Here is a 109,171-nt window from a genome sequence, read left to right on the forward strand (position 1 = left end):
GCCGGCTTGCTGGCGAAGGCAGTGGGTCAGCAGCGCAGTCGTCAGCTGACACAATGGGTTCGTCCGATGCCGGCCCGCAGCAAGCCGGCTCCTGCAGTGGACTGGCTTCAAACGAGCAAATGGCGTCGGCCACTCAACCTGTAGGAGCGCGCTTGCCCGCGAAGGCAGAATGTCAGGCGATGGGTTCGTCACAGGCACACCGCGTTCGCGGGCAAGCGCGCTCCTACAGTGGATCTCGGCAAGGCACCCTACCTTCGGGATGACCAAAGCCCGCAGATGCCGGCTTGCTGGCGAAGGCAGTGGGGCAGTCGACATGTTAAGGGCTGACCGACTGTGTTCGTCCGATCCCGGCCCGCAGCAAGCCGGCTCATACAGTAGGCATGCGTCAAACGAGCAAATGGCGTCGGCCACTCAACCTGTAGGAGCGCGCTTGCCCGCGAAGGCAGAGTGTCAGGCGATGGGTTCGTCACAGGCACACCGCGTTCGCGGGCAAGCGCGCTCCTACAGTGGATCTCGGCAAGGCACCCTACCTTCGGGATGACCAAAGCCGGCAGATGCTGGCTTGCTGGCGAAGGCAGTGGGGCAGTCGACATGTTAAGGGCTGACCGACTGTGTTCGTCCGATCCCGGCCCGCAGCAAGCCGGCTCATACAGTAGGCATGCGTCAAACGAGCAAATGGCGTCGGCCACTCAACCTGTAGGAGCGCGCTTGCCCGCGAAGGCAGAGTGTCAGGCGATGGGTTCGTCACAGGCACACCGCGTTCGCGGGCAAGCGCGCTCCTACAGTGGACCTTGGTAAGTCATCCAACTTTCGGCCTACCCAAAGCCGGTCTCTACAGAGAGAGTGGGCGTAGCCATTCACGCCGACGTCGTCCGGGCCTCGATGCGCTCAACCCAACAGCTCACTCATCGCAATGATCTGCTCGGCCACCTGAATCAGTTTCTGCTGCCGGCTCATGGCCTGGCGGCGCATCAGCGTGTAGGCCTCCTCCTCGTTGCACTGCTTCATCTTCATCAACAGGCCTTTCGCCGTCTCGATGCGCTTGCGTTCGGCCAGTTGCTGATCGCGGGCGTGCAGCTGCGCGCGCAGGTCCTGATCGCTTTCGAAGCGGGCCATGGCGACGTCCAGAATAGGCTGCAGGCGTTGCGCGTGAATGCCTTCGACGATGTAGGCACTGACCCCGGACTTGATCGCCTGGCGCATCACGCCGGGGTCGTGCTCATCGGTGAACATCACGATCGGCCGTGGCAGATCGCGAGTCACCAGCACCACCTGCTCCAGCACATCCCGGCCCGGTGATTCGGTGTCGATGAGGATCACGTCCGGGCGCACGGCCTGAACCCGGGCGGGGAGGTCGATGATCAGCCCGGATTCGTCGATGACCTCGAAACCGGCTTCAGTCAGCGCCGCTTTCAGGCGACCGACCTTTTTGGGCGTGTCGTTGATCAGCAGGATTCGCAGCATGTTGGCGTCTCCTCAGCGATCAGCATGAACGAGGGCCGCATCGGCCAGCGCGTGCAGCTTGAAGCTGCGGGCGTAACGCGCCGGGTCGCTGCCGTCCCAGATCTTGCCGTCGATCAACTGGCTGCTGCGCATGGGCGAGGGCGGCACGGCAATGCCCAGTGCCTCGGCGGCCTCGCGGTACAGGCCCAGTTGCTGGACGCTGCGGGCCACGCCGAGGTAATCCGGGTCTTCGCGCAGCAAACCCCAACGGCGGAACTGGGTCATGAACCACATGCCGTCGGACAGCCAGGGCATGTTCACCTGGCCGTCACCATGGAAGCGGATGGCGTGGTGGTCGTGCCACCGGTTGCCGAGCCCGTCGTCGTACTCGCCCAGTAGCCGCGATTCGATAGCGCCGACGGGGGCATTGACGTATTCGGCGGCGCTGAGCAACTGCGCGGTACTTCGGCGGTTGTCAGCACTTTCTTCGATGAAGCGACTGGCTTCAAGCACGGCCATCACCAGCGCGCGCGCCGTGTTCGGGTACTGCCCGGCGAATTCCGCGCTGCAAGCCAACACCTTTTCCGGGTGATCCGGCCAGATGGCCTGGGACGTCGCCAGGGTGAAGCCCAGATTCTGCTGAACCGCGCTGGCACCCCACGGCTCGCCGACGCAAAAGCCGTCGATGCGCCCGGCCTGCAAGTGCTCGACCATCTGCGGCGGCGGCACCACCACGCTGTCGACGTCGCGTAACGGGTGAATGCCCTGGCTCGCGAGCCAGTAATAAAGCCACAGGGCGTGGTTGCCGGTGGGAAAGGTCTGGGCGAAGGTCAGTTTTGAGTCGCTTTGGTGCGTGCGCCGATCAAGTGCATCAGGAGTGGTCACGCCCGCCTGCTGCAGCGACCGGGACAGGTTGATGCTCTGGCCGTTCTGGTTCAGCCCCATCAGCACTGCCATGTGCTTCGCCGGCCCGGCCAGCCCTAGTTGCACGGCGTAGACCAGCCCGTAAAGGCTGTGAGCGGCATGCAGTTCGCCGCTGACCAGTTTGTCGCGCAGATTCGCCCACGAGGACTGGCGGTGCAGATTGATGTGCAGGCCATAAGGCTGGGCGAAGCCCTGGGTCGCGGCAACGATGAGCGAGGCGCTGTCGGTGAGCGCCATGAAACCGAGGTCGACGCTGGTCAGTTCCGGTGCATCGCTGCCGTTGACCCAGGCCAGTGAGGGAGTGAGCGAGTCATTCATGATTGCCATTCCGCGTGGAGGCCGACCCGTCTTTCAACGCTGCCGGTCGTCCAAAAAAAACGCCGCCTCGCCCAGGGTGAACCGGGGCGACAGCGACGTCATTGTCCTGTGTCTCGCTCCGCCGTTGGATCGAGTCGATACAGGATTTAAAGCAAGCGATATGCCAGCGGCTAGCAGGGCAGTCAGCAAAGTTCGCGACATGCCTCGCGCTTCACCCGTGGCGGCGTTTATAATCCGCCGCTGATCCCAGCCGCAATCGAGCCGCGCCCGCCCATGTATAACCTGGCCCGCCAGTTACTGTTCAAACTCTCCCCGGAAGCTTCCCACGATCTGTCCATCGACCTGATCGGAGCGGGCGGGCGTCTGGGGCTCAACGGCCTGTTCAACAAGGCGCCGATGCAGTTGCCGGTGACTGTCATGGGCCTGCGCTTTCCTAACCCGGTCGGGCTGGCGGCGGGGCTGGACAAAAACGGTGCAGCCATCGACGGCTTCTCGCAGCTGGGCTTCGGTTTCGTCGAGATCGGCACCGTCACGCCGCGCCCGCAACCGGGCAATCCGAAACCGCGCATTTTCCGTCTGCCCCACGCCGAAGCCATCATCAACCGTATGGGCTTCAACAACCTGGGTGTCGACAATCTGGTCAGCCGGGTGCAGGCCGCGCAGTACAAAGGCGTGCTGGGCATCAACATCGGCAAGAACGCCGATACGCCGGTGGAGCGCGCCGTGGATGACTACCTCATCTGCCTGGACAAGGTGTACGCCCACGCCAGTTACATCACCGTCAACGTCAGCTCGCCCAACACCCCGGGCCTGCGCAGCCTGCAATTCGGCGATTCGCTCAAGCAATTGCTTGAAGCCCTGCGCTTGCGTCAGGAAGCCTTGACCCTGATTCACGGCAAGCGCGTACCGCTGGCGATCAAGATTGCCCCGGACATGAGCGACGAAGAGACCGTACTGGTTGCCGGCGCGTTGCTGGAATCGGGCATGGACGCGGTGATCGCGACCAACACCACCCTGAGCCGTCAGGGCGTCGAAGGGTTGCCCCACGGCGACGAAGCAGGCGGCCTGTCGGGTGCGCCGGTCCGCGAGCAGAGCACGCACATTGTCAAAGTGCTGGCCGGTGAATTGGGCGGGCGCTTGCCGATCATCGCGGCCGGCGGCATTACCGAAGGCCGGCACGCAGCGGACAAGATCGCGGCAGGGGCGAGTCTGGTGCAGATTTATTCGGGCTTCATCTACAAGGGGCCGGCGTTGATTCGCCAGTCGGTGGACGCGATCGCTTCGATGTCCCGCTGATCCATCCCGCTTCATCCGGACGAAAAGAGGGGTTCCGACTGGAACCCCTCTTGGGCTTGAGCCCGCCGCCCGGGTGGGGCGTGCGTGGTAATTGTGAAGCGGTCAAGAATGTCGAAGAAGCTTTAGGTCAGGCTGTAACGTGAGGGTTGCGTCAGCCGACCGCGTGAAGTTCGTTGAGTCTATGAATGCCCGCAGTGCCGGTCATACCGTCCCAGTTGTCGCCGCGTCCTTCTCGCCAGCCGTTGATCCAGGCTTGACGCACTGACGGTAGAGTAAATGGGCAAAGCTCACGGGATTTACCGGATACGCCGTACTGGTATCCGCGCGAAAATGCTCTTTCCATCGGATCACGCTTAAGTCTTCTCATAGGGTGTTGCCCTCGTTTGTTGACTGTAATGTCCTTGGAGACCTCAGGTTGAGGTCCGGCAGAAAATCTTCTGCCGTTAGCGGCCCGCTGCCGGCGTCACGGGCTTGATGCCACCGCCGTTGCGGCGATGACCTTGGGTGATTTCTAACCAATGAAAGATGCGCTGTGAATGATCGTTTTGTCATAAGAACGTAACCATTCAGGCATTACGACCATAAGCAGCCACTCGTTTGACAAGAGTTTTTTGAGGGAACCCCTTTTAACCGGGGCTTTCCGGTGGCAGTGCAAGTGTTTCGCAGTTGAGAGTGCTGGCTGTTTGCAGTCAGCGGAAAAACGACGAAGGGTCAGCGATGTGACTTTTTATTGCAGCCGCCGTCGTGCTGAATAGTATTTTTTAACACCAAAACGTCGGCACCCATGTGCTGGCGGACCGTCGCACTCGAAATGTATCGGTGCGAAGGATAGGCACAAACTGTGTGCCGCGCAGGCGTCCTCCTTGAAAGGCGTCTGTTGGAATCGGGCCGGACAATGCGTTGTCCGGCCGCTATAGCCCAAGGCTCTGGAATACTCATGTCGGACCGTTACGAACTTTTCCTCACCTGCCCAAAAGGCCTCGAAGGCTTGCTGGCCGAGGAAGCCACAGCCCTGGGTCTCGAGGAAACCCGCGAACACACTTCCGCCATCCGCGGCACCGCCGACATGGAAACCGCCTACCGGCTGTGTCTATGGTCGCGGCTTGCCAACCGGGTGCTGCTGGTGCTCAAGCGTTTCCCGATGAAGGACGCCGAGGACCTGTACCACGGCGTGCACGACATCGAGTGGGCTGACCATCTGGAAGCGGAAGGTACGCTGGCCGTGGAGTTCAGCGGTCATGGTTCCGGCATCGACAACACCCATTTCGGCGCCTTGAAGGTCAAGGACGGCATCGTTGACCGCCTGCGCACCGCGGACGGTTTACGCCCTTCGGTGGACAAGCTCAACCCGGACCTGCGCGTGCACCTGCGTCTGGACCGCGGCGAAGCGATTCTGTCCCTGGACCTGTCCGGCCACAGCCTGCATCAGCGCGGCTACCGTCTGCAGCAAGGCGCCGCGCCGCTCAAGGAGAACCTGGCCGCCGCGATCCTGATCCGCTCGGGCTGGCCGCGCATTGCCGCTGAAGGCGGCGCGCTGGCTGACCCGATGTGTGGCGTGGGTACGTTCCTGGTCGAAGCGGCGATGATTGCTGCGGACATCGCGCCCAACCTCAAGCGCGAGCGCTGGGGTTTCTCGGCGTGGCTGGGTCACGTGCCGGCGATCTGGCGCAAGCTGCATGACGAAGCGCTGGAACGCGCCCAAGCGGGTCTGGCCAAGCCACCGCTGTGGATTCGCGGTTATGAGGCCGATCCGCGCCTGATTCAGCCAGGCCGCAACAACGTCGAACGCGCCGGCCTGAGCGAGTGGATCAAGATCTACCAGGGTGAAGTGGCGACCTTCGAGCCGCGTCCCGACCAGAACCAGACCGGTCTGGTCATCTGCAACCCGCCGTACGGCGAGCGTCTTGGCGACGAAGCCAGCCTGTTGTACCTCTATCAGAACCTCGGCGAGCGTCTGCGTCAGGCCTGTCTGAACTGGGAAGCGGCGGTGTTCACCGGTGCGCCGGATCTGGGCAAGCGCATGGGCATTCGCAGCCACAAGCAGTACGCGTTCTGGAACGGCGCACTGCCGTGCAAGCTGTTGTTGATCAAAGTGCTGCCCGACCAATTCGTTACCGGCGAGCGTCGCACCCCGGAGCAACGTCAGGCCGAGCGTGAGCAAGCCGCGTACGATCAGGCACCGGACGAGCCGCAAGAGCGTCAGTACAACAAGAATGGCAACCCGATCAAGCCAACGCCGGCCCCTGCGCCAGTCATTGAGCAACCGCGCCTGAGCGAAGGCGGACAGATGTTCGCCAATCGCCTGCAGAAAAACGTCAAGGCGCTGGGCAAGTGGGTCAAGCGTGAGGGCATCGATTGCTACCGCGTTTACGATGCGGACATGCCCGAGTACGCCATGGCCATCGACCTGTACCACGACTGGGTCCACGTTCAGGAGTACGTGGCGCCGAAGTCCATCGATCCGGAAAAGGCCTCGATCCGTATGTTCGATGCGCTGGCGGCCATTCCCCAGGCGCTCGGCATCGACAAGAGCCGCGTGGTGGTCAAGCGTCGCGAGCGGCAGAGCGGCACCAAGCAGTACGAGCGTCAGAGCGCCCAGGGCAAGTTCAACGAGGTCAACGAAGGCGGCGTGAAGCTGCTGGTTAACCTCACGGATTACCTGGACACCGGCCTGTTTCTCGATCACCGGCCGATGCGCATGCGCATCCAGCGCGAGGCGGCGGGCAAGCGGTTCCTGAACCTTTACTGCTACACCGCGACCGCCAGCGTGCACGCCGCCAAGGGCGGGGCGCGCAGCACCACCAGCGTCGACCTGTCGAAAACCTATCTGGACTGGGCGCGTCGCAACCTGTCGCTGAACGGCTTCTCGGACAAGAACCGTCTGGAGCAGAGCGACGTGATGGTGTGGCTGGAGGCCAGTCGCGAAGAGTACGACCTGATCTTCATCGACCCGCCGACCTTCTCCAACTCCAAGCGCATGGAAGGCGTGTTCGACGTGCAGCGCGATCAGGTGCAACTGATTGATCTGGCGATGGCGCGCCTGGCGCCGGGCGGCGTGCTCTATTTCTCCAACAACTTCCGCAAGTTCCAGCTCGAAGAGACGCTGGTGGAGCGTTATGCGGTAGAGGAAATCACCCAGCACACCGTAGACCCGGACTTTGCACGCAACGGCAAAATCCACCGGGCGTGGAAAATCACCGCGCGTTGAGGCGAATGGCCAGGCTGACGTGTCGGAATACCCGGCGGGTCAGCCTGCGTTGTCCGAGTCCTTTCGCTTTGCGTGTCCCGCGCAAGGCACTTCCTTCATGATCAGCGCTGCACCGCGACGCATTTGATTTCCACCAGCAGGCCAGGCTTTGCAAGATCGCTGACGCCCAGGCACGTCCACGCACAGGTGCCCCGAGGGAAGACGCTGTCCTTCACCGCCCTGAACACGGGCATATGGCGGTGCAGATCGATGTGGTAGGTGGTCAGGTCGACGACATCCTCGAAGGTACATCCTCCGGCGGCCAGCACGAGCCGCAGGTTCTCCCACGCCGCCATGAACTGCTGCTCCGGGTCTTCGATGACGGTCAGCTCGTGGTTGCGACCGACTTGCCCGGCGCAGTAGAGGGTTTTGCCGACCTTCACGGCGGGCGCGTAGCCCGCACGCTCGGCGAGTAAACGCATTTCATCGGGGACGATGAGTTGACGGTCGGTCATGGATTGGACGCCTTGGGTCGTTTAGGGAGGGCACGCTATCTCAGGTGCCGGACTTCCGTCCAGTGAGTGGCTTTTGGGTTTTCGGGCGGCGACGGGATGTACAGAGTGTTTGGGTAGGTGAAAACCTTGCGCGCCTCCTTGCTCGGTAGTCCAGGATAAATCACACTCTGAACGAGAGGTAACGAGCATCAGTAAAGGATGAGTCCACTTTTCGAGGCAAGGGAATGCGTAAATCCAGAGTCATCTTAATAGCCACCCTGTCAGGGCTGATAGGGGCTGTTTTGCCTATGATAGCGATGGCTTACATTTCTTGGGAAAGGGCCCTGGCCAAAGAAAGAACTCATTTGGCGACCTATTCCGAGCGCGCACTCAAAAACATTAGCCTGTCATTGCAACAAGGACTCAGTGTTATATCAGACATGGAGGGCTGGTCTGGAGTGCCGTGTTCTCCTGAGCATGTTTCGTTAATGCGTAAAGCGACCGTTAATACCCGTGCGGTGGAGGAAATCGACTATCTCGAACAAGGGTCTGTTGCCTGCACATCATGGGGAAGCACGTCGATACTGTCCGGTCCGACGACGTCGACTTTTACCGATGCGAGAGGCTATAAAATCAATGTTCGCCTCATCCCCAGAGACCAGGGGATCCAGCCGATTACGATCATTCATCGTGGCGCCTACACCGTCCTTATAAATGCAGGAAGGCTCAGCGACATTATTCTGAATGAGCGAATGCAGCTCGGTGTTTTTTACCAAGGCCAATTGGTGAATATGTCTCAGGGCGCGGATGAAAAGACCATCTCCCGACTCGTATCAAGTCCAGATCCCAAGAGTAAAGACTATCTCTACGCTGTTTCCACTCAAGACGACTGGTCCGCCCTTGTGGCAGAGCCCATAAAAAGCGTCGATACCAGTTTCTATAGCGAGCTGGCCTGGATGCTGCCCATAGGCCTGGGGATCGGCTTCATTGTTGTGTTGTCGGTCATCCGAGTCATGCAAAACCGACTCTCGCCGACTGCGGAGCTGCAGATCGCTATAAATCAGCGTGAGTTCACTGTTCACTACCAACCGATCATTGATCTTGAAACGCAGGAATGTTTAGGGGCCGAGGCGTTGGTCCGGTGGGTGAGACCAGACGGAACGGTTGTGGCCCCTGATCAGTTCATTCCGCTGGCTGAAGAAACAGGGCTTATTCTGCCCATAACTGACCAAGTCATCTATGGTGTCGTCAGAGACATGGCACAACTTCTGCGAGATAACCGCAACCTTCATGTGGCGATTAACATCTGTGCGGAGGATCTTAAATCCGGGCGTTTTCTTGACACGCTTGATCAGGCGTTGAAAGGCTCGATGATTGACAACAGTCAAATCTGGATAGAGGCCACTGAGCGAGGCTTCATCGATGTTGAGTCGGCCGTCACGACACTTGAAAAAGCTCGGGCGCTAGGGTTCAAGATTGCAATCGATGACTTTGGTACGGGGTATTCCAGTTTGCAATATCTTGAGCGGCTTCCTGTCAATGTGCTCAAGATAGATAAGTCTTTCGTGGACGCCATCGATAAGTCCTCAGCGTCCAGCTCGGTGGTGACGCATATTATTGCAATGGCTAAAACCCTGGGTCTGGAAATTGTGGCCGAGGGAATCGAGAGCCCCCATCAGGTCGATTACCTGCGAATGTATGACGTGGATTACGCTCAAGGCTGGTTATATTCGAAGGCATTGCCCTCCCATGATTTTCTAAACTTCGTCACTTCGAAAAACCACAGCTAGGGGATCTCGGCGATGCAACCCAGGTCGAGGCGCTGTTGCAGGGTAATGACGACGTGCCGCCACTGCAGGGCAGGTTGCTCGAAGCATTCTCAACTCCCGCGCTTTTTGAAAAATGAGCCCTTATGACAACCCTCGTGATGTGCGCTGCGCAGTACTGCTCGGTCGCCGGTGATCTCAACGTCAATATCGATCGGCATTTTCAAATCATGCGCCGCGCGGTCGAGCATGGCGTTCAGTTTCTGCTGTTCCCCGAGTTGTCCTTGACCGGCTACGAGCCGTCCCTTGCGCGCGCGCTCGCTCAGGCACCTGACGCCGAGTGTTTGCAACCGCTGCGGGAGCTCGCGGCGCAGTCAGGGATGACAACTGTGGTGGGGCTGCCACTGCGCCAACCCGGCAGCGAAACCATCCTGGTTGGCGCACTGGTGATGGCGGCCGATGGATCGCAGTCGGTCTACACCAAGCAGCATCTTCATCCGGGAGAAGAGGCGGTTTTCAGCGGGGGGGAGGGCGGTGCGCCGGTGAACATCGGGGCTGAGCGCGTTGCACTCTCGGTCTGTGCGGATTTCACCCACGCCAGCCACGCCCGGGCAGCCGCGCGTGGCGGAGCCAGTGTGTACGCCAGCAGCGTGCTGATCAGCGAAGAAGGCTATGCGCGAGATGCCGAGGTGCTGCAGGGTTACGCCGTCGAGCATTCAATGGGCGTGTTGATGGCCAACCATGGCGGACCGTCGGGAGGCTGGGCCTGCGCGGGACGCAGCGCATTTTGGTCACCCGGAGGTGAACGGGTGGTGAGCGCGACGGGTACGGGCGACTGCCTGGTGATTGCCCGTCGGCATCAAGGTATCTGGCAGGGGGAACTCGTCGAGTGGCCGACGATGTTTTGAGTCAGTTCTGCTGACGAGCCAGCGTCAGAAAATTACAAAAAGCGGGGCACCTTGGCGGTGCCCGCTACGTTGAGTTTCTACTCAACAGGGATCAATGCACCGCCCATGAACGGGGTGCCGGGGTGTGGCTGAATTTGGAGATGCCTTTGACCCAGAACCGTCGATGGGCCGTCTGGTCCGGCGGCAGCAACGGCTGGCTCGACCACTGATGATGACGTTTGGCTTCATCGCGGTACGCTTTCCACTCCATGGCCTCGGCGGTGTCCTGCGCGGCGCGTTCGTCATCGAACCAGCCCAAAACAGAAACTTCACCTTGATCGCGGCCATGCTCTACCAGCAGAAAAATGTTTGTGTACATACTTTTGCCTTTCACTGATCCGGTCCGACCCGATATCCGGGCTCTACGAATAGCGTATCGACAGCGGCAGCGGAAAATTTAGGCTTGGGTTTCTGTGCCGGCTTTTGCGGTGTGACGCCTGATGCCTTCCCGGCTAAAGCCGGTCCCACTGAGTGCGTGCGATCCCATAGTAGGACCGGCTTCAGCCGGGAAGAGGCCAGTGTGATCACCCTCAACGTCACTTCGGCAGCGGCGTGAGGATGTCGGCCTTGTGGTCCAGCAGGATGAACACCAGCAGTTTCGCAGGCTTTGTCGCGCTGGCGTTTCGCGATTCATAGTGCTTTGACCCGGCCGGCTCGTACCACGTCTGGCCCGCTGTATAGGTGATCGCCTTGCCGTCGTTGACTCTCGAAATTACCTCGCCTTCCAGCACATAAGCGATCGCACTGCCGCTGTGACTGTGGGCAATGGAGGCTTGGCCCGGTGCGTAATCAACGGTCAGTACCATGGCTTTTTTTCCTGGTGCATTGAGCATCGGGTGCTCTTCCAGAACGGTGACCTTTTCCTGCTCGGCCTCGTGTGACTGGGCGCTGCCGACGAACATCACGCCGGTGAAGGCCAGCCAGCAGAGCGGGGCGGTGATGCGTTTGAGCAGTTTCATGGGCGGATCATCCGGCAGCGATTGATGACCACTACGCTAAGCCCGCGGATATCTGGCGCACACCTCCAATTGCCGAGAAGATCAGGGGGCCAATCGCTTTGCCTCGGAAACCAGACCGCCAACGAAAAAAGGGCCGAATCATATTCGGCCCTTCATCGTATTCAGTGCTGCCTCGGCGCTAATCTCGCTCACAGGCACACGGTCAGCACAGCAATTTACTTGCTGCCGCTGGAACCGCTCGCGCCACCACCGGTGCCGCCGCCGCTGCCACCCATGCCGCTGCCGTTGGTCATGCCACCGCCGTCAGCGTCGGTACGGTTGGTGCCGTTGGTGCTGCCCATGCCTTTGGTGCCGGGGGTCGACGTGCCTGGGGAGCTGCCGTCGTTGTTCTGGCCGCTGGTGGAGGTGCTTGGCTTCGGACCGTTCTTGTCGATCGGATCAGTCGGGCCCGTGGAGCCGGCGAACGCAGAGCCAGTAGCAACAGCCATCAGGCCAGCGAGTGTCAGGGCAGTCAATTTAGTCTTGATCATGATGTGAATCCTTTTGTTGTCATGGATACCTATTGGTCAACCGGCCCATGCAAGAGGTGCATTCCACCCGACGGACGGTCATCCACGATCAAAAGGTGTCAAGGCCATTGGATTCACGATCGTGCCCAGGCTCTCCCTGGACACGCACCTCGTCGCCCTCGGCATCATTCCAGGCCAGGGCTTCTTTTTCCCTTGTCTGCCTATTTCGCGCGCAATTCGTATCCCACCGTCAACGTCTGCAGATCAAAGCGGTCCGAGATGTTGGAGCAATAACTGGTCCGCGGCAGGAAAGCGCCGGGTCCTTTCAGGTAAGACTCAATGTCTTGCGCTCCTTCGCACAGAGCAAGGGTTCGCCCCTTGAGCAGGCCGCTGGCCTGCGCCGAACGCAATGCGCCGTTGGGCGTCCAGTCAGCGACGATCAGCGCGCCTATCGGGGCCGATTGTTCGTAACTGTGCGCGAATGCCTCCGCCGAACGATCCCGCAAGTACGGCGCCATGAAGTAATGGATATCGTCACGGAAAGGCAGCGCTTCCTTGTGGGTCGGCAGCGCAACGGCGCCGTTGGCGTAAATCGCGTACACCGCCAGAATCGCCACCGGGCCGGTGAAGGGCAGGGCGTAAGCGACAACGGCGGCGTTGTGTCGCGCCAGCCACGCCTGCACCTGGATCACGCCGATAATGCTCAACAGCACCGCGCCCGGCAGGAAAAACGTAAAGCGATCGGTGACGTTGTACGACACCGCGAAGATGAAGTTCAGCACCGCCGCGCACCACAACAGTCGCAGGCGCCGGCTTTTGGGGAACAGCACCAGCGCCACCAGTTGCGGGCCGAGCAGTGACAACATCAGCAGCATCACCGAGTTCTTCTCGTGCCACATGTCGTCGAAGCGAAACAGCGAACCCTGCCAGCTTTGCTCGGTGGTGTTGTCGGGGATGCCGATCAGGTAGCGCTGACCGATATCGATCAGGCTCAGACCGTCCTGCAGTTCCTGCAAAATGCCGGGAATTGCCACCGCAAACCCCAGAACAAAACCCGGAATCGTCAACAGGACCCGCGCCCTGTGCTGCCAGACCAACTGCACGTACAGCGGGAACAGCACGATGAACGTCAGTTGGTGAATGGCGGCGGCGAGGCCGGTGAGGATGCCGATGACGAACAGCGCGGTGAGCAGGCCCAGGCGCGATTTATCGCGAAAATGCACCATGTACGCCAAGGTCACCAACAGCGTGTGCAGCAGGTAAACCTCGGCCTTGGTCGAGACCCAGAACACGCAATGGCACAAGACCGCCGCGGCAATCGCCAGCAAGGCCTGCTGCGACGTCGCGCCAACACCCTTGGCGAGACGGAAGATCGCCCAGCCCAGCGGGATCAGCAGCATCGAGTTCATGAAACTCAGCACCAGCGGCCCGACGTGAGCGAACAGCGCCGTGGTGACGAACAGGTACAACGGGTGATCCAGAGGGCCGAGGGTTTCACTGAAATAGCGGCCCTGGGAGGCGTCGGCGATGAAAATGCCGTTGTCCATCCATTGAACCGGTCCGCTGGAGGCCAGAAAGCTCCAGAGAACAGCGGCGACCGCCAGTAGCAGGGGAATGCCAAACAACGCTCGATACCGTACTGCTGCCACCATGAATTGCACTCCTGTCCTTTTATTCCGTAGAAAAAGCGTTATTGAATCGGTTGAACACGAGGCATCGTGGCCTCGCTTTTAAGTTTGATCAGCATCACCGCGCCAATGGCTACGGCGAACCACAGGGTGGCGAGACGAATCAGCACAGTGGCGGCCACGGCGTCGGCGCTGTTCATGCCTTTCCAGACCAGCAATCCGACCATTACCGCCTCCGCGCCACCGAGCCCGCCGGGCATGAAGCTCACCGCTCCGGCCAGCATCGCCAGGGCGTAGACGAATACCGCGAAGGTCAGCGGGATGTCCGCGCCCATCCATTTCAGAATCCAGTCGAATGCCAGGGCTTCGGCGCTCCAGGCGACGACGCTCAGCGCGGTCAGCCCGAGCATCAGGCGCAAGCGATGGCAGTGCTGCGCATGCACCAGCACCTGCAGCAGATGGCGCAGCAGCCCGAGCATCTGGCCGCTGCCGGTCGGCACCCTTTCGGTGATCCGCTCAAGCAGGCGACGTTGCGACAGCACCACCAGCCCGACCACCACCAGCGCCACGCCGACCACGATCATCGGCCACGCCTGGGGGTACAGCGACAGGCCGAACAGGGTCAGCAACACCACCGCAAACAGGTCCGACAGCCGCTCACTGAAGAACGCCGCGAAGCTTTGCGGGTAGGGCACGCCCCAGCGTTTGAGCAGCACCCCGCGCAACGCTTCTCCGGCCTTGCCCGGCGTGGTGGTCAGGGCAAAGCCGGCCAGATAAATAGTCAGGCTCGGCCGCCACGGCATGGGATGGCCGAGCACGTTCAGGTAGGTCTGCCAGCGCAGGAAACGCAGGCCGTAATTGACCGACGACATGAACAGCGCGATGACAATGCCGAGCAATCCCACCTCGCTCACCGCAGCGCCCACCGCCTGCCAGCCGCCCCACAGCGAAAAGCCCAGATAGCCCAACGCTGAGCCGACCACCGACAGCACCACCGCGCGGTATCGCCAGCCGGACAGGTGGGGAGGCTCGGGCACAGCTTCGCTCACAGGTTCAGCCTCTTGAACACCGGCTGCGGGATCGAACGAATGACCAGCATGATCAGCGCCCAGAAACCCGGTGCGTAAAGCGTCGGCACCTTGTTGGCGATGCCTTTGACGATGCGCTGGGCGACTTGAGCCGGTTGTGCCAGCAGGGCGGCCGGCAACGACAAGCCCTGGGTCATCGGCGTGTCGACAAAGCCCGGTTTGATGGTGGTGACGTGCACGCCGACTTTGAACAGCCGCGCCTGCAAGCCTTCGCAGTACGTCGACACTGCCGCCTTGGCGCTGCCGTACAGGTAGTTGGAGGGGCGCCCTCGGTCAGCGGCCACCGAAGAAATGATCGCCAGGCTGCCGCAGCGCTGGGTCTCGAACTGCATCGCCAGCACAGTGAGCAGGGCGATCACCGAGGTGCAGTTGTTGGCGAATTCCTTGAGCGCCATGTGCACGTCGCGTTCGCAGGCCTTCTGGTCGGGCAGCGTGCCGTGGGCGATCAGGGCGATGTCGATCTGACCCAGCGCAGTCAGGCAGCGGCCCATCATCAGCGGGTGCGCCTCAATGTCGTTGGCGTCCATCTCGTGCAGCGTGACGTGGCTCGCCCCGCGCGCCTTGAGGTCGGCGGCGGTCTGCTGGAGCTTCTCGACGTTGCGCGCCACCAGGAAAAAATCGCTGCCTTGCGTGGCCCACAAACGAGCGCAGGCACTGGCGATAGCGGACGTGGCACCGATGATCAGAACTTTCTTCACTGCAGTTTTCATAAGATCACACGGCTCCAGAAGCGGGACATCAAAGAGGGATCGCGCAGCGCTTCCAGCTGCTCCCACGCGGGGTAGGCCCGCCGGAAATCGGCGCCGCTCATGTGCGCGTCCTTGGCTGGATACAGCCGGCCGCCTGCTGAGCGGACGATGGCGTCCAGACGCGGGAACAGTACGTTCTCCAACGCCTCGCTCTGGGCAAAATCCAGCGCCAGGGAGGTGCCTTCCAGCGGAAACGACAGCAGGCCCGGCGAGGCGAGGGCGCCACAGCGCTTGAGCACGGCGAGGAAGGAACCCTGGCCGGCGTCGGCGATGGTGCGCAGCAGTTCGCCCATGGCCGCTTCGGCATTCGCCGCAGGCACCACGCACTGGTATTGCTGAAACCCGCGACGGCCATACATCCGGTTCCAGTGCAGGATCCGGTCGAGGGGATAGAAAAACGGTTCGTAAGCGCTGCGGCCTTGCCTGCGCTGGCTGGGGTGCAGGCGCCAGTACAGGTTGTTGAAGGCGCTGAGGGAGAGTTTGTTGATCAGTGAAACCGGCGGCGTCAGCGGCACGCTGAGCTTCTTGCGCTGACTCGCTTCAAGGGAGCCGTACTGTGCGTGATCACCGACGATGAACACACCGCGTCCGGTCTCCGCGCCCTTCGCCAGGCAGTCCACCCAGGCGACGCTGTATTCGTGACGTGCGTCGAGTTCGGCCGAGAGCGCAAAGAACTCGGCCAGATTGGTGAAGCGCACCGTGCTGGTGTCGATCTGGCTGGCGCGAATCGGCATCAATTGAATCTGCGCCCAGTGGATGACCCCGGTCAGGCCGAGGCCGCCGATGCTGGCGGCGAACAACTCGGGCTGCGATGCCTGCGTGCAGACCCTCTCCGGCTCGCCGTGGCGCAACAGGCCGAAGCTCAGCACATGACGGCCAAAGGTGCCGCGCACGTGATGGTTTTTGCCGTGAACGTCGTTGGCGATGGCACCGCCCAGCGTGGCGTATTGAGTCCCGGGCGTGACCGGCAAAAACCAGCCTCGGGGAATGGCCACGGCCAGCACTTCCGCCAATGTGATACCAGCCTCGGCCTTGATCACCCCGGTGGTCCAGTCGGCCTCGATCAGCCGATCCAGCGAGCGCATGTGCAGCACCTCATCGCTGGCGGCCAGGCAACTGTCGCCGTAACTGCGGCCGTTGCCGTAGGGCAGGCTGCTGCGGTGGGCGCCGATCACGCGGTCCATCTGTGCAGGCAGTTCGTCCAGCCACACGCAGCCGTGACCGCGTTGCGGACGGCGGGGGAAACGTCCCCAGGAATACAACGGCGTGCTCATGCGGCGATCCAGAACATCATCAGAAACGCGGCGCCGATCAGCTGGCTGGTGCGGTCGCGGATGGCGAACACCACCGGGTCTTCGTTCATCTGCCCGCGATGGGTCAGCATCCACACCCGCGTCACCCAGAACAGCAACAGCGGGCAGGCCAGCCAGATGATGTGCGGCGTGACGTACAGCTCGGTGGTTTTTGCGTCCTGGATGTACAGCGCCAGCACCATCACCGCGAGATAACCCGACGACGCCCCCAGCGACGCAATCATGTCCAGATCACCGGGATGGTAACCGCGGCCGCGAGCGAAGGTGTTCACCTCCCGGGCGCGGGCATCACGCAGCTCTGCGTAGCGCTTGACCATCGCCAGGCTGAGAAAAATGAACATCGAAAACGCGAGGATCCAGAACGTCAGGGGCAGGCTGAACGCTGCGACACCGGCGATGATGCGTGCGGTGTAGAGCATCGCCAGGGCGATCACGTCCCAGGCCATCATGCGTTTGAGTCTCAGCGAATAAGTCAGAGTCAGGCCGTAGTAGGCGGCCATCACCGCTGAAAATTGCCATGGCAGGAGCAACAGCGCAGCGCCGAACGCCATGGCCAGCAGCGTCGGCACCATCACCAGCCCGACCTTGATCGACAGACGCCCGCTGGCGAACGGCCGGTTGCATTTGCTCTTGTGATGGCGGTCGTCGCACAGGTCCAGCAGGTCGTTGAGGATGTAGACGCTGGAGGCGCACAGGCCGAAGCACAGGAAGGCGATGACGCCGTCGCGCATCAGATCGAACTGTGCCAGGCGATGGGACGCCAGCAGCGGCACGAAGATCAACGCGTTTTTCAGCCACTGGTGCAAGCGCAGGGCCTTGCGCCAGTCCCGCCAGCCGGGGGTGTTGCTGTGGATGGTCGGCTCGACGCGGACTTGCGCTTTTACCTGTGCTTCGATGCCGCGATCGGGATTAACCACATAGGCCAGGCGAGACACATCCCATATCGGCAAGTCATCTTTCGAGTTGCCAAGGTAATCGAATCCGCCCTCGCCGAAGTGTCCAACTAACAGGTCGCGCTTGTTGTTACCGGACAAGTTGCGATTGCTGTTGGACGCCAGCACCAGATCGAATAACTGCAGATGATCGGCGATGCGCTCGGCGAGGCTTACATGACTCGCCGTCGCCAGTACCACCATGCGCCCGGTGTCTCGTTCGCGCTGGATCATCTCGATGATTTGCGGATCGTAAGGCAGGACGGAGACGTCTATTTCCGAGTTGAGCGCCAGGCCTTCTTTCAGCGCGGCCTTGCCCTTGAACAGCCACCCCAGGATGTTCAGGATTTTCAGCGGCTGGCTGCGAATGAACGCCATGGCCGTTTCCATCAGCAGATCCGAGCGCAATAACGTGCCGTCGAGATCAACTACCAACGGAGGACAAGTTTCGAGAACTCGTCCCTGAATTCTGGCCATAGTGGGTGCTCCTGTAGGGTCACAGAACTATAAACAAAATAGAATTTTCACAACTTCAATTAAATTAAAGGACCTCGCCCGTCACGTCGACGCGGTGGCGTCAGAATTCAATGGCGAGTTCTTGAGGGCGGTTTGCAGGGCTATTTCTCATTAATGAGACAAGCACCGCCGGGGAATTGGCGACCAACTGATGACTTCTGCGAAGTGACGGTTTTAGTGCCGTGTCTGGTTTGGCGATTGCGGCTCTGTGTGGCGAAACCGTTCCCTTGAGGACGGCCAGGATCGGGTCGGCGACGGCGCTGTCGTTTCGACTTGCCTCGCAGTCATAATGACTCGCCCTCTGCATCCCCCTTCCCATGTCGTTACCGGGAGTTTTCATGACCCATCCATTGTTGCTTGCGCTGATTCCTCTGGTCGCCGACCTGTCCCGGGACCTGCCGGACGATGAACGCTATCGCCGTCTGCTGCGGTCGCTGCGCCAGCTATTCCCGTGCGACGCCGTGGCGTTGCTCAAGCTGGAGGATGAGGTGCTGGTGCCGTTGTCGGTCGAGGGACTGAGCCCGGACACACTGGGTCGGCGGTTCCGGTTGGGCGAGCACCCGCGGCTGGACATCATTCTGCAAAACCGCGAACCGACGCGATTTTCCACTGACTGCGACCTGCCCGATCCTTATGACGGGCTGGTCGAAGGCGTGCACGGCGATCTGGAAGTACACGATTGTCTTGGCTGCCCGCTGTATGTGCAGAACACGCTGTGGGGGGTGATTACCCTGGACTCCCTTGACCCGGCGCGCTTCGGCAGCGTCGAGCTGGGCAACCTTCAGGCGTTCGCCAGCCTGGCGGCGGCGACCGTGATGGCCAGCGAGCGGATCAGCCAGTTGGCCCGGGGCTTTGAGGATCAACGCCAACTGGCCGAGGTTTACAAACGCGCGGCAGGCGGACGCGGGCCTCGGGAACTGATCGGACAAAGCCCGGCGCACAAGCGCTTGCAACAGGAAATCCAGCTGGTGGGCAACAGCCCGCTGACGGTGTTGATCACCGGCGAAACCGGCGTGGGCAAGGAGCTGGTCGCCGAGGCCATTCACCTGCAGTCGCCCCGGGCGCAGAAGCCGCTGATCAGCCTCAACTGCGCCGCGCTGCCCGAACTGTTGGTGGAAAGCGAGCTGTTCGGTCACGTCAAAGGCGCGTTCTCCGGGGCGGTCAGCGGGCGCAGTGGCAAGTTCGAGCTGGCCCACGGCGGTTCATTGTTCCTCGACGAGGTGGGCGAACTGCCGCTGCCGGTGCAGTCGAAACTGCTGCGTGTGTTGCAGAGCGGGCAGTTGCAGCGTGTCGGCTCCGATCAGGAGCATCGCGTGGACGTGCGCATTATTGCCGCGACCAACCGTGATCTGGCAGAGGAAGTGCGCGCGGGACGCTTCCGCGCGGATCTTTATCACCGTTTGAGCGTTTATCCGTTGGTAGTGTCGCCATTGCGCGAGCGCGGTCGCGACGTGTTGTTGCTGGCGGGGTATTTCCTCGAGGAGAATCGGGCGCGGATGGGGCTGCGCAGTTTGCGCATGAGTCCGCAGGCGCAGGCGGTGCTGTTGGCGTATGCATGGCCGGGGAACGTGCGGGAGCTGGAGCATCTGATCAGCCGCGCGGTGCTCAAGGCGCTGCCGGTGTATGGCGAGCGGCCGCGGATTGTGACGATCGAGGCGGGAGTGCTGGGCTTTGAGGCGTCCGAGGTGCCTGTTGTGTTGCATTCGAGTGGCGCCCTGCCGCTGATTACGCCGGTCGAGGGGTTGAAGGGGGCGGTGGACGGGTTTCAGAAGCAGTTGATCGGTGAGGCGCTGGAGCGGCATCACGGGAGATGGGCGGATGTGGCGCGGGAGCTGAAGGTGGATCGGGCGAATTTGAGTCGGCTGGCCAGGCGATTGGGGATTCGGTAGGTTTTTTCAGATCAAGATCAAGATCAAGATCCTTAAGATCAAGAGCGTCTGCCTAAGGGCAGACTGTTTCGCCTTCGGCGAGTTACTTGGAAAAGCACCCCAAGTAACCAAGGGTGCTTGCTCCTGGTTGGGTTCCTCCTGCGTCGGAATACCCTCACTCCGACCACGCTCCGTGGGCCCGCGCCGAACGGACATCCATGTCCTGACGGCGCTCTCGCCGCATCCATGCGGCTCGGCCCACTGCGCAAGACCTGCGTTCAGCCTGCACCCAAGTCGCGATTGGTGGTGACTGGACTTCTTGTGTTTGAAGATCAAGATCAAAGGCAGATGCAGATGCAGACGCAGATCAAAAGCTTCCCGGCTGAAGCCGGTCCTACAGTGGGCGCCAATCCCACTGGATGCATGCGATTTCTTGGTGGGACCGGCTTTAGCCGGGAAGAGGCCAGTATGGGCAATGATTGTTCCCACGCTCCGCGTGGTAACGCCGCCCCGGACGCTCCGCGTCCGCACACGACGCCCATTTAGGCCGGTGAAGTGACGCGGAGCGTCAAAAGATGCGTTCCCACGCGGAGCGTGGGAACGATCAATCAACTGACACACCGCGCTGTTAGTAGGACCGGCTTCAGCCGGGAAGCCTTTGATCTGCTTGTGATCTGCTTGTGATCTGCTTTTGATCTTCATACGCAAAAAGTCCGGTCACCACCAATCGCGACTTGGGTGCAGGCCGAACGCAGACGACGCGGAGTGGGCCGAGCGGCATGGATGCCGCGAGAGCGCCGTCAGGACATGGATGTCCGTTCGGCGCGGGCCCACGGAGCGTCGTCGGAGTGAGGGAACCCGACGAAGTCGGGCCAAACCGGGAGCAGGCACTTTTGGTTACTTTTAGTGCTTTTTGTAACTCGCCGAAGGCGAAACGGTCTGCCCCCAGGCAGACGCTCTTGATCCTGGCGCAGTGGGCCGCACCGCAAACCACCCTGCTAGTGAGCAATATCTTCGAGCGCCAGATTCCGCGTCTTCGGCCCAAACCCCCCAATCGTGATGATCACAATCAACATACTCATCACAATAAACGTCAGCACCCCCGGCGTGCCGAAGTGATCCAGAAACAACCCGATCAACAAACTGCTGAACACCGTCGACAGACGGCTGAACGAATAACAGAAACCCACCGCCCGGGCGCGGATATTGGTCGGGAACAACTCACTCTGGTACGAGTGATAACTGAAACTCAGCCACGCATTGCAGAACGTAATCATCACCCCGCAAAAGATCAGCCCGGCGGCCGTCGTCTGCTGCGCGAACAGCGTGCCGAAAATCATCGAGCCCAACGCCGAGCCGACAATCTGCCACTTATTCTCGAACCGGTTGGCAAACTTCACGAACAACAACGGCCCGAGAGGATAGGCGAGGGTGATGACGAAGGCATACGCCAGACTGTGGGTCACGCTCACGCCCTGTCCCGACAGCAACGCCGGCAGCCAGTTACCGAACCCGAAAAAGCCGATCGCCTGGAACACATGAAACACAATCAGCATCAGCGCCCGACGGCGATACGGGGGTTGCCAGATGTCGGCGAAGCGGCCTTTGCCTTCGACCGCTACATTGTGGGTTTCCGGTTCGTCCAGCGCCTGACCGTGATCCTTCACGCAGCGGGCTTCGAGGTCATCCATGATCTTTTCGGCTTCGCTGAAACGGCCGTGTTGCGCCAGCCAGCGCGGTGATTCCGGCAGGCGCGAGCGCAGCCACCAGATGAACAGCGCGAACACCGCGCTGGCCAACACCACCCAGCGCCAGCCGGCGATGCCGAACGGGTCCTGGGGCACCAGCCACCAGGACATCAATGCCACCGATGGCACCGACAGGAACTGCACGAAAAACGCGAAGGCGAACGCCGAGCTGCGCATGCGCTTGGGCACCAGTTCCGACAGGTACGCGTCGATGGTCACCAGTTCGATGCCCAGGCCGATGCCCACCAGAAAGCGCATGCAGATGATGCCCAGCGCGGACGTCTGAATGCCCATCAGCACCGTGGCGACGGTGTACCAGATCAACGCGAAGGTGAAGATCGCGCGGCGGCCGTAGCGGTCGGCGATCGGGCTCAGCAGGCTGGCACCGAGGAACAGTCCCAGAAAGGTGGCCGAGGCAAACGCCGCCTGATCGGAAAAGCCGAACACGCCCTGCGCCCCGGTGGCGAACAGCCCGTCGCGAATCAGACCGGGGCTGATGTAGGCGGTCTGAAACAGGTCGTAGAGCTCGAAGAAGCCGCCAATGGACAGCAGCGCCACGAGCTTCCAGATCGTGGCGACGGCGGGCAGGCGGTCGATGCGCGCGGAAATTCGCGCCGCGCGTATCGGGTCGATGCCGTCCTGCATCGGACGGGCGTGATCAGGGCTATCAGTGGCGGCATGCATTATTGTTTTTCCGGATCGGTGAGACGCAGCATGTTAGTGCCCCAGAGATTCAAGACAAAACATTTCTGCGCGTTTAAGCTCCGGGGCTGACTGCCACCACGTTTCGGATTCCCGTGAAGTACAAACTCCCGACCACGGCCACCGCGCCATTTTGCCCGTCGGCGACCACCGACAGCGTCGCCATTCCCGCCAATGCGTCGTTCCTGCGCAAGCTGATGCTGTTCGTCGGCCCCGGCCTGTTGATCTCCATCGGCTACATGGACCCCGGCAACTGGGCTACTGCCATTGAGGCCGGCTCGCGCTTCGGTTATTCGCTGTTGTTTGTGGTGGTGCTGGCCAGTCTGTCGGGCATGGTGCTGCAGAATTTGTGTTCGCGCCTGGGCATCGCCACCGGCCGCGATCTGGCGCAGCTGTCCTCCGAGCACTACAGCCGCCGGGTCGGCATGGGCCAGTGGATTCTTGCCGAACTGTCGATCCTGGCGACCGATCTGGCCGAGGTGCTGGGTGCGGCGCTGGCGTTTCATTTGCTGCTGGGGGTATCGATTACCACCGGTGTGGCATTGACGGCGTTCGATACGGTGATCGTGCTGGCCTTGCAGGGCGCCAATTTCCGGCGTCTCGAAGCCATCGTGCTGGGGCTGATCGCGACCATCGCGACGTGCTTCTTTATCGAACTGGTGCTGATCAAACCGTTCTGGCCGGACGTCGTCGCGGGGCTCAAGCCGTCCTGGGAGATGCTGAGCAATCAGGAACCGCTGTACATCGCCATCGGCATTCTCGGTGCGACGGTGATGCCCCATAACCTGTACCTGCATTCATCGGTGGTACAGACCCGGGTCAACGGCACGTCGGTCGAAAGCAAGGCCAGCGCCATTCGTTACGCCCGGGTCGACACCATCGCCTCCCTGAGCCTGGCGCTGGTGATCAACGCGGCCATTCTGATTCTGGCTGCCGCCGCGTTCCACGGCACCGGCCACACCGATATCGTGGAAATCCAGGACGCCTACCACTTGCTTGATCCGCTGGTGGGCGGCGCCGTGGCCAGTGTGCTGTTCGGCGTCGCGCTGTTGGCGGCAGGGCAGAGCTCGACGTTCACCGGCACCATCGCCGGTCAAGTGGTGCTGGAAGGGTTTCTCAAAGCGAAGATCCCGTGCTGGCAACGCCGTCTGGCCACCCGTGGCCTGGCGCTGATTCCTGCATTTATCGGGGTGATCTGGTTTGGCGATGGCGCAGTGGGCAAGATGCTGGTGCTCAGTCAGGTGGTCCTGAGCCTGCAGTTGCCGTTCGCGCTGTGGCCGCTGATTCGCTTTACCAGCGACCCGCAATTGATGGGGCCGTTCGCCAACAGCCGCCTGACCAAAACCCTGGCCTGGGGGCTGTTCGGATTGATCTCGGCGGCCAACCTGACCTTGATGTTCTTCTGGGTGAGTTGACCACTCGCTCAAACTGTTTGAACCGGCTTGCTGGCGAATGCACGCTCGCCTCGCCGGCCGCCCACTTGTAGGAGCGCGCTTGCCCGCGAAGGCGCTGTGTCAGTTCATCGATTCGTCACAGGGACGATGCTTTCGCGGGCAAGCGCGCTCCTACAATGATCTCGGCACCCGGCACGATCTCTGGCGTGCGCAAAATCCGGAGCCGGCGATGCAGCGGCTCCGCCAGAATCGGCAGCTATCCACGGTTGTTAAACCCCTCAACTCAACAATATCCCCCGCGCCATGCCCGTGGCGGCGATGACGATGATGACCATCAGTAACGCCTCCATGTGGCTGATCCGTGCGAAACGGCGCGACAGGGTTGTATCAATGGGCAGGTTCTTCTTGAATGCGATGCGCCATTTGATGAGCGCGAACATCGGCACCACTTCCAGCGCGAGAATGGCCACGAACGCCGCCATTTTCAGGTGAAACAGTGGCTGATGCAGGTAGTAATACGAGCCTTTTTCCAGCCCGCCGAACGCCCGAAACGCCCCGGTGATGAGCAGAATCCCCGCGGAGACGCCCCAGATATTGTCGACCACGAAAACATCCCTGAACGATCGCGGATCATCCGTGCGCAACCGCCGCAATGCCCGTCCCCTCGCCAGCACCGCCGCTATCGCAAAACCGAACGCCAGCAGGTGCAATGCAGCCAGTACCCATTTGATGAGCATGTTTCAACTCCCCCGAGCGATGTGCAAACCAAGCGTCACCAGACAAGCGTAGCGGGTCACTGGCGTTACGCCTTGATCGATCAGGCGCCGCGAGAAAAATAATGCCCGGGGCGTCGCTCATCATTTCTGCGAGTGCTTGCCCTCGCGGTGCTGATGAACAAAATCAAAGTAGAACGCCGACACGCCAACAGCGCTATCACCGAAAGAATTATCAAACCGATCACCGAGTTATCCATCACGCTCATCCAGCAAGTCGCCCGAAGGCCGAGCGCCTATTCATTCCTTTTGCCTGTTCAACTGCAATCAATACGACGGGATCTTTACGCAAACAGCGCCTTGCCTGACGCCGTTTATATAGGCGCCTGCACCTGCGGACGCTCCTGCGGATAAAGAACAACGGCCGCGCGAAGTTTGTCGGCGCCAAAGCAACTCATCCCGGCGAACTCTTTGTGGCTGACCGGCATGTATTGGCAGTCCATGGCCTGACGCTGTTGGCTGTGATCGATATCGGGGTCGTGCAAGTACACGAAATCGTCATCGCAACCCGTGACCAGCACCCAGTGCGGCGCTTTGGAGCGGGTCAGCCGATAGCTGCTGATCAGCACCAGCGCCAGACCGTTATCCTGTTGCAGTTGCCAGAGATTGAGCGGCGCACTGCCCAGTTGACGGACCGCGCTGCCAGCCAGTTCGCGGCTGAACTCCTCGTGCACCAGACGCATGACTTCACGCTTTTCTTCGCTGCGCACGCCGGCGAGAAACAACGGCCCGCGCACCGACACCTGCAGGCCGACCTCGAACCCCCGGCGCAATGCGGCCAGCGCCAGGCCCTGGGGGCTGCAACCGCCATGGCCCGAGGTCATGAACACCGTGGTCGCCTCGCGCCAGATCTGCAGTTCCTCGTGGCGCTGCATGGCGCGCGGCGGTTGCAGGGCTTTCATGGCCATCAGCAGGCACGCCGGACCGCAGCTGAAGTCCAGGGTTTGCGGGTAGTACGGCACATGGCGAGCGACGCCGGTGGCGTGTTCGCGGATGCGTTTTTCGTAGCGCAATGCCGGGGCGTGGTCTTCGTAGTAGTCGTCGATGCGGTCGAACAGCCGATAGCCGTTGCGCTCATAAAGGCGAATCGCCGGGGCGTTGTCCGGCCGGACTTCAAGGCGCAGATAGGCGCACTCACGCTCAAGGGCATGCTGTTCGGCCTGGGCCAACAAGTGTTGCCCGAGGCCCTGGCCCCGGGCACCGTCGCTGATCGCCAGCGAGTAAAGCCGGCCCAGCGACGTGCCGTGATGAAACAGCACCAGCGCGTAACCGGCCAGGCGTTGTTCGGGCTGATCAGTCAGCGCCACGATCAATCGCGCATTGGCCCGCGTGACCATCCAGTGAAAGCTGCGGGCATTCAGGCGGTCAGATTCGAAGCACTGGTTTTCCAGCACCAACAGTTCATCCACATCGGCAGGCTGGGCGAGGCGATATATAAAGTTCATGTCCGACACCGTAAAGAGTGAGTAACGAAACGGGACATTTCTACAAAGCCATGTTTTATAGAAAGGACTGTTTCCCGAAGGATCAACTCATGAATGCGGTGCCGGTGAAGACCGACGAAGTATCAGCACAACCTCAGCGTTCGGCAACTTTTAATGTCAATCCGCTGAAACCTGTTTCAACCCGAAGCCAACTGTTGATTGTCGTTGAGCGGCTCGAAGACTGGTCGTCTTACTTGCCCAGCGAACACTTGATCAGCGCCCAGGACTATCTGGAGAACCCGCCCCAGAACACTGCCGGTCAGCGGGTGCAAGTGATCAACCTGTGCCGCAGTTACCGCTATCTCGGCCACGGTTATTACTGCTCGCTGTTGGCCGAAGCCCGGGGGCACCATGTGATTCCGTCGGTGAAGACCATCAGCGAACTGACCCGCAAATCCCTTTACGGCCTGGCCCTGGATGACCTCGACAAGCGCCTCGAACATGCGCTGCGGGACCATCCGTATGACGAAACCGAGGGCTTCACCCTGAGCCTGTATTTCGGTCAGACCGATCTCGCGCCGTTGCAGGATCTGGCCCGTCAGCTATTCGAAGCGTTTCCTGCGCCGATCCTGCTGGTGGAGTTTCGCAAGCGCGACAACTGGCACATCGTCGGCATCAAAACCGGCGCCTTGACCCGCCTGCGTGATCATCAGCAGGACCAGTTCGCTCAGTCCCTGGACAGCTTCAGTCGCAAGATCTGGCGCCAGCCCCGTTCCCCTCGCACCTATCGCTACGACCTGGCGATTCTGCATGACCCGCAGGAAGCGTTGCCGCCGTCGAACCGCAAGGCGCTGGACAACTTCATCCGCGTCGGCCAGCAACTGGGCGTGGACGTTGAGCTGATCGAGAAAAAGGATTACTCGCGGCTGGCCGAATACGACGCGCTGCTGATCCGCGAGACCACCAGCGTCGACAACCACACCTACCGCTTCGCCAAGAAGGCCGAGAGCGAAGGGCTGGTGGTGATGGATGATCCGGCGTCGATCCTGCGCTGCACCAACAAGGTCTACCTGACCGACCTGCTCAAGAGCCACAAGCTGGGCATGCCGGCCACGGAAATCCTCTACAAGGAGCGACCGGATGATTTGGAGCACGTCGCGGCACGACTGGGCTTCCCGCTGGTGCTGAAGATCCCCGACGGCTGCTTCTCCAAAGGCGTGATCAAAGTGCAGGACGCGCAGCAATTGCAGGAGGCGGCGCGGGAGCTGTTCGAACATTCAGTGCTGCTGCTGGCCCAGGAATACCTCTACACCGAATACGACTGGCGCATCGGCGTGCTCAACCGCAAACCGGTGTTCGCCTGCCAGTACTTCATGTCCAAGGGGCATTGGCAGATTTACAACCACAAGGCTATCGATGCGGAGATCAACGGCGAGTGCCGTACCCTCGCAGTTCATGATGCGCCGCGGGCGGTGGTGGAACTGGCGGTGAAGACTGCCAACCTGATTGGCGACGGGCTGTACGGCGTCGACTTGAAGCAGTCCGGCGATCGCGTGGTGGTGATCGAAGTCAATGACAACCCGAACCTCGACGCCGGTATTGAAGACGCCTGGCTGCAGGACGATCTGTACGCGCTGGTGCTGGAGGAGTTCATTCGCCGGCTCGACATCAAACGTCGCGGTCTGGCGGGTTAGGGCGGTGGTCAAGGGTCACCGCCTGGAGGCGGGCCGGTTACGGGAATGCGCCGAAGCCGACGCGAGTGTGCTGTGGTTCAGCGATCCGGACGCAGCGGAGAAGACCCTGCTGCTGGAGCGCTTCAATCTGGACGACCACGCCCTGGCCTCGGCGCTCGACCCGGACGAGGTGTCGCGGATCGAGTTTCATCCGGACGCGCTGTTCATGATCTGGAAGCGGCCGGAGAACTATTCGGGCAAAGACACCTTTTCCTTTGACGTGTCGTCGTTCGGGGTCCTGCTCAGCCCCCGCCACATGGTGCTGATCTGCGCCGACAGCAAGCAGATCAGCGACCTGGGACAGCACCGGCCGATGCACACGCTGATGGACGTGTTGCTGGAGGTGCTGTTCCACAACATCCATCATTATCTCGGTCACCTCAAAGTGATCAAGATGATTGCCCGGGAACTGCAGCAGCAATTCAATGCCTCGATGGACAGCCGCCATCTGGTGCAGATGTTCAACCTGAGCGAAAGCCTGGTCTATTACATCAACGCCATCGACAGCAACGGCTCGGTCCTGACCCGCCTGCGCAATCACGCCCACAAGCATCAGTTTTCCGGCGACAGTCTGGCGCTGATCGAAGACATGATCATCGAGAACGAGCAGTGCCATAAACAGGCGAACATCTATTCCACCGTGTTCGCCAGCCTGATGGACGCGCGGGGCAATCTGGTGAACAACAACACCAATACCCTGCTGCGCAAGCTGACGTTGATCAACGTGGTGTTCTTGCCGCTGAACCTGCTGGCGGGGATTGGCGGGATGTCGGAATACAGCATGATGACCACGCCCATCCCGTGGTGGATCAGCTACCCGGCGTTGCTGGTCGGCATGGCCGGGTTGGGCGTGGGGATGGTGGTGATCCTCAAGCGTATGGCGCGGGCGAGTCAGTGATCGGTGGGAGCCCGGCGGGTTCCCACTGAACGTGGCGGGAGGTGTTATTCCGACGCCTGCAAACCCTTCTGCCTCATCACCTGATTCTTTTCTTTCTTGTACTGCAGGGCGACTTCCGGCGCGGGGCCGCTCTTGCCCGTTTCCATCCACAAGCGCATGCGGCTGGCATCGGCGAAGTGGGTGTATTTGCCGAAGGCGTCGAGAATGACCACGGACACCGGACGATTGGCCATGCTGGTCAACAGCACCAGACAGTGGCCGGCCTGGTTGGTGAAGCCGGTCTTGGTCAGCTTGATGTCCCAGTTGGATTTACGCACCAGATGGTCGGTGTTGCTAAAGCCGAGGATGTAGTTCGGCTTGCGGAAGGTCACGGTTTTCTCTGGGGTGGTGCTCAGCTCGCGCAGCATCGGGTAGTTGCGTGCGGCGAGGGCCAGCTTGGTCAGGTCACGCGCAGTGGAAACGTTGTAGACCGACAGTCCGGTGGGCTCCATGTACACGGTGTGGTTCATGCCCAGGGCCTTGGCCTTGGCGTTCATCGCCTTGATGAACGCCGGGTAACCGCCCGGGTAACTGTGGGCCAGACTCGCCGCTGCGCGGTTTTCCGATGACATCAGGGTGATCAGCATCATGTCGTGGCGGTTCAGCTCACTGCCCAGCTTGACCCGGGAGAACACGCCTTTCATTTCGGCGGTCTGCGAGATATCGACCTTGATCATCTCGTCCATGGGCAGCTTGGCGTCGAGGGTGACCATCGCGGTCATCAGTTTGGTGACCGAGGCGATCGGCACGACGATGTCGGGGTTACTGGCGTACAGCACTTGACCGGTTTGCAGGTCGGTAATCATGGCGCTGCCGGAAGCCAGATGCAGATTGGACGGATCACGATTGAACCCGGCCGATTCTTTGGCCAGTGCGAGGGTGGAAAGTGCGCAGCCTGTAAGTGCAAATAATAGGCCGATGACGGTTGGGCGAATTTTCAAGAGCAACGCTCACTTAATGATGGAAATAGCGTGGAACGTCGGACTTTCTTCAAGGACGACAACAAGTTCGGCGCATTTTAGGAGCAAGTTTCTGAAGTTGTCGATGGGGTGGCACGGGGTTTCGCCAATAAACCGCTGTTGTATGGCTCAGGTTCAGGTAGCGGATCCAAAAACCCTGTATTTAAAAGGGTCGAATTGCTGTTTGTGGTGCGCCTGACGAACAGGGCCGCGCATCGAAACCGGATTCGTAAGCAAAAAAAAGCCCGCGTCATTAATGAGGCGGGCTAAAGGGGTGTGCGGAGCAACGCACAATTCACGAGGAAAGAGCGACCAGGGTTTCAGCTGTTGAGCGTGCGGCATTCAAGTTGCTGCGATAGCGCTTGGGCGGCCGGCAGTGAAGGCAAAGGACCGCTGACGGGTTCGCCGTCGTGCATCAAGTACCAGCACGCCAACAGACCGCGCTCGCGAAGCTGGGCGGGTACTGCGCTGCCGACAACCGACATGATTTGAACCTTGGTCATAAGTGCCTCCATCAATCCATGGCGCCACTTTACGGCGCGATCGGTGGATGCAGAAATCAACGCGCTCGATAGTCGTCATTGATGCGCGGGTAGGGACGGTGGTGGGCAGCGTGGCTGAACCGCGCCTGAGTCCGGTATAAGCCCCGGAAACAAAAACCCCGCCGGGGAAGGGCGGGGTCATTACTGAGTGAGGGCTGACGCGCATGATCGGCAGCCCTGCCTGAGCAAACCGCTGTTACCAGCGACCGCCACCGTGGTAGTAGCCCGGTGGTGGGCCGTAATAACGCGGTGGACCGTAATAGCGTGGCGGGCCGTAATAGCGCTGCTCATACACGACCGGACGTTCAACGACATAGGCCGGCTGGTAATAAACCGGCGGTGGCGGCGGTGGCGCGTAATAAACAGGTGCCGGGGCCGCGTACACGGGAGCCGGCGATACATACGTCGGACCGGACGCCACGGCCGCGCCGACCACACCGCCAACGACCGCACCGATCACGGCTGCTCCACCCCAGCCCGGGCCGCCGCCATGGGCTTCAGCCTGGCCTGCGAGGGCGAGGGCGCCTAACAACAGGGCAACTTTGGGGATCTGACGAATCATGACTGTTCCTCGGTGTTCAGTCCCGTTGTCGCGAGCCTGCGTTACGCTCAGGCACTGCCACGGGATAACTTCTCAGACAACGGTTTCGGAAATATCTGCGAGGCCGCTGCGTAAATTTTGTGTAAGGTATTCGACAACTATAATGACAACGGCTCTGCCGGTTCTGGGCGAGCGAGGGGATTCTACGCCTTTCCCCAAGCGTCTTCTAATACCACTCGGGAGATTTCATGTTGGTCACTGCCAGTAAGGAAACGCTGTTGTGCATGTCACTGGCCGGACGTCCGGGCAACTTCGGCGTGCGCTTCCATAACCACCTCTATCAACAGTTGGGCCTGAACTTCTATTACAAGACTTTCTCGCCGAACGACCTGCCCGCGGCCATCGCCGGTATGCGTTCATTGGGCATTCGCGGGTGCGGCGTGTCCATGCCTTTTAAAGAAGCCTCTATCGAGCTGGTCGATGAGCTGGATGCGTCCGCCGCCGTTATTCAATCCATCAATACCATCGTCAATACCGATGGCCACTTGAAAGCCTACAACACCGATTACATCGCCATCGCCCAACTGGTCGACACCCATCAGGTCCCGCGCACCCGCTTCGCCCTGCGCGGCAGCGGTGGTATGGCCAAGGCGGTCGCCTGTGCCTTGCGCGACGCCGGTTTTACAGATGGGCTGATCGTGGCGCGCAATGAACAGGCGGGCAGGGCGCTTGCCCGGACGTGCGGCTTTGCGTGGCAGGCTGAACTGGGCAGTGAACGCCCGCCGCTGCTGGTGAACGTCACCCCGTTGGGGATGGCAGGCGATCAGGCCGGGGCGCTGGCCTTTGACGTGTCCGCCATCGAGCAGGCCGACACCGCGTTTGACGTCGTCGCCACGCCTGCACGCACGCCGTTCATTGTCGAGGCCGAGCGCCTCGGCAAGCGCCTGATCACCGGTGACCAGGTCGCGGCGATACAGGCGCTGGAGCAGTTCATCCTTTACACCGGCGTGACCCCAAGCGAGGAGCAATATCAGGCAGCGGCGGCGTTCGCTCGGGGCTGATGCGTCTGCCGCTTACCCAATGGCAAGCCGTCTTCGCGGGCAAGCGCGCTCCTACAATGGATCTCGGCAGCGGTCACGGTGTTGGGCGGACGCAAAAACCTGTAGGAGTGACCGGGGTGGCGTTCCACCTTGCTCGCGAATGCGGTCGTCAATTACGTGCATCTTTGCCTGGCAAAACGCGATCGCGGGCAAGCGCGCTCCTACAATGGATCTCGGCAGCGGTCATGGTCTTGGGCGGACGCAAAAACCTGTAGGAGTGAGCTTGCTCGCGAAGGCGGTCGTCCATTACATGCATCTCTGCGTGGCAAAACGCGATCGCGAGCAAGCTCACTCCTACAATGGATCTCGGCAGCGGTCCTGGTCTTGGGCGGACGCAAAAACCTGTAGGAGTGACCGGGGTGGCGTTCCACCTTGCTCGCGAAGGCGGTCGTCCATTACATGCATCGGTGCGTGGCAAAATGCGATCGCGGGCAAGCGCGCTCCTACAATGGATCTCGACAGCGTTCATGATCTTGGGCGAACGCAAAACCTGTAGGAGCGCTTGCCCGGGAACGCGTTGTGTCAGTGCCGGCTTGTCAGGCCGCCTTCAGCCCTCCAGCAACGCCAACCGTTCTTCCAGGGCCTCGATGCGGGCTTCGAGTGCTTCGACCCGCTCGGCGAGTGCTGAACCGCCTGAGCTGCCCGAATGGCCGCCGCTGCTGCGCTCCGCCGGTTGCGCGCGGGCGGCGAGAATGGTCTCCCTGTCGGCCGGATCACCCAGTGCGTGGAGGTAGCGATCTTCTCGCTGGCCCGCCTGTTTCGGGATCAACACCGCCAGCCCGCGCCCGATCAGCCGGTCAAGCTGATGCACCACCGCGTCGGCGTCTTCGAAGTCGTGCATGCGGTTGCTGCGGGTCAGCAGCTCGTTGATGGTCTGCGGTCCGCGCAGCAACAGCAGGCCGGTCAGGATGAGTTGCGCCGGCACCAGCTCCAGTGTCTTGTCGACGCGGTGTTCCCAGCGGTCCGCCCGGCTGCCCATGACCAGACGCGTCAGTTGCAGGCTTTCCAGCGCGCGCAGGCTCTGACCGACCTGGCCCGGCGTCAGGTTCATCACCGGTTCGCGACTGGTCTTCTGGTTACACGCCAGCACCAGCGCGTTGAGGGTCAGGGGGTAGGTTTCGGGATGGGTTGCCTGCTTCTCTATCAGGCAGCCCAGAATGCGCACTTCGGTGCTGCTCAGCTGCAGCGTATCCGCGGCTTCAACGGTGTTTTCGGAATCCAGCTCGTCAGACATGACCCATTCCCCAAGCGTTGAAAAGGCTATGAGGGTAGGGGCTGGATGAGGTAAAAGACAAGCCGCGTTCGCGTTCGTCTCCTTGCGACTCATTCCCCCAGGAACTGCCATGACCCTTTCTCTGTACGCCGCTTCGATTCCTGTCTTCAAGCAAATGCTCACCGCCCTCAGCGCCGTTCTGGCCAAAGGCGAAGCCCACGCCACCGCCAAAAACATTCAGCCCGATGCGCTGCTGCAGGCGCGTCTGTTCCCCGACATGTTCCCGCTGGTGCGTCAGGTGCAGATCGCCGTTGATTTCGCCAAAGGTGCTGGCGCACGACTGGCAGGCCTTGAGCCGCCGAAGTACGAAGACACCGAAACCACCTTCGCCGACCTGCAAGCGCTGCTGACCAAGGTGCTGGCGTTCCTCGACACAATCAAGGCCGAGCAGGTCGATGGCAACGAAGCGCGCGAGATCGTGCTGCGCCCTGGCACCGAAAAGGAAAAACGTCTGAACACCCAGACCTACCTGCTGCATTACTCGCTGCCGCAGTTTTTCTTCCACGTCACCACGGCGTATGACCTGCTGCGCCACAATGGCGTGGAAGTGGGCAAGCGCGACTACATGGGCGCTTACTGACAGACCTCGCTGCCCGTCTCAGCGCGGGCAGCGACATGTGTTTCGTCCGGCGCCTGGCTCCCAAGCGCCCGGCGCTGTTACCCTCCGCATCCTGATTCACGCCACATCTGATCGGCCGCTCCGCAAGGACTGGTCGTTTTGTCGTTCTGGAGATTTCATGTTTTTCCCCATCTACCTGCTGTCAGCTGCGGGCTTTACCGTGCTGACCACAGAGTTCGTCATCGTCGGCCTGTTGCCCGCCATCGCCCGCGACCTGGCTGTCACCATCCCTCAGGCCGGCTTGCTGGTCACGCTGTTCGCCTTCACCGTGGCCTGCTTCGGCCCGTTCCTGACGGCGTATTTTTCGCGCTTCGAGCGCAAGCGCCTGTTCATTTCGGTGCTGATCATGTTTGGCGTCTCCAACGTCGTTGCAGCGCTGGCGCCCAACATCTGGGTGATGGCCGCCGCGCGACTGATCCCGGCACTCGGGCTGCCGGTGTTCTGGGCCCTGGCCAGCGAAACCGCCGTAGATATCGTCGGCCCGGACCATGCTGGCCGCGCGATCGCCAAGATCGGCTTCGGCATCGTCTGCGCCACAGTGTTCGGCATCCCCGTCGGCACACTGATCTCGGACGCCATCGGCTGGCGGAGTGCCTTTGCCTTCCTTGCGGTGATGGCGTTCGCCAAGGCGTTGCTGCTGTTCATTTACCTGCCCCGCAGCGTGCACAAGGACCAAGCCTCTTTCCGCAGCCAGTTTCGGATTCTGCGCAGCCCGTTGATGCAGGGCCACGTGCTGCTGTCGGTGCTGGTCTTCAGCGGCATGTTCACCGCGTACACCTACCTGGCCGACATGCTGGAGCGGCTGGCCGGATTCAACGGCACGGTGGTTGGCTGGTGCCTGATGGGCTTTGGTGCGGTAGGCCTGCTGGGTAACTCTCTTGGCGGGCGGCTGGTGGACCGCCATCCGTTGATCGCCAGCCTGACCTTCTGCACCTTCATGATCGGCGGCATGGTCATGGTGGTGCCGAGCATGCACTCGCTGCCTGCGCTGGCCTTGGCGCTGGCCGTGTGGGGCGCGACCCAGGCGGCGCTGTTTCTGGTCAGCCATGTCCGGCTGATGAAAGCCGCGCCACAGGCCCCGGCCTTTGCCGCCTCGCTGAACATCGCCGGTGCCAACCTGGGCATCGGCATTGGCGCGATCATCGGCGGACGGGTGATCGACCATCTTGGCCTTGGCAGCCTGGGCTTCGCCGCGGCCGGCATCATCCTGCTGTCGATCCTGCTGGCCTTGTTGCTGATGACCGTCCGCCCAAACCCTGCAGCCTGTGACGTCTAGTCCGGGAACAACTGGTGGCGTGCGCCTTCGGTGATCGCAACGATGCCGGGGTGCCTGACCTTGCGCTCGACCGAGATCGCGTAGAACGACTCGGTCACGGCGTCGGTGTGGCCGATCAATTCGACGTCGTATTGCTCGATCACTTCATCGGCGATGACGCTCGGCGCAATGAAAATTCCGCTGCCTGATTTGCCAAAGGCCTTCATCAGGGCGCTGTCGTCGAATTCGCCGACGATTTTCGGCTGGATATTCTGCTCGGCGAACCAGCGCATCAGCCGGCTGCGCACCACCGTCTGCTGGCCGGGAACCAGCAGCGGCGCGCCTTGCATGCCGTGGGGGAAGTTCTCGCCGTACAGGTCGGCGAGGGCGCGGGTGGCAAAAAAACTCACGCCGCATTCGCCGAGCTTCTGGCTGTAGCCTTTAATGTCCAGATGAGAGGGCATCGGGCTGTCGGAAATGACCAGGTCCAGGCGCTGAATCGCAAGGTCCGCCAGCAGGCGTTCAAGCTGGTCTTCGCGGCAACTGATGCGCACCAGCTCGTTGAGCGCCATGCTTGGCGCGATGAGCCGATAGACAATGGATTTGGGCACGACATCGGCGACGCCGACGCGAAAAAGGATTTGCTGCTCGTCCGGTTGCGCCCGCAGAACCGCTTCGAGCTCGCCACCCAGCTGAAACATCTGTTCGGCGTAGGGCAGGGCGACGCGTCCGGTTTCGGTCAGCTCCAGTTGACGGCCCACGCGCTTGAACAACTCGACGCCGTAGGTCTGCTCCAGCAGGCTGATTTGCCCACTGATGGTCTGGGGCGTCAGGTTCAGCTGCTCGCAGGCGCGGACGATACTGCCGGTTTTGGCCACGACCCAGAAGTAATGCAGCTGTCGGTAATTGAGCATGGTCGTCGTCACTTCGGGAAAACCGAAGTATACGCCTGAAAAATACGAATTTTACTGAAGTGTTTCCGTCCCTAGAATGCCGCCCTATCCCCTGAACTGATACTGGACACTCGTTATATGGAATACCTTCTGGAACTGGCTGCAAGCCCAACGGCGTGGATCGCCCTGGCGACACTGGTCGTCATGGAAATCGTGCTCGGTATCGACAACCTCATCTTCATCTCGATCCTCACCAACAAGCTGCCGGTGCATCAGCGCACCAAGGCGCGCCGGATCGGTATCAGCATGGCGTTGATCCTGCGTCTGGGCCTGCTGACCACCGTGGCGTGGATTGTTCAGCTGACTGCGCCGGTGGTCGAAGTGTTCGGCCAGACGTTCTCCTGGAAGGACATGATCCTGATTGCCGGTGGCTTGTTCCTGGTCTGGAAGGCCACCACCGAGATCCACCACAGTGTCGACATCAAGAGCGAAGCCGAGAAAGCCGCTTCCAGCACCGTCACCCTGGGCATGGCTGCAGCGATCGGTCAGATTCTGATGCTCGACCTGGTGTTCTCCATCGACAGTATCGTCACCGCCGTTGGCATGACCGAGCACTTGCCGATCATGGTCATCGCCGTAGTGGCCGCCGTGGTCGTGATGCTGGTGGCGTCGGAGCCTCTCGCCAAGTTCATCAACGACAACCCGACCGTGGTCATGTTGGCGCTGGGCTTCCTGATCATGATCGGCATGACGCTGATCGCTGAAGGCTTCGGCGCCCACGTACCGAAAGGCTATGTGTACACCGCCATGGCGTTCTCGGCGCTGATTGAAGTGCTGAACATGCTGGTTCGCCGGTCCCGCCAGCGCCGTCTGGAAGCCGAGGCGCAGGGCCAGAAGGTCTGACGCCGAGGTGAGCTCCGCCTGACTATCAAGGGCGGAGCAGGAAGGAAGAAGCGGTAAATAGCGAGGCAATAAAAAACGGTCGGGAATGGAAAGCCATTACCGACCGTTTTCGTTTGTACTGTGATCCATCAGTACACGGCAGTATCAGTGCGCCGTGACATGACGGATTTTGCGTTGTGCACGCTCTACGGATTTCGCGGCTTCGGTTTCCCGATAATGCGGATGATGGCGACGCGAGATGCGCATCACCCCCCACAACATGGCAGCCGCAACGGCCAGCCAGGCACCGATCAACATCACAATGGTCATTCCGAGGCTCATGGCTTCCTCCGGCTCTTCTCTTCGTCTCTTGGTAATCGACAGTCTAGCTTCCCTGTTGTTGCTAAAAATTGACCGATGGTAGCAATTGCATGACCGATTCGTTCTATCCGCTCGCGTTGACAGCGCTTCGGGCTATACCGCAACCGGTGGCGGCTCTATCATCCGCGCTTCGGCCGGATCTCGGCATCCGTCTCCATCAGTCAAAAGAGTGAAGAATGTGCGGGCATTGACGCGATTGGATAGCGTTGCGGGTCGACGCAAATGGCTGGCCCTTGCTGCCGTGCTGGTCTTGGCAGGTTGCTCGAATGCCCACAACTGGAAGCCCGGCTACCCGCCGATGTACAAGACGCTGCCCGACCGGGTGGAAATCAACGCGGTGCCGTCGTTCCGGGGCAAGGATTATCAGAGCGCACCCTTCGCGCTGGCCAGCATGCTGACCGTGCATGGCGTACAAACCACGCCCGGGTTGCTGGAAAAACCGCTGAAACTGCCGGGCGCCGAAGACCGGCTCGACCGCAGCATGCTGGACCTGGCTCGGGAATACGGCTTTGTGGTGTACCCCGTCGACCATGGTCTGCCTGATCTGCTGGCCCAGGTGTCGGCGGGGTATCCGGTTCTGGTACGGTTTTCGGACGGCTCCCTGATGTGGAAAGAGCAGCGCTACGGCGTGCTGGTCGGCTTTGATCAGAACAAGCGTACGGTGCTGATCTATACCGGGCCGGGGCGAGTGACGACGAGCTTCGATTCGTTTACTTCGGACTGGAACGACGCCGGCAACTGGGCCGTGCTGATTCAGGGCCCGCGCCAGGTGCCGGTGCCGGTGGACCGTGAGCGCTGGCTGAAGGCCGCCAATGATCTGGCCCAGGCCGGGCAGGAACAGGCGGCGGGTGAGGCGGTCAAGGCGCTGAACAATCCGGCTTCCCGCTCAGAAAAATGAGTGGTGATTCCGGGCTGGTTGCAAAACCTGTAGGAACCGGCTTGCTGGCGAACGCGGTGGGTCAGTCGCCCCTTTAGCGCCTGATCGATGGCATTCGCGGGCAAGCGCGCTCCTACAATGGGACGGACATCCGAGCCCGGGAGACTTACCGGCGTGGTCCGTCAGAACCCCAGCTTGTCCCGCAGGCTGTAATACCAGGCACCCAATGCCGTCAGCGGCGTGCGCAAGAGTTGCCCGCCGGGGAACGGGTAGTGGGGCAGGCCGGCGAAGGCGTCGAATCGTTCTGCCTGTCCGCGCAAGGCTTCGGCCAGCACTTTGCCGGCCAGATGGGTGTAGGTCACCCCGTGGCCGCTGCATCCCTGGGAGTAGTAGATGTTATCGCCCAGCCGGCCGACTTGCGGCAACCGCGACAAGGTCAGCAGGAAGTTGCCGGTCCAGGCGTAATCGATCTTCACGTCTTTCAGTTGCGGAAACGCCTTGAGCATCTTCGGCCGGATGATGGCTTCGATATTTGCCGGGTCGCGCGCGCCGTACACCACGCCGCCGCCGAAGATCAGACGCTTGTCGCCGGAAAGCCGGTAGTAATCCAGCAGGTAGTTGCAATCCTCGACGCAGTAATCCTGGGGCAGCAGTGTGCTCGCCAGTTCCTTGCTCAGCGGCTCGGTTGTAATGACCTGAGTGCCGCAGGGCATCGACTTGGCCGCCAGTTCCGGGACCAGATTGCCCAGATAGGCGTTGCCCGCGACGATGACGAACTTCGCCCGAACCTTGCCCTCGGCGGTGTGCACCACCGGGCTGGCGCCGCGATCAATGCGCGTTGCCGCCGACTGTTCGTAAATGACTCCACCCAGCGACTCGACCGCCGCCGCTTCGCCCAGCGCCAGGTTCAGCGGGTGGATATGACCGCCGCTCATGTCGAGCAGGCCGCCAATGTATTGGTCGCATGCCACCACTTCACGGATGCGGCGCTGGTCCATCAGCTCCAGCTGCGTGTGCCCGTAGCGTTCCCAGAGAAGTTTTTGCGATTCCAGATGGCCCATCTGCTTGGGCGTGATCGCGGCGAAAACGCCGCCATCTTTCAGGTCGCACTGGATCTGGTATTTGGCGACGCGGTCCCGGATGATCTGCGCGCCCTCGAAAGCCATGTGCCCGAGCAGTTGCGCTTCCTTCGGTCCGACCGTCTTTTCGATGGTGTCGATGTCGCGGCTGTAACTGTTGACGATTTGCCCGCCGTTACGGCCCGAGGCGCCGAAACCGACTTTTGCGGCTTCCAGCACGGTGACCTTGAAGCCGTGTTCCAGGAGAAACAGCGCGCTGGAGAGTCCGGTGTAACCTGCGCCGATGATGACCACGTCGGTCTCGACGTCCCCTTGCAGCCGAGGCCGAACCGGAACGGGGTTGGCGGAAGCGGCGTAGTAGGAATGTGGGTATGGCGTGTTCGTCATCCTGTAACCCCTGTTTTATATTTTTTACGAATGGGCGGATCCTACCTGAGATGAAATTTGGCGGCCAGCCGCCGTGGGAGGTTTGCCGCCTGGTAAAGGCGTTTGCTGCCGAGGCATAGGCACATTGACTCAACCCGGTTCATGAGCGCCGGCGCAAATAGCTCGCACATTCATAGGCTTAGGGATGAATCGAAGTTGACAGCGTTTCGAATCTCGGTAGAATGCCGCCCCACAGCAGGCACGTAGCTCAGTTGGTTAGAGCACCACCTTGACATGGTGGGGGTCGTTGGTTCGAGTCCAATCGCGCCTACCAAACAAATCCGCTCTGCTGGGCGGTAAAGAAAAAGGGTGGCCCGCAAGGGTCACCCTTTTTTTGTGCTCGAACCTGAATCATCCGGGCCGTGTGGTCGTTCCGCGGTTCTGTCACTCGCCCTTGGCGCGAGTAATGCGGCCCGCTCTGATCTCGTCCACATAGGCGCGCAGCCGATCAGCGTCCTTGTACTGCTGATTCATCAAGTGCAACACCGCGACCACATCCACATCGTTGACACGTTCGGCCAAGCGGCTGATTTCGCCGGCAGTGCTTTCCAGATTGGCCGCAATGCTGCTCAGGTCACGCTTGAGTTCCAGCGCTGATTTTTTCATGCCCACGGTGCCGCTCTCCACTGTTGATGACGCCCGGGCCCGCGACTCTGTTTCGAGCGCGGCGGCGACGCACTATATCAAAGCACGCCGGTCATCCACGACAACCAGGCACGAAAAGGGCGCTGTTCAAGCGCCCTCTGCTGTCTCAAGTGCGTGGGTGGCTATCAGCCGCCTGCGCCCCCGGCACTTGACGAGCCCGAGCCCTTGCTGCCGCCGCCGGTGGTGGTATCGCCACCGGGCAAGTCAGCATCGTTCTTGTTGCCCGTGCCATTGCTCATCGACGTGCCGCCGCCAATGCTGATGCCTTTCTTGGTTTGCGTGTCCACCTCGGACCCTTGGCGGGCCGGGTCGCTGCCCTGTACGCGTGGGTCGATACCGGTTTGCGATGGTGGCGGACCCATGTCAGGCGACGTGGCGCCAGCCAGCGCGGCAAGGGAGGTGCAGGACAGCGCGCAGCCCAGCGTTATTGCAGCGAGTGATCTGTTCATCAGGTGATCTCCGTGTCGTAATTCCTTGTGGTCATTGGGCATCGGATGTTTGTCCGAAGTGCCATCACGGCGACAGGCGGCATATCGGGCGGGCAAGGCTGACAGGCTGTCGCTGATTCGAGCGAGTAGGGGCTGACTATCCGCACGCAGGTCACGGTGTTAATCGCCCGAATCTGGCGGAGCAACTGTCGCCCCCGGGGTCAATCCGCCCGTGTCGATGTGCCGGGGAAATAATTTGCATATTCATAGGCTTACTGGGCGAAAAAGACGTTGACAGCTATTTGAATATCCGTAGAATGCCGACCCACAGCAGGCACGTAGCTCAGTTGGTTAGAGCACCACCTTGACATGGTGGGGGTCGTTGGTTCGAGTCCAATCGCGCCTACCAAACAAAATCCGCTCTGCTGGGCGGTGACAAAAAAGGGCGAATCGAAAGATTCGCCCTTTTTTATTGCCTGAATGTTCACCTCAGGCCAGCCTTCCTCAGGTCAGCCATAGCCCCTATGGCCGGACGTCTCAACCCGATTTCAGCCCCGTGAGCCATCGCAGACCGCGAAATAAATCCGGTTTTTTTCCCGCTACCGTCTGGACCTTTTCCCATGATGCGCGATCATCAGTGCATGGAAATCCAGAGGAGGTGTGTATGTTTAGCCGGTCGTTGACCCTTGCCGTTTTGTTCGCCGTATCGAGCCCGTTGCTGGCTGCCGACGGTGATGGCCCACTTTCCCAGGAGCGCGGCAAGACTCGTCCACTGATCGTCATCGCGTCGAGTTCGGTGGACGCGACGCTGGTGGGCCTGAAGAAAAACCTGGACGAGCCTGCCAACAAGGAGGGATTCGCCAAGCGCGACATGGTCCTCTACACCATCATCAATACGGTCGGGCAGCGTAACGGCAAAGACCTCGACGCTCAGACCACCATGGCACTGGTCCGGGAGCTCAAGCTTGGCGCCCAAGCGGGTGGGCAGGCTCAGGTGATCCTGGTGGGCAAAGACGGTGAGAAGAAAATGACCCACAACGGTCCCATCGATCCGAAGGACATTTTCAGCACCATCGACCAGATGCCGATGGCCGAGAAGGAAGCGGCCGCCGCTGCGCCACCGGCTCCGGTCGCTGAACCGAAGAACACGACGCCGTCGGGTAAACCGGGCAAGCCCGGCAAGGCTGCCCCCGCCGCACCGCCTGCCGGGCTGGACGATTAACCGCCCTGACGGCTTACCCATGGGGCTCGCTTGATGTTGCTGGTAACATCGCTCCTTTTTCAACGGAAAGGGTTTTTGATGAACGGGACTGGGGTGAAACATTGGGCGGGCGCTGTGGCACTGATCATGCTGGCGGGTGGGTTAACGGGCTGCATGAGCTTGAACCAGACACGCTCGGCCGGGCCGGCGCAGGTTTATACCAGTCAGAAACCCGCGGTCGCCGTTGCCGAGTGCATCAAGGTGACGTGGGCCAACGTCCAGCTGTTCGGTGATGTAGCGGACGTGTTCATGGCGAAAGGCGATCCTGGCGCTTTCACGGTCTACACCACCGAAGGCGAGTACTTCGCCGATGTAGCGGGCAAGGCGGGCATGACCAAGGTCAATTTCTACGCCAAGCCCGGCGCCAAGGTGGTTGAGCAGCGTGGCGCGGTGCTCGCGACCTGCCTCTGATTCAATCCTGCATTCACTGACCTGCGCTGCCCACCCAAGCTCCGCGCAGGTTTTAAACGCTGCAAGGTCTTCACCTCGGCCGGTCCACCGCGGCTGTTTTACATCGGCGGTGTCACGCCATTTTCCCCGGCAGAAATCGACAGCGCGGTCAGTGTGTTGTCCGAGCCCTTCTGCGCTTGCAGCACCACCTTCACGCCGGGCTTGAGCAAGCTGCGATCGCCTGGCACCAGGTTGACGATCGGCACGTCATCAGGAATGACGATCTTCTTCTGCCCGCCCTTGTAATTCACGGTGATGGTGCGGCCATTGCTGGCAACGAGATCGCCGACCGATCCGTTGGTCATCGTGCTGTCCGGCGTCAGGTCAAAGGCGCGATGGCCATCCCCTGTGCCCGCCATTGCCGGCGGGAACACATGCACCTCCAGCGCCTTCAACGAACCGTCCGGCAGCGGCACCGCTGCGGAGCCGATGTAGCTGCCCGGTTTGATTTCCGACACCTGCGCCAGGGTGACGCCGCGAATCTGGGTGTCAGGGGTCAGCACAACCTTCAGGTCCTCTCCGCGGTTGCTGTGAATGTTCAGCGCATCGCCTTCGACGGCAGTAATGGCACCGCGAACGCGGGTGGGTTTGCCGTCTTCGGCGTGGGCTGGCAGCGCTGCCGACAGCAGCGCGCTGAGCAATCCGGAGATGAGAAGGGAGCGGCGGAGGGTTTGGGTTCTGGACGTCTTCATTGGCAGCGCGAATCCTGTGATGGGATGAGCACCGATCATAGCGGCAGTGTTCGAGCAGGTGCATGACATTGCCGTCAGCGAGCGCGGTTAGATGCTGTCGGCGTGCACCTGCGCGAGCAGATTCTCGGTCGGCCGGGGTAGGGGGGGTGGAGGGCAGAGCGGGTAAGCAGGGGGAAGCCGGGCTGCGAGCACGTCGTTGAACGACGTCGCGCAGCCCGGCGAAGGAGCTTACTGCTGAAGCGAAATGGACGTGCTCGCCAGCTTCGGCTGGTTGTACAGGCTGACCAGTACTTCATCCAGCACCGAAGACGCACCCCACGGACGCGGGTCGTTGAGGATCGCGACCACTACCCAGGTGTTGCCGTTGCTGTCGCGGCTGAATCCGGAGATCGCCCGAACGGTGTTCAATGTGCCGGTCTTGATGTGCGCTTCACCGCGCAGGGCTGTACGTTTCAGGCGTTTGCGCATGGTGCCGTCCATCCCTGCCAGCGGCAGCGAACTCATGAATTCGGCTTGAAACGGACTGTTCCACGCGGCCTGGAGCATCTGTGCCATTTCGCGAGCACTGACGCGTTCGGCGCGGGACAGGCCTGAACCGTTCTCCATTACCAGATGCGTCGCGATGATGCCTTTCTTGGCCAGCCATTGGCGCACGACACGCTGTGCGGCCTTCGCGTCGTCACCGTCGGCTTCGTTACGGAATTCAGCACCCAGACTCAGGAACAGTTGCTGGGCCATGGTGTTGTTACTGAATTTATTGATGTCGCGGATGATTTCCGCCAGGTCCGGCGAAAAGGCCTTGGCCAGCAGTTTGGCGCTGCCCGGCGTCACGTCCAGACGGTCTTTGCCGAGAATGGTCCCGCCCAGTTCCTGCCAGATGGCGCGCACGGCACCGGCGGTGTAGGTCGGGTGGTCGAGCAGCGACAGATACGTCTGGGAATTACAGCCGTCGCCCAACTGACCGGACACCGTAACGGTGATGCCGCCATCGGCTGCCGGCACCGGGTTGTACAGCACGTCGCCGGTGCACTTGCTTGACGACAGGGCCTTGACCTGATTGTTGATGTGGATGGCAGCGATGGGCGGCTCCACTGAAACCAGAATCCGCCCGCCGTCGTTGCGAGTGACGAAACGCAGGGCCTTGAGGTTGACCATCAAAGAGTCGGGACGCACCAGAAACGGCTTGTTCTTGTCGTTGCCGTCGTCATCGAACACCGGCAGTTGCGGCTGCACGAAATGGCTGCGATCGAGCACCAGATCACCGGTCACCTGCTGCACGCCGTTGGCCCGCAGATCGCGCATCAGCAGCCACAGGCGTTCCATGTTCAGCTTCGGATCGCCGCCGCCCTTGAGGTACAGGTTGCCGCGCAGAACGCCATTGCTGAGGGTGCCGTCGGTGTAGAACTCGGTTTTCCACTGGTGGGTCGGGCCGAGCATTTCCAGGGCAGCGTAGGTGGTCACCAGCTTCATGGTCGAGGCTGGATTGACCGACACATCGGCGTTGAAAACAGTCGGGGTGCCGGGCCCGCTGACCGGCAGCATCACCAGCGACAGCGCATCGTTTTGCAGCTTGCTGGCTTTGAGTGCTTCCTGAACCTTGGGGGGCAGGGCGGTATTGATGGGAGCGGCGGCGATGGCGAACGAGACAGGCAAAAGCAGGGTGGCGATAAACAGCGGACGCAAAGACTTGATCATTCAATAAACCCTACTGCAGCAAACAACGGAGATGAAGAGGGGGTAAATTCCCTCGCACTGTGAACGAACCGCCAGAAAATGCCCGATGGCAGGGCGTGACACTGGCGTTTCGGTAAAGCGGCATTATGCCCCAAGCTTTCGTGACTTGCGCCGGGGTACTGCCGTCAAACGGCGCTATTTTTTGCGCTTGTCCATTCAAAGTCACGTTAAACCGTGAATTTCTCTGCAGTGCCGGGACTGGGGCTGACGCTCGGGCGTGTGATGGGAGATATCCGTTTGCGGTCTTCTGGCAAGCGAAAACAGGAATTCGAGGCACAAAAAAGCCATCCCGAGGGATGGCTTTTTCGTTATCAACTGACGGGAAGGCCCGCCAGATGATCAGACAGCCGCGTTGATCGGCTTTTCCGGATACCAGGCGTCCTGCAGAGGGCTGACTTCAACTTCAGTCAGCTCGCTGCGGCCTTTGAGCCATGCTTCGACGGCAGCGCGCTGTTCTTCGCTGACCGAACCACGGTTTGCCAGGCAGACCAGGCCGAAGTCGTCGCCGCCGACGTAGTCCAGACCGTTAGCGTCCATGGCCTCGATCAGAAAAGCGTCGAGGAAAGCATCAATGGCCTCGTCATCCAGGTCCTCTTTGAAGCCCAGCTTCAGTTCGAAGCCCAATTCCTGGAACTCGTCGACACAGAGTTTTTTGCGCAGACGACGGGAGCGGTTAGTGGCCATGAAGCGTTCCTCTTAAGTAATTTCGGGGCGCAGTCTATCAGTTTCGTTGGCTACTTGGGATAAAGGGGGCGAATCGCCTGCTTTAACTCGCAGTGTTGCCCCCACCAACAGCGCGGCGAAAAGGAAGTCGCGAAGTCGAAATGCCCGATTCCTCAGCGCTTACGCATCATCAACAGCGCAACCACAATCGCCAGGGCAGCGATCGCGGTAGCGATCCAGCCGAGCGACCCCAGTCCGAAGTGGCCGATGCCCAAGCCGCCAAAAATCGCACCCAGACCAATGCCAGCGTTAGCCGCCGAGATATTCATGGTCGCCGCCAACGCCTGGGCCTTGGCACCGGCCTGCATCACACGCACCTGACAGACCGGGAACAGTGCGGTGTACGCAACGCCCCACAGCACCAGCGCGGCGATCAGCCAGATGTGGTCGGTGGCCAATGGAATGGCGGCGGCCATGCCGATACTCAGAATCACCAGGAACAGTACCATCGCGCCCAGCGGGCTGCGATCGACCAACTTTCCGCCCCATTGGTTGCCGATCATGCCGACCGCGCCGAAGCCCATCAGCCACCAGCCGACCTGGTCGGTCGGAACGCCCGCCAGAGTCTGGAGGATATCGGCCAGGTAGGTGTAGGCCGTGAACATCGCGGTGAACGCGAGCACCGACAGCAATACGTGGGCGAGGAATCGTGGCTGCTTGAGGATGTCGGTCTGCTTCTCGCCGTGTTTGGCAGGCGAGGAGGGCAAAGTCGGCATACACAATTGCATCAGGATGGCGATGACCAGCGAGATGACGGCCAGCACCCAGAAGCTGCCGCGCCAGCCGAGGGTATCGGCGGCGACGGTGCCCAGCGGCACGCCGAATACCAGGGCGGCGGAAATGCCCAGGTAAACCCGCGACACGGCCTGACCCGATTTGCCGGGCGCTGCCAGTTGCCCGGCGGTTTCGCTGGCGGTGCCCCAGAACACGGGCAGGCCCAGCGCCGGAATGAAGCGCGCGAGGGCCATGACCCAGATGTTGGTGGACAGCGCCGCCAGCACGTTGGAGGCGGCAAACACCAGCAGGATGATGGTGAACAGCTTTTTGCGTTCCACGCCGGCGAGTTTTGCCGTCAGGAAAGGCCCGAACAGCATCACGGTAAAGGCGAACAGCGTCACCACCTGGCCAGCCACGGCGATGGATACACCCAGGTCCTTGGCCATGGCCGGAAGCAGTCCGACGATCAGGAATTCAGTGGTGACGATGATGAATGCAGCGATCGCCATGATCAGGATCTGTATCCCTGATCGAGAGGTGGCATCCGGCGCGGACGCCGTTGCGGAATGTGAGGGTTGCATGCAAGAAGCTCCAAAGGTCGATGCGATAGCCTATTGGAGATCTGTGTTCTCATCCGCGACATAAATGACTTACTATCGCGAACTAATTTCAGTAATGGTGTTCCCCCCCGTGTTCTCATCCGAGCGTCTCAAAGGCATTGACGTATTCGTGGCAGTGGCCGATTTCGGCAGCTTCGCCAATGCGGCATTGAAGCTGAACCTCACAGCTTCGGCGGTCAGTAAAAGCATCGCCCGCCTGGAGCAGCGTTTGGGCCAGCGCCTGTTCAACCGCACAACTCGCCGGTTGTCCCTTACCGAAGCCGGTGTGAAGTTCTACGCCACCTGCAGCGGCGTGCTGGCTGATCTCGAAGAAGCCGAGCTGGCGCTTGCGTCAGAGCGCCATGAACCCCATGGCCGAGTGCGGATTGATCTGCCCGCGTCCTATGGGCGTCTTCATGTGTTGCCGCTGATTCTCAATTTCGTCAGGGAATACCCGCTGCTGCAGCCGCATATTTCGTTCTCCGACCGGTTTATCGATCCGGTGCATGAAGGCATCGATATCGTGGTCAGGATCGGTGGTCGCGACGCGTGGGCGGCGGGGCTGGGGCATCGTTTCATCGGCGCTCAGCGCCTGGTGTTCTGTGCCGCGCCAAGTTATATCGCCGAGCACGGTCGGCCGGAGACGGACGCGGATCTTGAACATCATCATTGCATCGCTTACGGCCAGTCCGACGGGCAGGTCGGGCCCTGGTATTTTCGCGGGCGTGTGCCGGGTGATCAGGAGCGGCGGGTCATTCATCCGCGCATTGCCGTCGGCGACGGCGAGGGCGAAGTATCGGCCACGCTGGCCGGGCATGGCATCGCCCAGTTGCCGACCTGGCTGGTGCAAACCCACCTCAACGAAGGTCGGCTGGTGGAAGTGCTGCCGGAGCTTGCGACCGATGGACTGCCGATGAATCTGGTCTGGCTGAAAACCCGAGAGGCGCTGCCGAAGGTGAGTATTCTGCTCAAGTACCTGAGCGAGCATCTGGCGCCATACGGCAGCGTCGATTCTGCTGCCGGGCCGGCCTGATCGGGAGGCCCACAGCGGCAGGCTATAAATCCTTGCCCATGGTCATTTCACTGACAGCCATCCCCGACGTTTCGTAGAGCTTTCGCGCCTCATGGTTGTCAGCAAACACGTTCAGCTCCAGACGCCGAATGCCGCGATCGAGGGCCCACGCTTCGACGGCATTCAGTGCCTGCCTGCCCAGGCCCTGACGTCTGAAGGGCTGATGAATCTCCAGGTCGTAGACGAACAGCTTGGCCGGCAACGGCGGGTCCTCCACGACGCCTAGCCACAGGCTGCCCACTTCAACGTCTTTGTCTGTACATAAGCAGTAGAACCAATGCCCCTCGGTTTCCAGGCCGTCCTCCAACAGTTCATCGAAGTCAGCGCTGGCGCTTTTCAAGGCCAGCGGTTCAGGCAGTCCGTAGGTGCGAGCAATGTCCCGGGCATACCCTGCCACCGAACGGGCAGCAAAGGCCTGAAAATCAGCAGCGCCCATGGCAATCAGCTTCATGGCAGCGGCCCTGCCTGTGACGCGGGCGTTTTCCCGCGATGAGTCACCAACGCCCGCTCCAGTGCTTCCATCGCCACATCCAGTGCCGCCTGCCGCTCGCTGACAATGGCCTCCCGCGCTTCGGCCTCGCAGGCCGCCTCCAGCGCTTCGCAGCCTTGGATGACCGCGCTCGCAGCAATGATGTTCGCGGCGCCGCGCACCTTGTGGCCGATGTCTTTCAGCTGTTCCGGGAGCCGGGTCGCGTTGAGCTCGGCGCGGTCGTGACGAATGCTGGCGATGAGCTGATCGAGCAGGCGCTCGTTCATGTCGGCCCTGCCACCGGTCAGCGCTTCGATGGTTTGCGGGTCGAACACGACCTGCGGCGGCTGAACGTGCACGGCGGGGAGCACCGGCAGCGGCAGGACCTTGCTCAAGCGGTCGTTCAGCGCCGTCAGGCTGATGGGTTTGAACAGGCAGTCGTCCATGCCGGCATCACGGCAGCGTTGCTTTTCCTCAGGCTGTGCATTGGCGGTGTAGCCCAGAACGGTGCAGCGCGGACGTGACTCGCTTTGCTCCAGATGACGGATGGCCCGCGTAAGGTCATATCCGTTCATCACCGGCATGTTGCAGTCGGCGATCACGAGATCGAAACCCTCGGCACGCCAGCGCTCCAGGGCTTCTGCGCCCTGCATCGCCATGTCGCAGCGATGCCCGAGAAAACACAGTTGCTCGAACAGCAGCAGGCGGTTCGCCGGGTGGTCATCGACGATCAGGATGTGCAGCTGACCTGCGGCGTGGGGGGCCGCTTCACGGGCGATGTGTTTCGCATCCAGCGGCTCAAGGGTGGTGAACTCGAAGGTCATCTCGATCCGCGTACCATCCCCGGGACGGCTGCTCAACGTCAGGTTTCCGCCCATCATTTCGCACAGGCTGCGACAGATCACCAGACCAAGGCCCGCGCCGGTTCGCGCCAGTTGCCCTGACTGGTCCACCTGGGCGAAGGGCGCAAACAGCCGCTGCTGGTCCTGTTCGGTGATGCCGATGCCACTGTCGTGAATCACCACTTGCACGCGCATCTGCTGGGGGCTGCGGCCGGCTTCGGTCTGCAGGCTGATCTTCACCTGGCCCATTTCGGTGAATTTGATGGCGTTGCTGATGAGATTGGAAAGGATCTGCTTGAAGCGCAGCGGGTCGATCAGCACGTCCGTGTTGGTCCGCGGGTCCAGATCCAGCGCCAGGGTGAGACTTTTTTGCCGGGCCAGGCCGTCGAACACCCGCACCACGGACTCGACCAGCTGCCGCAGATTGGCGCGCTCGGGGCTCAGGCTCAGACGGCCCGACTCGATGCGCGCGATGTCGAGGATATCGCCGATCAGCTCCAGCAAATCCTTCGCCGAACTGTAGGCCACTTCGATGGCCGGACGGTCCAGATGTCCATGGTCGGCACGTTTCAGAGCCAGCTCGAGCATGCCGATCACTGCGTTCATCGGCGTCCGTATCTCGTGGCTCATGGTTGCCAGAAAGGTACTTTTTGCGCGATTGGCATCGTCTGCCAGCTCCTTCGCCGTCTGCAGCTGCTCGATCAACTGCCGCCGTTCGCTGATGTCGATCCAGCCGCCGATGATGCCCTGCACTTTGCCGAGGGAGTCGCGGAACGGCAGGATCCAGTGGTAAATCGTCAGCTCGCGGCCGCCGATGTGCAGCGAGCGGTCGAGAATCAGCGGCTCGTCCTCGGCCATGACACGCTTGTAGTCCTCGACGTAGCCAAGAGCCTCTTCGGTATTACTTAAAATGCCGTCAAGAATACTTTTGCCGATCACGTCCTCGCGCCGCGCGACGAAGGCGGCGAGGTAGCTTTCGTTGCACATTTTCAGCAGGCCGTCGCGGTCGCGGACATAGATGGGATGAGGGGTGCCGTTGACCAGCGCGCTCATGAATTCGAACTGGTCGTTGAGCGCCCGCTCGGCTCGTTCGCGCTGTTTGATCTGCCGGCGCATCCAGGCATTCCAGGCCAGTGAGCCCAGCAGCAGCAGGCTTGCACCGCCGATGATCTGATAGATCAACAGCTCATAATCGTGCCACGCGCCGCTGGTCGGCGGCGTATAAGTGCGCCAGCGATTGTTGATCGCGGCGAGGTCTTCCGGGGCAATGCTCGACAGCGCCTTGTCCAGAATCGAGGTCAGCTCGGTGGCGTTGCGGGACGTGGCCATGGCAATGCGCGCCGGCTCCTGCCCGACGGTCACGCGCATCTGCAAGGTGTCGTTCAACGCCCGCGAGGACAGGAAATAACTGGCGCTGAACAGCGAAGTGATGGCGCCCTCCGCCCGGCCGTGGGCGAGCATGTCCAACGCTTGCGCCGGGTTGTCGACCTCAACCGGATAGATGCCCGGGTGCTGGTCGCTCAGGAAGGGCAGGATCGGGCTGCTGAGGGCCAGCGCCACCCGCTTGCCGTCCAGTTGATCGAGATTGGAGGGCGCCGAGGTTTCCTTGCGCGTGACCAGCACGAACACGTTATCCATGTAGGGCCGGCTGAAATTGAAGCGGTTCTGGCGCTCTTCGCTGGGAATCATCGCGCCGATCAGGTCGGCCTGGCCCTGGCTTAGCTGGTTGGTCATGTCGTTCATGCTGGCGGCATGGCTGACCTTGAAGGTGAGCCCGGTGCGCAGGCGGATGAGTTCGAGCAAGTCGGCGGTGACGCCGCTGAAATTGCCGGCGGCATCGAAGAACGTGAGCGGCGCATAGGCCTCGTTGAACACTACGCGAACGGTCGGGTGCTGGGCGATCCAGCGTTCTTCTCGCAGATTGAGTTGCAGCTTCTGATCGGTGAGCATCAGGTCGCTGCCGGCGCCCCAGCGCTTGGAAATGGCAATGCGCTCTTCCACCGGAATACCCTTGAGCACCCGGTTGACGATGTCCAGCATCATCGGGTTGGACGCCTCCACGGCGAAGCTGAAACCGTTCGCTTCGTGCTTGCCGAAATTGGCCATCTGCACGTTGTTCAGATAGCCCTTGTTGATCACGTAGTGGGTGGAAATCGTATCGCCCAGGAACACGTCGGCCTGATTGAAGGCCACGGCGTTGATCGCACTCTGGAAGGACGGGAAGGTCTGCAAGCGCGCCTTGGGATAAAGGGCGGCGATTACGTCGGGCGGCAGGTAGTGATAAGCCATGCTCAGGCGCAAACCGTTGAGGTCGCCTTTCAAGGGGCGGGCCTCCCCGGCGCGGGTCACCAGGACGGGCTGATCCACGGCGTAGGGCGTGGACAGCACGATCCCGGGCGACGCCGCCTCATAACCGTTGGCGCTGCCCAGCAGGTCGATTTCGCCGTTGCTCAGCGCCTGAACCGCCTCGTCGCGGCTGGTGAAGCGCAGTACCTTGACCGGCAGGTCGAGCACGCGTCCGAGAATGCCGATGTAATCGGCGGTGAAGCCTTCGTAGTCGTGCCCGGTCAGGGTCATGTCGAAAGGCGGATAGTCCGGCGCGGAGGTGCCGACCACCAGTTCGCGCTTGTTGCGCACCCATTGCCACTGGGCGCGCTCCAGCGTCACATCCATGTGCGCAGGGTTGGAACGGCTCAGCAAGGTGTAGCGTTCCGGCGCCTGGGGATCTGCCTGGGTATCGAAGCCAAGGCAGACCATCACGGCCGCTATCCAATAGTCCTTTAACCCCTTTGGCATCCTGTCTCTCACACTAACGAATTGCGTTTTGCCATCTCGATAAGTTCTACCAGAGTCTTGGCCTTGAGTTTTTGCATCAATCGGGTTTTGTAAGTGCTGACCGTTTTGTTGCTCAGGAACATGCCTTTGGCGATTTCCTTGTTTGTTCGCCCTTGGGCAAACAGTTGTAACACCATCAGTTCACGGTCATTGACGAGTTTGAAGCGCTCAAGCTCGTTCGGGTCACCCTCTTTTTTGATCGATGCGGCAAGGGCCTGACTGGGAAAGTAATTGTAGCCGGATAATACCGCTTTGACCGAGCTGACAAGTTCGCTGAGGTCTTCCTGCTTGCACACATAACCCGAGGCGCCCGACTGCATGCATCGAATGGCGAACAGGCTCGGCGCCTGAGCGGTCAGTACGAGAATCTTCGAGGGCAGGTTCATGGCGTTGAAGCGGGCGAGGACTTCGAGCCCGTCCAGCTTGGGGATGCTGATGTCGAGGATGATGAGGTCGGGCATGCACTCACGGACCATCTGCATGGCGTCGACGCCGTTATCGGTCTCTCCGACCACCTCGTAATTTTCGTTTTCCAGAAGCATACGTATGGCCATTCGTATGACCGGGTGGTCGTCGATAATAAAAATAGAATTCATGATCAATCCATAACGGGTGGCAAGAAAGCGCGCACCTTATCCCAGATGTTCAAGGTGCACATAAAGAGATCATGCCCGAATCGCTATATAGGAATGTTCCTACAGAAATAAGCGTATAGGCGTACATGGATGCACGCGGCGGTCATGAATGTTTAATACGTAACAGCGTTTAGCGTTGATTAAAGTGAATTTCAAAACGCGCGTTTATTTCGAATCGGAATAACCCTACGTATTCGCAAAACTGTAGCTGCCTGTTTAAAGGCATCTGTTCAACGGTATCAACGGCACATCGGAAATACGGACTCGGTAGCAGCCTGAGTCGGTGCGGGTTCATACCCGGGACAGACCGGCATTCAGGCCAAATTATGCGGGCGCCGACAGCAGGCTGATCAGCTCCAGAGTGTTGAGCGGTTTGCTCAGGCAACCCAGCAGTGGCAGGCCCATCGCCCTGGCTTCGGACTCAAGGGTCGCCAGCGGATCCGCGTCCAGGCCGCTGAGCAGTACGGCGCGCTGGATCAACCCGCGCTGGTTCGCCGCCTTTATCAGCTCCAGGCCGCACATGCCCGGCAGACGCTGGTCACACAGCAGCAGGTCATAGGGCTCGGTGCTGCGTTCCATGGCGCCGAGTGCTTCGCTGGCATTGAGCGCTGGCGTGACGCGGTACAGGCCATGGTTGTTCAGCAGGATCTGCAAGGCGATCAGCTGAAACGGATGATCCTCTACCAGCAGGATTCTGAAATCTTTAGTGAACATCGGCGGTTCCAGACGTAGGGGGAGTGAGCGCGACCGCTTGACGGCGGGCGGGCGGCGTACTCGCAGGCGGGCGGTGTCTTCGGAAGGTAATGGGTCCGGTTGTCCCAAGGCTCGGGATGGCGCGGATTATTCGGCAGGGATGTACGACCAGCGATAAGGGCATTCCGACGGTTGCGTAGGAAATATCCGAAGTTGCTGTTGGATTTCCTGAAGCCCTAATGAGAAAAGCCCGAATACCGGTTCGTATTCGGGCTTTCGCAAGCGTCCGCGACAGGCGCCACGGCTAAAGGGGCCGCTAGACGGGGCTGGAGTGCCCCGTCATCTCACGGGCCATTTCGCTGGCGTAGCTGTCGGTCATGCCGGCGATGAAATCGATGACCCTGAGAAAGGACGTGTGCAGCGGCCAGCTCGGGTCAGGCGCGTTATTGCCCAGCAAATCGAGAATGCGCCGGCTTTTGAACGACGGCTCATGTCCGCCGAACTGCTCCAGCGCCGCGCCGCAGAAGGCATTCAGCAGGATTTCCAGCGTGGTGTAGGCGCCGATTTCGTGCAGCGTCTTGCGCTTGTCCTGAAAGATCTTCTTGCGCGCCATGTCCTTGGCATTGAGTACGCAGCGCTTGGCCGGCCCGTGCATGTGTTCGACCAGGTCGCCGTGCAGCGTGCCGGCCAGCAACGCGTCCTGCTGTTCGACGAAAGCGCGGGCGGCGGCGTTGGTCAGGTGCTCGATGGCCTTGCCCCGCAGAATCGCCAGCTTGCGACGCCGCGAGTCATTGGGGCCCAACTGGCGATAGGTTTCCGGCAGATCATCGCCCACCAGCCCCAGCAGCAGGGACTCCACTTCGTCGTAGGTGAGCAACTCCATTTCCAGGCCGTCTTCGAGATCGATCAGCGCGTAGCAGATGTCGTCGGCCGCCTCCATCAGGTACACCAGCGGATGCCGCGCCCAGCGTTGGTCCTCGATCTGCGGCAGACCGAGCTTGCCGGCGATTTGCTCGAGGATCGGCAGCTCGCTCTGGTAGCAGCCGAACTTGTGTTTCTTGTAGCCCAGCGAGTCGGCATGACGCGCCGTCCACGGGTATTTCAGGTAGGTGCCGAGGGTCGCATAGGTCAGCCGCGTGCCGCCCTCGAACTGGTGATATTCCAGCTGAGTCAGGACGCGAAAGCCTTGGGCGTTGCCTTCGAAATTGAGAAAGTCATTGCGCTCGACTTCGCTCATCGCGTCGAGCCAGCCGCGGCCGGCCGCCTGTTTGAACCAGTTGCGAATGGCATCCTCGCCAGAGTGGCCGAATGGCGGGTTGCCGATGTCGTGGGCCAGGCAGGCTGATTGCACGACCATGCCCAGATCGCTGGGATCGCACCAGTCGGGCAGGGCGCTGCGCAGGGTTTCGCCGACGCGCATGCCCAGCGAGCGGCCGACGCAGCTGACCTCCAGCGAATGGGTCAGGCGCGTGTGAATATGGTCGTTGCTGGTGACCGGGTGAACCTGGGTCTTGCGGCCGAGACGGCGAAAGGCGCCGGAGAAAATGATTCGGTCGTGGTCCTTGTGGAACGGACTGCGCCCCAGTTCCTCAGGGCTGTGCAGGGTCTTGCCAAGGCGCTCGCGGGTGAGCAGGGTTTGCCAATCCAAGGCCGGTACTCCGTCGGGTGATTACCGCGCTAGCTTCCCGGTTCGACCCGCACGCTGCAAGCACAAGATCGCTGACACGGGGCTGGAGACGTCATCAAAACCCGGCCGCGTCGACATCGATCAGCAACAGGCGCTCGCCGTTGTCGAAAAACTGCCCGGCTGTCAGGCAATACTGATTGCTGGTCGCGTCGCGGTAGGTGCTCGACAGCGTCAGGCGCCGCTCGTGCCAGCCCTCGGCGAGCAGGTGATAGAAGTAGGGCCGCCAGGACCAGTTATGGCCCAGATACCGGGCGTCCGCGGTCCATGCGCCGTTGCGCCATTCCAGATTGGGCGTGAGTTGCGTGCCGTGGCGGTCGCACTGGTAAAAACGCAGCAACCAGGGGAATTCCGTGACCTGGGGTAAATCCCCCTGCGACGCGTTGCCCTCGGCCCAGCGCTGCAACCCTGCCATCAATTGAGTGAGTTGCTTGCGCAGGATCATCAGCCGTTCGCGATCGGCGACTTTCTTTATCACATAGCGATCACGCAGGGCAGCGAAGCGGTCGACGAACGCATCGGCCTCGAAGAAATCCAGCTGCCCCGGAGCGAACAGATAGCCCTGAACGTAGCGCGAGCCGCACTCGAGGGCGAAGTCCAGTTCGGCTTCGGTTTCGACGCCTTCGGCGATGATCCAGCAGCCGGTTTTCTCCGCCATCTGCGCCAGGGCCTTGACCACATCGCTGCTCGGGCCGCCCCGCGCGGCGGCCTGAAACAGCCGCATGTCGAGCTTGAGGATGTCGGGTTGCAACGCCAGCACCCGATCCAGGTGCGAATAACCGGCGCCGAAATCATCGATGGCGATGCGCGCGCCAGCGTCGCGGTAGCGGGCCACCACCTCATTCAGGCGCTGGCCGTCGCCGCTTAATTCAGTGATCTCGAAGACGATCCGGTCTGCGGGAATGCCGTACGTCTGCAGCTGTTTGAGGCTGGGCGGCGATTCTTCGGGGCGCAGGCGACTGATCCAGCGCGGGGAGATGTTCAGGCTGAGGAACCAGTCACTCGGCGCCTCGTGAAAACGGCTCAGCGCATTGTCGCGAACCTGCCGATCCAGCCGACGCAGTTGCACCGCCGGGCGCCGTGGGTCCGTAAACAGCGGACCCACCGATTGCAGGCTGCCGTCCGCCTGACGAAGGCGGCCCAGCGCCTCAATGCCGGCGATGCGCCCGGTCGCGGTGTCGATGAACGGCTGAAAACAGGCGAGCGGTTGCCCATCGAACACGGAGCCTCCTTAGTGGCGATTGATTGGAGCGGCGTTTGCTGACGGATTGGCTGAGTGTCCTCGTCTGACAAGCACCTTCGCCTCACCCGATACGCGTATCGGGCAAGGCGGGGTTGCTTAGCAAGAATGCAGCCAGAAGGCTTTTAGCGACGGCGGGACGAGTTCTGCAGGGCCATTTTGATCAATGGCAAAACGGTTGCACTGAACTTGATAAGGCGGGTGACGCTGCCGGTCTTTTTGCTGCGTGTGCCTTTGCCGGTAAGAAAGCCGAGCAGGGTGACGGCCCCGACGCCCCACAGCGGCCCATGCTTGATACCGAGAGAGCCGGGGAGGTCGTAGGCCATGCCGCGCATGCGTTGCAGGGGATGCATCAATCGCGAGGATTCCTGACGGATCTCCTGACGGTGCATCTCCATGCGCAAGCGGATCAACGCTTTGCGCAGCTCGCGACGGTTGTGGGTCTGGGGCAATTGAGGTGCGCTCATGGCATCAGTCGCTCGCGGTCGTTGGCCAGTTCTTCCAGCGTCGAATGGAAGGGTGAAGACTCATCGAAAACGGCCGCCTTCAGCCGCATTGCGCAGAACAACGCCGCCAGGGTGTAGAACCCGCACAGGCCGACGATCCCGTAGAGGCGATAGGTGTCCCACACGAGCACCAGCAGCAGCGCGGACAGGCCGATGAGCAGCAACAGCGCGAAAACCAGCGCCAGACCTGCGAACAACAGCAAGCTGACCGTACGGGCTTTCTGTTCCTGAAGCTCGATGCCGAACAGCTCGACATGAGTGTGCAACAGGCCCAGAAAAGCCGCACCCAGCCGCCGCGGCGAAGAGGATTGATCGGTCCCGTTTGGACCTGTCGGCTGCGTCATGGCCGTTAGCGCCGGGTGGCCAGCAGACCCAGCAGGAAGCCGACGCCAGCCGCGATCCCTACCGATTGCCATGGGTTGTTCTGAACATAGTCCTCGGTGACGATGACCGCTTCCTTGCCGCGTGCGCGCAGGGTTTCTTCGGTCAATTTCAGGGTTTCGCGTGCACGGAGCAGGCTTTCGCGAATCTGCTCACGCAGTTCATCGGCCTGTTCACCTGCCAGAGAGGCCGTGTGCGCCAGCAGTTTTTCCGTATCGGCAACCAGCGTCTGGAAGTCAGACATCAATATGTCCTGGGCTTTTTCTGCTGTAGGTCGAGCCATGGTTTTCTCCTTAGGGGATGACGATATGGGGTTTCGAGTATGGCGCATTCCTGAAGGTTCATTCCAATCGCGTGAACAGGCAGTCGTTTCGCCTGAAGCGGTTTCTGCCTGGTTCTGCGCCTTATCGGTGCACACGCTGACCCCGCGCTCCACACTGGGCAGGTCAGGGCCAGCGGGAACGATGGCATGGGCACTCGACGCTCTGTCAGGCCCGACCTAAACTTGCACATCCAACCCTTGGAATCGCCGCCACAGAGGGGCCGAGCCATGCCATCGGAATGTCAGCTGTTTGGAACCTTGGGGTGTCACTTGTGCGAGGTGGCCGAAGCCGAACTGATGCCGCTGGTGGAGCACGGCTTGATGGTGGAGCTGGTCGATATTGCCGAAAGCGAGGCGCACCACGAAACCTATGGCCTGCGGATTCCCGTGCTGAGGCGGGCGGACACCGGTGCCGAACTGGACTGGCCGTTCGACACCGATCAGGTTGTGTTGTTTCTGAGCGACTGACGCGTGGGCGGTGAGGGCGCGAGCCCGCGCGTCGGCGTTGGCCTCAGAGATATTGCGTGTCGACCACCATGGCTTGAGCGACGGCGGCTTTCTGCGCCTCAGTCATGTCGTCCCAGACGTGCACTTTGGCGTAGTAGCCCAGGCCCGCTACGATGTACAGGCTCAGGGTCAGCATGATGAACACCGACATGAACGTCCAGCGGCCCACGTCGTGATCTTCGTTGGAAAAGGACTGCGAGTAGTTTTCATCGTTCTGCGATGAAGTCCCGGTGGAGAGACGTTTGATCCATTGGAGGAATTGAACCAGCATGTGCGTAACCTCAAAAGTTGCGAAAAGAAATCTGTGGGTTTGGCAGCACGTTGCGCAGTGGCACTCAACGTGGGATACAAACGCTGAAAACGAAAAAAGCCCGTCGATGACGGGCTTTCTTTTTATGAGTTTCAGGTCTGACAGGCGTTTTCGATTTCAGTCACGACGGTTTTCGTGTCTGCTCGGATTCGCGCCTGCGTGCCGATTTCGAAACATTTTAGGACAAATCATTTTGCGCATCCAGCGCCGCCGAGTGGTTGTCAGACAACTGGCGCCGGTTTTCCGTGCGGCATAACGTCGCGCACATCTGAAGCGCCCAGGCTAGAGCCTTCCGGCGAAACCGTCATTTGCCATGTCGCGCAAAGATTCGTCGGCGTTGATAATGCCCCCATTGCCGCCTTCGTCATTTCAGTCTGAGCCGTTTATGTCCGCACCTGTGTTTACCGCCGCTCATCGTCAAGCCAGCACGCTGTATCTGCCGCCAGGGCCTTGGCAGACAGTGCTCGATTGCCTGTGCGAGCGCTTCAGTGCCATCAGCCGCGAGCAGTGGCTGGACCGGATCGCGCGGGGCAAGGTCCTCGACGGCGACGGCCAGCCGATCGCAGCGGACCTTGCGTACCGCGAAGGCCTGCGTATCCACTACTTTCGCGAAGTGCCCAACGAGACGCCGATCCCGGTGCAGGAGTCGATCCTGTATGCCGACGAGCATCTGGTGGTCGCCGACAAGCCGCATTTTCTGCCCGTTACCCCTGCGGGAGAGTACGTCGAGCAGACCCTGCTGCGGCGACTGATTCGCACCCTCGACAATCCCGATCTGGTGCCCTTGCATCGCATTGACCGGCACACGGCGGGACTGGTGCTGTTCTCGGCCAACAAGCAGACCCGGTCGGCCTATCAGGCGCTGTTTCCAACCCGGCAGATTGAAAAGCGCTATGAGGCGATTGCGCCTGCGCTCCCGGACGTGGCGTTTCCACGCGTGCACAAAAGCCGTCTGGTGGATGGCGAACCGTTCTTTCGCATGCAGGAGGGCGAGGGACCGGGCAACACGGAAACTCGCGTGGAAGTCAGCGAGAAGAATGGCGGGCTATGGCGTTACGCGCTGTATCCGGTGACCGGCAAAAAACATCAGTTGCGCGTTCACATGGCCGCCCTTGGCGCCGGCATCTGCAACGACCCGTTCTACCCTGACGTGCTCAAGGACGCCGTGGACGACTACGCCCATCCGCTCAAATTGCTGGCTCAGTGGTTGCGCTTTATTGACCCGGTGACCGGACAGGAGCGGGTGTTCGAAAGCCGGATCACGCTGGACTGGTAACACGCGGACTTTCGCTGTCCGACCCGGTAACTCCAGACAAAAAAAGACCCGCTCGATTGGCGGGTCTTTTTGCTTTCGGCGGCGGGCTTTTCAAACCCTCGCGATCAAGCCGGTATCACAGTTCTTTAACGGTACGAACCTGATCTTTGTTGATGCGGGTTTCTTTACCGTCCAGCTGTTTGAACTCGTAGAAGCCCGACTCTTCGTCGTATTTCGGCTCGTCGGTTGCCTGGATTTCACGGCCGTCGTTCAGCGTGATCACCGTTGGCGAAGAGCAACCGGCCAGCGAGGCGAGGCTCAATGCAAGCAGGAAGGCGGCAGGAAGAGTCCGTTGTTTCATTGCTGTGTCTCCGGGATTTTGTTTAGTGATGTGTGTGACGCAGAGTGTACCGGCAAAGTTCCATGAAACCTGCCCGCTGCACTCAGGGCATGATCTCGGTCAATAAGTCAGGGGTGTTGAGGTTGGCCAGACGCGGGTCGTCGGCTTCGCACTGCAGGCCGACGGCGCGCAATTCTGCCAGAGTTCGGCGCGGGCTGCGCTGGCCCTGCTGCCAGTGCTGTTCGAAGACACTCGCGTGACGAGTGGGAATACAACATAACAGCGGCTCCCACTGTTCACCCTGACGAACCATCACCGGCGCGCCGGGGTTTTCAGCAGCGGTCTGGCGCAGGCCATCGAGCAGCGCGCGATCCAGCAGCGGCATGTCACAGGGGATGACCAGCAGGTAGCCGTGTTTTGCCACGGCAAGGCCTGCGCGAATGCCCGCGTAGGGGCCTGGAAAATCCTGTTGTTCATCCTCGACCAGTTTGTCGGCGTAGCGCGCGTATTGCTCGCGGTTGCGGTTGCACGAAACGATCAGATCATCGGTGAGCGGGCGCACCAACCCATGCAAATGCTCGATAAAAGGCTTGTCGCGCCAGGCAATCAGCCCTTTGTCTCGGCCGCCCATGCGCCGACCCTGGCCGCCGGCGAGCAGCAGGATAGAGCAGGGCGGGAGGGCATCGGAAGGGGTCATGATCAGCTCGGTTGGCGGGGAAAAAAACAGGTGCTGTGATATAACACCGCCCTGTTTCCTCTTCAACCGGACCTCATCATGAAAGCCAAGGCTGACTCGCCTTTCGTACCCCTGAACATCGCTGTTCTGACGGTCAGTGACACCCGTACTTTTGAAACCGACACCTCCGGCCAGATGTTCGTCGACCGCCTGACCACCGCCGGTCACGGCCTGATCGAGCGCGTGCTGCTCAAGGATGACCTTTACAAGATCCGCGCCCAGGTGGCGACCTGGATCGCCGATGATGAAGTGCAAGTGGTGCTCATTACCGGCGGCACCGGCTTCACCGGCCGCGACAGCACCCCGGAGGCCGTGGCCTGCCTGCTGGACAAACAGGTGGACGGTTTTGGCGAGCTGTTCCGCCAGATTTCCCTGCCCGACATCGGCACCTCGACCATTCAGTCCCGCGCCCTTGCCGGTCTGGCCAACGGCACGCTGGTGTGCTGCCTGCCGGGTTCGACCAACGCGGTGCGCACCGGCTGGGACGGCATTCTTGCTGACCAGTTGAACAATAGCTTTCGCCCGTGCAATTTCGTGCCGCACCTGAAGAAGGCTGAACCCTGCGCGACGCGCGGGTGAGCCATGATGAGCGCACCTGAAAAGAGTCGCCTGATGCCGGTCGAAGAGGCCATGCAGCGATTGATGGACCTCGCCGCCTCCGCGCCGATCACCGAGCGTGAAACCGTGGCGCTGGCCGATGCCCTGGGCCGCGTGCTGGCGCAAGATCTGGTCTCGACGCTGGATTTGCCGCCGTGGCCCAACAGCGCCATGGACGGCTACGCCATGCGCGTGGCGGACTGGACCGGCGAGCCGTTGCCGGTGAGCCAGCGGATCTTCGCCGGGCACGCGCCCGAGCCACTGCAGCCCGGCACCTGCGCGCGGATATTCACCGGCGCGCCAGTACCGGAAGGGGCTGACTGCGTCGAGATGCAGGAGAACGCCGAAGTCCAGGCCGACGCGACAGTGCGCTTTCTCGAACCGTTGAGCGCCGGCCAGAACATTCGCCCGAAAGGGCAGGAGACCACGGTCGGAGACAAGGTGCTGGACGCTGGCACGGTCATGAACCCGATTGAACTGGGTCTGGCGGCGAGCATGGGTTTGGGCCACGTGCAGGTCATGCGTCGCGCCCGGGTTGCCGTACTCTCCACGGGCGATGAGTTGATCGAGCCGGGGCAGCCGCTGGGCCCGGGGCAGATCTACAACAGCAATCGCGTGTTGCTGTGCAGCTGGCTGACGCGGCTGGGCTGCGAAGTGGTCGATGCCGGCATCCTTCCCGACAACCTTGAGAAAACCCGCGCGGCGCTGGGCAGCCTGAACGACGTCGACCTGATCCTCTCCACCGGCGGCGTGTCCGTCGGCGAGGCGGATTTTCTCGGTCACGCGCTGAAGGAAGAGGGCGAGATTGCGCTGTGGAAACTGGCGATCAAACCCGGCAAGCCACTGACCTTCGGCCATTTCCGTGGCGTGCCGGTGATCGGCCTTCCGGGCAATCCGGCTTCGACGCTGGTGACCTTCGCGTTGCTTGCCCGTCCTTATCTGCTCAGACGCATGGGCGTGCAGGCCGTCAAGCCGCTGCAGTTCAAGGTGCCGGCCGCATTTACCTGGACCAAACCGGGGACCCGGCGCGAATACCTGCGCGGACGCCTTGAACAGGGCCGGCTGGTTGCCTACCGCAACCAGAGTTCCGGTGTGCTGCGCAGCGCCGCCTGGGCCGACGGGCTGATCGAGATTGTGGAAGGCACAACGGTGGCGGAGGGCGATTTGCTCAATTTCATTCCGTTGAGCGAAGTCATGGGCTGAGGAGGCTGGTCCTCGGTTCGACGGAAGACCAGCGTCATATGAAGAATTGTGTAGGAGCGCGCTTGCCCGCGAAAGCATTCATCCTGTCGCCGAATATGCCACCTGACACACCGCCTTCGCGGGCAAGCGCGCTCCTACAGGTGGTCTCGGTTTAACCGAAGGACCTACTGTCTAGCCTTGGCTGCAGGCTGGGCGTCACTCGCTTCTTCATCCATCCGGTCGGACTCAAACAGCTCGGACAGTTCAGCCCGGGCCTCCAGCGCGCTTTGCATGACCTTCGCGGCGTCGTCGTAGATCAAGTGCTGGCGGTTGAGCACTTGTTCGTCATGACGCTTGAATCGATCGATGCGCGCCGCCGCCTGGGCTTCACTCAGGCCCAGCCCGATCAGCGTGCGGCGCGTCATCTCCAGGCTTGAATAGAAGGTTTCCCGCACCGCTTCGGCGTCCAGATCCAGCAGGCGGTGAACGTGCTGACGGTTACGGGCCCGGGCAATGATCTTCATGTGCGGATACAGCCTGCGCACCAGCTCGGCGGTTTTGATGTTGGTGTCCGGGTCGTCGGTGGCGATGACGAAATATTCGGCCTGATCCACCTTGGCCGCGCGGAGGATTTCCGGGCGCAGGGGGTCGCCGTAGAATACCGGCACATTGCCGAAGCTGCGGGTGAATTCGATGGTTTCCACCGACGTGTCCAGCGCGATGAACGGGATGTTCTGGGCGCGCAGGATACGCGCAACGATCTGCCCCATCCGGCCTACACCCGCGATGACCACCCGCGGGTTGTCGGATTCGATTTCCTTGTACTCGGCCGGCACTTCCTTGACCACCGGCTTGGGCTTGAGCCAGCGCGACATGACCAGCAGCAACAGCGGCGTCAGCGCCATCGACAGGGTAATCGTCAGCACCAGGGTGTCGTACAGCGCGGCATCGAACAGGCCCTGATCGCGGCCGATCTTGAACACCACGAAAGCGAACTCACCACCCGCTGCCAGGACCAGCCCGAGACGCAACGCACTTTGTTTGCCCAGCCCGCCTGCCAGCCGTCCGACGAAGAACAGCAGCGGCAGTTTCAAACCGATCAGCAGCAGCGTCAGGCCCAGCACTGTCAGCGGCGAATGGATCAGCAGGCCGATGTTGGCACCCATGCCGACGCTGATGAAGAACAACCCCAGCAGCAGGCCCTTGAACGGCTCGATCTGCGCTTCCAGCTCATGACGGTATTCGGAATCGGCCAGCAGCAGCCCGGCCAGAAACGCCCCCAGCGCCATGGACACGCCCACCAGATCCATCAGCCACGCTGTGCCGATCACCACCAGCAACGCGGTCGCGGTGGAAACTTCCTGAAGCTTGGTTTTGGCGACGATGCGGAACACCGGGCGCAGCAGGTAACGACCGCCGACCACGACAATGGCGATGCCTCCCAGCACTTGCAGGCCGTGGCGCAGGGAATCGCCGGAACCGGCCTCGTGGGAACCACCCGCCAGCATCGGCACCAGCGCGATCAGCGGAATGGCCGCGATGTCCTGGAACAGCAAAATGGCGAAGGCCAGACGTCCATGGGGCGCATTGAGCTCCTTGCGTTCAGCCAGGCTTTGCAAGCCGAAAGCGGTCGACGACAGCGCCAGCCCGAGGCCGAGCACCACGGCGCTGTTCAGCGGCTGATTGAAGCCCAGCAACGCGACCGCGCCAATGACGACCCCCGTGAACAGTACCTGCGCCATGCCGACACCGAACACCGATTTACGCATGGTCCAGAGGCGTCGCGGCGACAACTCAAGGCCAATGATGAACAGCAGCAGCACCACGCCCAGCTCGGAGATGTGCGCGACGCTTTGCGGGTCGCCGATCAGGCCAAGGCAAGAAGGGCCGATGATCACGCCCGCGATCAGGTAGCCAATCACGGCGCCCAGTTGCAGGCGTTTGGCCAGAGGAACCGTGAGAACGGCGGCGAGCAGGAACACGACTGCGGCCTGCAAGAGGCTGCCTTCATGGGGCATTGGGGACTCCTTGTTTGAAAGAGGGCATAGGCAGCGTTCTGCTGTGTGGGCAGATACGTCCTACAGACCTGAAACGCTTGAGCGACGGAAAAGTGCGCGTATTAAACCACGTGAATGTGACGCACATCAGCGGCCTAGACGCTTCGTCGCAGCCCGGACGCAGCCCTGGCCCAGCGACGACGCAGGCGTTGGCGTGTCAGCATCGACGTGAGCAGGTACCATGTCCGCACAGGTGTACTGCGCCCCACGTCTCGACCGGTTTTCAGGAATCCCGCAATGACCAACAAACAGCGTCTGATTTATTCGATCATCATCGCCTTGAGTGTTCTGGCGATCATGCTTGGCCTTTCCCATCTGCAGAACACCGGCGTGCTCAGCGAAAAGACCTTTCAATACATCGCGATCTTCGTCGCAGTCGTCGTGGTGGTGCTGAACGGCGTGCTGCGCCGCAAGGTCAAGCGCTGATCTGGGTGAGCCCAGCATTCAGCCGGTGTCAGCGGTGGTATTCATTCGGCAGCATCAAGCGGTTACAAAACCCCGAATGAACTATTTTTTCGGTGAGTAACTCCAAAAAACCGCATTCAAAAGCCCGCAAAGGGAAATGGAGTTCAACCATGATCAAGAAACTTACCGCTGCCGTTCTCGCCACCGCTGCCCTTACCACCGCACAGTTCGCCCTGGCGGACAAGCCGGGCGCTGGCTGGATCACCATCGAAAAAGCGATCGAAAAAGCCAAGTCGGCAGGTTACACAGAGATCTACAGCATCGAAGCCGACGACAAAGGCTACTGGGAAGGCGAAGGCCGCAAGGCTGACAGCCTGACGTACGAATTCCGCATCGACGGCACCTCCGGCAACGTCCTGCGCGATCAGAAAGACTGATCGACCCAGCGCTTGAGCGCGTGTGGAAGCCCCCGGGCTTCCACGTCCATTCACACTCACCCCGTCGCTACTTTTTTGCTTTAACTCCTCGCAGCTTTACTCCCTCCTGTATATCCGACAACCTTGCGTTCCCCATTTCCGTCAGCAGGAAGCGACGCATGAGTGTCCGGATCGAATTCAAATCCAACCCCTCCGAAGAAGAACGTCTGCAGATCCTCGAGCCACTGAGGGACTACAACGCAGCCATGGCCGGCGACGGCAAGCACGAAAAGTTTGCCTTGTTCGTCCGTGACGAGCAGACCAATGTTGTCCTCGGCGGCCTGCATGGCCGAATCCTCTACAGCTGGCTGTTCATTGAACTGCTCGTGGTGCCTGAACAGGCCCGGGGAAAGCGCACGGGCAGCCAGTTGATGACGATGGCCGAGGACCTCGCCCGTGAACGGGGCTGCGTTGGCGTATGGCTCGACACCTTCGATTTCCAGGCGCCCGAGTTCTATCGCAAGCATGGCTATGAGCAGTTCGGTCAACTCGATGACTACCCGCCCGGGCACCAGCGGCTGTTCTTTCAGAAGCGCTTGCTCTAACACCGGGCTGCGTGTCATGGGCAACGGCGGGCCTGCCTGAACCGGGCGGGGCTGTTCCGCTTCCACCTCCAATAATCACAGCGGAGCTTCAGATGCCTTCAACCCACGACAACCAGACCACCCGGACGATTTCCTTTGCCGAGCTGACAGAGCTGCTGCGGCAGATTTTCGTGCGCCACGGCACCTCGCCCGACGTTGCGCAAGTGCTGGCCGCCAACTGCGCGGCCGCCGAGCGCGATGGCTCCCACAGCCACGGCATCTTCCGCATCAAGGGTTATCTGTCGTCGCTGGCAGCCGGTTGGGTCGACGGCCGGGCCGAACCGAAGGTCGAGGACGTGGGCGCAGGGTTTGTGCGCGTCGATGCCATGGGCGGCTTTGCCCAGCCGGCGATGCAGGCGGCCAAGGCCCTTGTCATAGAGAAGGCGCGGGCCGCAGGGATCGCCATTCTGGCCATCCGCAACTCCCACCACTTCGCCGCGCTGTGGCCGGACGTCGAGCCGTTCGCCCAGGAAGGGTTGGTGGCGTTGAGCGTCGTCAACAGCATGACCTGCGTCGTGCCCCACGATGCGCAAAAGCCCTTGTTCGGCACCAACCCCATCGCTTTCGCCGCGCCGCGCGCCGGTGGCCAGCCCATCGTCTTCGACATGGCCACCAGCGCCATCGCCCATGGCGACGTGCAGATTGCCGCCAGAGAGGGGCGCATGCTCCCGCCGGGGATGGGCGTCGACCGTAACGGTGAGCAGACCGAAGACCCGAAGGCCATTCTCGACGGCGGTGCATTGCTGCCATTCGGCGGCTACAAGGGATCGGCGCTGTCGATGATGGTGGAGTTGCTGTCCGCCGCGCTCACCGGCGGCCATTTCTCCTTCGAGTTTGATATGTCGAAGTCTCCTGGGGCGCAAACCCCCTGGACCGGTCAGGTGATCATCGTCATCGATCCGGACAAGGGCAGCGGTCAGGCATTTGCCGAACGCTGCGAAGAGCTGGTCAGGCAGATGCACGGGGTTGGCCAGCAGCGCATGCCGGGTGATCGCCGTTATCGTCAGCGTGAGCGTTCGTTGCAAGACGGGATTGTGTTGTCCGCAGAAGATCTTGATCGGCTGGAAGCGCTGGCCCGGGTTTAAGCGGCCGGCTTCGGATTCATCCCGGGTAAGGGCAAGAAAGCGCGTGTTGATGGGCACAGCACCGGGTCTTTTCCGCACGACCATTCGTCGCGACAGGACTTGCGTTCGAGGGGCGTTGAAAATACTGTATGTTTAAACAGTATCGAGAAGAAGAGAGCGAACATGCAAACCACTCAAGTCGACACCCGTCAGGAATTCACGGCGCAGAAAAACGAATCCTCTTTCAGCAGCGTATGGGGCAACGAGATGCAGCGTGAGGATTTTCTTGCCCTGGCATCGGGACTTCGTCAGTTCAGCGCCAGTCAGGCCGACCTGGCTTTTGTGCCATCCAGCGCAGGCTATGCAACGGGTTATGCCAAGGGCAGCGCAAGCGGCTACTTGACTGAGCAGGGTCAGCTCGCGGGGGAGTGATGTCGGAGGAGGTGCTCCCGGCAAGGCAGCCGGGACAGATTCAGGGCTTGAATCGCACCAGGACAGGGACGGGCGTTTGACCAGTCATCGTGTCATCTGCGTCTGGCTGACGCGTTTTACCGGTGCGAATCATCGCCAGGGCAATCAGTGTGCCCACGGCCGACAGCGCCAACCAACCCAGTAAGAAAGAAATCATTGTCTGGTTCTCCGAACTACAGAAATCGGGCTGCCATTCAAAAGAATAGCGGTACATCAGAACCTATCGGCCACGTGGGGAATTCCTTGAGCCGTCAATTCGGAAGATTGACCAAATGAGCCCAAGGGCGCAACTCCCTCGGACCAATGGGGTCTTGCTCTTTGAACATAGTCAACTTGAGGACCCTCGTTTATGAAAGATCTCGGCTCACGTCTGAAAGAAGAACGCAAACGGCTCGGGCTGTCGCAACAGGATTTTGGTTCCATCGGTGGGGTAGAGGCCAATGCCCAGGGCAAATACGAGAGCGGTGAGCGCATCCCGCGTTCTGATTACCTGGCGGCGCTAGGCAAAAAAGGCATCGACGTCATGTACGTGCTGTCGGGCGAGCGAACGCCGATCGCCACCGAGACACTGAACGAAGCGGAGCGGGCGGTCATTACCCATTACCGGGCGCTCAGCGAAGACGACCGAGAGGCGATTTCGCAGTTGGCCACGTCGCTTTCCGAGTGTGCGACCGAGTTTTCCCAGTCGCGCTCCGAGTAGCAGAGCTACGAAGGCCGGTTGCGAGAAAATATATGGAACGTATATGATCCGTATATTCTTCGAGAGGTCGGTATGGGACTGGTAAAAATTTCCGAACAGATGCACGCGAACATTCGTTGCGCCAGCGCGGCCTTGAGTCGCTCGATCAACGCGCAGGCCGAGCACTGGATGCGGGTGGGCATGCTCGCCGAGCTGCACCCCGGTCTGAATTACAGCGAGATCTGCCAGCTGCTGATCCGCGCCGAAACATCAGGCGGCGCCGTGTTGAGCCTTCAGCCCTGCGATCTCGTACCGGATCTGGCCTCCGCCAGGGCGGTGTCCCAATGAGCATCAGTATCAAGACCGAAGCCGACCTGGTAGGGCTGCGTGTGGCGGGGCGTCTGGCGGCAGACGTGTTGGCGATGATCGCAGAGCACGTCAAGCCGGGCATCAGCACCGAAGCGCTGGATGACATCTGCAACGCATACATCGTCAACGAACTGAAAGTAATCCCTGCCAACGTCGGCTACCACGGGTTCACCAAAACCACCTGCATCTCGCCCAACACGGTCGTCTGCCACGGTATTCCTTCGGCGGAAGATGTGCTCAAAGACGGCGACATCGTCAACATCGATGTCGCGGTTATCAAGGACGGCTGGTACGGCGATACCAGCCGAATGTACTACGTCGGGGAAGTAAGTCCGCTCGCGCGCCGTCTGGTCGAAACCACGTACGAGGCGACCCTCGCCGGGATACATGCAGTGAAGCCTGGTGCGACCTTGGGCGACATCGGCAATGCCATCCAGAACGTGGCGTACCGCGAAGGCTTCAGCGTGGTGCGCGAATACTGCGGGCATGGTATCGGTCGTAAGTACCACGAAGAACCTCAAGTGCTGCATTACGGCGCGGCGGGCAAGGGGCTCAAACTCAAGACCGGCATGGTCTTCACCATTGAGCCGATGATCAATGCCGGCAAACCGGGCACCTACGTCCTGGACGATGGCTGGACCGTGCTCACCCGCGACCAGTCATTGTCGGCCCAGTGGGAGCACATGGTGGCGGTGACCGAAACAGGTTTCGAGCTGCTGACCCCGTGGCCGGACGGCACCGGCGACTACCCTGAAGTGTGAGCACAGGCGCCGGGCAAGCGGCTGGACGAGGGGGCTGGACGCATAAAGTCACAATAGCGGGCGTGACGGAAATGCGACTTAGCTTGTAGGCTCTTTCTCGTTCCCCTGTGGTGCTGCTTCCTGACAGGCTTAGGACGATCGGTGCAGGTAGCGCCAGGGGAGAACACCACTTTATCGATCACCTGAAAAAACCGGCCTTGGCCGGTTTTTTTATTGCACGCGTGAATCTCTAGTGCCTGGACTGCTCGGTCTCCAGCTGCTTGGCTGCCTCGACACCGGAAGAACTGAGTTTGATGGGGTACTTCAAAGACCGATCCCCGGCACTGGAATGGTGGACGCAACCGTCGTGAATCAAGCCCGCCGTCTGCAACTGCTCAAGGGTGTCGGCGACTGCGTTCTCCCCTCGGTAGTTGTCCAGAACTTCTTTGCCCAGGCCTGCCGGGTGGGCATGCAGCAACCGGGTCAGGACTTCCTGTTTCAATGCGTTGTCGATGGTCATGTTTACCTCGCTTTGCTGGTGTAATGAGCGCTGCTTGTAAATTCCGACCACGTGAATCCAGGTTCGTTTGCAGTTTTCCTCGATCAGGTGCGTTTCCATTGCACCTGCGTGACGCCCAGCCCTTCAGCGTACAAAAGCGCCCGTTTCACGGGACCGGCGCAAATGTGGCCCTCGACCCCGCCGACCCCTGCGTGCAAGGTCGCAAAATGGAGCGCGTCACTCTCGCATAGATGGTTGCCCTGATGATTGAAGTGCCGCGGTTCACCTTGAAACCGGTAATGAATTTCAAAATCCTTATAGTCATTCATTGTCTTGGCCTGTATGGGCGTACGGTGACGCCGGGTGAATGAGGGCTTCCTTGATGTGCCAGACAGCCTGCATGTCGACTGCATCGACAGTGCTGTCACTTCATTTCGAGATCGATACAGGCTGATCAACTCTCAATGGGCCTCGGATCGTAATGCATCTCCACCTGAGACTGGCCATCCGCAATCGGCTTGCGAGGCGACCGACCGACGAAGAATTGCACACCTTCATGAGCGTTTAATATCCCTCGCCGATAGGCGGCCATGTGCCATATCGATATGGATATTCACTGTGCATCCAGACGCATTGAATGCAACACGATGAGGTTTTCGAGGGGGAGCTGCGGATCGAACCAGCCCAAGAAGGGGACGGAAATGTTTTGTGCGAAAAAGGCAAATTGATGGCCCGCGGCGGCTGCCTTTTCTGGAAAAATCCTTTTTTATCAATTGATTCCGGGATGAACGTGTATGCGCAGTGTGGGCTTGGCCGTGGTGGCCGCTTTTCTGGCAGCTGTGTGCGTTACCGCGCACGCCAAGGACCTCAGCAAGAACGACCTGCAGGTCTGCAAATGGGGAGCAGGGGTCGCGGGGGCGGCGCAGCAATCCAAGCTCTCTGGCACCACCCTTTACAGCGCGCGCAAAAAACTGCAGAGCCGTAAGTTCGCTAAACCGTGGATGAGCAAGATGGCGCTGGGAATCACCCAGCAGACCTACAAGAGCCCTTCTAAGCTGAAACCCGCCGCCGTGAAGCAGACCTACTACGAGGGCTGCATCCAGCACGATCTGGCGCGTAAGTGACCCCGGAGGTTATTCAGCTTTAGCCAACTCCTCCGCACCTGCCACTGTGTGGCAGGCGCGTTGAGTAGGGGTCAGCGTGCGCTGCTGCGGATCAGCGGCAATTGCCCGCCAAGTGGTAATGCTGCGCTTCGGCCGCGGCGGTGCTTTTGAACTCCACCCGGTTTTTTTCGGCAATCGCGTTGTAAGAAGGGCAGTCAGGACGATGGTAAATCATGGTCTTTTTGTTCCCGCGTATGGCGAACGCCAGGTTGGCCGGTGTGCCGCCCACACTTGCCGCGGGCTTCATCGGATTGCCCGTGGTGGGGCGGGCTTGTGCCGTTATGGCGGACGCGCTGGCCGCGCCACTGCCACCGCTTAAATTGGCACTGAGGAAGATCGGTGCGTGGTCGGACACGCTGTCACGGCCCTTGGCGTGGCTCAGTCCGAGGAATTTCGGGTAATCGAACACTTCGACCTTGTTGACCCGGATCGCCGATTGCTTGCTGATGAAGATGTTGTCATAGAGGTTGGCGAATTTGCCGTCCTTGGTCGACAGCGTGCTGGCGCCTTCCAGCACCAGCGGCCTGGCGCCGGTGTCGAGCTTGTCCCACGCGGGCGAGTTGGGCGGGGTGTTGAAGTCGCCCATCAACATGATCTGGTTGTTGCCGGCGTAGGTTTCCTGCAGCCAGGTCCAGTAATTGGACAGCGCGACGATTTCCGAAGCCCGGTCTGCCTGGTTCTTGCCGTAAAGGATGTGCACGGTGGCCACGACAAAAGTCTTGCCGTCCTTGAGCGAGCGGAACTGTGCGGAGTAGGGCTCGCGTTCAAAGGTGTCGCTGCGGTCCAGGTAGCTCACGGCCCCGTCTTCGTAGGCGACAGCATCATCCCGCCAGACGAACCCATACATTTCCTTGTAGGAAGAGCGGCCCACGGCATGGGATGCCATGGAACTCCAGTGCTTGCCGGTCTGCCGGGTCAGCTCTTTGGCCAGCGCCTCAAGCGCATCTTCGCTCATCAATTCCTGAACCGCGAGAAAATCGACCTTCTGGGCGACCTTGGCGATGCCCTGAAAGTCTTTGTTCGGACGCACGCTCAGGTGCTCCAGGTTCCAGGTGCCAATGTTGACGTCAGCGGACGCGTTTTGCAGGAAAGTAAAAGCCAAAAGCAGGGCGACACAAAATCTGAGCATGTTATCCAACTGGGTAGTTCATCGAGGTGGGTTCGGGTTGCAGGTCAATCTTCCTTGGGCACCGTCCAGAAAATCTGCACGCCGCCGTCGTCTCGCCAGGCCAGGGTCACGTTGTCGTTTTCGTCGATCTCTTCCAGCAACTGTTTCCAGTCGTCCTCGAGTTCGTCCGCCAGCCGGAAAATCAGCGCCGCGCGGGCTTTCTGCGCACTCTGTGAGTTGATGATCTTCTGGACCCGCACGGCCATGCGCTCGTAGTGCCCGGGCGATGCTGCGGTTGATACGTTGGTGTCAGACACGAAGTGACCCTCCTGTTCGCTGTATGCGCATACAGTATTTGAGTGTCGGACGTTTCGCAACAGCGGATCGGACAAAAACCTCCTCTGATCCAACTCGCTGATTTTTCTGATGAATATTCGGGTTGCGAACCAAACTCGATCACGCTGATCTGATCTGCTAGATGACGATTGAGCGTTCAGGCGCACGACGCCTGGGCCACACAAACCAGGAGGCTTTATGAAGATTCAATCATTGCTGATGCCGCTCGCGTTCGCCTGCTGTGCAGCGCTGGCGGGCTGCTCCACGTCGACCGTGGTCACCCTGCAGAACGGGACCCAGTACGTGACCAAGGATGCGCCGAAGACCAAAGGAAAAGATGGCTTCTATGAGTTCGAAGACATCTCCGGGAAAACCATTCGCGTACGCGCTGACGAGGTAGCGACCGTCAAAGAAGAGGATTGAGCCACGGCAGGGCCCGGTTGAAGCAGTCACCGGGCCCGTCTGTATTGCAAACTCGTCCCGATCTGATTGGAACGTCTTCGCATTACCGTCGCTCTAAGCGAGGCAATCTGCTCACGATACTTCCTGTCAGGCCCTAATTATGGATACCCCACCCAACACCGGGTTCAGCGCAGCACCCCTGCGTTTCCTTGCCAACGGCGGTGCGGTCGGTGATCTGCTTCAGTCCCCATTGATCGATGGGTCGCCCCTCGGCGCGCCCTCCGAGTGGCCGGACACTCTGAAAACCCTGATGGGCACAATTCTTCCCGTGCAGGCCCAGATCGTGCTCTTCTGGGGTGCCGAATTTGTGGCGCTGTACAACGACGCCTATGCGCCGAGCATCGGCGAGAAACATCCCCGCGCCCTAGGCCGGCCTGCGATCGAGAACTGGCGCGAGTTGTGGGACGACCTTGAGCCGCTGCTGCGCGGCGTGCGCGAAAGCGGGCAAACCTTTGCTGCCAAGGACCGTGCCTTTTATATCGAACGCCACGGCTACGGCGAAACCGTCTACTTTGACGTTTCCTATTCGGCGGTTTACCAGGCCGATGGGGCTGTCGGCGGCGTGCTCTGCGTTGTCACTGAAACCACCGAGCGTGTGCATTTCGAGCGTTGTCAGGCGCTGCTGCTTGAGCTGGGCCAGGCCTTTCCCTCCAATCGCGACCCCGAGCAGATCGAAGCGGGCGTCATCCGGCGTGTCGGTCGCGAGCTGGGCGCCGCCCGTGTCCATCTTGCGGAAGCTGACGACGAGAAGGGCGATTTTTTCATTCGCCGTGAATACCGCCAGGGTGACGTGGTGGCCCGATCAGGGCTGATCTGCATCAGCGATGACACCTGCGCTGCGTTGCGCCAGGGCGTCACTGTGCAAGCGACGGCAAAAGCCGATTCCGTTCCTGTTGACCTTCACGCCGTTGCACCTCAGTCGGACGGCTCAGTGAGTCTGTCTGTGCATGTCCCACTGATGCGCCATGACACACTGGCCGGCGTGTTCACCGTTGAGTTCGAAGGGCAGCGGGTCTGTAGCCCCCACGACATCCACATCATTGAAGAAGCCGCCAAGCTGGGCTGGCAATGGATCAATCACACTCGGGCTGAATCGGCGCTGCATGCCAGTTCTGCGCAATTGGCCGGGATGTTCGACCAGGCAGGCGCCGGGATTGCGCTGTGCGATCACCGAGGCGTGTTTCAGCAGGTTAATGATCGCTACTGCGACATCATGGGGCTGCAGCGCCGAGCGATCGCCGGTCGTTCGATTCTCCAATTGCAAAACGACCTGGCTGCCGACGCGCAGCCTATGTTTTACGAGAATTTCCTGACCGCCGAGGCGCCCTTCGAACTGACCCAGCACCACGTGCGCGCAAACGGTTCGGTCGTCTGGGTGCAGACCCACGTCACGCCTCTGCTTGATGGGCAGCAGCAACTGAGCGGGTTGCTGTTTGTGTGCGTGGACATCTCCGCCCGAGTCGGCGCTGAACATCAGTTGATCGAGCTCAACGAAAGCCTCGAACAACGCGTCGCCACTATGGTGGCCGAGCGCGAGGCGGCCATTTCGCTGCTGCACGAGTCGCGCAAGATCGAGATGGTCGGCCAGTTGGGCGGCGGCATCGCCCATGACTTCAACAACCTGCTGACGCCGATCATGACGTCTCTGGAATTGCTGCGGCGCCAGCCGGTCAGCAACGACCGCTCCCATCGGCTTATCGACGCCGCGCTGCAGGCGGCGGATCGCGCGCGAATTCTGGTGGGCCGTTTGCTGACCTTTGCCCGCCGGCAGACGCTCAAGCCTCAGGTCGTGGCGCTGCACAGTCTGGTCAACGACATGCGTGACCTCATTCAGCGTTCGCTGGGCCCGACCATCGAAGTGATTGTCGAGATTCCTGCAGACCTGCCAAACATCCTCATTGATCCCCATCAGCTCGAGCTGGGCGTGCTCAATCTCGCGGTAAACGCCCGTGATGCGATTGCCGAACGTGGTTACCTGAAAATCAGCGCCCGCCCTGAAGTGGTTGCCGACAGCCCGGGGCTGGGCCCGGCGCCGTCGCAGGGTAGCTACGTCAGGCTGACGGTGTCGGATAACGGCAGCGGTATGAGCGAAGAGGTGCTGCAACGCTGTGTTGAGCCGTTCTACTCAACCAAGGGCGTCGGCAAGGGCACCGGTCTTGGACTGTCGATGATGCAGGGCTTGGCCCTGCAATCGGGCGGCGGTTTTGATATTCAGTCGACGCCGGGCCTCGGCACGCGCGTTGACATCTGGCTGCCGGTGTCCAGCGCCGATGTGTTGAAAGTGGCAGAAGGCGATGGCGACTCGGCGCTCGGCGCGGATCACCCATTTCACGTACTGGTGGTCGACGACGAGGAACTGGTCCGCTACACCGTTGCGCTGCAATTGCGTGACTTGGGCTACCGCGTGACCGAGGCGGCGTCGCCGTCCGCTGCCGAGCAAATGGTCGGCGCCGGGTTGCGGCCGGACGTGCTTATCACCGATCAGCTAATGGCAGAAAAGAGCGGCACGCAGCTCGCCCTGAGTCTGCGCGAAGTGCTGCCTGCGCTGCCGGTCCTGGTCGTGACAGGCTATACCAGCGAGTCGTCGACGCAGATTGCCGGCTTCGAGGTGCTGGCCAAGCCCTTCAGCCGCGCTGACATTGCATCCAAAGTGGCGCAGGTGATCAGCGGCCCGGCAGTGCCGGCATTGATCAGCGAGCAGGCCGGTCAAGCCTCTTGACCGGCCAAGCCCCTCACGCCCGGTCTTGCCTGGTGTGAAGGGCGCTCTGACTACCGTAGCAGCTTCGCTTAAAAGGCTCGGCCGATGGCCTGCTCGTAGCACGACAGGAAGTACTGCCACTGGGACTCGTCCCAGAAAGAGTGCCTTCTGAGCTGAGGAATGTCGTGGCGCGCAGCGCCCATGGTGGTGATCCGCCCGTGGGATTTTTCCAGATCCAGCAGCGCCAGCTCGAAATCAAACCGGGTGTCGGTGACCGTCGCCTTGATGAAGATGTGCTTGGAGCGCATGCAACCATGCTGCCACTTGCCCAGGTGCATCTTCGCCAGCGTTTCAGCGAGACGCTTGAAAAGACGCTGATGCTGCTCGACGCTCAAGGTGCTGGCGCCGCCCTGGGCGTACCAGGTATCGAGGTCGATGAAACCGCCCAGATCCTTGGTCACCAGAACGCCTTGCCATACACCCGCGACCTTGCGTGCGCCGTAAAACACAGGTCGTGGCGCGTTGACGCCCAGCTCCTCAAGTTTTGTCAGCGCGATGCCCTCACGCAGCGCAGTCGGGCGGCCAGTGGGATAACGCAAGCTGCGGAACAGATGGCCGGTCTGGCGTTTGACGTAAAGCGTCTTGCCATCGTGCACCACGCGTTGCACACCGCTGGTGCCGTTGCGGCGCACATTCGGCGGCTCGACCCAAGGCCCTGAAGTGCCCCACCAGAACTCAAACTCGCTGTTCGCCCGACCCATCATGTGCTCCAAATACGGTAGAAATCTTGCTTGTGCAGCGACTGCCATTTTGCAGCGCGAGCCCCTCAGGCCGTGGCGTGCGTGATTAGTTCACTGCCTCTAAAGGATATTGGCGAATGGCCATTTTCGAGGCGCCCAGCTTACTGACTTGTCGGACCGATGACTTCGTCAAACCCGCGCCATTTACGCCATCCAGCAGGTCGTATGTGCAGCGCCGGCCTGATTGAGGCCTAACCCTTAGTCTCTCTGAATCATCCATGGGCTCAGACTTCTTGATCTGGATCATGTCCGTTCGTCCCATTCTTGAGAAACTCTTGGAATTGCTGCTCCCGTGGGATATCCACAGTGCATAACCAAATAAGGAAATTTGCCATGATGTCCACACTTGAACTCTGCCATATCGTCGAATCAGGTTTTCTCCCCGCCAAGTGCAAATGCACCATCGATGCCAAGGATCAAATAATGGTGCAGATATTTGATCGCGAAAGGGGCCACGCCGATTTGCTCGCTGCGGGCATTCCGGTCAGTTCTCTCAATTCCAGTCGCGCCATTGCCAATTTGATTGCCAAGTTGAAAGACGAGCTCAAGCTGCACGCTGCCCGCCGCCGCTCAACCGCTTATCAGGAACGCGCGTAATTCATCAGCAACCTTCATAGCAGCAGCTGCAGGATTCATCTTTCCTTTCTATCCTCCGATTCAGGGTGCAGGCCATCAGCGCTGCAAGGGCGATCGGAGCAGCAGGGCGACCCCACGCCCGTACCCTCATTGCTTGATTTGCCCAGTTGACAAAAGTCGAAACGATTCCCATAGTTTCGCTCACGCAAACGTTTGCGATTCCGTCGATTCTGCCCCTGACGCGTAAACGCTGCCGATAACAACAATCATAATATCGGAGTGATTCCATGAAGCTGCCATTCGCTGCACGCCTTCTTGCTGTTGCCATGCTCACCGCTTCCGCTGTAACCCTGCCTCTCTCATCCGCCTTTGCCGACGACGCGAAAAAGCCGACCGTCGCGCTGGTGATGAAATCCCTGGCCAATGAATTCTTCCTGACCATGGAAGACGGCGCCAAGGACTATCAAAAACTGCATTCCGCTGACTTCGACCTGATCTCCAACGGCATCAAGAACGAGTCCGACACGGCCGCGCAGATCGACATCGTCAATCAAATGATCGTCAAGAAAGTCGACGCGCTGGTCATTGCCCCTGCGGACTCCAAAGCGCTGGCGTCGGTCCTGAAGAAGGCCATGGACGCGGGCATCAAAGTCGTCAACATCGACAACCAGCTCGACGCCGACGTGCTGAAAAGCAAAGGCATGGAAGTACCTTTCGTAGGCCCGAACAACCGCAAGGGCGCCAAGCTGGTGGGCGACTACCTGGCCAAGCAACTGACTGCGGGTGATGAAGTCGGCATCATCGAAGGCGTACCGACCACCACCAACGCGCAGCAACGCACCGCTGGCTTCAAGGACGCGATGGACGCTGCGCAGATGAAGATCGTTTCCACGCAGTCGGGTAACTGGGAAATCGACAAGGGCAATGCGGTCGCATCCGCCATGCTCAACGAGTACCCGAACCTGAAAGCGCTGCTGGCCGGTAACGACAGCATGGCGCTGGGCGCTGTTTCGGCCGTGCGTGCGGCAGGCAAGGCGGGCAAGGTCCAGGTCGTCGGCTACGACAACATCAATGCCATCAAGCCGATGCTGAAGGACGGCCGCATTCTGGCCACCGCTGACCAGTTCGCAGCGCGTCAGGCTGTGTTCGGTATCGACACCGCTCTGAAAATGGTCAAGGGCGACAAGCTCGAGATCACCAACGGCGTGATCGAAACCCCGGTCGAGCTGGTGACCAAGCCGCAATAAGCCGGCCTGGAATTTCACTCAGCACCTTCCAAACCCGCAGTTTTCCAAATATGTACCGCCTGCCCGTGAGGGCAGGCGCGTGGAGATCGTTATGTCAGCGTCTGCTCAGGCCGCTGTTCTATCTGTCAGTGGTATTGGCAAAACCTACGCCCAACCCGTACTCGGTGACATCGACCTGACGCTGATGCGCGGGGAAGTGCTGGCCTTGACCGGGGAAAACGGCGCCGGCAAAAGCACCCTGTCGAAAATCATCGGCGGCCTGGTCACACCGACCACCGGACAGATGCAGTTCCAGGGGCAATCCTACCAGCCTGCCAGCCGCACCCAGGCCGAAAAGCTCGGCGTGCGCATGGTCATGCAAGAACTCAATCTGCTGCCGACGCTGTCGGTGGCGGAAAACCTGTTTCTCGATAATCTGCCCAGCCGCGCCGGTTTCATCAATCGCCGCAAGCTGCGCGAAGATGCGATCATGGCCATGGCTCAGGTCGGCCTCGAGGCCATCGACCCCGACACGCTGGTCAGCGAACTGGGCATCGGCCATCAGCAGATGGTCGAAATCGCCCGCAACCTGATCGGCGACTGCCACGTGCTGATTCTTGACGAGCCCACGGCGATGTTGACGGCGCGCGAGGTGGAAATGCTCTTCGAGCAGATCACTCGCCTGCAGGACCGTGGCGTTTCAATCATTTACATCTCCCACCGCCTGGAAGAACTGGCCCGCGTTGCGCAGCGCATCGCTGTGCTGCGAGACGGCAAGCTGGTCTGCGTCGACTTCATGGCCAATTACAACAGCGAGCAACTGGTCACGCTGATGGTCGGCCGCGAACTGGGCGAGCAGATCGATCTGGGCGAGCGCAAGATCGGCGCGGTGGCGTTGTCGGTCAAAGGCTTGAATCGCTCCGACAAGGTCCGCGACGTTTCCTTTGATGTCCGGGCCGGCGAAATCTTCGGCATTTCCGGTCTGATCGGTGCCGGGCGTACTGAGTTGCTGCGGCTGATTTACGGCGCGGACGTGGCGGACAGCGGCAGCATCGAAGTGGGCAGTCCGCTGCGCTGCGTGCAGATCAAATCGCCGGTGGACGCCGTGGGGCATGGCATCGCCTTGATCACCGAAGACCGCAAGGGCGAAGGCCTGCTGCTGTCGCAATCGATCAGCGCCAACATCGCGCTGGGCAACATGGAAGCCATTTCCAGTGCCGGCGTGGTCAACGGCAATTCGGAGATCGCTTTGGCCCAGCGCCAGGTAGGCGCCATGCGCATTCGCAGTTCCAGCCCGACTCAATTGGTGTCGGAACTCTCCGGCGGCAATCAGCAGAAGGTGGTGATCGGCCGCTGGCTGGAGCGCGATTGTCAGGTGATGTTATTCGACGAGCCCACGCGCGGCATCGATGTCGGCGCCAAGTTCGACATCTACGCGCTTCTGGGTGAACTGACCCGTCAGGGCCGGGCGCTGGTGGTGGTTTCCAGTGATCTGCGCGAGTTGATGCTGATCTGCGACCGCATCGGCGTGCTGTCTGCCGGGCGCTTGATCGACACCTTCGAGCGCGACACCTGGACCCAAGACGAACTGCTTGCCGCTGCCTTCGCGGGCTATCAAAAACGTGACGCGCTGCTGTCTGAAGCCGCGCCCAGGATCGACTGATGAAAACTTCTACTACTCCTGCCTCGCTGCCGTCTCCGGGCAAGCGCAGCGGCAACTACTTCGGCCTGGGCACTTACCTGGGGCTGGCAGGCGCCTTGCTGGCGATGATCGTGCTGTTCTCGTTGCTCAGCGATCATTTCCTCTCGTACGAAACCTTCAGCACCCTGGCCAACCAGATTCCCGACCTGATGGTGCTGGCGGTCGGCATGACGTTCATCCTGATCATCGGCGGCATCGACCTCTCAGTCGGTTCGGTGCTGGCGCTGGCGGCGTCTGCGGTCAGTGTGGCCATGCTCGGCTGGGGCTGGGGCGTGTTTCCGTCGGCGTTGCTGGGCATCGCCTGCGCAACGGCGGCCGGCACGCTGACCGGCTCGATCACCGTGGCGTGGCGCATTCCCTCGTTCATCGTCTCCCTTGGCGTGCTGGAAATGGCGCGCGGCGTGGCGTACCAGCTGACCGACTCGCGCACCGCGTACATCGGCGACTCCTTCGCGTGGCTGTCCAATCCCTTTGCGTTCGGTATTTCGCCGTCGTTCGTCATTGCGCTGATCGTCATCTTCGCCGCCCAGGCTGTGCTGACGCGCACCGTGTTCGGTCGCTACCTCATCGGCATCGGCACCAACGAGGAAGCCGTGCGCCTGGCGGGCATCAACCCCAAGCCTTACAAGATCCTCGTGTTCTCGCTGATGGGCCTGCTGGCGGGCGTTGCTGCGCTGTTCCAGATTTCACGTCTGGAAGCCGCTGACCCCAACGCCGGTTCCGGCCTGGAGCTGCAAGTCATTGCGGCGGTGGTCATCGGCGGCACCAGCCTGATGGGTGGACGCGGTTCGGTGATCAGCACCTTCTTCGGCGTACTGATCATTTCCGTACTGGCGGCAGGGCTGGCGCAGATTGGCGCGACCGAGCCAACCAAACGCATCATTACCGGCGCCGTGATCGTCGTCGCCGTGGTGCTCGATACCTACCGCAGCAATCGCGCGCGGCGGCGCGGCTGACATGGCAACCATCAAGGATGTAGCGGCGATTGCCGGGATTTCCTACACCACGGTGTCACACGTCCTTAACCGCACCCGACCGGTCAGCGAAGCAGTACGCAAGAAGGTCGAGGCCGCCATCGTGCAGCTGGACTACGTGCCCAGCGCCGTTGCACGGTCGCTGAAGGCCAAGGCCACAGCGACCATCGGCCTGTTGATTCCCAATGGCATCAACCCGTACTTCGCCGAACTGGCTCGGGGCATCGAGGATTACTGCGAGCGTAACGGCTTCTGCGTGATCCTCTGCAATTCCGATGACAATCCCGAAAAGCAGCGCAGCTACCTGCGCGTGCTCCTGGAAAAACGCGTTGACGGCCTGATCGTGTCGTCGGTGGGCGGCGGTGACAGCCTCGTCGAGGGCTTGTCCGCAGTGCGCACGCCGATGGTCATCGTCGACCGCGACCTGGACGGCGTAACGGCTGATCTGGTGCGCATCGACCATGAGCTGGGCGGGTATCTGGCGACCTCGCATCTCTTGTCCCTGGGCCACCGGCACATCGCCTGTATTTGCGGCCCGGCGCAGACCAGCGTGGCGAAGATGCGTCTGGCGGGGTATCACCGCGCCATGCAGGAAGCCTCGATCGACGTGCCGGAAGACTGGGTGGTGGAAAGCGATTTCACCGGCCCCAGTGGCTACCTCGCGGCGGTAAAGCTGCTGGAGCAGGATCCGCCAACGGCGATTTTCGCGGCCAACGACATGGTCGGCATCGGCGTGCTGCGCGCTGCTGCCGAACGTAACGTGCGGGTGCCAGCCGATCTTTCGGTGATTGGCTTCGACGACATCCAGATGAGCCAATATGTCTACCCGGCCCTGACCACCGTCGGCCAATCCATTCTGCAACTGGGCGAGCGCGCTGCCGAAGCGCTGCTGCGGCGGATCTCTTCGCGGGGCGAACCCCCTGTCGAACACCTGATCGTTGCACCGAGCATTGTGCTGCGCGAATCCACCGCGCCTCCACCCCGGGCATTCACCCAGCTTCGTTGAGCCGGGCGCTTTGCCCGGTCTAAAACAGTGTTCTGAAAGCGTTCTGAAGAGTAGACGTCATGCAAGCAAAAGTAGTGATAGTGGGCAGCCTGAACATGGACCTGGTAACGCGTGCGCCGCGTTTGCCGCGAGCCGGAGAAACCCTGGCGGGGCAGTCGTTCGTCACTGTACCGGGCGGCAAGGGCGCCAATCAGGCCGTGGCGGCGGCGCGACTGGGCGCCAGTGTCGCCATGGTCGGCTGCGTCGGCGATGACGCCTATGGCGAGCAGCTTCGCTCCGCGCTGCTGGCCGAAGGCATCGATTGTCAGGCAGTGACCCGCATTGGCGGAGAGTCCACCGGCGTCGCCTTGATCGTCGTCGATGACAGCAGCCAGAATGCAATTGTCATCGTGGCCGGCGGCAATGGCCACGTAACCGCCTCCGTGGTGGACAGCTTCGACGCCTTGCTGTCCCAGGCTGAAGTCATCATCTGCCAGCTCGAAGTGCCGCTCGACACTGTCGGCCATGTGCTCAAGCGCGGCCATGAACTGGGCAAGACCGTGATCCTCAACCCGGCGCCGGCCAGTGGCCCGCTGCCAGCTGAATGGTTCGCCTGGATTGATTACCTGATTCCCAATGAAAGCGAGGCAACCGCCTTGACCGATATTCCGGTAGACAGCACCGCCAGCGCAGACGCTGCCGCCTCGGCATTGCTCGCGGCTGGTGTGAGCAAAGTCATCGTCACGCTGGGCGAGCAGGGCGCCTTGTTTGCCAGCAAAACGCGTTCCGAGCACTTCCCGGCGCCGAAGGTCCAGCCTGTTGACACCACGGCAGCGGGCGATACCTTCGTCGGCGGTTTTGCAGCGGCTCTGGCCGACGGCAAGTCCGAATCTGAAGCCATTCGCTTCGGCCAGGTCGCAGCGGCACTGTCCGTGACCCGCTCCGGCGCGCAGCCTTCCATTCCTACGTTCGCCGAGGTTCAGGCCTCTGCTGCACCCGCACAGGGCCATCAATCATGAAAAAAACACCCTTGCTCAACATCGCCTTGTCCCGCGCCATCGCATCTCTGGGCCATGGCGACATTCTGATGATCGTCGATGCGGGCATGCCCGTGCCGGCCGGCGTCGAACTGATCGACCTGGCACTCACACACGGAGTGCCCGACTTCCTCAGCGTGCTGAACGTGGTGCTGACCGAGATGCAGGTCGAGAGTCATGTCCTGGCCGAAGAGATGCTGTCGAAACAGCCTCCAGCCCTGGCTACAGTCACGGCCTTGCATGCGTCGGGCGGGCTGGGCGAGCAGCGCCTGGTGAGTCATGACGCGCTGAAACACCTCAGCCGTGGCGCTCGGGCTATCATTCGCACCGGCGAATGCCAGCCATACACCAACATCGCGTTGGTGGCGGGCGTGGTTTTTTAACGTCGATTTTTTATTTTCAGCAGTCAGGAACAAGGAGTTCCCATGAATACAACCCGTCATCTTTTCACCGGACTGATCAGGAGTGCCGCGCTGTTGGCCATTTTATCCGCCACGTCGGTGCATGCCGCCGAGAAGCGCGACGTGATCATCGATACCGACCCGGGCGCCGACGACGTTGTCGCGTTGCTGCTGGCGCTGGCGTCACCGCAAGAACTGAATGTCATGGCAATCACCACCGTGGCGGGCAACGTGCGCATCGACAAGACCTCGCGTAACGCACGGTTGGCACGGGAGTGGGCTGGTCGCGAAGAGGTGCCGGTTTACGCCGGTGCAGGCCGCCCGCTGGTGCGCACGCCGATCTACGCCGAGAACATCCATGGCAAGGAAGGCCTTCCCGGCGTAGAAGTGCACGAGCCGAAAAAGCCATTGGCTGAAGGCAATGCCGTGCAATACCTGGTCGACACCTTACGGAAGGCGGCGCCCCACAGCATCACCATCGCCATGCTCGGCCCGCAGACCAATCTGGCGCTGGCGCTGATTCAAGCGCCGGACATCACCCAGGGGATCAAGGAAGTGGTGGTCATGGGCGGCGCCCACTTCAATGGCGGCAACATCACCCCCGTGGCCGAGTTCAATATCTACGCCGATCCCGATGCGGCGAAGGTCGTGCTGGCCAGCGGTGTGAAGCTGACCTACGTGCCGCTGGACGTCACCCACAAGATCCTCACCAGCGAAGCGCGGCTCAAGCAGATCGATGGCCTGAACAATAAGGCCGGCAAGCTGGTCAGCGACATTCTCAACGAGTACGTCAAGGCTGACATGGTCCATTACGGCCTGCCCGGCGGGCCGGTACATGATGCGAGCGTGATCGCCTGGCTGATCAAGCCGGAGCTGTTCAGCGGCAGACAGGTCAATCTGGTGATCGACAACCGTGAAGGCGTCACCCACGGCCAGACCATTGCTGACTGGTACGACACCCTCGCTCAGAACAAAAATGTGTTCTGGGTCGAAAACGGCGATGCTCAGGGCTTTTTTGACCTGCTGACCCAGCGCCTCGGTCTTTTGAAGTAAATCAGCCGTGCTGCGCCGCGCGGCATCCCGTCGCGCGGTGCAGAGTAACGAGAGCGCAAGCCGTGTCTATCGATCTTAATAATCCCGATTCCTTTACCCACGACGCGGTCCGGCAAATGATCGCGGCTGCACGGGATGGCGTGCACAACCAGCTGCGCGTCGGTCGCGACGGCCGCGCGTGGATCTCCAGCGACGCGGTGGCGGCGTGGACATCGGCGGGCTGCTGTTTCGCCTGGAAACCTGGGCTGCGGGGTCAGGGTGCGTCGGGCCGGTTGCGGCCAGCGATGCGGTCTGGGTGACGCAGATCTACAACGCCCTTCGCGATAACTGGGCCAACCCCGCCACGGACTACGTCGACGTCTATTGAGTTGCGCTCGTCCTGTGCAGCGCGTCCTGCGGGCACGGCTTTAACGTTTTGTCACGATTGATTGCGCCCGGCAGACGATGCCTGGGGCAGACTCCTGCGCTGCCTGCGACGGGGCGCGCTTGCGTGGCCTGGCCCGGGCTTGGCGAAACGAAGCCGCTCGACCGCTGTCGCAGAGGTTCAGCTTTGGAAAAACGTTAGGAGGTTGTATGCCCTGGAAATATGCATCATCGGGTCTGGTGCTCGCCGCAGCGCTGCTGGCCGGTTGCAGCAGCATGTCGCAGTCTTCGAGTCAGCCTGAGGAGGGCGTCGCCAGTTCCCCGGCCAGCTCCGTCGACGGCTACGCCCGGTGTGATGCAGCAGCGGTGCAGTTCGCCGTTGGCAAGCCGGCGTCAGCCGCATTGCTGGATCAGGCCAAGGTCAAGGCCGGCGCGCAGACGGCCAGGGTGCTCGGTCCCCATGACATGGTCACGCTGGAATACCGCTCGGATCGTCTGAACCTGAACACCGATGATTCAGGGAAGGTAAACCGTGTCAATTGCGGGTAACGTCACCGCAAGATGAAATCGCAGGCATAAAAAAACCCCGTCAGTGACGGGGTTTTTTCAGATCGCTGGGATTACTCCGCGCGAACCTGAGCAGCTTGCATGCCCTTTTGGCCTTTCTCAGCCACGAAGGAAACAGTCTGGCCTTCTTTCAAGCTTTTGAAACCGTCGGATTCAATGGCTTTGAAATGTACAAAAAGGTCGTCGCCGCCACCCTGTGGGGTGATGAAGCCGAAGCCTTTTTCATCGTTGAACCATTTTACGGTGCCGGATTGGCGATTAGACATGGTGTATCTCCAGGAACATAATTTTCAGTAGTGCTGTGTTGCTCAGGCCAACTGGGCACACGAGCGCTATCATAGTCGAATTGTGTGAATGCTGGACTTTTTCAATTAGAACTTTGCGTCAGCATCTTCGATATAACGCTCCAAATGGGCCTTTCAGGCCTGTTCTGCCCCGTTGGCGCGTTTGGCAGCGAACCTTCTCATCAGCCCTGAAACCCGCTGAATTCGCGGGCTTCAGGGTCGTGGCCGCTACCTGTTTCTTTACGCCCCGGTCGGGCGCATCAAGGAAATGTAAATTTTTTATTTTTTGCCGTTCAGGCAGTTTTTGCTGACTGCAGCCTGCAGGCGAGAGGTCATATCGGTACTGGGAGGCGTCGTTTTGTCATTCAGCGACGCGATCTCCTTATCCGAGAAATTCTGATTGATCTGCTGAGCGCCGCACTCGCAATGCGCTTTGACGGCGCTCGCGTCCATCGATGGATTGCTCTGGGCGGCTGCAGTGGTGCATTCGTTCATGTAGCTGGTCTTGGTCTTCGCATCCATCGCGGCATGAGCGCTGAGGGGCAGGGTCAGGGCCAGCGGGGCGAGGAGGGCGGCAACGCGTAGAAGCTTCATGGTGGATTCCTTTATGTCGGTTTTGTCGTTGGGCCGTCGAGGTTTCCGGCCTTGAACATGTACTACCGATAATCTGAGGCCTTCGACGCGCACCAGTTCCGTGGACCTCGCCACGTGCGGCTCGGTCGCCGTAAGGCACAAGCCACCTTCTACCGTTTAGCTGACCCCGCCGTAACCCTGTGATAGCATGCGCGCCTGCAGATTAGCTCGCATCTGGCGGGGCCCCGTTGCCCTGCTGCAAGTTCTGTCGATTTCGTAAGTTCCAGTCACTCTGGTTCGGTCTTCAGGTTGGCCTTCGGGCTCCTGCCACTGTGAGGCAGGCATACCACCGAATCGCGTACTGGCTCTATCCCACCCACGTGACCTTTGGTAGGGGTCACCACTAGGAGAGGAGGCGCCATGCCAACTATTACTCTTCCCGACGGCAGTCAACGTTCTTTCGATCACCCGGTATCCGTTGCCGAGGTCGCAGCTTCCATTGGTGCAGGCCTGGCCAAAGCCACCGTGGCCGGCAAGGTCAACGGTCAACTGGTTGATGCCAGCGACATCATCGATACCGATGCGAGCCTGCAAATCATCACCCCCAAGGATCAGGAAGGCCTGGAGATCATTCGTCACTCCTGCGCGCACCTGGTCGGCCATGCCGTCAAGCAGCTGTATCCGACTGCAAAGATGGTGATCGGCCCGGTCATCGATGATGGCTTCTATTACGACATCGCCTACGAGCGTCCTTTTACGCCGGACGACATGGCGGCGATCGAGCAGCGCATGCAGCAGCTCATCGAAAAGGATTACGACGTCATCAAGAAGGTCACGCCGCGCGCGGAAGTGATCGAGGTGTTCACGTCCCGTGGCGAAGACTACAAGCTGCGTCTGGTCGAAGACATGCCGAACGAGCAGGCCATGGGCCTGTATTACCACGAAGAATACGTCGACATGTGCCGTGGTCCGCACGTACCGAACACGCGTTTTCTCAAGTCGTTCAAGCTGACCAAGTTGTCTGGCGCCTACTGGCGCGGCGATGCCAAGAACGAGCAGCTGCAGCGCGTTTACGGCACGGCGTGGGCCGACAAGAAGCAGCTGGCTGCTTACATCCAGCGCATCGAAGAAGCCGAGAAACGCGATCACCGCAAGATCGGCAAGCGTCTGGGCCTGTTCCATACCCAGGAAGAAGCGCCGGGGATGGTCTTCTGGCACCCGAACGGCTGGACGCTCTACCAGGTTCTCGAGCAGTACATGCGTAAGACTCAGCGCGAGAACGGCTACCTGGAGATCAAGACGCCTCAGGTCGTCGACCGCTCCCTGTGGGAGAAGTCCGGCCACTGGGCCAACTACGCCGAGAACATGTTCACCACCGAGTCGGAAAACCGCGACTACGCCATCAAGCCGATGAACTGCCCGTGCCACGTACAGGTGTTCAATCAGGGTCTGAAAAGCTACCGCGAGTTGCCGCTGCGTCTGGCCGAATTCGGCGCTTGCCACCGTAACGAACCTTCGGGCGCGCTGCACGGCATCATGCGCGTGCGGGCGTTCACCCAGGACGACGCGCACATCTTCTGCACCGAAGAGCAAATGCAGGCTGAATCCGCCGCGTTCATCAAGCTGACCATGGCTGTCTACGCCGATTTCGGTTTCAAAGACATCGAAATGAAGCTGTCGACCCGTCCGGAGAAGCGCGTCGGTTCCGATGAATTATGGGATCGCGCCGAGTCCGCACTGGCTGCAGCCCTTGACAGCGCTGGTCTGCCGTACGATCTGCAACCGGGCGAGGGCGCGTTCTACGGTCCGAAGATCGAATTTTCTCTCAAGGATTGCTTGGGTCGCGTCTGGCAATGCGGTACTCTGCAGCTCGATTTCAACCTGCCGATCCGTCTGGGCGCCGAATTCGTGTCGGAAGACAACGGTCGCAAGCACCCGGTCATGTTGCACCGCGCAATCCTTGGCTCCTTCGAGCGCTTCATCGGAATCCTGATCGAGCACTACGAAGGCGCCTTCCCGGCGTGGCTTGCTCCAACTCAAGCAGTGATCATGAATATCACTGATAAACAGGCTGATTTTGCCCTTGAGGTGGAAAAAACATTGGCGCAAAGCGGATTCCGTGCCAAGTCCGACTTGAGAAATGAAAAGATCGGCTTTAAAATCCGCGAGCATACGTTGCTCAAAATTCCGTATCTCCTGGTGATTGGGGATCGGGAGGTTGAAACACAAACTGTCGCTGTGCGTACACGTGAAGGCGCAGACCTTGGCTCGATGCCGGTCGCCCAGTTCTCGGAGTTCCTTGCACAAGCGGTTTCCCGGCGTGGTCGCCAAGATTCGGAGTAATTATTATTAAGCGTGAAATGAGACAAGATAAACGAGCTGCACCGAAAGCCCCGATCAACGAGAATATCTCGGCACGTGAGGTTCGTTTAATTGGGGCTGAGGGTGAGCAGCTTGGGATTGTGTCAATTGAAGACGCGCTTCTTAAGGCTGAAGAGGCCAAGCTGGATCTGGTGGAAATTTCTGCCGATGCAGTACCCCCTGTTTGCAAACTGATGGACTACGGCAAATCGATCTTCGAAAAGAAGAAACAGGTTGCTGCCGCCAAGAAAAATCAGAAGCAGATCCAGGTTAAAGAAATCAAGTTTCGTCCAGGGACGGAGGAAGGGGATTACCAGGTAAAACTACGCAACCTGGTACGTTTCCTGAGTGACGGGGACAGGGCCAAGATTTCCTTGAGATTTCGCGGTCGTGAGATGGCCCACCAGGAGCTGGGGATGGAGCTGTTGAAGCGGGTTGAAGCTGACCTGCTCGAATACGGCTCGGTCGAACAGCATCCTAAGATGGAAGGACGCCAGCTGATCATGGTCATCGCCCCGAAAAAGAAGAAATAACCACCAGGGCACGGCAGGCCTTGCGGTTATGTTTATCAACTGAATGCGGAGTATCCGAACATGCCAAAGATGAAGACTAAAAGTGGTGCAGCTAAGCGGTTTTTGAAAACCGCGAATGGCATCAAGCACAAGCACGCTTTCAAGAGCCACATCCTGACCAAAATGTCGACAAAGCGTAAGCGTCAATTGCGTGGAAGCAGCTTGCTGCATCCGTCCGACGTGGCAAAAGTCAAGCGCATGCTGCGCCTTTGCTAATTTTGATCAAGAACAGAGGAATTAACTCATGGCTCGTGTAAAGCGTGGCGTCATTGCCCGTAAGCGTCACAAAAAAATTCTGAAACTTGCTAAAGGCTATTACGGCGCGCGTTCACGCGTATTCCGTGTTGCCAAGCAAGCGGTAATCAAGGCTGGCCAATACGCCTACCGTGACCGTCGTCAGAAAAAACGTCAGTTCCGCGCTCTGTGGATCGCTCGTATCAACGCTGGTGCGCGTATCAACGGTCTGTCCTACAGCCGTTTCATCGCTGGCCTGAAAAAAGCGTCGATCGAGATCGACCGCAAGGTTCTGGCTGATCTGGCAGTGAACGAAAAAGCGGCGTTTGCTGCGATTGTCGAGAAAGCTAAAGCCACTTTGGCCTAAGTCCCCGGCAATCACCGGACCCCGCTCGGGGTTCGGTGTTAAACGTCATAAATAGGGGAAGAGCCTTGTAAGCTCTTCCCCTATTTTGTATCTGGAGTCTGTACATGGAAAACCTGGACGCGCTGGTCTCTCAAGCACTTGAGGCCGTGCAAAGCGCCGAAGATATCAATGCCCTGGAGCAAATCCGGGTTCTGTACCTTGGCAAGAAGGGCGAATTGACTCAGGTGATGAAGACCCTGGGGAATCTGCCGGCCGATGAGCGTCCAAAAGTCGGCGCGCTGATCAACGAAGCCAAGGAGCGTGTCACAGAGGTTCTCAATGCGCGCAAGGCGTCGTTCGAGGAGGCTGATCTCGCGGCCAAGCTCGCGGCCGAATCCATTGATGTGACCCTGCCGGGCCGTGGCCAGACCACTGGCGGTCTGCATCCGGTTACCCGCACTCTGGAACGAATAGAACAGTTCTTCACCCACATCGGCTACGGCATTGCCGAAGGCCCTGAAGTCGAAGACGATTATCACAACTTCGAAGCGCTCAACATCCCAGGCCATCACCCGGCCCGGTCGATGCACGACACCTTCTATTTCAATGCGAACATGCTGCTGCGCACCCATACCTCGCCGGTTCAGGTCCGCACCATGGAATCGCAGAAGCCTCCGATCCGCATCGTCTGCCCCGGCCGTGTGTATCGCAGTGACTCCGATATCACCCATTCCCCGATGTTCCATCAGGTCGAAGGTCTGCTGGTCGACCGCGATATCAACTTCGCCGACCTGAAAGGCACCATCGAGGAATTCCTGCGCGTGTTCTTTGAAAAAGAGCTGGCAGTGCGTTTCCGTCCCTCGTATTTCCCGTTCACCGAACCTTCGGCTGAAGTCGACATGGAATGCGTGATGTGCAGCGGCAAAGGTTGCCGTGTCTGCAAGCAGACCGGCTGGCTAGAAGTCATGGGCTGCGGCATGGTGCACCCGAACGTGCTGCGCATGTCAGGCATCGATCCGGAAGAATTCCAGGGCTTCGCCTTCGGCATGGGCGTGGAGCGTCTGGCGATGCTGCGCTATGGCGTCAACGACTTGCGCCTGTTCTTCGACAACGACTTGCGGTTCCTCGCGCAATTTCGCTAGGTCGCCCGTAACGAATTCTTTAGGAGAGCAGGATGAAATTCAGTGAACAATGGCTGCGCGGCTGGGTTAGCCCGCAGGTGTCCCGCGACGAGCTGGTTGCTCGTCTGTCGATGGCCGGCCTTGAAGTAGACAGCGTCACGCCGGCAGCGGGCGTTTTCAGCGGTGTTGTGGTGGGCGAAGTGCTGAGCACCGAGCAGCACCCGGACGCTGACAAGCTGCGCGTTTGCCAGGTCAGCAACGGTGCCGAGACTTTTCAGGTTGTGTGTGGCGCGCCAAACGTGCGTCCCGGTCTGAAGATTCCGTTTGCCATGATCGGCGCCGCATTGCCGGGCGATTTCAAGATCAAGAAAGCCAAGCTGCGTGGCGTCGAGTCCAACGGCATGCTGTGCTCTCAGGCCGAGCTGCAGGTGGGCGAAGGCAACGACGGCTTGATGGAGCTGCCGGCCGACGCGCCCGTTGGCCAGGATGTACGCGTCTATCTGGAACTGGACGACGCGAGCATCGAAGTCGACCTGACGCCCAACCGTGGCGACTGCCTGTCGGTCGCGGGCCTGGCCCGTGAAGTGGGTGCGCTCTATGACGCAGTCGTGACGCGTCCGCAGGTTGCAGTGGTTCCGGCCGTGCACGATGAAGTGCGTCCCGTTGACGTGATCGCGTCTGCGGCATGCCCACGTTATCTGGGTCGCGTCATCCGCAATGTCGACCTGTCGCGCCCTACGCCGTTGTGGATGGTAGAGCGCCTGCGTCGCTCGGACGTCCGCAGCATCGACGCCGCAGTCGACATCACCAACTACGTGATGCTTGAGCTGGGTCAGCCGCTGCATGCGTTCGACCTTGCCGAAATCAATGGCGGTATCCGCGTGCGCATGGCGGAAGAGGGCGAGAAGCTTGTGCTTCTGGATGGGCAGGAAGTCAGCCTGCGCGCTGATACCCTGGTCATCGCCGACCATCAGCGTGCTTTGGCCATCGCCGGTGTCATGGGTGGCGAGCACAGCGGCGTGTCTGCAACGACCCGCGATATCTTCCTTGAGAGCGCCTTTTTCGATCAAATTGCCGTTGCCGGCAAGGCACGTTCGTATGGTCTGCACACCGACGCGTCCCATCGCTATGAGCGCGGCGTTGACTGGCAGCTGGCCCGCGAAGCCATGGAGCGTGCCACTGGCCTGCTTCTGGAGATCACGGGCGGTGAAGCCGGTCCGGTCATCGAGACCGTCAGCGATCAGCACCTGCCTTCGGTTGAGCCGATCATTCTGCGTGCCGAGCGTATCGAGCAAATGCTGGGCATGAAGATGGACGCCGCGGAAATCGAGCGCCTGCTGACCGCGCTTGGTCTGACCGTCGCGCCTCACGCCAGCGAGCAATGGCGCGTCGAAGTGCCAAGTCATCGCTTTGATATCACCCTCGAAGTCGATCTGATCGAGGAACTGGCCCGCCTTCACGGTTACAACCGTCTGCCGGTTCGTTACCCGCAGGCGCGTCTGGCCCCGCAACCGCGTGCCGAAGCTCAGAGTGATCTGCCGGCCTTGCGTCGTCTGCTGGTCGCGCGTGGTTATCAGGAAGCAATTACTTACAGCTTCATCGATCAGAAATGGTTCGAGCTGTTCAGCCCGGGTGTTGAGCCGCTGCTGCTGGCCAATCCGATCTCGGCTGATATGTCGGCGATGCGTTCGTCCCTATGGCCGGGTCTGGTGAAGTCGCTGCAGCACAACCTCAATCGCCAGCAGGATCGCGTGCGCTTGTTCGAGAGCGGGCTGCGTTTCGTCGGCCAACTGGAAGGTCTGAAGCAAGAACCGATGCTGGCCGGTGTGATCTGCGGCAGCCGTCTGCCGGAAGGCTGGGCGCAGGGCCGCGATGTCGTCGACTTCTTCGACGTCAAGGCTGACGTCGAAGCAGTGCTGGGCTTCGCCGGTGCGCAGGATGATTTCCGTTTCGTACCCGGAAGCCATCCCGCATTGCACCCGGGCCAGACCGCGCGTATTGAGCGCGATGGCCGTGAAGTCGGCTACATCGGCGCGCTGCACCCGGAACTGTCGAAGACCCTGGGCCTTGATCGTCCGGTGTTCGTTTTCGAACTGGTTCTGGCTGAAGTTGCGACAGGCCGTCTGCCGAAATTCCACGAGCTTTCACGCTTCCCGGAAGTGCGTCGCGACCTGGCGCTGCTGGCCGATCGTGATGTTTGCGCGACCGCCGTGCTGGACGTTATTCGTGAGAATGCAGGGGAATGGCTCACAGACCTCAGGCTGTTTGATGTTTACCAGGGTAAAGGCATTGATCCGCTTAGAAAAAGCCTTGCAGTCGGCTTGACCTGGCAACATCCATCGCGCACTCTTACCGACGATGAGGTAAACGCTTCGACGCAGCAAATTCTCACCTCGCTAGAGGCAAGGTTAAACGCCACGTTAAGGATGTAGCGTATGGGGGCTCTGACGAAAGCTGAGATGGCCGAACGTCTGTACGAAGAGCTAGGCCTGAATAAACGAGAAGCCAAGGAACTGGTCGAGCTGTTCTTTGAGGAAATCAGGCACGCTCTGGAAGACAACGAGCAGGTCAAATTGTCCGGATTCGGCAATTTTGATCTGCGCGATAAACGCCAGCGGCCGGGCCGAAATCCCAAGACAGGGGAAGAAATCCCGATTACCGCTCGCCGTGTGGTCACCTTTCGCCCAGGGCAGAAACTGAAGGCCCGAGTTGAGGCTTATGCTGGAACCAAGTCATAACGACGAGCTACCGCCTATCCCCGGCAAACGCTACTTCACCATTGGTGAAGTCAGCGAGCTCTGCGCGGTCAAACCGCACGTTTTGCGTTATTGGGAGCAGGAGTTTCCTCAACTCAACCCGGTCAAGCGCCGCGGAAACCGCCGGTATTATCAGCGACAGGACGTGCTGATGATCCGCCAGATCCGCGCGCTGCTTTACGATCAGGGCTTTACCATTGGCGGCGCGCGTCTGCGCATGTCCAGCGATGAGGTCAAGGATGATTCGCTGCAGTACAAGCAGCTGATCAAGCAGATGATCGTCGAGCTGGAAGATGTCCTGGTCGTGCTGCGCAAGTGACATAGCGCGGTTTGCCGAAATACTTCCATCATTCAAAAGCTTAGGGTATATTCCTCGACGCTTTCGCAAGAACCCGCAACACAGAAGTAGCAGTGAGTAACGCCTAGTCGGGGCGTAGCGCAGTCCGGTAGCGCACTAGCATGGGGTGCTAGGGGTCGAGTGTTCGAATCACTCCGTCCCGACCATATTTTTCAATGACTTAGCCCAATCTTCTCAGGTTGGGCTTTTTCATGTCTGGAGATTTTCGGGGCTCATCCTGACTTCATTGTTGCAGACACGTCATCTCTGAGCTCACGGAACTGGCAATTCAGTCGATGCTCGGCGAGCAGTTCCTACAGTCCCGCCCATGATTTTCTGGTGCTCAGGTTTCAGGCTCACCAGGCAGCATCTTTGCGGCGGCCTCGACGATTTGCTTCCGAAGGGCCGGTGGCGATAGGGGCTGAATTAAGGTATTAAAGCGGCCTGCTTACTGAATGGATTCGAGCTATGCGCTACTGGATTGGTTTTATGCTGCTCGCGGCCTCTGCCGCTGCATGGGCTGATGAAGCACAGATGAAACAATGGGCAAAAATGGATCGCTGCTCAAACGCAGCGTCCGTCGTTGTTTCGATAATCGAAGAAACCTCCGATACGTTCAAGCAAGGGCTCGCTCTTCAAGGCGCGATAAACGGACTTAGAACCAATTCGAAGTTGGGTGAGGCGACCCCTACACCCACTGAGGTCTCGGGCTCCTACAATATGGCGCTTCGGATATCTGCGGGAATGCCGCGACCACTCGGGAAACGGGATCATGACTGGTTGATCGCACAATCTGCATCAGCGTGCTCATTGTGGATACCGGACGCCAAGCCTGAGTAGTTAGCCCGATGATTGTTTCCGACGGTGGCGGATAGCTTGGCGTCTGACGGGTTTTGGTGCGCGATAAGGTGCGAGTCGCTTTGGCTGCTAGCGTGCCGGCCGAAGTTTCTATCAATAGGGAGTTTTTGAATGTTGTCGATCAGAATGTCTGCTCTGCCGCTTTGTCTGGCTCTGTTGGGCTATGCCGGCAACTCTTTCGCGAGCCCGGAAGATGAAAAGCAACAAGGCCTTGTAGTGCTGGTTGCAATGGAGCAGGTCTGCAATAACGCGAATCCTGGCATGAAGAGCGATGTTGAGAACGCCATGGCATCGGATTCCACCATTGATGGGGCAACAAAGGCGGAAGTGAGAAAAACCAAATCTGACCCTGCCTATAAATTCAAGGTTAGCAGCATGGCCGACAACTTGATGCACTCGCCAATGGGGGCGTATGTCGCCAAAGACATGTGCAAGAATTACGGCTCGAAATAGTCAGTTCCACCGCAGCGCACCCGACAATCACCGAAATCGTTGCTCAGTATTCGAGGCTGACGCTCAGTATTTCGTATGGAGGTGCTGTGCGTCATCTCGCTTCATGGCGCTGATGCGACCGAGCGTCCAGAAGGAAATCCCGAAGAAGAGCAGCGAAATCAGTACGCCGCCGCTCATGATGTAAAAACCTGGCCGATAGCTATGGACATTGGCTGCGACGGCGCTGTAATCCGGAAACCAGCGCGAATGGATCAAGGTGACGTCTTCGTCTACTCCACAGTTTTCCCTCTCGCCGCATCCAGTGTCCAGGTATTGCCCTTCGTGAGGCCGGTTATCTTGGTCCACGTAACGGTAGTGCACGATCTTAGCAAGTCGGTTTCTCGGGATTTCTTCCAGCTGCGTCACCGTGCCGGTCACTTGGTCCCCATTCCACTGAAGAGCTGCGTAGGTGAAACCTTCGTTTCTAGCCATCGCGGCAAATGCTAATAAAACACAGCATGCGATAGTTAGCAGGACGACCCGGTTGTACAGATGGTCTAGTTCTGCCTCACGTGGATTAAACATCCAATGCTCCATGGCTTACGGGGGAATGTGTTTCTATCGGCGAGGTACACAAGAACTTTATCGTCATGGCCAGCCAGGGCCCGGCCGCTTCGCTTCTGCTTCATGACCCGCGCAGTGCACCTGAACCGCCAGCAAGTTGGAAACTGGGGCCAGCTGTCCCGACTGCTTGCAATGGTTCAGAGGGCGATGTACCCCATACAGAGAGTTGGCACTGAACGGACGCCCCCCTTTTCGATGCGCGGACGGGCAGGGGGGGATCGCACCTTATATGAGTAGTAAGAGAAATGTAGCATTAGGCCATCTATGGACGATTTAAGTGTGTACAATGCGCGGCGCTCAGTTCCAGCTCTGGCTGAGCATTATTTATATAGGGAATTCAGATGTACGCTCTTCGCAACTTGTCAGCAGCCGTTTTGTTAGTTTTGACTGCTGGCTGCGCTTCCGGTTTGGATCACACGCAGGAATCTGAACTGGCGGGCTATCGTGCCAACCATCTTGATGTTCAAGAAAAAAGTCCAGGCCTGGCCGCAGGACTGGGCCTCCTGCCTGGCGGTGGGTCGTTCTACGGGCGCGCTTACGGCTACGGTGTTGTCAACCTGTTGCTGTGGCCATTGTCTATTATCTGGGATCCTGTCAGTGGCTACGACGCAGCTGAGTCCATCAACTATCAGGCATCAAAGGCTCATGTAGCCAGCTTGAAGCGCCGGGACATGGATCGTCTTGACGCCAGGCTTTCAGCTAACGAGATTGATCTGAAAACCTACACGCTGGAAAAGCGAAAAGTTGACAATCTGTACTAACGATTCCTAAACATGAATGGAGCCCGCTGTAATGAGCTGAGCGTCATGCGCAGTACTTACGGTGGCCCAGCCTTATCCTTTCCCACCGGCAGGGAATTGACTCTGCCGGGCTGGGTATCGCCTCCCGTTGACAGAACGGGGTCTGGTCGAAACGATACTGCGTCAGCCCCTCGACCAGCTCGTCGATAGAGCGCTGCATGACCCGGCGGCAGGCAGCGAGCTGGCGCCTCTCAGTACCGACCTACATCAGGGATGTGTGCCTTCAATAACACCCTGGCTGATTCGCGGGTTGGCCATTGCAGGGGATGTTCCACTTCGAACCCAGTGGATTGCTCGGCCGGCACGCCCACATCTTCATCATCTCGACGCGAGTCGTCGGCGCGACATCGTAGCGCTCCACATGAATAACCAACTGCTCTGGCACAAGCCCCTCAGGGCAATGGTCCGCAGGCTCGTCGATCGAGTAGCGTCCGCACCCACGGTCACCCGTCGAAATTCCCTACACAGAACATTGACCGGAGGCAGGCTAGAACGTTAACTGTATATACGTACAGTTATTCACGGCAAGGCTTGCATCATGAGCGTCACTACTCTTGGCCCATCGTTGGCCGGCGGCGAAAAGCTGCGTCTTTACTCCCTTCACGTACCGGCCGAGCGGGTGATCTTGGCCGTGGTGAAATACAGCGTCCGCGATCATGACAAAGCCTGAGCCCGTCTTCGCGTTGATTGACTGCAACAGCTTCTATGCCAGTTGCGAGCGTGTCTTTCGGCCTGACCTCGCCAAAACGCCCATCGTGGTGCTGTCCAACAACGACGGCTGCGTGATTGCCCGAAGCTACGACGCCAAGCCGTTCGTGAAAATGGGTGCGCCTTACTTTCAGATCAAGGACCAGTTGCGACGCGACGGTGTGATCGCGTTCAGCAGCAATTACGCACTGTATGGCGACATGAGCGAACGGGTCATGAGCATCATCGAATCGATGGTCCCCGCGCTGGAGGTCTACAGCATCGACGAGGCCTTCGCTGACCTGTCTGGCATCCCCGGCGACCTGACGGCGTTCGGCAGGCAGATTCGGGCGACGATCTATAAGCGCACCGGCATCCCGGTGGGCGTGGGGATAGCCCGCACGAAAACACTGGCAAAGCTCGCCAATCACACGGCAAAACGCTTGCTGGCGAAAACCGGCGGGGTGGTCGATATCTGCGATCCGTTCAACCGTGACTGGACGTTGCGTAACACGGACGTCGGCGAGGTCTGGGGCGTGGGCAAGCGCATGAAGGCCCACCTCGAAGCCATGGGGATCAAGACCGCGATGGATCTGGCCAAGGCCGATCCCTGGACGCTGCGGCAGAAATTCAGCGTTGTGATCGAGAAGACTGCGCGCGAGTTGTCGGGAACCCCATGCCTGGAATTGGGGGAGGTCGATCCGCCCAAGCAAGAGATCTGCTGCAGCCGAATGTTTGGAAGCCGTTTGACGACTATTGAGCCCATTAAGGAAGCCGTCGCCACCTACACCCAGCGCGCTGCGGAAAAGCTCCGGGCACAGAACTCGCTGTGCAAGAGGATCCGGGTCAGTATCCGAACGGGGATGTTCAATCCCGAGGAGGCCAAATACGCCAACGGCGCCATGGTCGAATTGCCGTATCCCACCAACGACGTGCGCTTGATGACGAAAGCGGCAACGGAAGCGGTCAACCGGCTATTCCGGGCAGGCTTCAAATACAGCAAGGCCGAAGTCCTTTTGATGGATCTGCGGCAGCCCGGTGAATTTACCGACGACCTGTTTGCCCATTCGCAACCTGTGGAAGCCGAGAAGGTGATGAACGTGCTGGATGAGATCAATGCCAAGTGGGGGCGTGGAACGTTGCGCGCGGCAAGTGTGCCAGCTGCCCCTGCGTGGGCCATGCGGCGTGATCTGATGAGCCAGAGCTTCACCACGAAGATCGGCCAGCTGTGGATCGTGAGGTGCAATTAGGATCCACGCAGGCGAAATCATGTCGCAAGCGCAGACTTGCGTTAAATATATGGATATCCGTATATTCGTATGCTTGTAAACCACCGTGTCCACCATGATCACTCCACCCGAATTATTTAAAAGCCTGGCCGATGAGACACGCGCCCGCGCCACCCTCCTGATCGCCAGCCAGGGCGAACTCTGTGTGTGCGAACTGATGTTTGCTCTCCAGGACAGCCAGCCAAAGATCAGCCGTCACCTAGCCCAACTGCGCAGCGGCGGGGTGTTGCTGGATCGCCGCCAGGGGCAGTGGGTTTATTACCGCCTGAATCCGCACCTTCCCGCGTGGGTGACAGAGATGTTGCAGTTAACGCTGAACGCCAACACCGAATGGCTGCACCACAGCGCGCAGCGCCTGCTGAGCATGGAAGGGCGGCCCATTCGGGACGTTTCCTGTTGCTGACGTTTCGCCGTTCACCCTCGGTGCCTGGGCATTACGCCGGCATCAGTTTATCGCTAACGCCGGAGGAAAAAATCCATGCGAGTGCTCTTCATGTGCACGGCCAATAGCTGCCGTAGCATTCTGTCGGAGGCCATGTTCAATCACCTTGCGCCGCCAGGGCTTGAGGCAGTGAGTTCCGGAAGCTTTCCGAAAGGACAGGTGTTGCCGCGCAGCCTCACCACGCTCCAGCAAGCCGGTATTGCCACAGACGGCTTGAGCAGCAAGGGCAACGAAGCCTTCGCGGACAACCTGCCGGATATCGTCATTACCGTCTGTGATAAAGCGGCGAACGAGAGCTGCCCGGTGTATTTTGGCCCGGCGCTCAAATCCCACTGGGGGCTGGAAGATCCATCCGACGTGAAGGGTGATGAAGCGACGGTTGACGCGGCTTTCCGCGCAACGCTGGCCCGGATCGAGGCGCGCTGCAGAGCGTTTATCGCGCTCCCTTTCAGCACCCTCAGTCGCGATGAGCTCAAGCGCGAGCTTGATCGAATCGGCGGTCTTTGACAGGAGGAGATATGCAAGAGGAACTCCCTAATCTCGATCTTTCACTTTTCGACGGCATGCAGGCCTCGCCCAGCCTGAGCGATCACAAACCACGCATCCTTCTGCTCTACGGGTCGACCCGGGAACGCTCGTTCAGCCGTCTGTTGACCGAGGAAGCTGCTCGTCTGCTGGCGTATTTCGGTGCAGAGACGCGCCTGTTCAATCCCTCTGGATTGCCGCTGCCGGATGACGCTCCGGTTGATCATCCCAAGGTCCAGGAGCTGCGCGAGCTGGTGCTATGGTCTGAGGGCCAGGTCTGGTGTTCACCAGAACGGCACGGTGCGATGTCGGCTGTGTTCAAGGCGCAGATCGACTGGATTCCACTCGAACTCGGCGCCGTTCGCCCCACGCAAGGTAAAACCCTGGCGGTCATGCAGGTGTGTGGCGGCTCGCAGTCCTTTAATGTGGTTAATCAGCTGCGCGTGCTGGGGCGCTGGATGCGGATGTTCACCATCCCCAATCAGTCCTCGGTGCCGAAGGCCTACATGGAGTTCGATGAGGCCGGCCGAATGAAGCCTTCTGCGTATTACGACCGGTTGGTTGACGTGATGGAGGAACTGGTCAAGTTCACCGTGCTGTTGCGCGGCCGCCAGGCTTATCTGGTGGATCGCTATTCTGAACGCAAGGAAACGGCGGAACAGCTCACCGCGCGCGGCATGGGAGCGGCGCCTTGAGCGATCCATCCTTCGCTTGAAACGATAGATAATTTCGAACCGAATCATCAGTTTTACCGATGATCCTTTTGGTTAACTTTTTAACTAATGAGTCGATAACCGAGCATTACGAAAAAATCAAAGGTTTGAGGCGATGAAATCCAACTGGTTGGATAATTTGAAAGTCGGCAAGAAGCTGGGCATAGGCTTCGGTGCCATTCTGCTTGGCGTCCTGACCGTTACCGGGATTGGCTACAACAGCGCGGACCTGCTGATCAAACGACTGGAAAAAACAGCCAGGGTCGCTGAAGTGAAAGCCGATATGCTCGACGTCAAAGTGGCGTCGCAAACGTACGCCGCCAGCCCCAGTGCCAGCGCTGCGGAGGCATATAGCGCTGCTCTTGTGTCATTGAACGGCACCATCGATAGAGGTCTGCAGATTCTGACCGTCCCCAAAAACGTGGACATGCTCAAGGCAATCGATAACAAGGCAGCAGAACTTAAGAAAACCTTCGATCAACTGGTCAGCAACAACCAGAAAATCGATGGGGCGATGAAGCCGTTGATCAAGGTCTCCGATGAGGTCAGCGCTACCTTCGAGAACCTGCTGCAGAAGACGCTGGAGGATGCTTCACGCTCGCCAGACCAGTCCGGTATCGACCATGTGAAAATTGCAGGCGACCTGCGCAATGGTATGACCAACTTCCGCCTGGTATTCCGTCGTTACTTGAGCATTCCTAACGCAGACAATCGCCAGGCCACGTTCGCGACTGCCGACGCACTGCTCGCCCAGGTGGCCGCAGCCCGCAGCCAGTTACCCGTACAGTCAAGTGCAGCCGTCGACACCTCGCTTGTCGCGCTTCGGCAGTACAGAGAGAACATGGCGATCATCTCGCAGATGCTGCAGCAAAATGATCAGATGCGCGACGCGTTACAGCAGCTCACGACCGACACCGTTAAAAGTGCCGAGGACTTGATGGCCTCACAGGTTGTTGCGGCAAATAATGAAAAGAGCAACGCGATCATCCAATTGTTCAGCGTAGCGTTAGTTGTGCTGTTACTGGGCGTCCTCGCGGCGGCATTGATCACCCGTCAGATCACTCGTCCACTTAACGACAGTGTTATTGCGGCCCGGCGCATCGCCGATGGCGACCTGACCCACGACATTGGCACAGACCGGCAAGACGAGTTGGGCCTGCTGCAAAACACCATGCAGCATATGACGTCTTCCCTGCGCGAACTGATTGGCGGCATTGGTCAGGGCGTTACCCAGATCGCAACCGCCGCCGAAGAGTTGTCGGCCGCTACCGAGCAGACCAGCGCCGGCGTCACCCAGCAGAAACTGGAAGTTGACCAGGTTGCAACGGCCATGAATGAACTGGCGTCGACCGTACAGGAAGTCGCGCAAAACACCGAAGACGCTTCGCGCGCGGCCAGGCAAGCCACCGAGCGCGCTGCCCATGGCAGTGCGGTCGTCCAGCATGCAACCAAGGAAATCAGTCAGCTGTCTGGAGAAGTCGGGCAGTTGGGCGTGGCGATGCAGCGTTTGACCCACGACAGCGATAAGATCGGCAGCGTCATCGACGTGATCAAGGCTGTTGCGGAGCAGACCAACCTGCTCGCACTCAACGCAGCCATCGAAGCTGCTCGCGCCGGCGAACAGGGTCGCGGTTTTGCGGTGGTGGCCGACGAGGTCCGTTCACTGGCTCAGCGGACACAAAGCTCGACCACTGAAATCGAAGCGCTGATCCAGGCCCTCCAGCACGGCACCGTGGAAGCGTCGAGCTTGATGGACGCCAGCATGCGCCGGACAGAGGGCACCGTAGAGCTGGCGCGTCAGGCCGAGCAAGCACTCGTCGAGATTACCCATTCCATTGGCACCATAGAGCAGATGAGCCAGCAAATTTCGGCTGCTGCAGAAGAGCAAAGCGCGGTGACCGACGAAATCAATCGCAGCGTCATCAGTGTGCGTGACGTCGCCGACCAGTCCGCCACTGCGACGGAGCAGAGCGCGGCCTCGACATTGGAACTGGCACGCCTGGGCAACACCCTGCAGAACATGGTGGCTCGCTTCAAGGTGTGACACCAACGGGGTTTGGCTGTACAAAAGAAACCGCTTCGGCGGTTTTTTTGTTCCCGGCATTCGGTGCGTCGCTCGGTGTTCACGCGCCATTCATCTTCCTCCGGGCACTAATCCGTCCTGATGCACCTCTGTCCTGTAAGCGCAGATTTCCTGCGTCTCGTATTGGAGATCATCATGGGTATCGAAGACAACGGGCCGGATAACGCGTACCAGGGTCCTGCCGAGCCGGGCAGCAGAGAAGAGGTTTATCCCGACACCCACGCCGACACCGAGTCCACCCATCAGGGTGAAGGCGCGGCAACCGAAGCCCGAAACAAGGGGCTGGACGAGATGGAGATTCCTGATAATCCCCCTGTCGATGAAGACGAAGAGTCCTCCCCGGGCAACCGCTGAAAGACCCACTGACATCAGGCCCCACCTTCGTGTGGGGTTTTTCTTACAACACCACCGTTGTGTTAAACAAAACAGCCACTCGTCGGAACGCGCGCACTATCAAGGGGTTGGGCACTCCATTCATTAATCAAAAAATAAGGTGCCCCGGATGAGACCTCAGATCTACGACATTCCCAACGCACTCGACCTGATCAGCGAGTTGGATCAGGCGACCGAGCAGATGATGTCGATCCCCGTCGAGCATATCGGCGGCGCGCAGTGGGAAGTGGCCTTCGTCCGGCAGCAAAGCGCTTTCAGAAAATGGCGCGACTATTTGTATTGCAAAGCCGATGAACGCCCAGCCGTTCGGCTCTTGAACATCGCCTGATCTGCAGTCATTGGTGCCTGCACCAAAATGCGCATGGGCACGCATCCCGACAGCATGCGCTAACGGCGCCCCGAAATGCGTTCCACCGCTGCCAGCACCTTGGGCCGTTGCGCCTGCCATTCACTGTTGGTGATGCCCAGCAACACTGCGCCGATACGCTTGCCATCGCGCACGATGTGTTCCCGCCGCACCCCCTCAATCACGAAGCCGAATTTCTGGTGCATTTTGATCACCGCCGGATTGATCTCCAGCACTTCGCAGTTGAGTTTCTCCAGACCTGCGGCGCCGAACGCGTGGTCGAGCATCCAGAACTCCACCTGACTGCCGAGGCCTTTGCCCTGCAGCGTGGTGTCGAGGTAGAAGGCCCAGTCCGCCGTGCCGTGGGTGGTGTTGATCGCGCTCAGCGAAACAACGCCCACAGGCGATGCGTCGATCACGATGACGAAGACCTGCTGCCGGACGCTGGAGCGGAGCGCCTCTAGCCAGCTCAAATGCTCGGCTTCGCTGATTTCATGGTCGGTGTACATGAACTTGCGCACGTCTGGCTGGTTGCGCAGTTGCCGGACGCGGGCTTGCTGGTCGGCGGGCAGCTCGAGTATCGGCACGACTTTCATGGATTCCCTCTTGAACACGGCATACGGCTATTGAGTCCCCATTCAGTCTGCGCGGCGAGTGGTGGTTGATCGCTTGCAGCGCGGCATAAAGGGGTTTTTTCAAAGTCACTGGAACGAATCGATTGGCGCTTCAGTCAACCTTTCTCACACCCCAGGAGGCAGAATTATTATGGCAAGCGATATCACAGAAAAACTGCGTGACGATCTTTATCAGAAAACCCGTTCCGAGCTGAACACTTTTCTCGATGAGACCAATGCCTTGCTGGCGGCAGGGGATGCCTTGAACGAAGATCGCACCACTCAGGCCCGTGAGCGGCTGAAAGATTTTCTCGCCCGTGGCACCAGCCCGGTGACTGAGATCGAAATGGCTGCGCAGCCTGCGCTGACCCGCGCGGTGGGCAATGCGAAATCCTACGTGACCACACATCCGTGGGCGGCCGTGGGTGTTGCAGCGGGCGTGGGCCTGGTGGCCAGCCTGCTGCTCAAACGCAACAGGGATTGAGGCGGCCATCGTGGTTCGCCGTCGATTTCCGGTGGATCCGTTAAGTCCGGTCAGCGGCCGGCTTGCGTTCACCGGCCATTGCACGCCCGTCATTTACCCTCGTTATCGGCTGGTACTGTTCATGGCGGGTACCGTAGCGGACGATGGATTCGGCACCGCTCTGGCGCCGGCCAATGTCTTGCGCAAGCATAAATGGGGGATACGCATGAATGTCGACGAAGACACTGTTCGTCAGTTGGCCCAGTTGATCTGGGAAACCGAAGGCAAGCCAGAAGGGCAGGAGTCCCGTCACTGGGAAATGGCCACACGCCTGGCGGAGTCCGCTGCCATGGCGCCGGTCCGCACTTCAAGCAAGCACAAGGTTGATACGTTGTTTCCGTCGCCCGATGAGGCAGACCCCGACGCCTGAAAGGTCCAGGCTCGCCCGGACGCGGTGTCAGGGCGACGCACGGATCAACGTCGCACGTAAACAGCTCGCGGCTTCAGGCTGACCCTGAAGCCTGCCGGGCAAAGCGGCGATCAGCCTGCCGCGCATCCATCAGCGCCCAATACCACATACCCAGACCGCCCAGCGTTAACGCTGCTGCCGCATAGCCGGTGGCCGGCAAACCGTAGCCCGCAGCGATCACCACCCCACCCACGAGCGGGCCGATGGCGTTGGCGACATTGAACGCACTCTGCACCAGTGCGCCCGCGAGAGACTGCGCATGCGGCGCAACGTCCATCAGGCGGGTTTGCAGGATGGCCGCCAGGCCCACGCCGCAACCAATGAAGAACACCAGCGGAATGAGCACCCAGAGGTTGCCGGTGGCCGAGGGGTAGAGCGCCAGCACCAGTGCGGTGAAGCCCAGCGAGACACCGGCGGCGAGCATCGTGGCGCGGTCGGCGGCCCAGCCGCAGATCAGGTTGCCCACCGTGGTACCCAGGCCAAACACGGCCATGACCACCGGAATCATGAAATCGGACGCGTGGGTGACCTCGATCAGCGTGGCGGCCAGATAGGTGTACACGCAAAAGATCCCGCCAAAGCCGATGCCGGCGATACCCAGGGTCAGCCAGACCTGCCGCGAGCGCAGGGCGTTGAGTTCGCGCAAGGGGCTGGCGTCGGCCTCGGCAGGTGTCGCGGGTGCCAGGAAACGGATCAGCAGCGCAGTGATGACGGCGAGCCCGGCAACGATGGCCATGCCCCAGCGCCAGCCGATGGTCTGGCCGATCCAGGTGGCGAACGGCACGCCGACAATGGTGGCGATGGTCAGGCCCATGAACACGCGGGATACCGCTTGGGCGCGGCGGTTCTTAGGCACCAGCGAAGCAGCCAGCAGCATTGCCACGCCAAAATACGCGCCATGGGGAAACCCGCTGAGGAAGCGGAAGAACACCAGCCATGGCAGCGAAGGTGCGACGGCGCTCAGCGCGTTGGCAATTCCGATGAAGGCGGCCAGTGCCACCAACAAGGCCCGGCGCGGCAGACGCACGCCTAAGACCATGATCACCGGCGAGCCGATGACCACGCCCAGGGCATAAGCGCTGATGGCATGCCCGGCCAGCGGCTGGGTGACATGGAAGTCGCTGGCAATGAACGGCAGCAAGGTCATCGACGCGAATTCGGTGGTACCGATGGCAAACGCGCCCATGGCGAGGGCGAACAGCAGCCAGGCCATGTTGAAGTCATGCGGAGTGTTGGAGGTATTCATGGCAGATCAGGAAGGGTTTCCGGGAAGAAGCATGCTGTGATACTTGAAACCGATTTCAGTTCAACCCGGGAATGACTCATGGCGCGGGAGTGAGTCAACCCTGAAGTGACGCCGGCTGACGCGTGGGGCGCATCAGTCGGCGGTTCAGCTTGATCAGTCCTTGGGTTTGGCATCGGGCAGGGCGGCGCCCTTGGGCCACAGCATCCAGATCTGACCTTGTTGCTTCATATTCCCGGCCAGCTCGCCGGCGGCGTCGCCGGTGCCCCAGAACATGTCGGCGCGGACTTCGCCGGCGATGGCGCCGCCAGTGTCCTGCGCCGCGACAGGGCGTACCAGCGGCGTGCCGTCGGGGCGCGTCGACGACAGCCACAACAGGCTGCCCAGTGGAATCACTTTGCGATCAATCGCCACGCTGTAGCCGGCGGTCAGCGGCACATTCAGCGAGCCGCGCGGGCCTTCGGTGCTGTCCGGGCGCAGGGTGAAGAACACGTAGCTCGGGTTGCTGCCCAGCAATTCATTTACACGCTCGGGGTGAGCAATCGCCCAATCACGGATGCGGCCCATGGACACTTCGTCCTTGGTCAATTGGCCTTGCTCCACCAGCCAGCGGCCAATCGGCTTGTACGGGTAGCCGTTCTGATCGGCGTAGGCAATGCGCAGCTGACGGCCGTTCTCCAACTGAACCCGACCCGATCCCTGGATCTGCAGGAACTGCAGATCGATGGGGTTTTCCAGCCAGGCCAGTACGGGGGCATTGGCGCCTTTGTTGCCGATGGTGGCAGCGTCGTCGTAGGGACGCAGCACCCGGCCATCAAGGCGCCCGCGCAGGCGCTTGCCCTTGAGCTCGGGATAGATGCTGTCGAGGTTGACGATGATCAGGTCATCAGGCACGCCATACACCGCCACCGGATGCTCATCGTTGCGCTGCTCGCTGCCTTTATAGATGGGCTCGTAATAACCGGTGATCAGCCCGTTGGCGCCGTGCTCGGACGAACGCAGGCTGTAGACCTGCAGCTGATTTTTGAGAAAGTCGCGCACCGCCGCAGGGTTTTGCGGGACCTGGGCGGCGAGGGCGCACGTACCGCCCCAGACCGGGTCCTTGGCCAGGCGCTTGCACGCGGAGAACCAGCTGTTGTAGCCCGCCATCAGGTCGGTGTCGTTCACCGCCGGGAGTTTGTCCCACTCGACACCGACGTAGGTCGTCGCTTCGGAGGGCTTGGTCTTCGGCGCGCCGCCGTCGCAGGCAGCGAGCAGGGCGATCAGTGGAGCGAGGCAAAATACGAAACGGCGCCAGTGCAGGCTTGTAGTGATCACGCGGGGTGTTTCCTGAAAATCATGCGAAGGCGGCTAGCTTGGTGAAAGCCGAGGGCTGCGTCAAATGGATGAGGGAATCATTTGCGTGAAAGCCGACATGACCGCCGCCTTACAGTCGACGCGCCGTAAAGCGCCGCGGATTTGCCGCCCAAAGGGCACTTTTTCGCCGTGAGCCGTTCTGACCTTCCCCGGGACGCGGCGATTGACGCGGCGTCCAGTTCGTCCAAGCTTGGGATTGATGCTCGCCGTGTTCTCTGTTTTATCCGTTGGCCGACGCCTGAGCCCGCTGTTTGCCCTGTGCATGCTCGGGCTCGGCGCTGCGGGTTGTACGCGCCAGGACGGCCGGGATGTCGCCACGCAGTTCAGCGAGACGCGCCCCCAGGAATTCTTCCAGACCAGCGTGGACCGCATGGCGACGCTGTCCATGGCCGACAACCTCGACAGCCTTTACCTGCTGATGAACAAACTCTACCTGCGCAATCCCGGCGAGTGGCGCAAGTCCGGCTTCGTCGACGCTGCGGCTGCCGAACGCAACGTGCGACAGGCCATCGAGCAACAGAAGCCGTTGCCGCAGTTGGGCACGCGACGTGACCTGGCGGCGCTGAGCTACGCCCTGAGCCCGGAATTCCTTGGCGATCGCGTCGGCGCGTTTATTTATGCCATTGGCAGCATGCTGGTCACGGCCCACGGTGGTCGTCTCGAATTCTTCATGACCGACCAGATCAACCCGACGTTCGTCAACAATGCCGCGCGCAATATCGAGAAGGCCACCTGGCTGCTGAGCCAGCGGCAGAACGCCAATGGCGAGCTGCTGTTGTTCTCCAACGAGATTTCGGAGGAGGGCAGCAACCTCAGTTTCGCCACCGAGTTCGGCAAGATCGTGGCGCGCCTGGATCTGCTCACCCAGATGCTCGACGAGCGATATAGACGCATCGGTTTGAATTACGCCCAGAGCCTGCTGTTCCTCAACTTCCTCCCGGTGCAATGACGCCCCGCTGCGCCGGTGAAAACCTTTTTTCGGCCCCCTCATCCTTGTCGGCTTTCGGTCGATAACTCATCAGGAATACTCAAAACAATTACAAGATATTGGACATGGGGTCGACGATGTTTAAAACAGTGCAGGCGCGCTATACGGTCATATTTGTGGCCTTGATGGTGGTGATCGCAGTGATCACCGAGCAGGGAATCGTCCACTTGGTGACGCCCAAGGTCCGCGCGACCCAGGAGCAGGTGGTGCTGGGCCAGGTTGATCAGATCGGCACGCGTATCCTGTCGGACCTGGCCCGCGTAGAGGCGCAGTCCCGGGCGATCACCCAGGCAGTGCCGCTGCTGGACAGCGATGGCATCGACAAAGTGCTCCCAGGCCTGGTCGATCAATACGGCGATCAGAAGGTGTTCGGCGGCGGCGTGTGGCCGATGCCGGACAAGCGCACCCCGGGGCGCAACAAACACAGTTCGTTTTTCCACCGTGACGGCAGTGGTCAGTTGGTGGTGAGCACGTTCTGGAACTCCGACCCTGCGCCCAACTACTGGGAACAGCCATGGCACCGCGCCGGGCAGAACGCCCCCAAGGGCAAATGCGCCTGGGCGGCCGCCTATCAGGACGAAGCCAGCCCGCAGCCGCGCACCAACTGCGCGATGGGCATTTATAAAGATGGCGCGCTTTATGGCGTTTCGACCATCGACGTCACCCTGGGCTTCTTCAACGGCCTGATCCAGGAAAAGGAAAAAGACATTCAGGGTCAGGTGATGATCGTCGAGCGCGACGGCAAGATCCTCACTAACCAGAGCCGCATTCCCGGCGAAATCATCCTCAAGAACATCGCAGGCTTCAGTGGCGAATCGATGTTCGCCAAGGCCATTCAGGACGGTCTGGGCAAGGTCTCTGGCGACGCTGTGTATTCCCGTGAATACATCGACCCGCAACTGGGTGACCTGACCTTCTTCCTGCGTCCGGTGGTGGGCACGCCGTGGATGATCGCCACCTCGCTGCCGACCGCCATGCTCACCGCCAGCAGCACCGAAGTGCTGAAAACCCTGGGCTGGCTGCAGATTCCACTGGTCATGCTGTTGCTGGTGGTGCTGGGTTTTGCCTTCCATCGCCTGCTGGCACGCTTGACGGTTTTGCGCACCAACATCGACGCGCTGTCCTCGGGCGAAGCCG

General features: G+C 60.4%; 114 protein-coding genes, 3 tRNA genes and 3 pseudogenes (1 of these 120 cut by a window edge). 68 read left to right on the forward strand and 52 right to left on the reverse strand.

Features of this window, described 5'->3' with window-relative positions; genetic code table 11:
* Positions 1–888: 888 nt before the first annotated feature.
* A complete protein-coding gene (locus BMY98_RS08120; protein ID WP_037011032.1) occupies positions 889–1,464 on the reverse strand; it encodes an ANTAR domain-containing response regulator in 576 nt (191 codons plus the stop codon).
* 12 nt (positions 1,465–1,476) lie between these two features.
* Positions 1,477–2,685 carry a CmpA/NrtA family ABC transporter substrate-binding protein gene (locus BMY98_RS08125; RefSeq protein WP_074887164.1) on the reverse strand — a complete coding sequence of 403 codons (1,209 nt, stop codon included), beginning with the start codon at positions 2,683–2,685 and terminating at the stop codon, positions 1,477–1,479.
* A gap of 273 nt (positions 2,686–2,958) precedes the next feature.
* Here BMY98_RS08125 and BMY98_RS08130 point away from each other — a divergent pair, with 273 nt between their 5' ends.
* A complete protein-coding gene (locus BMY98_RS08130) occupies positions 2,959–3,981 on the forward strand; it encodes a quinone-dependent dihydroorotate dehydrogenase (protein WP_074887166.1) in 1,023 nt (340 codons plus the stop codon).
* A gap of 151 nt (positions 3,982–4,132) precedes the next feature.
* Here the strand turns inward: BMY98_RS08130 and rmf are convergent, their stop codons facing one another.
* Complete coding sequence (gene rmf / locus BMY98_RS08135; protein WP_074887169.1) at positions 4,133–4,348, reverse strand: ribosome modulation factor; 216 nt, start codon at positions 4,346–4,348, stop codon at positions 4,133–4,135.
* Positions 4,349–4,918: 570 nt separating this feature from the next.
* On the opposite strand from rmf, the gene rlmKL reads away from it, so the two are divergent.
* The gene (gene rlmKL / locus BMY98_RS08140; protein ID WP_074887172.1) at positions 4,919–7,189 is read left to right on the forward strand and encodes a bifunctional 23S rRNA (guanine(2069)-N(7))-methyltransferase RlmK/23S rRNA (guanine(2445)-N(2))-methyltransferase RlmL; all 2,271 of its coding nucleotides are present in this window, start codon (positions 4,919–4,921) and stop codon (positions 7,187–7,189) included.
* Positions 7,190–7,290: 101 nt separating this feature from the next.
* Here rlmKL and BMY98_RS08145 read toward each other — a convergent pair whose 3' ends face one another.
* Positions 7,291–7,683 (reverse strand): RidA family protein, encoded by a 393-nt coding sequence (locus BMY98_RS08145; protein WP_074887174.1) that lies wholly within the window; start codon positions 7,681–7,683, stop codon positions 7,291–7,293.
* 224 nt (positions 7,684–7,907) lie between these two features.
* Here BMY98_RS08145 and BMY98_RS08150 point away from each other — a divergent pair, with 224 nt between their 5' ends.
* Positions 7,908–9,452 carry an EAL domain-containing protein gene (locus tag BMY98_RS08150; RefSeq protein WP_074887178.1) on the forward strand — a complete coding sequence of 515 codons (1,545 nt, stop codon included), beginning with the start codon at positions 7,908–7,910 and terminating at the stop codon, positions 9,450–9,452.
* Positions 9,453–9,574: 122 nt separating this feature from the next.
* Positions 9,575–10,336 (forward strand): carbon-nitrogen hydrolase family protein, encoded by a 762-nt coding sequence (locus tag BMY98_RS08155; RefSeq protein WP_074887180.1) that lies wholly within the window; start codon positions 9,575–9,577, stop codon positions 10,334–10,336.
* 91 nt (positions 10,337–10,427) lie between these two features.
* Here BMY98_RS08155 and BMY98_RS08160 read toward each other — a convergent pair whose 3' ends face one another.
* From BMY98_RS08160 to BMY98_RS08195, 8 genes are all read right to left on the reverse strand, one after another.
* Positions 10,428–10,694 (reverse strand): hypothetical protein, encoded by a 267-nt coding sequence (locus BMY98_RS08160; protein ID WP_065988488.1) that lies wholly within the window; start codon positions 10,692–10,694, stop codon positions 10,428–10,430.
* Between the two features lie 217 nt (positions 10,695–10,911).
* Positions 10,912–11,277 (reverse strand): cupin domain-containing protein, encoded by a 366-nt coding sequence (locus BMY98_RS08165; protein WP_074887510.1) that lies wholly within the window; start codon positions 11,275–11,277, stop codon positions 10,912–10,914.
* A gap of 272 nt (positions 11,278–11,549) precedes the next feature.
* On the reverse strand, positions 11,550–11,864 hold the full coding sequence (locus BMY98_RS08170; RefSeq protein WP_074887183.1) for a hypothetical protein: 315 nt from the start codon (positions 11,862–11,864) through the stop codon (positions 11,550–11,552).
* A 200-nt stretch (positions 11,865–12,064) separates the two neighbouring features.
* Positions 12,065–13,495, reverse strand: a complete 1,431-nt coding sequence (locus BMY98_RS08175) for a DUF2723 domain-containing protein (RefSeq protein ID WP_074887186.1) — start codon at positions 13,493–13,495, stop codon at positions 12,065–12,067.
* A gap of 38 nt (positions 13,496–13,533) precedes the next feature.
* The gene (locus tag BMY98_RS08180; protein ID WP_074887514.1) at positions 13,534–14,508 is read right to left on the reverse strand and encodes a lysylphosphatidylglycerol synthase transmembrane domain-containing protein; all 975 of its coding nucleotides are present in this window, start codon (positions 14,506–14,508) and stop codon (positions 13,534–13,536) included.
* An 8-nt stretch (positions 14,509–14,516) separates the two neighbouring features.
* The gene (locus tag BMY98_RS08185) at positions 14,517–15,257 is read right to left on the reverse strand and encodes an SDR family oxidoreductase (RefSeq protein ID WP_074887512.1); all 741 of its coding nucleotides are present in this window, start codon (positions 15,255–15,257) and stop codon (positions 14,517–14,519) included.
* A gap of 8 nt (positions 15,258–15,265) precedes the next feature.
* On the reverse strand, positions 15,266–16,582 hold the full coding sequence (locus BMY98_RS08190) for an FAD-binding oxidoreductase (RefSeq protein ID WP_074887188.1): 1,317 nt from the start codon (positions 16,580–16,582) through the stop codon (positions 15,266–15,268).
* Positions 16,579–18,030, reverse strand: coding sequence for a UbiA family prenyltransferase (locus BMY98_RS08195; protein WP_074887190.1), 1,452 nt, complete (start codon positions 18,028–18,030; stop codon positions 16,579–16,581). The genes BMY98_RS08190 and BMY98_RS08195 overlap by 4 nt, the downstream gene beginning before the upstream one ends.
* Positions 18,031–18,407: 377 nt before the next feature.
* Between BMY98_RS08195 and norR the strand changes: the two genes are divergently transcribed.
* Entirely contained in the window at positions 18,408–19,958 is a 1,551-nt protein-coding gene (gene norR / locus BMY98_RS08205; protein WP_074887196.1) for a nitric oxide reductase transcriptional regulator NorR, read from the forward strand.
* A 977-nt stretch (positions 19,959–20,935) separates the two neighbouring features.
* Here the strand turns inward: norR and BMY98_RS08215 are convergent.
* Positions 20,936–22,330, reverse strand: coding sequence for an MFS transporter (locus BMY98_RS08215; RefSeq protein ID WP_108120279.1), 1,395 nt, complete (start codon positions 22,328–22,330; stop codon positions 20,936–20,938).
* 152 nt (positions 22,331–22,482) lie between these two features.
* On the opposite strand from BMY98_RS08215, the gene BMY98_RS08220 reads away from it, so the two are divergent.
* Positions 22,483–23,802: an Nramp family divalent metal transporter gene (locus BMY98_RS08220; RefSeq protein ID WP_074887205.1), complete on the forward strand. Its 1,320-nt coding sequence runs from the start codon at positions 22,483–22,485 to the stop codon at positions 23,800–23,802.
* A 257-nt stretch (positions 23,803–24,059) separates the two neighbouring features.
* Here BMY98_RS08220 and BMY98_RS08225 read toward each other — a convergent pair whose 3' ends face one another.
* Positions 24,060–24,518, reverse strand: coding sequence for a DUF2214 family protein (locus BMY98_RS08225; RefSeq protein ID WP_074887208.1), 459 nt, complete (start codon positions 24,516–24,518; stop codon positions 24,060–24,062).
* A gap of 350 nt (positions 24,519–24,868) precedes the next feature.
* Positions 24,869–25,999, reverse strand: a complete 1,131-nt coding sequence (locus BMY98_RS08230; RefSeq protein WP_074887211.1) for a GNAT family N-acetyltransferase/peptidase C39 family protein — start codon at positions 25,997–25,999, stop codon at positions 24,869–24,871.
* A gap of 89 nt (positions 26,000–26,088) precedes the next feature.
* Between BMY98_RS08230 and BMY98_RS08235 the strand changes: the two genes are divergently transcribed.
* Entirely contained in the window at positions 26,089–27,672 is a 1,584-nt protein-coding gene (locus tag BMY98_RS08235) for a RimK family protein (RefSeq protein WP_074887215.1), read from the forward strand.
* Between the two features lie 4 nt (positions 27,673–27,676).
* Positions 27,677–28,609 carry a magnesium transporter CorA family protein gene (locus tag BMY98_RS08240; RefSeq protein ID WP_074887218.1) on the forward strand — a complete coding sequence of 311 codons (933 nt, stop codon included), beginning with the start codon at positions 27,677–27,679 and terminating at the stop codon, positions 28,607–28,609.
* A gap of 44 nt (positions 28,610–28,653) precedes the next feature.
* Here BMY98_RS08240 and pbpG read toward each other — a convergent pair whose 3' ends face one another.
* The 3 genes from pbpG to BMY98_RS08255 all read right to left on the reverse strand — a co-directional run bounded on the left by pbpG (position 28,654) and on the right by BMY98_RS08255 (position 30,711).
* Positions 28,654–29,595 carry a D-alanyl-D-alanine endopeptidase gene (pbpG, locus tag BMY98_RS08245; RefSeq protein WP_108120101.1) on the reverse strand — a complete coding sequence of 314 codons (942 nt, stop codon included), beginning with the start codon at positions 29,593–29,595 and terminating at the stop codon, positions 28,654–28,656.
* A 332-nt stretch (positions 29,596–29,927) separates the two neighbouring features.
* Entirely contained in the window at positions 29,928–30,110 is a 183-nt protein-coding gene (locus tag BMY98_RS08250; RefSeq protein WP_074887223.1) for a hypothetical protein, read from the reverse strand.
* Between the two features lie 235 nt (positions 30,111–30,345).
* On the reverse strand, positions 30,346–30,711 hold the full coding sequence (locus BMY98_RS08255) for a hypothetical protein (RefSeq protein ID WP_074887226.1): 366 nt from the start codon (positions 30,709–30,711) through the stop codon (positions 30,346–30,348).
* Positions 30,712–30,938: 227 nt separating this feature from the next.
* Between BMY98_RS08255 and BMY98_RS08260 the strand changes: the two genes are divergently transcribed.
* On the forward strand, positions 30,939–31,751 hold the full coding sequence (locus tag BMY98_RS08260) for a shikimate 5-dehydrogenase (RefSeq protein WP_074887229.1): 813 nt from the start codon (positions 30,939–30,941) through the stop codon (positions 31,749–31,751).
* 586 nt (positions 31,752–32,337) lie between these two features.
* Here the strand turns inward: BMY98_RS08260 and BMY98_RS08265 are convergent.
* Positions 32,338–33,024, reverse strand: coding sequence for a YceH family protein (locus BMY98_RS08265; RefSeq protein ID WP_074887232.1), 687 nt, complete (start codon positions 33,022–33,024; stop codon positions 32,338–32,340).
* A 109-nt stretch (positions 33,025–33,133) separates the two neighbouring features.
* On the opposite strand from BMY98_RS08265, the gene BMY98_RS08270 reads away from it, so the two are divergent.
* Together BMY98_RS08270 and BMY98_RS08275 are read left to right on the forward strand one after the other, a co-directional pair.
* Positions 33,134–33,643: a DUF1993 domain-containing protein gene (locus tag BMY98_RS08270; RefSeq protein ID WP_074887234.1), complete on the forward strand. Its 510-nt coding sequence runs from the start codon at positions 33,134–33,136 to the stop codon at positions 33,641–33,643.
* A gap of 157 nt (positions 33,644–33,800) precedes the next feature.
* The gene (locus BMY98_RS08275) at positions 33,801–34,958 is read left to right on the forward strand and encodes an MFS transporter (protein WP_074887236.1); all 1,158 of its coding nucleotides are present in this window, start codon (positions 33,801–33,803) and stop codon (positions 34,956–34,958) included.
* Here the strand turns inward: BMY98_RS08275 and nhaR are convergent.
* Positions 34,955–35,851, reverse strand: coding sequence for a transcriptional activator NhaR (gene nhaR / locus BMY98_RS08280; RefSeq protein WP_074887239.1), 897 nt, complete (start codon positions 35,849–35,851; stop codon positions 34,955–34,957). The genes BMY98_RS08275 and nhaR overlap by 4 nt on opposite strands.
* A 117-nt stretch (positions 35,852–35,968) precedes the next feature.
* Between nhaR and BMY98_RS08285 the strand changes: the two genes are divergently transcribed.
* Positions 35,969–36,733 (forward strand): TerC family protein, encoded by a 765-nt coding sequence (locus BMY98_RS08285; RefSeq protein WP_074887242.1) that lies wholly within the window; start codon positions 35,969–35,971, stop codon positions 36,731–36,733.
* A gap of 144 nt (positions 36,734–36,877) precedes the next feature.
* On the opposite strand, the gene BMY98_RS27265 is transcribed toward BMY98_RS08285, so the two are convergent.
* Complete coding sequence (locus BMY98_RS27265; RefSeq protein WP_175514151.1) at positions 36,878–37,054, reverse strand: hypothetical protein; 177 nt, start codon at positions 37,052–37,054, stop codon at positions 36,878–36,880.
* Positions 37,055–37,271: 217 nt separating this feature from the next.
* On the opposite strand from BMY98_RS27265, the gene BMY98_RS08290 reads away from it, so the two are divergent.
* Positions 37,272–37,991 (forward strand): hypothetical protein, encoded by a 720-nt coding sequence (locus BMY98_RS08290; RefSeq protein WP_074887244.1) that lies wholly within the window; start codon positions 37,272–37,274, stop codon positions 37,989–37,991.
* A 161-nt stretch (positions 37,992–38,152) separates the two neighbouring features.
* Here the strand turns inward: BMY98_RS08290 and BMY98_RS08295 are convergent, their stop codons facing one another.
* Positions 38,153–39,436: an NAD(P)/FAD-dependent oxidoreductase gene (locus tag BMY98_RS08295; RefSeq protein WP_074887246.1), complete on the reverse strand. Its 1,284-nt coding sequence runs from the start codon at positions 39,434–39,436 to the stop codon at positions 38,153–38,155.
* A gap of 236 nt (positions 39,437–39,672) precedes the next feature.
* Here BMY98_RS08295 and BMY98_RS08300 point away from each other — a divergent pair.
* Positions 39,673–39,749 (forward strand) — tRNA-Val (locus tag BMY98_RS08300).
* Positions 39,750–39,859: 110 nt separating this feature from the next.
* Here BMY98_RS08300 and BMY98_RS08305 read toward each other — a convergent pair.
* Positions 39,860–40,081: a hypothetical protein gene (locus tag BMY98_RS08305; protein ID WP_245760036.1), complete on the reverse strand. Its 222-nt coding sequence runs from the start codon at positions 40,079–40,081 to the stop codon at positions 39,860–39,862.
* 164 nt (positions 40,082–40,245) lie between these two features.
* A complete protein-coding gene (locus BMY98_RS08310; RefSeq protein WP_074887250.1) occupies positions 40,246–40,569 on the reverse strand; it encodes a hypothetical protein in 324 nt (107 codons plus the stop codon).
* 311 nt (positions 40,570–40,880) lie between these two features.
* Between BMY98_RS08310 and BMY98_RS08315 the strand changes: the two genes are divergently transcribed.
* The 3 genes from BMY98_RS08315 (at position 40,881) to BMY98_RS08325 (ending at position 42,220) form a co-directional block, all read left to right on the forward strand.
* Positions 40,881–40,957: transfer RNA gene (locus tag BMY98_RS08315), tRNA-Val, on the forward strand.
* A gap of 255 nt (positions 40,958–41,212) precedes the next feature.
* The gene (locus tag BMY98_RS08320; protein WP_074887253.1) at positions 41,213–41,770 is read left to right on the forward strand and encodes a DUF4174 domain-containing protein; all 558 of its coding nucleotides are present in this window, start codon (positions 41,213–41,215) and stop codon (positions 41,768–41,770) included.
* Positions 41,771–41,929: 159 nt separating this feature from the next.
* Entirely contained in the window at positions 41,930–42,220 is a 291-nt protein-coding gene (locus tag BMY98_RS08325; RefSeq protein ID WP_425438852.1) for a 2-oxoacid ferredoxin oxidoreductase, read from the forward strand.
* A 98-nt stretch (positions 42,221–42,318) separates the two neighbouring features.
* Here the strand turns inward: BMY98_RS08325 and BMY98_RS08330 are convergent, their stop codons facing one another.
* The 4 genes from BMY98_RS08330 to BMY98_RS08345 all read right to left on the reverse strand — a co-directional run bounded on the left by BMY98_RS08330 (position 42,319) and on the right by BMY98_RS08345 (position 46,706).
* Positions 42,319–42,951, reverse strand: a complete 633-nt coding sequence (locus BMY98_RS08330) for a DUF5666 domain-containing protein (RefSeq protein ID WP_074887257.1) — start codon at positions 42,949–42,951, stop codon at positions 42,319–42,321.
* A 228-nt stretch (positions 42,952–43,179) separates the two neighbouring features.
* Entirely contained in the window at positions 43,180–44,646 is a 1,467-nt protein-coding gene (gene dacB / locus BMY98_RS08335; protein ID WP_074887261.1) for a D-alanyl-D-alanine carboxypeptidase/D-alanyl-D-alanine endopeptidase, read from the reverse strand.
* 378 nt (positions 44,647–45,024) lie between these two features.
* Entirely contained in the window at positions 45,025–45,369 is a 345-nt protein-coding gene (locus BMY98_RS08340; RefSeq protein ID WP_074887265.1) for a YggL family protein, read from the reverse strand.
* A 152-nt stretch (positions 45,370–45,521) separates the two neighbouring features.
* Positions 45,522–46,706 (reverse strand): MFS transporter, encoded by a 1,185-nt coding sequence (locus BMY98_RS08345; protein ID WP_074887268.1) that lies wholly within the window; start codon positions 46,704–46,706, stop codon positions 45,522–45,524.
* Positions 46,707–46,815: 109 nt separating this feature from the next.
* Between BMY98_RS08345 and BMY98_RS08350 the strand changes: the two genes are divergently transcribed.
* Positions 46,816–47,757, forward strand: a complete 942-nt coding sequence (locus tag BMY98_RS08350) for a LysR family transcriptional regulator (protein WP_074887516.1) — start codon at positions 46,816–46,818, stop codon at positions 47,755–47,757.
* 22 nt (positions 47,758–47,779) lie between these two features.
* Here the strand turns inward: BMY98_RS08350 and BMY98_RS08355 are convergent, their stop codons facing one another.
* The 9 genes from BMY98_RS08355 to BMY98_RS08395 form a co-directional block, all read right to left on the reverse strand.
* The gene (locus BMY98_RS08355) at positions 47,780–48,247 is read right to left on the reverse strand and encodes a GNAT family N-acetyltransferase (protein ID WP_074887270.1); all 468 of its coding nucleotides are present in this window, start codon (positions 48,245–48,247) and stop codon (positions 47,780–47,782) included.
* Complete coding sequence (locus tag BMY98_RS08360; protein WP_074887273.1) at positions 48,244–51,903, reverse strand: transporter substrate-binding domain-containing protein; 3,660 nt, start codon at positions 51,901–51,903, stop codon at positions 48,244–48,246. The genes BMY98_RS08355 and BMY98_RS08360 overlap by 4 nt, the downstream gene beginning before the upstream one ends.
* Before the next feature lie 8 nt (positions 51,904–51,911).
* A complete protein-coding gene (locus tag BMY98_RS08365) occupies positions 51,912–52,538 on the reverse strand; it encodes a response regulator transcription factor (protein ID WP_065991486.1) in 627 nt (208 codons plus the stop codon).
* Positions 52,539–52,901: 363 nt separating this feature from the next.
* Positions 52,902–53,291, reverse strand: coding sequence for a response regulator (locus tag BMY98_RS08370; RefSeq protein ID WP_074887276.1), 390 nt, complete (start codon positions 53,289–53,291; stop codon positions 52,902–52,904).
* Between the two features lie 295 nt (positions 53,292–53,586).
* Positions 53,587–54,918 (reverse strand): deoxyguanosinetriphosphate triphosphohydrolase, encoded by a 1,332-nt coding sequence (locus BMY98_RS08375; RefSeq protein WP_074887279.1) that lies wholly within the window; start codon positions 54,916–54,918, stop codon positions 53,587–53,589.
* Positions 54,919–55,012: 94 nt separating this feature from the next.
* Complete coding sequence (locus BMY98_RS08380; protein WP_074887281.1) at positions 55,013–56,176, reverse strand: EAL domain-containing protein; 1,164 nt, start codon at positions 56,174–56,176, stop codon at positions 55,013–55,015.
* Positions 56,177–56,319: 143 nt separating this feature from the next.
* Positions 56,320–56,661 carry a hypothetical protein gene (locus tag BMY98_RS08385; RefSeq protein WP_074887283.1) on the reverse strand — a complete coding sequence of 114 codons (342 nt, stop codon included), beginning with the start codon at positions 56,659–56,661 and terminating at the stop codon, positions 56,320–56,322.
* Positions 56,658–57,044: a phage holin family protein gene (locus tag BMY98_RS08390; RefSeq protein ID WP_074887286.1), complete on the reverse strand. Its 387-nt coding sequence runs from the start codon at positions 57,042–57,044 to the stop codon at positions 56,658–56,660. Before BMY98_RS08390 ends, BMY98_RS08385 begins: the two co-directional genes overlap by 4 nt.
* A 5-nt stretch (positions 57,045–57,049) precedes the next feature.
* Complete coding sequence (locus BMY98_RS08395; protein WP_065991492.1) at positions 57,050–57,364, reverse strand: ElaB/YgaM/YqjD family protein; 315 nt, start codon at positions 57,362–57,364, stop codon at positions 57,050–57,052.
* 267 nt (positions 57,365–57,631) lie between these two features.
* Here BMY98_RS08395 and BMY98_RS08400 point away from each other — a divergent pair, with 267 nt between their 5' ends.
* Entirely contained in the window at positions 57,632–57,871 is a 240-nt protein-coding gene (locus BMY98_RS08400; protein WP_074887288.1) for a glutaredoxin family protein, read from the forward strand.
* 43 nt (positions 57,872–57,914) lie between these two features.
* On the opposite strand, the gene BMY98_RS08405 is transcribed toward BMY98_RS08400, so the two are convergent.
* Entirely contained in the window at positions 57,915–58,181 is a 267-nt protein-coding gene (locus BMY98_RS08405) for a hypothetical protein (protein ID WP_074887291.1), read from the reverse strand.
* Positions 58,182–58,605: 424 nt separating this feature from the next.
* Between BMY98_RS08405 and BMY98_RS08410 the strand changes: the two genes are divergently transcribed.
* A complete protein-coding gene (locus BMY98_RS08410) occupies positions 58,606–59,496 on the forward strand; it encodes an RluA family pseudouridine synthase (RefSeq protein WP_074887294.1) in 891 nt (296 codons plus the stop codon).
* Positions 59,497–59,611: 115 nt separating this feature from the next.
* On the opposite strand, the gene BMY98_RS08415 is transcribed toward BMY98_RS08410, so the two are convergent.
* The gene (locus BMY98_RS08415; RefSeq protein ID WP_074887297.1) at positions 59,612–59,836 is read right to left on the reverse strand and encodes a YgdI/YgdR family lipoprotein; all 225 of its coding nucleotides are present in this window, start codon (positions 59,834–59,836) and stop codon (positions 59,612–59,614) included.
* Between the two features lie 82 nt (positions 59,837–59,918).
* Entirely contained in the window at positions 59,919–60,512 is a 594-nt protein-coding gene (gene mobA / locus BMY98_RS08420) for a molybdenum cofactor guanylyltransferase MobA (RefSeq protein WP_074887301.1), read from the reverse strand.
* A 78-nt stretch (positions 60,513–60,590) separates the two neighbouring features.
* On the opposite strand from mobA, the gene moaB reads away from it, so the two are divergent.
* Both moaB and BMY98_RS08430 read left to right on the forward strand, forming a co-directional pair.
* Positions 60,591–61,130, forward strand: coding sequence for a molybdenum cofactor biosynthesis protein B (gene moaB, locus BMY98_RS08425; RefSeq protein WP_065991499.1), 540 nt, complete (start codon positions 60,591–60,593; stop codon positions 61,128–61,130).
* Positions 61,131–61,136: 6 nt separating this feature from the next.
* Positions 61,137–62,351 carry a molybdopterin molybdotransferase MoeA gene (locus tag BMY98_RS08430; RefSeq protein ID WP_139214453.1) on the forward strand — a complete coding sequence of 405 codons (1,215 nt, stop codon included), beginning with the start codon at positions 61,137–61,139 and terminating at the stop codon, positions 62,349–62,351.
* A gap of 164 nt (positions 62,352–62,515) precedes the next feature.
* On the opposite strand, the gene BMY98_RS08435 is transcribed toward BMY98_RS08430, so the two are convergent.
* Positions 62,516–64,348 carry a monovalent cation:proton antiporter-2 (CPA2) family protein gene (locus tag BMY98_RS08435; protein WP_074887309.1) on the reverse strand — a complete coding sequence of 611 codons (1,833 nt, stop codon included), beginning with the start codon at positions 64,346–64,348 and terminating at the stop codon, positions 62,516–62,518.
* A gap of 276 nt (positions 64,349–64,624) precedes the next feature.
* On the opposite strand from BMY98_RS08435, the gene BMY98_RS08440 reads away from it, so the two are divergent.
* The 8 genes from BMY98_RS08440 (at position 64,625) to map (ending at position 69,196) form a co-directional block, all read left to right on the forward strand.
* Positions 64,625–64,813, forward strand: a complete 189-nt coding sequence (locus BMY98_RS08440) for a hypothetical protein (protein WP_065991502.1) — start codon at positions 64,625–64,627, stop codon at positions 64,811–64,813.
* A 149-nt stretch (positions 64,814–64,962) separates the two neighbouring features.
* Positions 64,963–65,229: a PepSY domain-containing protein gene (locus tag BMY98_RS08445; protein ID WP_065991503.1), complete on the forward strand. Its 267-nt coding sequence runs from the start codon at positions 64,963–64,965 to the stop codon at positions 65,227–65,229.
* A gap of 158 nt (positions 65,230–65,387) precedes the next feature.
* A complete protein-coding gene (locus tag BMY98_RS08450) occupies positions 65,388–65,813 on the forward strand; it encodes a GNAT family N-acetyltransferase (protein ID WP_074887311.1) in 426 nt (141 codons plus the stop codon).
* 92 nt (positions 65,814–65,905) lie between these two features.
* Positions 65,906–66,937 carry an Ldh family oxidoreductase gene (locus tag BMY98_RS08455; RefSeq protein WP_074887314.1) on the forward strand — a complete coding sequence of 344 codons (1,032 nt, stop codon included), beginning with the start codon at positions 65,906–65,908 and terminating at the stop codon, positions 66,935–66,937.
* Positions 66,938–67,099: 162 nt separating this feature from the next.
* Complete coding sequence (locus tag BMY98_RS08460; RefSeq protein WP_074887316.1) at positions 67,100–67,348, forward strand: hypothetical protein; 249 nt, start codon at positions 67,100–67,102, stop codon at positions 67,346–67,348.
* Between the two features lie 388 nt (positions 67,349–67,736).
* Positions 67,737–68,087, forward strand: a complete 351-nt coding sequence (locus tag BMY98_RS08470) for a helix-turn-helix domain-containing protein (RefSeq protein WP_074887321.1) — start codon at positions 67,737–67,739, stop codon at positions 68,085–68,087.
* Between the two features lie 72 nt (positions 68,088–68,159).
* Entirely contained in the window at positions 68,160–68,414 is a 255-nt protein-coding gene (locus BMY98_RS08475; protein ID WP_074887324.1) for a ParD-like family protein, read from the forward strand.
* A complete protein-coding gene (gene map / locus BMY98_RS08480; protein WP_074887327.1) occupies positions 68,411–69,196 on the forward strand; it encodes a type I methionyl aminopeptidase in 786 nt (261 codons plus the stop codon). Before BMY98_RS08475 ends, map begins: the two co-directional genes overlap by 4 nt.
* A 229-nt stretch (positions 69,197–69,425) precedes the next feature.
* Here the strand turns inward: map and BMY98_RS08485 are convergent, their stop codons facing one another.
* Positions 69,426–69,695, reverse strand: a complete 270-nt coding sequence (locus BMY98_RS08485) for a hypothetical protein (RefSeq protein WP_074887518.1) — start codon at positions 69,693–69,695, stop codon at positions 69,426–69,428.
* An 83-nt stretch (positions 69,696–69,778) separates the two neighbouring features.
* Positions 69,779–70,003 carry a DUF6555 family protein gene (locus BMY98_RS08490; protein ID WP_074887330.1) on the reverse strand — a complete coding sequence of 75 codons (225 nt, stop codon included), beginning with the start codon at positions 70,001–70,003 and terminating at the stop codon, positions 69,779–69,781.
* Positions 70,004–70,468: 465 nt separating this feature from the next.
* Here BMY98_RS08490 and BMY98_RS08495 point away from each other — a divergent pair, with 465 nt between their 5' ends.
* Positions 70,469–70,798: a hypothetical protein gene (locus BMY98_RS08495; RefSeq protein ID WP_074887333.1), complete on the forward strand. Its 330-nt coding sequence runs from the start codon at positions 70,469–70,471 to the stop codon at positions 70,796–70,798.
* Positions 70,799–70,889: 91 nt separating this feature from the next.
* Here BMY98_RS08495 and BMY98_RS08500 read toward each other — a convergent pair whose 3' ends face one another.
* On the reverse strand, positions 70,890–71,966 hold the full coding sequence (locus BMY98_RS08500) for a sunset domain-containing protein (RefSeq protein ID WP_074887521.1): 1,077 nt from the start codon (positions 71,964–71,966) through the stop codon (positions 70,890–70,892).
* 44 nt (positions 71,967–72,010) lie between these two features.
* On the reverse strand, positions 72,011–72,211 hold the full coding sequence (locus BMY98_RS08505; RefSeq protein WP_074887522.1) for a DUF1654 domain-containing protein: 201 nt from the start codon (positions 72,209–72,211) through the stop codon (positions 72,011–72,013).
* Positions 72,212–72,479: 268 nt separating this feature from the next.
* Here BMY98_RS08505 and BMY98_RS08510 point away from each other — a divergent pair, with 268 nt between their 5' ends.
* Positions 72,480–72,704 (forward strand): YgdI/YgdR family lipoprotein, encoded by a 225-nt coding sequence (locus BMY98_RS08510; protein ID WP_074887336.1) that lies wholly within the window; start codon positions 72,480–72,482, stop codon positions 72,702–72,704.
* 139 nt (positions 72,705–72,843) lie between these two features.
* Positions 72,844–75,462 (forward strand): PAS domain-containing protein, encoded by a 2,619-nt coding sequence (locus BMY98_RS08515; protein ID WP_074887339.1) that lies wholly within the window; start codon positions 72,844–72,846, stop codon positions 75,460–75,462.
* A 68-nt stretch (positions 75,463–75,530) separates the two neighbouring features.
* Here BMY98_RS08515 and BMY98_RS08520 read toward each other — a convergent pair whose 3' ends face one another.
* Entirely contained in the window at positions 75,531–76,202 is a 672-nt protein-coding gene (locus tag BMY98_RS08520) for a lipopolysaccharide kinase InaA family protein (protein ID WP_074887343.1), read from the reverse strand.
* A gap of 372 nt (positions 76,203–76,574) precedes the next feature.
* Between BMY98_RS08520 and BMY98_RS08530 the strand changes: the two genes are divergently transcribed.
* The 10 genes and pseudogenes from BMY98_RS08530 to BMY98_RS08575 all read left to right on the forward strand — a co-directional run bounded on the left by BMY98_RS08530 (position 76,575) and on the right by BMY98_RS08575 (position 85,107).
* A complete protein-coding gene (locus BMY98_RS08530; protein WP_074887348.1) occupies positions 76,575–76,838 on the forward strand; it encodes a DUF1652 domain-containing protein in 264 nt (87 codons plus the stop codon).
* 266 nt (positions 76,839–77,104) lie between these two features.
* A complete protein-coding gene (locus tag BMY98_RS08535) occupies positions 77,105–78,064 on the forward strand; it encodes a sugar ABC transporter substrate-binding protein (protein ID WP_074887351.1) in 960 nt (319 codons plus the stop codon).
* Between the two features lie 91 nt (positions 78,065–78,155).
* Positions 78,156–79,706, forward strand: coding sequence for a sugar ABC transporter ATP-binding protein (locus BMY98_RS08540; RefSeq protein WP_074887353.1), 1,551 nt, complete (start codon positions 78,156–78,158; stop codon positions 79,704–79,706).
* On the forward strand, positions 79,706–80,701 hold the full coding sequence (locus BMY98_RS08545) for an ABC transporter permease (RefSeq protein WP_074887356.1): 996 nt from the start codon (positions 79,706–79,708) through the stop codon (positions 80,699–80,701). The genes BMY98_RS08540 and BMY98_RS08545 overlap by 1 nt, the downstream gene beginning before the upstream one ends.
* Position 80,702: 1 nt before the next feature.
* Positions 80,703–81,725, forward strand: coding sequence for a LacI family DNA-binding transcriptional regulator (locus tag BMY98_RS08550; protein WP_074887360.1), 1,023 nt, complete (start codon positions 80,703–80,705; stop codon positions 81,723–81,725).
* 59 nt (positions 81,726–81,784) lie between these two features.
* Positions 81,785–82,723, forward strand: a complete 939-nt coding sequence (rbsK, locus tag BMY98_RS08555; RefSeq protein ID WP_074887363.1) for a ribokinase — start codon at positions 81,785–81,787, stop codon at positions 82,721–82,723.
* On the forward strand, positions 82,720–83,124 hold the full coding sequence (rbsD, locus tag BMY98_RS08560) for a D-ribose pyranase (RefSeq protein ID WP_074887366.1): 405 nt from the start codon (positions 82,720–82,722) through the stop codon (positions 83,122–83,124). The genes rbsK and rbsD overlap by 4 nt, the downstream gene beginning before the upstream one ends.
* 42 nt (positions 83,125–83,166) lie before the next feature.
* Positions 83,167–84,195 (forward strand): nucleoside hydrolase, encoded by a 1,029-nt coding sequence (locus tag BMY98_RS08565; protein ID WP_074887370.1) that lies wholly within the window; start codon positions 83,167–83,169, stop codon positions 84,193–84,195.
* A gap of 62 nt (positions 84,196–84,257) precedes the next feature.
* Positions 84,258–84,562: pseudogene (locus BMY98_RS08570) on the forward strand (hypothetical protein).
* Between the two features lie 206 nt (positions 84,563–84,768).
* On the forward strand, positions 84,769–85,107 hold the full coding sequence (locus tag BMY98_RS08575; protein WP_074887374.1) for an I78 family peptidase inhibitor: 339 nt from the start codon (positions 84,769–84,771) through the stop codon (positions 85,105–85,107).
* Positions 85,108–85,178: 71 nt separating this feature from the next.
* Here the strand turns inward: BMY98_RS08575 and BMY98_RS08580 are convergent, their stop codons facing one another.
* Positions 85,179–85,391, reverse strand: coding sequence for a cold-shock protein (locus BMY98_RS08580; protein WP_065991529.1), 213 nt, complete (start codon positions 85,389–85,391; stop codon positions 85,179–85,181).
* A gap of 297 nt (positions 85,392–85,688) precedes the next feature.
* Positions 85,689–86,003 (reverse strand): hypothetical protein, encoded by a 315-nt coding sequence (locus BMY98_RS08585; protein WP_074887376.1) that lies wholly within the window; start codon positions 86,001–86,003, stop codon positions 85,689–85,691.
* Positions 86,004–86,402: 399 nt separating this feature from the next.
* Here BMY98_RS08585 and thrS point away from each other — a divergent pair, with 399 nt between their 5' ends.
* The 11 genes from thrS to BMY98_RS08645 all read left to right on the forward strand — a co-directional run bounded on the left by thrS (position 86,403) and on the right by BMY98_RS08645 (position 95,020).
* A complete protein-coding gene (thrS, locus tag BMY98_RS08595; protein ID WP_074887381.1) occupies positions 86,403–88,325 on the forward strand; it encodes a threonine--tRNA ligase in 1,923 nt (640 codons plus the stop codon).
* On the forward strand, positions 88,325–88,876 hold the full coding sequence (gene infC / locus BMY98_RS08600) for a translation initiation factor IF-3 (RefSeq protein ID WP_172613086.1): 552 nt from the start codon (positions 88,325–88,327) through the stop codon (positions 88,874–88,876). Before thrS ends, infC begins: the two co-directional genes overlap by 1 nt.
* A 60-nt stretch (positions 88,877–88,936) precedes the next feature.
* On the forward strand, positions 88,937–89,131 hold the full coding sequence (rpmI, locus tag BMY98_RS08605) for a 50S ribosomal protein L35 (protein ID WP_003442181.1): 195 nt from the start codon (positions 88,937–88,939) through the stop codon (positions 89,129–89,131).
* A gap of 28 nt (positions 89,132–89,159) precedes the next feature.
* Entirely contained in the window at positions 89,160–89,516 is a 357-nt protein-coding gene (gene rplT, locus BMY98_RS08610; RefSeq protein WP_007905879.1) for a 50S ribosomal protein L20, read from the forward strand.
* Between the two features lie 104 nt (positions 89,517–89,620).
* Positions 89,621–90,637, forward strand: a complete 1,017-nt coding sequence (gene pheS / locus BMY98_RS08615; RefSeq protein WP_065991532.1) for a phenylalanine--tRNA ligase subunit alpha — start codon at positions 89,621–89,623, stop codon at positions 90,635–90,637.
* Positions 90,638–90,669: 32 nt separating this feature from the next.
* Entirely contained in the window at positions 90,670–93,048 is a 2,379-nt protein-coding gene (pheT, locus tag BMY98_RS08620) for a phenylalanine--tRNA ligase subunit beta (protein ID WP_074887384.1), read from the forward strand.
* A 3-nt stretch (positions 93,049–93,051) separates the two neighbouring features.
* A complete protein-coding gene (gene ihfA, locus BMY98_RS08625) occupies positions 93,052–93,354 on the forward strand; it encodes an integration host factor subunit alpha (RefSeq protein WP_002553164.1) in 303 nt (100 codons plus the stop codon).
* A complete protein-coding gene (locus BMY98_RS08630) occupies positions 93,335–93,691 on the forward strand; it encodes a MerR family transcriptional regulator (RefSeq protein WP_074887387.1) in 357 nt (118 codons plus the stop codon). Before ihfA ends, BMY98_RS08630 begins: the two co-directional genes overlap by 20 nt.
* A 108-nt stretch (positions 93,692–93,799) precedes the next feature.
* Positions 93,800–93,876: transfer RNA gene (locus BMY98_RS08635), tRNA-Pro, on the forward strand.
* Positions 93,877–94,177: 301 nt separating this feature from the next.
* On the forward strand, positions 94,178–94,549 hold the full coding sequence (locus BMY98_RS08640; protein WP_074887390.1) for a hypothetical protein: 372 nt from the start codon (positions 94,178–94,180) through the stop codon (positions 94,547–94,549).
* A 129-nt stretch (positions 94,550–94,678) separates the two neighbouring features.
* On the forward strand, positions 94,679–95,020 hold the full coding sequence (locus BMY98_RS08645) for a hypothetical protein (protein ID WP_074887392.1): 342 nt from the start codon (positions 94,679–94,681) through the stop codon (positions 95,018–95,020).
* A gap of 63 nt (positions 95,021–95,083) precedes the next feature.
* Here BMY98_RS08645 and BMY98_RS08650 read toward each other — a convergent pair whose 3' ends face one another.
* Positions 95,084–95,584: a hypothetical protein gene (locus BMY98_RS08650; RefSeq protein ID WP_074887395.1), complete on the reverse strand. Its 501-nt coding sequence runs from the start codon at positions 95,582–95,584 to the stop codon at positions 95,084–95,086.
* Between the two features lie 380 nt (positions 95,585–95,964).
* Here BMY98_RS08650 and BMY98_RS08655 point away from each other — a divergent pair, with 380 nt between their 5' ends.
* From BMY98_RS08655 to BMY98_RS08690, 10 genes and pseudogenes are all read left to right on the forward strand, one after another.
* Positions 95,965–96,384: a hypothetical protein gene (locus BMY98_RS08655; protein ID WP_074887397.1), complete on the forward strand. Its 420-nt coding sequence runs from the start codon at positions 95,965–95,967 to the stop codon at positions 96,382–96,384.
* Between the two features lie 577 nt (positions 96,385–96,961).
* Positions 96,962–97,093, forward strand: a complete 132-nt coding sequence (locus BMY98_RS27790; protein WP_281248160.1) for a hypothetical protein — start codon at positions 96,962–96,964, stop codon at positions 97,091–97,093.
* A complete protein-coding gene (umuC, locus tag BMY98_RS08660; protein WP_074887400.1) occupies positions 97,080–98,360 on the forward strand; it encodes a translesion error-prone DNA polymerase V subunit UmuC in 1,281 nt (426 codons plus the stop codon). Before BMY98_RS27790 ends, umuC begins: the two co-directional genes overlap by 14 nt.
* A 94-nt stretch (positions 98,361–98,454) precedes the next feature.
* Positions 98,455–98,802 carry a metalloregulator ArsR/SmtB family transcription factor gene (locus tag BMY98_RS08665; protein WP_074887525.1) on the forward strand — a complete coding sequence of 116 codons (348 nt, stop codon included), beginning with the start codon at positions 98,455–98,457 and terminating at the stop codon, positions 98,800–98,802.
* A gap of 75 nt (positions 98,803–98,877) precedes the next feature.
* Positions 98,878–99,348 (forward strand): arsenate reductase ArsC, encoded by a 471-nt coding sequence (locus tag BMY98_RS08670; protein WP_074887402.1) that lies wholly within the window; start codon positions 98,878–98,880, stop codon positions 99,346–99,348.
* 11 nt (positions 99,349–99,359) lie between these two features.
* Positions 99,360–100,061 (forward strand): arsenical resistance protein ArsH, encoded by a 702-nt coding sequence (gene arsH / locus BMY98_RS08675; RefSeq protein ID WP_074887404.1) that lies wholly within the window; start codon positions 99,360–99,362, stop codon positions 100,059–100,061.
* Between the two features lie 133 nt (positions 100,062–100,194).
* Positions 100,195–101,220: pseudogene (locus BMY98_RS28020) on the forward strand (methyl-accepting chemotaxis protein); the annotation flags it as partial.
* Positions 101,221–101,409: 189 nt separating this feature from the next.
* Positions 101,410–102,123, forward strand: a complete 714-nt coding sequence (locus BMY98_RS28025; protein ID WP_425438853.1) for a methyl-accepting chemotaxis protein — start codon at positions 101,410–101,412, stop codon at positions 102,121–102,123.
* A gap of 174 nt (positions 102,124–102,297) precedes the next feature.
* Positions 102,298–102,516, forward strand: a complete 219-nt coding sequence (locus BMY98_RS08685) for a hypothetical protein (protein ID WP_074887409.1) — start codon at positions 102,298–102,300, stop codon at positions 102,514–102,516.
* 148 nt (positions 102,517–102,664) lie between these two features.
* Positions 102,665–102,883, forward strand: a complete 219-nt coding sequence (locus BMY98_RS08690; protein ID WP_074887411.1) for a hypothetical protein — start codon at positions 102,665–102,667, stop codon at positions 102,881–102,883.
* A gap of 59 nt (positions 102,884–102,942) precedes the next feature.
* Here BMY98_RS08690 and pseH read toward each other — a convergent pair whose 3' ends face one another.
* The gene (pseH, locus tag BMY98_RS08695) at positions 102,943–103,497 is read right to left on the reverse strand and encodes a UDP-4-amino-4,6-dideoxy-N-acetyl-beta-L-altrosamine N-acetyltransferase (protein ID WP_074887414.1); all 555 of its coding nucleotides are present in this window, start codon (positions 103,495–103,497) and stop codon (positions 102,943–102,945) included.
* Positions 103,498–103,666: 169 nt separating this feature from the next.
* On the opposite strand from pseH, the gene BMY98_RS08700 reads away from it, so the two are divergent.
* Positions 103,667–103,999 (forward strand): glycine zipper domain-containing protein, encoded by a 333-nt coding sequence (locus BMY98_RS08700; RefSeq protein WP_074887418.1) that lies wholly within the window; start codon positions 103,667–103,669, stop codon positions 103,997–103,999.
* Between the two features lie 10 nt (positions 104,000–104,009).
* On the forward strand, positions 104,010–104,408 hold the full coding sequence (locus tag BMY98_RS27580) for a DUF2934 domain-containing protein (protein WP_245760037.1): 399 nt from the start codon (positions 104,010–104,012) through the stop codon (positions 104,406–104,408).
* Between the two features lie 73 nt (positions 104,409–104,481).
* Here the strand turns inward: BMY98_RS27580 and BMY98_RS08710 are convergent, their stop codons facing one another.
* Together BMY98_RS08710 and mltA are read right to left on the reverse strand one after the other, a co-directional pair.
* Positions 104,482–105,693 (reverse strand): MFS transporter, encoded by a 1,212-nt coding sequence (locus BMY98_RS08710; protein ID WP_074887421.1) that lies wholly within the window; start codon positions 105,691–105,693, stop codon positions 104,482–104,484.
* A 153-nt stretch (positions 105,694–105,846) separates the two neighbouring features.
* Positions 105,847–107,007, reverse strand: coding sequence for a murein transglycosylase A (gene mltA / locus BMY98_RS08715; protein WP_074887423.1), 1,161 nt, complete (start codon positions 107,005–107,007; stop codon positions 105,847–105,849).
* 301 nt (positions 107,008–107,308) lie between these two features.
* Here mltA and BMY98_RS08720 point away from each other — a divergent pair, with 301 nt between their 5' ends.
* Together BMY98_RS08720 and BMY98_RS28030 are read left to right on the forward strand one after the other, a co-directional pair.
* Positions 107,309–107,995: a hypothetical protein gene (locus BMY98_RS08720; RefSeq protein ID WP_425438854.1), complete on the forward strand. Its 687-nt coding sequence runs from the start codon at positions 107,309–107,311 to the stop codon at positions 107,993–107,995.
* Positions 107,996–108,423: 428 nt separating this feature from the next.
* Positions 108,424–109,171, forward strand: a pseudogene (locus BMY98_RS28030) (HAMP domain-containing protein); its annotated part runs 62 nt beyond the window's last position; the annotation flags it as partial.

The sequence above is a fragment of the Pseudomonas graminis genome, assembly GCF_900111735.1.
Taxonomy (GTDB): Bacteria; Pseudomonadota; Gammaproteobacteria; order Pseudomonadales; family Pseudomonadaceae; genus Aquipseudomonas; species Aquipseudomonas graminis.

What these genes read in the sequence shown, in the direction of transcription:
- BMY98_RS08120 (WP_037011032.1), bottom strand. Translation starts at nt 1,464, where the DNA reads ATGCTGCGAATCCTGCTGATCAACGACACGCCCAAAAAGGTCGGTCGC.
- BMY98_RS08125 (WP_074887164.1), bottom strand. Translation starts at nt 2,685, where the DNA reads ATGAATGACTCGCTCACTCCCTCACTGGCCTGGGTCAACGGCAGCGAT.
- BMY98_RS08130 (WP_074887166.1), top strand. Translation starts at nt 2,959, where the DNA reads ATGTATAACCTGGCCCGCCAGTTACTGTTCAAACTCTCCCCGGAAGCT.
- rmf (WP_074887169.1), bottom strand. Translation starts at nt 4,348, where the DNA reads ATGAGAAGACTTAAGCGTGATCCGATGGAAAGAGCATTTTCGCGCGGA.
- rlmKL (WP_074887172.1), top strand. Translation starts at nt 4,919, where the DNA reads ATGTCGGACCGTTACGAACTTTTCCTCACCTGCCCAAAAGGCCTCGAA.
- BMY98_RS08145 (WP_074887174.1), bottom strand. Translation starts at nt 7,683, where the DNA reads ATGACCGACCGTCAACTCATCGTCCCCGATGAAATGCGTTTACTCGCC.
- BMY98_RS08150 (WP_074887178.1), top strand. Translation starts at nt 7,908, where the DNA reads ATGCGTAAATCCAGAGTCATCTTAATAGCCACCCTGTCAGGGCTGATA.
- BMY98_RS08155 (WP_074887180.1), top strand. Translation starts at nt 9,575, where the DNA reads ATGACAACCCTCGTGATGTGCGCTGCGCAGTACTGCTCGGTCGCCGGT.
- BMY98_RS08160 (WP_065988488.1), bottom strand. Translation starts at nt 10,694, where the DNA reads ATGTACACAAACATTTTTCTGCTGGTAGAGCATGGCCGCGATCAAGGT.
- BMY98_RS08165 (WP_074887510.1), bottom strand. Translation starts at nt 11,277, where the DNA reads ATGTTCGTCGGCAGCGCCCAGTCACACGAGGCCGAGCAGGAAAAGGTC.
- BMY98_RS08170 (WP_074887183.1), bottom strand. Translation starts at nt 11,864, where the DNA reads ATGATCAAGACTAAATTGACTGCCCTGACACTCGCTGGCCTGATGGCT.
- BMY98_RS08175 (WP_074887186.1), bottom strand. Translation starts at nt 13,495, where the DNA reads ATGGTGGCAGCAGTACGGTATCGAGCGTTGTTTGGCATTCCCCTGCTA.
- BMY98_RS08190 (WP_074887188.1), bottom strand. Translation starts at nt 16,582, where the DNA reads ATGAGCACGCCGTTGTATTCCTGGGGACGTTTCCCCCGCCGTCCGCAA.
- BMY98_RS08195 (WP_074887190.1), bottom strand. Translation starts at nt 18,030, where the DNA reads ATGGCCAGAATTCAGGGACGAGTTCTCGAAACTTGTCCTCCGTTGGTA.
- norR (WP_074887196.1), top strand. Translation starts at nt 18,408, where the DNA reads ATGACCCATCCATTGTTGCTTGCGCTGATTCCTCTGGTCGCCGACCTG.
- BMY98_RS08215 (WP_108120279.1), bottom strand. Translation starts at nt 22,330, where the DNA reads ATGCAGGACGGCATCGACCCGATACGCGCGGCGCGAATTTCCGCGCGC.
- BMY98_RS08225 (WP_074887208.1), bottom strand. Translation starts at nt 24,518, where the DNA reads ATGCTCATCAAATGGGTACTGGCTGCATTGCACCTGCTGGCGTTCGGT.
- BMY98_RS08230 (WP_074887211.1), bottom strand. Translation starts at nt 25,999, where the DNA reads ATGAACTTTATATATCGCCTCGCCCAGCCTGCCGATGTGGATGAACTG.
- BMY98_RS08235 (WP_074887215.1), top strand. Translation starts at nt 26,089, where the DNA reads ATGAATGCGGTGCCGGTGAAGACCGACGAAGTATCAGCACAACCTCAG.
- BMY98_RS08250 (WP_074887223.1), bottom strand. Translation starts at nt 30,110, where the DNA reads ATGACCAAGGTTCAAATCATGTCGGTTGTCGGCAGCGCAGTACCCGCC.
- BMY98_RS08255 (WP_074887226.1), bottom strand. Translation starts at nt 30,711, where the DNA reads ATGATTCGTCAGATCCCCAAAGTTGCCCTGTTGTTAGGCGCCCTCGCC.
- BMY98_RS08260 (WP_074887229.1), top strand. Translation starts at nt 30,939, where the DNA reads ATGTTGGTCACTGCCAGTAAGGAAACGCTGTTGTGCATGTCACTGGCC.
- BMY98_RS08265 (WP_074887232.1), bottom strand. Translation starts at nt 33,024, where the DNA reads ATGTCTGACGAGCTGGATTCCGAAAACACCGTTGAAGCCGCGGATACG.
- BMY98_RS08270 (WP_074887234.1), top strand. Translation starts at nt 33,134, where the DNA reads ATGACCCTTTCTCTGTACGCCGCTTCGATTCCTGTCTTCAAGCAAATG.
- BMY98_RS08275 (WP_074887236.1), top strand. Translation starts at nt 33,801, where the DNA reads ATGTTTTTCCCCATCTACCTGCTGTCAGCTGCGGGCTTTACCGTGCTG.
- nhaR (WP_074887239.1), bottom strand. Translation starts at nt 35,851, where the DNA reads ATGCTCAATTACCGACAGCTGCATTACTTCTGGGTCGTGGCCAAAACC.
- BMY98_RS08285 (WP_074887242.1), top strand. Translation starts at nt 35,969, where the DNA reads ATGGAATACCTTCTGGAACTGGCTGCAAGCCCAACGGCGTGGATCGCC.
- BMY98_RS27265 (WP_175514151.1), bottom strand. Translation starts at nt 37,054, where the DNA reads ATGAGCCTCGGAATGACCATTGTGATGTTGATCGGTGCCTGGCTGGCC.
- BMY98_RS08295 (WP_074887246.1), bottom strand. Translation starts at nt 39,436, where the DNA reads ATGACGAACACGCCATACCCACATTCCTACTACGCCGCTTCCGCCAAC.
- BMY98_RS08305 (WP_245760036.1), bottom strand. Translation starts at nt 40,081, where the DNA reads ATGAAAAAATCAGCGCTGGAACTCAAGCGTGACCTGAGCAGCATTGCG.
- BMY98_RS08310 (WP_074887250.1), bottom strand. Translation starts at nt 40,569, where the DNA reads ATGAACAGATCACTCGCTGCAATAACGCTGGGCTGCGCGCTGTCCTGC.
- BMY98_RS08320 (WP_074887253.1), top strand. Translation starts at nt 41,213, where the DNA reads ATGTTTAGCCGGTCGTTGACCCTTGCCGTTTTGTTCGCCGTATCGAGC.
- BMY98_RS08330 (WP_074887257.1), bottom strand. Translation starts at nt 42,951, where the DNA reads ATGAAGACGTCCAGAACCCAAACCCTCCGCCGCTCCCTTCTCATCTCC.
- dacB (WP_074887261.1), bottom strand. Translation starts at nt 44,646, where the DNA reads ATGATCAAGTCTTTGCGTCCGCTGTTTATCGCCACCCTGCTTTTGCCT.
- BMY98_RS08340 (WP_074887265.1), bottom strand. Translation starts at nt 45,369, where the DNA reads ATGGCCACTAACCGCTCCCGTCGTCTGCGCAAAAAACTCTGTGTCGAC.
- BMY98_RS08345 (WP_074887268.1), bottom strand. Translation starts at nt 46,706, where the DNA reads ATGCAACCCTCACATTCCGCAACGGCGTCCGCGCCGGATGCCACCTCT.
- BMY98_RS08355 (WP_074887270.1), bottom strand. Translation starts at nt 48,247, where the DNA reads ATGAAGCTGATTGCCATGGGCGCTGCTGATTTTCAGGCCTTTGCTGCC.
- BMY98_RS08360 (WP_074887273.1), bottom strand. Translation starts at nt 51,903, where the DNA reads ATGCCAAAGGGGTTAAAGGACTATTGGATAGCGGCCGTGATGGTCTGC.
- BMY98_RS08365 (WP_065991486.1), bottom strand. Translation starts at nt 52,538, where the DNA reads ATGAATTCTATTTTTATTATCGACGACCACCCGGTCATACGAATGGCC.
- BMY98_RS08370 (WP_074887276.1), bottom strand. Translation starts at nt 53,291, where the DNA reads ATGTTCACTAAAGATTTCAGAATCCTGCTGGTAGAGGATCATCCGTTT.
- BMY98_RS08385 (WP_074887283.1), bottom strand. Translation starts at nt 56,661, where the DNA reads ATGAGCGCACCTCAATTGCCCCAGACCCACAACCGTCGCGAGCTGCGC.
- BMY98_RS08390 (WP_074887286.1), bottom strand. Translation starts at nt 57,044, where the DNA reads ATGACGCAGCCGACAGGTCCAAACGGGACCGATCAATCCTCTTCGCCG.
- BMY98_RS08395 (WP_065991492.1), bottom strand. Translation starts at nt 57,364, where the DNA reads ATGGCTCGACCTACAGCAGAAAAAGCCCAGGACATATTGATGTCTGAC.
- BMY98_RS08400 (WP_074887288.1), top strand. Translation starts at nt 57,632, where the DNA reads ATGCCATCGGAATGTCAGCTGTTTGGAACCTTGGGGTGTCACTTGTGC.
- BMY98_RS08405 (WP_074887291.1), bottom strand. Translation starts at nt 58,181, where the DNA reads ATGCTGGTTCAATTCCTCCAATGGATCAAACGTCTCTCCACCGGGACT.
- BMY98_RS08410 (WP_074887294.1), top strand. Translation starts at nt 58,606, where the DNA reads ATGTCCGCACCTGTGTTTACCGCCGCTCATCGTCAAGCCAGCACGCTG.
- BMY98_RS08415 (WP_074887297.1), bottom strand. Translation starts at nt 59,836, where the DNA reads ATGAAACAACGGACTCTTCCTGCCGCCTTCCTGCTTGCATTGAGCCTC.
- mobA (WP_074887301.1), bottom strand. Translation starts at nt 60,512, where the DNA reads ATGACCCCTTCCGATGCCCTCCCGCCCTGCTCTATCCTGCTGCTCGCC.
- moaB (WP_065991499.1), top strand. Translation starts at nt 60,591, where the DNA reads ATGAAAGCCAAGGCTGACTCGCCTTTCGTACCCCTGAACATCGCTGTT.
- BMY98_RS08430 (WP_139214453.1), top strand. Translation starts at nt 61,137, where the DNA reads ATGAGCGCACCTGAAAAGAGTCGCCTGATGCCGGTCGAAGAGGCCATG.
- BMY98_RS08435 (WP_074887309.1), bottom strand. Translation starts at nt 64,348, where the DNA reads ATGCCCCATGAAGGCAGCCTCTTGCAGGCCGCAGTCGTGTTCCTGCTC.
- BMY98_RS08440 (WP_065991502.1), top strand. Translation starts at nt 64,625, where the DNA reads ATGACCAACAAACAGCGTCTGATTTATTCGATCATCATCGCCTTGAGT.
- BMY98_RS08445 (WP_065991503.1), top strand. Translation starts at nt 64,963, where the DNA reads ATGATCAAGAAACTTACCGCTGCCGTTCTCGCCACCGCTGCCCTTACC.
- BMY98_RS08450 (WP_074887311.1), top strand. Translation starts at nt 65,388, where the DNA reads ATGAGTGTCCGGATCGAATTCAAATCCAACCCCTCCGAAGAAGAACGT.
- BMY98_RS08455 (WP_074887314.1), top strand. Translation starts at nt 65,906, where the DNA reads ATGCCTTCAACCCACGACAACCAGACCACCCGGACGATTTCCTTTGCC.
- BMY98_RS08460 (WP_074887316.1), top strand. Translation starts at nt 67,100, where the DNA reads ATGCAAACCACTCAAGTCGACACCCGTCAGGAATTCACGGCGCAGAAA.
- BMY98_RS08470 (WP_074887321.1), top strand. Translation starts at nt 67,737, where the DNA reads ATGAAAGATCTCGGCTCACGTCTGAAAGAAGAACGCAAACGGCTCGGG.
- BMY98_RS08475 (WP_074887324.1), top strand. Translation starts at nt 68,160, where the DNA reads ATGGGACTGGTAAAAATTTCCGAACAGATGCACGCGAACATTCGTTGC.
- map (WP_074887327.1), top strand. Translation starts at nt 68,411, where the DNA reads ATGAGCATCAGTATCAAGACCGAAGCCGACCTGGTAGGGCTGCGTGTG.
- BMY98_RS08485 (WP_074887518.1), bottom strand. Translation starts at nt 69,695, where the DNA reads ATGACCATCGACAACGCATTGAAACAGGAAGTCCTGACCCGGTTGCTG.
- BMY98_RS08490 (WP_074887330.1), bottom strand. Translation starts at nt 70,003, where the DNA reads ATGAATGACTATAAGGATTTTGAAATTCATTACCGGTTTCAAGGTGAA.
- BMY98_RS08495 (WP_074887333.1), top strand. Translation starts at nt 70,469, where the DNA reads ATGCGCAGTGTGGGCTTGGCCGTGGTGGCCGCTTTTCTGGCAGCTGTG.
- BMY98_RS08500 (WP_074887521.1), bottom strand. Translation starts at nt 71,966, where the DNA reads ATGCTCAGATTTTGTGTCGCCCTGCTTTTGGCTTTTACTTTCCTGCAA.
- BMY98_RS08505 (WP_074887522.1), bottom strand. Translation starts at nt 72,211, where the DNA reads ATGGCCGTGCGGGTCCAGAAGATCATCAACTCACAGAGTGCGCAGAAA.
- BMY98_RS08510 (WP_074887336.1), top strand. Translation starts at nt 72,480, where the DNA reads ATGAAGATTCAATCATTGCTGATGCCGCTCGCGTTCGCCTGCTGTGCA.
- BMY98_RS08515 (WP_074887339.1), top strand. Translation starts at nt 72,844, where the DNA reads ATGGATACCCCACCCAACACCGGGTTCAGCGCAGCACCCCTGCGTTTC.
- BMY98_RS08520 (WP_074887343.1), bottom strand. Translation starts at nt 76,202, where the DNA reads ATGGGTCGGGCGAACAGCGAGTTTGAGTTCTGGTGGGGCACTTCAGGG.
- BMY98_RS08530 (WP_074887348.1), top strand. Translation starts at nt 76,575, where the DNA reads ATGATGTCCACACTTGAACTCTGCCATATCGTCGAATCAGGTTTTCTC.
- BMY98_RS08535 (WP_074887351.1), top strand. Translation starts at nt 77,105, where the DNA reads ATGAAGCTGCCATTCGCTGCACGCCTTCTTGCTGTTGCCATGCTCACC.
- BMY98_RS08540 (WP_074887353.1), top strand. Translation starts at nt 78,156, where the DNA reads ATGTCAGCGTCTGCTCAGGCCGCTGTTCTATCTGTCAGTGGTATTGGC.
- BMY98_RS08545 (WP_074887356.1), top strand. Translation starts at nt 79,706, where the DNA reads ATGAAAACTTCTACTACTCCTGCCTCGCTGCCGTCTCCGGGCAAGCGC.
- BMY98_RS08550 (WP_074887360.1), top strand. Translation starts at nt 80,703, where the DNA reads ATGGCAACCATCAAGGATGTAGCGGCGATTGCCGGGATTTCCTACACC.
- rbsK (WP_074887363.1), top strand. Translation starts at nt 81,785, where the DNA reads ATGCAAGCAAAAGTAGTGATAGTGGGCAGCCTGAACATGGACCTGGTA.
- rbsD (WP_074887366.1), top strand. Translation starts at nt 82,720, where the DNA reads ATGAAAAAAACACCCTTGCTCAACATCGCCTTGTCCCGCGCCATCGCA.
- BMY98_RS08565 (WP_074887370.1), top strand. Translation starts at nt 83,167, where the DNA reads ATGAATACAACCCGTCATCTTTTCACCGGACTGATCAGGAGTGCCGCG.
- BMY98_RS08575 (WP_074887374.1), top strand. Translation starts at nt 84,769, where the DNA reads ATGCCCTGGAAATATGCATCATCGGGTCTGGTGCTCGCCGCAGCGCTG.
- BMY98_RS08580 (WP_065991529.1), bottom strand. Translation starts at nt 85,391, where the DNA reads ATGTCTAATCGCCAATCCGGCACCGTAAAATGGTTCAACGATGAAAAA.
- BMY98_RS08585 (WP_074887376.1), bottom strand. Translation starts at nt 86,003, where the DNA reads ATGAAGCTTCTACGCGTTGCCGCCCTCCTCGCCCCGCTGGCCCTGACC.
- thrS (WP_074887381.1), top strand. Translation starts at nt 86,403, where the DNA reads ATGCCAACTATTACTCTTCCCGACGGCAGTCAACGTTCTTTCGATCAC.
- rpmI (WP_003442181.1), top strand. Translation starts at nt 88,937, where the DNA reads ATGCCAAAGATGAAGACTAAAAGTGGTGCAGCTAAGCGGTTTTTGAAA.
- rplT (WP_007905879.1), top strand. Translation starts at nt 89,160, where the DNA reads ATGGCTCGTGTAAAGCGTGGCGTCATTGCCCGTAAGCGTCACAAAAAA.
- pheS (WP_065991532.1), top strand. Translation starts at nt 89,621, where the DNA reads ATGGAAAACCTGGACGCGCTGGTCTCTCAAGCACTTGAGGCCGTGCAA.
- pheT (WP_074887384.1), top strand. Translation starts at nt 90,670, where the DNA reads ATGAAATTCAGTGAACAATGGCTGCGCGGCTGGGTTAGCCCGCAGGTG.
- ihfA (WP_002553164.1), top strand. Translation starts at nt 93,052, where the DNA reads ATGGGGGCTCTGACGAAAGCTGAGATGGCCGAACGTCTGTACGAAGAG.
- BMY98_RS08630 (WP_074887387.1), top strand. Translation starts at nt 93,335, where the DNA reads ATGCTGGAACCAAGTCATAACGACGAGCTACCGCCTATCCCCGGCAAA.
- BMY98_RS08640 (WP_074887390.1), top strand. Translation starts at nt 94,178, where the DNA reads ATGCGCTACTGGATTGGTTTTATGCTGCTCGCGGCCTCTGCCGCTGCA.
- BMY98_RS08645 (WP_074887392.1), top strand. Translation starts at nt 94,679, where the DNA reads ATGTTGTCGATCAGAATGTCTGCTCTGCCGCTTTGTCTGGCTCTGTTG.
- BMY98_RS08650 (WP_074887395.1), bottom strand. Translation starts at nt 95,584, where the DNA reads ATGTTTAATCCACGTGAGGCAGAACTAGACCATCTGTACAACCGGGTC.
- BMY98_RS08655 (WP_074887397.1), top strand. Translation starts at nt 95,965, where the DNA reads ATGTACGCTCTTCGCAACTTGTCAGCAGCCGTTTTGTTAGTTTTGACT.
- BMY98_RS27790 (WP_281248160.1), top strand. Translation starts at nt 96,962, where the DNA reads ATGAGCGTCACTACTCTTGGCCCATCGTTGGCCGGCGGCGAAAAGCTG.
- umuC (WP_074887400.1), top strand. Translation starts at nt 97,080, where the DNA reads ATGACAAAGCCTGAGCCCGTCTTCGCGTTGATTGACTGCAACAGCTTC.
- BMY98_RS08665 (WP_074887525.1), top strand. Translation starts at nt 98,455, where the DNA reads ATGATCACTCCACCCGAATTATTTAAAAGCCTGGCCGATGAGACACGC.
- BMY98_RS08670 (WP_074887402.1), top strand. Translation starts at nt 98,878, where the DNA reads ATGCGAGTGCTCTTCATGTGCACGGCCAATAGCTGCCGTAGCATTCTG.
- arsH (WP_074887404.1), top strand. Translation starts at nt 99,360, where the DNA reads ATGCAAGAGGAACTCCCTAATCTCGATCTTTCACTTTTCGACGGCATG.
- BMY98_RS28025 (WP_425438853.1), top strand. Translation starts at nt 101,410, where the DNA reads ATGAATGAACTGGCGTCGACCGTACAGGAAGTCGCGCAAAACACCGAA.
- BMY98_RS08685 (WP_074887409.1), top strand. Translation starts at nt 102,298, where the DNA reads ATGGGTATCGAAGACAACGGGCCGGATAACGCGTACCAGGGTCCTGCC.
- BMY98_RS08690 (WP_074887411.1), top strand. Translation starts at nt 102,665, where the DNA reads ATGAGACCTCAGATCTACGACATTCCCAACGCACTCGACCTGATCAGC.
- pseH (WP_074887414.1), bottom strand. Translation starts at nt 103,497, where the DNA reads ATGAAAGTCGTGCCGATACTCGAGCTGCCCGCCGACCAGCAAGCCCGC.
- BMY98_RS08700 (WP_074887418.1), top strand. Translation starts at nt 103,667, where the DNA reads ATGGCAAGCGATATCACAGAAAAACTGCGTGACGATCTTTATCAGAAA.
- BMY98_RS08710 (WP_074887421.1), bottom strand. Translation starts at nt 105,693, where the DNA reads ATGAATACCTCCAACACTCCGCATGACTTCAACATGGCCTGGCTGCTG.
- BMY98_RS08720 (WP_425438854.1), top strand. Translation starts at nt 107,309, where the DNA reads ATGCTCGGGCTCGGCGCTGCGGGTTGTACGCGCCAGGACGGCCGGGAT.